The organism is Streptomyces hiroshimensis (assembly GCF_014650335.1).
Classification (GTDB): domain Bacteria; phylum Actinomycetota; class Actinomycetes; order Streptomycetales; family Streptomycetaceae; genus Streptomyces; species Streptomyces hiroshimensis.
Window position 1 is genome coordinate 110,858 of record NZ_BMUT01000010.1, and the last position, 115,106, is coordinate 225,963.

The window sequence follows — 115,106 nt, forward strand, 5'->3', positions numbered from 1 at the left end:
CCCCGAGCGCAACGCCACGCAGGCCCGCGAGGCCCTGCTGGACGCCGTGGACCTCGACCCGGCGCGGGTGCACTACATGCCCGCGGCGGACGGCAAGCACGACGACGCGGACGCGGCGGCCGAGGTGTACGCGGCGGAGCTGGCCGCGGCCGCCCGGCCCGAGGACCACGGTCCGGTGCCGTCCTTCGACGTCCTCCTGCTGGGCGTCGGCCCCGACACCCACGTGGCCTCGCTCTTCCCGGAGCTCCCGGGCGTCCGGGAGACCGAGCGCACGGTCGTGGGCGTCCACGGCGCGCCGAAGCCGCCGCCGACCCGCGTCTCCCTGACGCTGCCGGCGATCCGGGCGGCACGGGAGGTCTGGCTGCTCGCTGCGGGGGAGGACAAGGCGAATGCCGTCGCCATGGCGCTGTCGGGCGCGGGCGAGATCCAGACGCCCGCCGCGGGCGCGTACGGGCGTCAGCGCACGCTGTGGCTCCTGGACGCGCCGGCCGCGGCCCAGCTGCCGCGGGGGCTGTATCCCCCGGCTTCGCCCTGACGGTACGTATGACAGTGGCCCGGCTCCCGTTTCCTCGGGGGCCGGGCCGTTGTCTTGGCACCGCCGGATACGTCGGTGGTGGTTACGCGCCGTCGCGGCGGAGGAGAGGCCCCGGTCCCGCCCTTTCACCGTTTCCTGGGGCTGCGCCCCAGGCCCCGCCGGGGTCCGGGGGCTTGCCCCCGGTTTCGGGAAGGGGCGGGACTGGGGCATCCCTCCCGCCGCCGCGGCGCTCAGCCACCCTCCGGCGTGCCCGGCGGCGCCGGAGCCGCCTCAGGCCGAGCGTTCAAGCCGCCCCGCGCCCAGCGGCCCCGCGGCCCCGAAGCTCGCGGTAACGCGAAACCAGCGCCGCCGTCGACGCGTCCAGGCCGGAAACGGCCGCGCCGGACGTGAGCGCCGGCTCCACCCGCTTGGCGAGGACCTTCCCCAGCTCGACACCCCACTGGTCGAAGGAGTCGATGTTCCAGATCGCGCCCTGGACGAACACCTTGTGCTCGTACAGCGCGATGAGCTGACCGAGCACCGACGGCGACAGCTCGTCCGCGAGGATCGTCGTCGTGGGGCGGTTCCCCCGGAACGTCTTGTGCGGGACGAGCTCGGCCGGGACGCCCTCCGCCGCGACCTCCTCCGCCGTCTTGCCGAAGGCCAGCGCCTGGCCCTGGGCGAACAGGTTCGCCATCAGCAGGTCGTGCTGGGCCACCAGCCCCGGCTGGAGGTCCTCCACGGGCCGCGCGAAGCCCAGCAGATCCGCCGGGATCAGCTTCGTGCCCTGGTGGATCAACTGGTAATAGGCGTGCTGGCCGTTCGTGCCGGGCGTGCCCCACACGACGGGCCCGGTCTGCCAGTTGACGGGCCGTCCCTCGCGGTCGACGGACTTGCCGTTGGACTCCATGTCGAGCTGCTGCAGATAGGCCGCGAACTTCGACAGGTAGTGGCTGTAGGGCAGCACGGCGTGCGACTGCGCGCCGTGGAAGTTGCCGTACCAGACGCCGAGGAGGCCGAGCAGCAGCGGGGCGTTCTCCTCCGGCGGGGCGGTGCGGAAGTGCTCGTCGACGAGGTGGAAGCCGGCGAGCATCTCCCGGAAGTGGTCCGGGCCGATGGCGAGCATCAGGGAGAGCCCGATGGCCGAGTCGTAGGAGTAGCGGCCGCCGACCCAGTCCCAGAACTCGAACATGTTGGTCGTGTCGATGCCGAACTCGGAGACCTTCTCCTCGTTCGTCGACAGGGCCACGAAGTGCTTGGCGACGGCCTCCTCGCCGGCGCCCAGCTGCGCCAGCAGCCAGTTCCGCGCGGAGGTGGCGTTGGTGATGGTCTCGATCGTCGTGAACGTCTTGGAGGCGACGATGAACAGCGTCTCGGCGGCGTCCAGGTCGCGCACGGCCTCGTGCAGGTCCGCGCCGTCCACGTTGGAGACGAAACGGAAGGTCAGGTCGCGGGCGGTGAAGGCGCGCAGCGCCTCGTAGGCCATCGCCGGACCGAGGTCGGAGCCGCCGATACCGATGTTGACGATGTTCTTGACGGGCTTTCCGGTGTGACCCTTCCAGTCGCCGCTGCGCACCCGGTCGGTGAAGACCTGCATCTTGCGCAGCACGGCGTGGACGGCCGGGACCACGTTCTCGCCGTCGACCTTGACGACGGCGGACTCCGGGGCGCGCAGCGCGGTGTGCAGCACGGCGCGGCCCTCGGTGGTGTTGATCTTCTCGCCGCGGAACATGGCGTCGCGCAGCCCGGCCACGTCCGCGGCGGCCGCCAGCTCGCGCAGCAGGCGCAGGGTCTCGTCGGTGACGAGGTGCTTGGAGTAGTCCAGATGGAGGTCGCCGACGGTGAGCGCGTACTTCTCGGCGCGTCGCGGATCGTCCGCGAAGAGCTCACGCAGGTGCACCTCCCCCAGTTCGTCCCGGTGCTTGGCCAGAGCGTTCCACTCCGGGGTCCGGTCCAGCCTGGTGCGGTCCTCTGCGTTCATCTCGGACATCAGCCCATTCATTCTCGTAACTGCCCCGCCGCCCTCCAACCTAATTGATCTGCGGGCGGTTCGAGCGCAAGACGAAACGGCACCCACGAGGGGTGCCGTTTCCTTTGGTTGTTCCGCCTGGACGCCGCCGCGGCTCAGATCTCTCCGCGGAGCTTGGCGAGCGCCTCGGCGAGGATGGCCTCGCCGTCGGCGTCGCTGCGCCGTTCCCGGACGTACGCGAGATGCGTCTTGTACGGCTCGGTGCGCGGCGGGTCCGGTGGGTTGTCCCGGTCCTGGCCGGCCGGGAAGCCGCAGCGCGGGCAGTCCCAGGTGTCCGGTACCTGTGCGTCGCTGGCGAAGCTCGGCTGCGTCTCGTGCCCGTTAGAGCACCAGAAGGAGATGCGGAGGCGCGGCGCGGACTCGCCCCGCTCGGCCTCACCCATCGGCCCCGCTCCGACCCGGCTTCCCCGGATCGCGTTGCCACTTGCCACGGTCGTAACTCCCTGCGTAATGGTGCTGCGGATCATCTGAACCGATGGTTCCGCTGCGGGCGCCCCAGTCTACGTAAGGCCCAACGCGCGTCCAGTGGCAGGAGTTACAGCCCGGCCGCGAGGACGCGACCCCAATGATAGGCCGCGTTCACGACGGTACGTCAGCTATCGAGCTTCATCAGCAGGCCGAGCGCGACGATGCACGCGAACCAGAGCAGACCGACGACCACGGTGATGCGGTCGAGGTTCCGCTCGGCGACGGAGGAACCGCCGACGGAGGACTGCATGCCGCCGCCGAACATATCGGACAGGCCGCCGCCCTTCCCCTTGTGCATGAGCACCAGCATCATCATCAGCACGCTGAAGATGATGAGGGCGATCGAGAACCCCATGACCACGGCTGGACCAACTCTCTCGGACGTCGATGGTGAGGGCCGGGTCGGCGTGAAAACGCCGGTCCCGGCCCCGACAGGGTACGACGAGGAGGAGTCCTCGTCATAGCGCTGCTACTGGTCGCGGAAGCGAACGATCTTGACGAAGTCGTCCACGTCCAGCGCGGCGCCGCCGATCAGCGCGCCGTCGACGTCGGGCTGCGCCATGATCGCGGCGATGTTGCCGGACTTGACGGAGCCGCCGTACTGGATGCGGATCTTGTCGGCGACCTCACGGCCGTAGAGCTCGGCGAGGCGGCCGCGGATGGCACCGCAGACCTCCTGGGCGTCCTCCGGCGTGGCGACCTCGCCGGTGCCGATGGCCCATACGGGCTCGTAGGCGATGACGATGCTCTCGGCCTGCTCGGCCGGGACGTCCTTGAGGGCGCCGTCGACCTGCGCGAGGGTGTGCGCGACCTGGCCGCCGGCCTTGCGGACGTCCAGGCCCTCGCCGACGCACAGGATCGGGGTGAGCCCGTGCCGGTAGGCGGCCTTGACCTTGGCGTTGCAGATCTCGTCGCTCTCGCCGTGGTACTGGCGGCGCTCGGAGTGCCCGATCGCCACGTAGGTGCACTTGAGCTTGGCGAGCATGGCGCCGGAGATCTCGCCGGTGTACGCGCCGGAGTCGAACGCCGAGACGTCCTGGGCGCCGTACTTGATCTTGAGCTTGTCGCCGTCGACCAGCGTCTGCACCGAGCGGAGGTCGGTGAAGGGCGGCAGGACCGCGACCTCGGTGCCCTCGTAGTCCTTGTCGGCGAGCGCGAAGGCGAGCTTCTGGACGTGGGCGATGGCCTCAAGGTGGTTGAGGTTCATCTTCCAGTTGCCCGCCATCAGCGGGGTACGTGCACTCACGGTGGTTCAGTCCTCCAGTGCGGCGAGGCCGGGGAGCGTCTTGCCCTCGAGGTATTCGAGGCTGGCGCCGCCGCCGGTCGAGATGTGGCCGAAAGCATTCTCGTCGAAGCCCAGGATGCGCACGGCCGCGGCCGAGTCGCCGCCGCCCACGACGGTGAAGCCGTCGCAGTCCAGCAGGGCCTGGGCAACGGCCTTGGTGCCGTTGGCGTAGTCGGGGTGCTCGAAGACGCCCATCGGGCCGTTCCAGAAGACGGTGCCGGCGTCGGCGAGCTTCGAGGCGTAGAGCTCACGCGTCTTCGGGCCGATGTCCAGGCCCTCCTTGTCCGCCGGGATGGCGTCCGAGGCGACGAGCTCGGGGTTGGCCGCAGCCTTGGTCTTCAGGTCCGGGAAGTCGGCCGAGACCAGGACGTCGACGGGGAGGACGAACTCCACGCCGCGCTTCTCGGCGCGGGCCAGGTACTCCAGGCAGACCGGGATCTGGTCCTCCTGCAGCAGCGAGATGCCGACCTCGTGGCCCTTGGCCTTGAGGAAGGTGTACGACATGCCGCCGCCGATGAGGATGCGGTCGGCCTTCTCCAGCAGGTTGTCGATGACGCCCAGCTTGTCGGAGACCTTGGCGCCGCCGAGCACCACCACGTAGGGGCGCGCGACGTCCTCGGTGAGCTTCTTCAGGACGCCGACCTCGGTGGCGATCAGGTCGCCGGCAGCGTGCGGCAGGCGCGCCGGGAGGTCGAAGACCGAGGCGTGCTTGCGGTGCACGGCACCGAAGCCGTCGCCCACATAGAGGTCGGCCAGGGACGCGAGGGCGTCGGCGAAAGCGCCGCGCTCCGCGTCGTCCTTGCTGGTCTCGCCCGCGTTGAAGCGGAGGTTCTCCAGCAGCGTGACCTCGCCGTTCGCCAGTGCGGCGACGGTGGCCTTCGCGCTGTCGCCGACCGTGTCGGTGGCGAACGAGACCTGCTTGCCCAGGATCTCGCCGAGCCGCGCGGCGGCCGGGGCGAGGGAGAACTGGGGGTCCGGGGCGCCCTTGGGACGGCCCAGGTGGGAGGCGACGATCACCTTGGCGCCCGCGGCGGCGAGCTTGGCAATCGTCGGGGCGACGGCGCGGATGCGGCCGTCGTCCGTGATGGTGGTGCCGGCGAGCGGCACGTTGAGGTCGGCGCGGACGAAGATCCGCTTGCCCTCGACACCGTCCTGGATGAGTTCGTCGATCGTCTTCATGCGGTGACTCCGGTACGTCCGTAGGTGGGAGATCCCCGTCCAGCCGGATGGGGGCCCCTCCCAGCGGTAGCTGGGGGACAGTCATGAGACGGGGCCCGTACGACGCTTCATCGCGTCGTACGAGCCCCGTCCCCTACATCCCGATGCCTGTGATCGTACGACCAGCGGGCAGAGAGATCAGAGCTGGCCGCCGACGAAGACGGTCAGGTCCACCAGGCGGTTGGAGTAGCCCCACTCGTTGTCGTACCAGCCGACGACCTTGACCTGCTTGCCCTGGACCATCGTCAGCTGCGAGTCGAAGGTGCAGGAGGCCGGCCAGTTGACGATGTCCGAGGAGACGATCGGGTCCTCGGTGTACTCGAGGATGCCCTTGAGCTGACCCTCGGCGGCCTTCTGGAAGGCGGCGTTGATCTCTTCCTTGGTGGTCTCGCGGTCGAGCTCCAGGACGAGGTCGGTGACCGAGCCGGTCGGGACCGGGACGCGCATGGCGATGCCGTCCAGCTTGCCCTTGAGCTGCGGGAGGACCAGGGCGGTGGCCTTGGCGGCACCCGTCGAGGTCGGGATGATGTTCTCCGCGGCGGCGCGGGCGCGACGCAGGTCGGAGTGCGGGAAGTCCAGGATGCGCTGGTCGTTGGTGTACGCGTGGACCGTCGTCATCATGCCCTTGACGATGCCGAAGGTCTCGTCGAGAACCTTGGCCATCGGCGCCACGCAGTTGGTGGTGCAGGAGGCGTTGGAGATGACGTGGTGGTTGGCCGCGTCGTACTTGTCCTGGTTGACGCCCATCACGATGGTGATGTCCTCGTTCTTGGCCGGAGCCGAGATGAGGACCTTCTTCGCGCCGGCGGCGAGGTGCTTGGCGGCGTCCTCGCGCTTGGTGAAGATGCCGGTGGACTCGATGACGATGTCGGCGCCCAGCTCGCCCCAGGGCAGGTTCGCCGGGTCGCGCTCGGCCATCGTCTTGAAGGTCATGTCGCCGACAGTGATCGTGTCGTCGGTGTGGCTGACCTCGTGCTTGAGGCGACCGAGGATGCTGTCGTACTTCAGCAGGTGCACCAGGGTGGCGTTGTCGGTCAGGTCGTTGACACCGACTACCTGAATGTCCGCACCCTGCTCCAGGAGCGCGCGGAAGTAGTTACGACCGATACGGCCAAAGCCGTTGATGCCTACGCGGATCGTCACGAACCGATCTCCTCGTTGGTGTGCCGGGCTGTCCGCCGGCGGGCTGTATTGGGATGTCCCCGACCAACACCGACCCTACCTCTAAGAAGGTGGGGACGTGACATTGGCGTCACTGGGCCCTCAGAGCGGCTTCACCCCTTGACAGAGCGCAGGGCTGCACTAATGAGCGCGGACCGTTCGGCGGGGTCCGGGACGTGCTGGAGACCGAAGCCCAGGAGCACCGTGGCGGCGGTGGAGACGGCCGCCGCCCGGTGCGCGCCGGCCTGCGCCGCGCAAGTGCCGTCACGGAGCGTGACGCCGGGTGCGGTGCAGCGGCCGCCCGTTGCGCCGTTCGGGTTCCCCGCCGCCGGACCGGCCGCCGGACCGGCCGCCGCATAGTCGCCCGCGGCTGCGCTGCGGAACTGCGGGAAGCCGGCGGGCGGCAGTTCGTCGGAGACGGCGGTGTACGAGCCCGCGGCGTCCAGCTTGTCGCCGGGGGCGTCGCCGAGGCGGACGCTGACGCCGGCCAGCGCGCCGGTGCCGGTGAAGCGTGCCGGGGCGGTGTGCGACTGGCGGCTGCCCGCGCCCAGGTAGTACTGGCTGAAATCGTTCGTCTCGCCGGGGCCGACGACGCCGTAGCCGCCTGCCTGCCTGCCCGCGGCGACGAGCTTGCCGCCCTCGTTGACGAAGTCCCGCACGGCCAGCAGCGTGGCCCCGCCGGGCCGGTTGGCGCCGGAGTACCAGACGACGCTCTTGAAGTGGCCGAGCACGCCGAGGGCGTGCGGCGCGCCCTGGGTGGCCACGTCCCAGACGGCGGCGTCACGGGCGGAGGCGGCCAGGGCCTCGGTGTACGCGGCGGTGTGCCGGGCGGCGGCGGTCCCGCCCTCGTCGGCGATCACCAGGGTGTCGGCCTCGGGGCGGTGCGCCACGGTGTAGGTGAAGGGTTCGCTGGCGGTGTCCCTGCCGTCGTGGGTGCGGCCGGTGTACCAGACCCGGACGGAGGAGCCGGGCTCGGCGCCCTCGACGTAGGCGCGGTACTCGGCGAAGCGGATGCTGTCCTTGCCGCCGTAGCGGTCGCCGCCCTTCCAGGCCTCCAGCGGGGCGGTGTGCGTACGCCCGCCGTCGATGCGGTAGTTCAGGCGCAGCTCGCGCAGGCTCTTGCGGGCGGTGACGGAGACCTCCTGCTCGTCGCCGAGCGCGTAGGAGGTGGTGAAGGCGTCCGGGGTGAAGTCGGGGGCGGTGAGGCCCACGGCCGAGCGGGGCCGGTCGGCGCCCTCGCGGTTGACGGCGGTCTCGGCGACGGACAGCGCGAAGGGGATGTTCTTCTCGAACTCCTGCCGGATCAGCTTCTCGTCGTCGGGGAAGCTGAAGGACGACGGGCAGTCGTCCGGGTTCCAGCGGTCCTTCGGGTCGGCCTCGGACGCCGTCCGGCAGGTCGACATCTCAGGGGTGAACATCATCGTTCCGTTGACGTTCGCCGCGTGCCCGTCGGCCTCGCCGTTGGTCGTGTAGAGCTCGGAGGAGACCTGCGGGTGGTAGCCGGGGATGGCGGAGTTCTCCGGCGTGCCGGCCAGCGCCTTGTAGAGGACGTCGTCCGGGGTGGGGGTGGCCACCTGCCAGCCGACGCCGTAGAGCAGCAGTTCGGCGGCCGAGTGGTAGTTGACGGCGTAGCTGAAGCGGTGCGCCTTCTCGAAGGCGTCGAGCGCCTTCGTCTCCGGCTCGGAGCCGGGGGCCGGGCCGCGGTAGGTCTCGGAGCCCGGGCGGGGTGAGGAACCCTCGTTGTCGTAGCCCCACTTGAAGGGGAAGTTGCGGTTGAGGTCGACGCCGTCGCCCGGGGTGATCTTCCCGTCGCCGTTGTTGTCGCGCAGGTTCTTGCGCCACAGGCGGGTGTCCGGGCTCTGGAAGGTGTAGTCGTAGCCGTCGGGGTTGGCGGACAGGACGAACCACAGTTCGGCGCGGTCCACGACGTCGGTGACGCGGGCGTCCTTGCCGTAGGAGTCGAGGTAGTGGTGGAGCAGCCGCCGGGTCATCTCCGGCGTGATCCACTCCCGGGCGTGCTGGTTGGACATGTACAGCACGGCGGGCTTGCGGCCGTCGGGTGCGGTGCGGGCGTCCTTGCTGAGCTTCAGGGCGAGGATGTCCTGGCCGCGGACGGTCTTGCCGATGCTCACGACCTTGGTCAGGCCGGGGTGGGCCTTCGCCGTGTCCAGGAGCTCCTGCCGGAGGCCGTTCTTGCCGCTGTACGGGCGGAAGACGCCGTCGCCCGCGGCCTTGAGGCGCTCCTTGGTGCGCTGCGGGATCCGCTTCTCGGTGAGGCCGACTCCCCGGCCGCGCAGCTCGCGGGCCTGCTCGCCGGTCAGGTAGAGCTCGACCGAGGCGGCCTTGGCCCCGGACGGCCGCTCGGCCAGCTCGTGGCCGTCGACGCCGGCTGCGAGGAGCAGCGGCACCTGGGCGGCGGTGATCTCGGCGGTCCAGACGGCCGGTGCGCCGCCGTCGTCCCGCGCCGCCGTCGCGGCGCCGGGTTGTGCGTGGGCGAAGGGTGCCGCGGCCAGTCCGCCGAAGAGCAGCGAAGCCGCCGCGAGGACCGATCTCGTCCTGCGTCTCATGAGCCCCCCTTGCTGTTGTCTGCCACGTCCGTACACGGACGCCAGACTGGAGACCCTGCATGATCATGTCAACGATGCAGAAAGAGCCACTCCGGCGCCCTGCACGGCGCGGGGTGACTCGATGTGCCGGGGTGCGGGACGGCGCCGGCGGGCGGGGCCGTGCCGGGCGTCGGCGCGTGCGGGGCGTCAGCCCGCCATGCCCTCCGCCATCTCCTCCGAGAGGTCCGAAAGGTCGGAGAGGTTGGACTCCGTACCCGGGATGCCGAGGTCCTGGGCGCGCTTGTCGGCCATGGCGAGCAGGCGCCGGATCCGGCCGGCGACGGCGTCCTTGGTCAGCGGCGGGTCGGCCAGGGCGCCGAGCTCCTCCAGGGAGGCCTGCTTGTGCTCCATGCGCAGCCGGCCGGCGGCGGCGAGGTGCTCGGGCACCTCCTCGCCGAGGATCTCCAGGGCACGCTGCACGCGGGCGCCCGCGGCGACGGCGGCCCGGGCCGAGCGGCGCAGGTTGGCATCGTCGAAATTGGCGAGGCGGTTGGCCGTGGCCCGCACCTCGCGGCGCATCCGGCGCTCCTCCCAGGCCAGCACCGATTCGTGCGCACCCAGGCGGGTCAGCAGGGCACCGATCGCATCGCCGTCGCGCACGACCACGCGGTCGACGCCGCGCACCTCGCGCGCCTTGGCCGCGATCTGCAGCCGGCGGGCGGCGCCGACCAGCGCGAGCGCGGCCTCGGGCCCGGGGCAGGTCACCTCCAGGGAGGAGGAGCGGCCGGGCTCGGTGAGCGAGCCATGGGCGAGGAAGGCACCCCGCCAGGCGGCCTCCGCATCGCAGGTGGCACCGGAGACGACCTGCGGGGGCAGCCCGCGGATCGGCCGGCCGCGGCCGTCGACCAGGCCGGTCTGGCGCGCCAGCTGGTCACCGCCCGCCACCACCCGCACCACGTAGCGGCTGCCGCGGCGCAGCCCGCCGGGGGCCATCACCACCAGGTCGGAGGCGTGCCCGAAGATCTCCAGGATGTCCTTGCGCAGCCGCCGGGCGGCGATCCCGGTATCCAGCTCCGCCTCGATCACGATGCGCCCGCTGACCAGGTGCAGACCGCCCGCGAACCGCAGGATCGCCGAGACCTCCGCTTTCCGGCAGCAGGTGCGGGTGACGGGGAGCCGGGAGATTTCATCCTTCACCGCTGCCGTCATCGCCATGGGCCGATCCTTCCATGCATCCGAAAAATACGGTCGTACGCGGCGGCCAACAGCTCCGGGTCATGGGTCGGGGAGCCGTCGGGCGCGGCGACCGGCGCCAGCTCGACCGCGGCCCCGAGCCGCTTCGCGGCATCGGTGAGGCTCTCGCGGTCGGGCACGGCGGCCTCGTCGGCCAGCACCACGTCCAGGGCGAGTTTAGGGGCGTGTCGGGCCAAAACCTCCAAATGACGCTGCGGGGAGAAGCCATCGGTTTCACCCGGTTGTGGTGCGAGATTCAACGACAGCACCCGGCGGGCCTTGGTCTCCTGCAGTGCTTCCAGCAGCTCGGGGACGAGCAGGTGCGGGATGACGGAGGAGAACCAGGAGCCCGGGCCGAGCACCACCCAGTCCGCATCCAGGACGGCGGCGACGGCCTCGGGCACGGCGGGCGGATCCTCCGGCACGACGTGCACGGACTGCACCTCGCCCGGGGTCAGCGCCACCGTGGCCTGGCCGCGGACGGTGCTGAGGGCGTCGGGCTCGGCGGGGTCGTGCCCGCGGACGAGGGCCTGCAGCTCCAGCGGCACGGCGGACATGGGCAGCACCCGGCCGTGCGCGCCCAGCAGCTTGCCCACCAGGTCGAGGGCCTGGACGGGATCGCCGAGCTGCTCCCAGAGGGCGACGATCAGCAGATTGCCGACGGCGTGGTCGTGCAGATCGCCCTCGCTGGTGAAGCGGTGCTTGATCACCCGGGCCCAGGTCTGGCCCCAGTCGTCGTCGCCGCACAGGGCCGCGAGGGCCTTGCGCAGGTCGCCGGGGGGCAGCACGCCCAGCTCGTCGCGGAGGCGGCCGCTGGAGCCGCCGTCGTCGGCGACGGTCACGACGGCGGTGAGGTCGCCGGTGATCCGGCGCAGGGCGGTGAGCGAGGCGGACAGGCCGTGGCCGCCGCCGAGGGCGACGACCTTGGGCTGGGCGCCGCGCCTGGCACGGCCCTCGGGCCCCCGGGTGGCCCGGCCGGGGACGAGGCGGCGCACCCGGCGGAGCCGGGACGTGCGGCCGGTCACTCCCGCCCCATGTCCCGGTGGACGACGACGGTCTCCACACCCTCGGAGGCCAGGCGGTGGGCGAGCTTCTCGGACATGGCGACGGAGCGGTGCTTGCCGCCGGTGCAGCCGACCGCGATGGTCACGTAGCGCTTGCCCTCGCGGCGGTAGCCCGCGGCGATGAGCTGCAGGAGCTCGGTGTAGCGGTCGAGGAACTCCTTGGCGCCGGGCTGGTTGAAGACATAGCCCGAGACCTCCTCGTTGAGGCCCGTGAAGGGGCGCAGCTCCGGCACCCAGTGGGGGTTGGGCAGGAAGCGGCAGTCCACCACGAGGTCGGCGTCGACGGGCAGGCCGTACTTGTAGCCGAAGGACATGACGGTGGCCCGCAGCTCCGGCTCCTCCTCGCCGGCGAACTGGGCGTCCATCTTGGCGCGCAGCTCGTGGACGTTGAGGCTGGAGGTGTCGATCACCAGATCGGCGTCACCGCGCAGCTCGCGCAGCAGGTCGCGCTCGGCGGCGATGCCGTCGACGATGCGCCCGGAGCCCTGGAGGGGGTGCGGGCGGCGCACGGACTCGAAGCGGCGCACCAGGGCGTCGTCGGACGCCTCCAGGAAGATCACGCGCCGCTTGACCTTCTTGGCGGCCAGGTCGGCCAGGGACTCGCGGAGGTTGTCGAAGAAGCGCCGGCCGCGCACGTCCACGACCACGGCGATCCGGGCCACGTTGCCCTGGGAGCGGGCGCCGAGGTCCACCATGGTGGGGATCAGGGCGGGCGGCAGGTTGTCCACGACGAACCAGCCGAGGTCCTCCAGGCACTTGGCGGCGGTGCTGCGGCCCGCCCCAGACATGCCGGAGATGATCACCAGTTCGGGGATGGCCGCGCCCTCGCCGGTCGCATCCGCCGTCGTGCCCGTACTCACCTGTGCTCCGTCTCGATCGGTCCCGGTCATACTGCTACCCCCGTCTCACTGACGGCGCCGCGGGCGCGGCCCCGTCTTCCATACTGCGTGCCCCATCATTCCCCCGCCTCTTCCATGATCTCGCCCGTTGCCGTGTTCACGGCGGGGGCGGGCGGGGCGGCCGCCGCGAGCGCGGCGGCGATCGTCTCGGCGGTCTTGCGGCCGATGCCCGGCGTCTCGCAGATCTGCTCGACCGTGGCGGCGCGCAGCCGCTTGACCGAGCCGAAGTGCTTCAGGAGCGCCTTCTTACGGGTCTCGCCGAGGCCCGGGACCTCGTCGAGCGGCCCGGCCTTCAGCGTCTTCGTGCGCTTGCTGCGCTGGTAGGCGATGGCGAAGCGGTGGGCCTCGTCCCGCACGCGCTGCAGGAGGTAGAGGCCCTCGCTGGTGCGCGGCAGCACGACGGGGTCGTCCTCGCCGGGCAGCCAGACCTCCTCCAGCCGCTTGGCCAGGCCGCAGACGGCCACGTCCTCGACGCCGAGCTCGTCGAGCGCCCGGCGGGCGGCGGCCACCTGGGGCTGCCCGCCGTCGACGACGACCAGCTGCGGAGGATAGGCGAAGCGCTTGGGGCGGCCGTCCTCGGTGCGGGCGTCCGCCGCGCCGGGCTCCTCGGGGCGGCCGTTCTCCTCCTCCGTGGCCTCGACGGCGTTCTCCTCGGACCACTCCCCCGCCTTCTGCTGCTCCTGCAGATAGCGGCGGAAGCGCCGTCCGATCACCTCGTGCATCGACCGGACGTCGTCCTGGCCTTCGAAGGATTTGATCTGGAAGCGGCGGTACTCGCTCTTGCGGGCCAGGCCGTCCTCGAAGACGACCATCGACGCCACCACGTCCTGGCCCTGGAGGTGGGAGATGTCGAAGCACTCGATGCGCAGCGGCGCGGAATCCAGCTCCAGGGCCTCGGCGATCTCCTCCAGCGCCCGGGAGCGGGTGGTGAGGTCGGAGGCGCGCTTGGTCTTGTGCAGGACGAGGGCCTGCTGGGCATTGCGCTGGACCGTCGCCATCAGGTCCTTCTTGTCGCCGCGCTGGGGGATGCGCAGGTCGACCCGGGAGCCGCGGCGCTCGCCCAGCCACTGGGCGACGGGCTCGACCGGCTCCGGCAGGGCCGGGACCAGGACCTCCTTGGGCACGGCGTCGCCGCGCTCCTCCCCGTAGAGCTGCTGCAGGGCGTGCTCGACGAGACCGGCCGTATCGACGGCCTCCACCTTGTCGGTCACCCAGCCGCGCTGGCCGCGCACCCGGCCGCCGCGCACGTGGAAGATCTGCACCGCGGCCTCCAGCTCGTCCTCGGCGACGGCGATCAGGTCGGCGTCGGTGGCGTCGGCGAGGACGACGGCGTTCTTCTCCAGGGCCCGGCGGAGGGCCTCTATGTCATCGCGCAGGCGGCCGGCCTTCTCGTACTCCATCTCCTCGGCGGCCTCGTGCATCCGCTGCTCCAGGCGGCGCAGGTACGCACCGGTGCGGCCGGCCATGAAGTCGCAGAACTCCTCGGCCAGTTCGCGGTGCTCCTCGGCGCTGACGCGGCCGACGCAAGGGGCGGAGCACTTGCCGATGTACCCCAGCAGGCAGGGGCGGCCGATCTGGGCGGAGCGCTTGAACACCCCGGCGGAGCAGGTGCGCACGGGGAAGACGCGCAGCATCAGGTCGACCGTCTCGCGGATGGCCCAGGCGTGGGCGTACGGGCCGAAGTAGCGCACGCCCTTCTTCTTGGGGCCGCGCATGACCTGGACGCGCGGGAACTCCTCGCCCATGGTGACGGCGAGGGAGGGATAGCTCTTGTCATCGCGGTACTTGACGTTGAAACGGGGGTCGTACTCCTTGATCCAGGAGTACTCCAGCTGCAGCGCCTCGACCTCGGTGGAGACCACCGTCCACTCGACGGAGGCGGCCGTGGTCACCATCGTGCGGGTGCGCGGGTGCAGACCGGCGAGGTCCTGGAAGTACGAGGAGAGCCGCTGGCGCAGGCTCTTCGCCTTCCCTACGTAGATCACCCGGCCGTGCTCGTCACGGAATCTGTAGACCCCCGGCGAGTCGGGGATCTGTCCCGGCTTGGGTCGGTAGCTGCTGGGGTCGGCCATGTCACACACCCTACTTGCGGGCAGTGACAATCCGCGTCCGCCTGCGGAGGGACCGGCTCCGGCCCCGGCGGGGGGTGGCCGCCGGGGACGGAGCCGGGAACGGAGCCGGCCGGAGACCGGCTCCGGGGGCGGTCAGCGGCGCCGGAGCCGCCGGCGCGCCGCCACCGCACCCGCGCCGAGGAGCAGGGCCGCACTGCCGGCCGCCGCGGCGGAGGTGGTGCTCAGGGGGCCGGAGGCGTCCTGCGGCGCGGGGGCCGCCTGTTGCTCCGCAGCTTGCCCGGCGGCCTGGTCCGCGGCCCCGGTCTGCTCCGTTCCGTAGCCGCCCGCCTGGCCCTTCTTCGCGTACGCGGAGCCGGGCAGCTTGTCGCCGTACGCCTTGTGGACGCGGGCGCGGTAGCCGTCGAGCGTAGTGCCCTGCGCACCGACGGCGCGGACGGCGTCGGCGTCCAGCGGCAGGACCTTGTCGCCGCGCTGGACGTACCAGGCGTCGATCTGCGGCTCACGGAAGACGGTGCCCCCGCCGAGCTTCTGCGCCCCCTCGGCGGCGTAGCGCGTCTCGTCGTCACCGGTGGCGATGTTGACGACCTTCCAGTCGTCGCCGGTGCGCACCGTCCACACCGACGCCTTCTGCCCGTCGGACGAGACCGCCTTGCTGGCGAGGAAGTCGAGCGTGGCGACGGGGGCGCCGTCCTTGCCCGCCACGAACTCCGGGGAGAGCGTGTAGACGGGCACGGTCGCGCCCTCGATCCTCGGCTCCGCCTTCGCCGCGGCGACCGCACCGTCGCGGGCGAAGAAGCGGGACAGCGTCCCGAGGGTCGAGGAGGAGGCGGCCGCCTCGTGCGCGGCGGAGACTCCGGCGGCGGTGGGGGCCGCGGGAGGCGCCGGGGCGGCGGCGTGCGCGAGGGGGGCGAGGCCCAGGAGGGCGGTGGTCAACGCGCCGGCGGCCGCCGCACGGGCCGCGTTCCTCCGGACGTGCTGCTGCCGGTGCATACGGTCGTTCATCCGGTCGGTCATGACGTCACGCCCCGATCCGGTAGAGCGAGTGGGTCCAGGAGAAGTTGTTGTTGTTCACGTACCAGCTGTGGGACGCCCAGTTGTAGCGGTTGCTGGAGGGCCAGGGGTCGCCCCAGTACACGAACTGGTTCGCGTCGTCGTAGCCGTAGATGACGTGCATGTGGCCGCCGCCGGAGGACCACTGGATGCGCGTCTCGATGGGCCGGTCGGCGCTGACCTCGTTCTGGACGGTGGGGTAGCGCAGCCACCCGGTCACGTACGAACCGGGGTTGATGCCCGCCCACTGGAAGGCGGTCTGCACATTGCCCAGCGTGGCCTGGTTGTTGGGGCACTCCGAGCCCATCTGGCGGCGGAAGGCCGCGTTGCAGAACTGGTTCTGGGTGTAGTTGCGCCCGAACCAGGTGGCGATGGTGTTGCCGGAGGCGGCCCAGCACCAATTGCTCTTCTGCTGGGCCTGCATGGTGATGTCGAGCCTCTTCGAGGCCTGCAGGGACTGCTGGTTGCCGCCGGCCGTCGCCGCGGACGCCGTGGTGGGGACGGCGAGCAGCAAGGCGGCGGCCACGGCGGCTGCGGTGGACAGCCGTCTGCCGCGTATGCGGGCCCTTCCGGGCTTGTTCAGTTGTGCCGATGCACGGGACATGGACGTTCCTCCCGAGGCGGGGGGTGGTGATGGAGGCGCGTCCGGACGCTGGTCAGGAGCATCAGGGAGTTGTCAGTGAATGGTCAACCGGCTTCAATGCTCGGTGAGCCGGCGGTGTGAACGAGGCGTACCGGATGTGAACGCCCGTCGCCCGGCCATGAGGATCACAGCGGTCCGGCGGCCCCCGCCGCATTCACCGCCGGTGAATATTCACAGAGGCGCAGGGGTGGGAACGATGACACCGAGACGGGCGGCCGGCGACGCGACGGAGGCCGAACTGGCCCGCGCCCTGCGCACCGGGCCCTTCCACGTGGCCCTGCGGACCGCGCTGGGCGTACGGGGCCTGGCGCTGCACCGGGTGCAGCACCGGCTCGCGCAGCGCGGCGTGCACGTCGGCGTGACCAGCCTCAGCTACTGGCAGCAGGGCGCGCGCCGGCCGCAGCGACCGGAGTCTCTCAGGGCGGTGCGGGTGCTGGAGGACGTCCTGGAGCTGCCCGCCCACTCCCTGACCCGGCTCCTGGAGCCGGCCTCCCCGCTCACCGGCACCGAGCGGCCCGCCGCGCGCTCCTACCGTTCCCTGGTCGAGGAGTCCCGCGCCCTGGAACGGCTCATCGCCGACCTGGGCTCCCCCTCCGACGGCGGTCTGCACACCGTCTGCCACCTGGAGCGGGTCCGCATAGGGGCCGGGCGGGAGCTGCAGGGGCGCGACTCCCACCACGTCGTGCGCGCCCACCGCGACGGCGTGGACCGCTACCTCGCCATCCACCACGGGGACGAGGGCTGCGACCCCGGCCGGGTGACCGTGCGGGCGACCGAGAACTGCCGGGTCGGCCGGGTGCGGTGGCACACGGCGGCCGGCGTGCTCGTCGCCGAGCTGCTCTTCGACACCCGGCTGCGGGCCGGGGACACGTACGTCTTCGGCTACGGCTTCGAGGACGGCACCGCGGGGCCCAGCACCGAGTACGTGCGCGGCTTCAGCTTCGCCGGCGGGCAGTACGTGCTGCAGGTGCGCTTCGACGCCGCCGAGCTTCCCGCGCACTGCCTGCGCTTCACCCGCAGCTCCGCGGGCGCGCCCCGCGGCGGGCAGCAGGAGCTGACGCTCGCGGGGCGCCACCGCATGGTGCACCTGGTGGAGCAGACGGTGCGGCCGGGGATCGTGGGGATCGCCTGGGACTGGTCGTAAGGACGTCAGGGACGCCAGGGGCGTCAGAAGGACGTCGGAAGGACGTCGGAAGGACGTCAGGTGACCCGCCGGGCGGGCGTCACGCCTCGGGGCCCGCGATCAGCTTGCCGGCGGCCGCCCTGACCGGTACGGACGGCAGCGGGTCGGCGGCCGGGCCCTGGAGGACCTTGCCGGTGTTCGCGTCGAACTCGCTGCCGTGGCAGGGGCAGCGGACCTTGCCGTTCTCGACCTTGTCGGCCACGCAGCCCGCGTGCGTGCACACCGCGCTGAAGGCCTTGTACTCGCCCGGAGCGGTCTGCGTGACGATCAGCCGCTCCTCCCGGAAGAGCTTCGCCTGGCCGACGGGCACGCCGTCCGCCGCGCCGAGGTCCACCGGCGCCGTGGGCGTGGCGGACGCCTTGGGGCCCGTCTTGCCGTCGCAGGCGGCGGCGCCCAGCCCGGCGACGCCCGCGAGCGCGGCACCCCGGAGCACGGTGCGCCGCGACGCGCAAGGGGGCTCGGCGGGGCTGCTCTGCGGGCACGAGGGGGTGGTCATGGGGGGCTCCAGCGCTGGACTCACGGTGAACTGGGGAACTCGGGAACTGCCGACCGTCGACCTTACCCGGCGCCCCGGAGCGCCCCGGCGCCTGGCAGGCTGAACCCGCAGGAGCCACAGCCACAGCCACGTCCGGAGAGGAGCCGCTTCGTGATCGTCGTAGCCGGAGAAGCCCTGATCGACCTCGTACCGGCCGGCAAGGCGCAGGGCGGGGACCCCGCCGGCGACCTGCCGGCCCTGCTGCCGCGGCGCGGCGGCGGCCCGTACAACACCGCCGTCGCGCTGGGGAGGCTGGGGACGCCGGCCGCGTTCTGCTCACGGGTCTCCACGGACGGCTTCGGGGAGGCGCTGCTGGCCGGCCTGCGGGCCGCGGGAGTGGACACCTCGCTGGTGCAGCGGGGGCCCGAGCCGACGACGCTGGCGGTGGCCGACATCGGCGATGACGGCTCCGCAGGCTACGGCTTCTACGCGCAGGGCACCGCCGACCGGCTCTTCGAGCTGCCCGGACCGCTGCCGGGGGCGGCGCAGGCGCTGTGCCTGGGCACGTGCTCGCTGGTGCTGGAGCCGGGGGCGAGCGCCTACGAGGCGCTGCTGCGGCGCGAGGCGGAGCGGGGCGTCTTCACCCTCCTCGACCCGAACATCCGCCCGGGGCTGATTCCCGGCGCGGACGCCTACCGGGCCCGCTTCCGCTCCTGGCTGCCGTACGTGTCGGTGCTGAAGCTCTCCGCCGAGGACGCCCGCTGGCTGGGCGGCTCCCCGGAGGAGTGGCTGGCGGCGGGCCCGGCCGCGGTGGTGGTCACGCACGGCGGCGAGGGCCTCGCCGTCCATACGCGCTCGGGCGAGCGGATCGCCGTGCCCGCGCCGCGCGTGGAGGTCACCGACACCATCGGTGCGGGGGACACGGTGAACGCGGCGCTGCTGCACCGCCTCGCGGCGCTGCCGGGCGCGCTGGACGAGCCCGCCCGGCTCGACGGGCCCGCCTGGCGCGACACGCTGTCCTTCGCGGCCCGCGCGGCGGCCCTCACCTGCACGCGAGCAGGTGCCGAGCCGCCGTACGGCGCCGAGTTGCCGTCATGACCTCCGCCGGGGGCGGCGTGGTCACGCCTTCCGGGCGGCGGCCTTCTTGGCGGGCGCCTTCTTGGCCGCGGTCTTCTTCCGCGCCTTCGGTGCCGAGACCGCGGGCGCGTCGCTGACGCGGTCCCCCAGCAGCTCCCGCAGGAACTTGCCGGTGTGGCTGGAGGGCACCGAGGCGACGTCCTCGGGCGTGCCCTCGGCGATGACCAGGCCGCCGCCGTTGCCGCCCTCGGGGCCCATGTCCACGACCCAGTCGGCGGTCTTGATGACGTCGAGGTTGTGCTCGATGACGATGACGCTGTTGCCCTTGTCGACCAGGCCGGCCAGCACCGAGATCAGCTTGTTGATGTCCTCGAAGTGCAGACCCGTCGTGGGCTCGTCCAGGACGTAGACCGTGCGGCCCGTGGAGCGCTTCTGCAGCTCGCTGGCGAGCTTCACGCGCTGGGCCTCGCCGCCGGAGAGCGTCGGCGCGGACTGCCCGAGGCGGACGTAGCCGAGGCCGACCTCGTGGAGCGTGCGCAGATGGCGGGCGATGGTGGGCACGGCCTCGAAGAAGGAGAGCGCCTCCTCGATGGGCATGTCCAGCACCTCGGCGATGGACTTGCCCTTGTAGTGCACCTCCAGCGTCTCGCGGTTGTAGCGCGCGCCGTGGCAGACCTCGCACGGCACGTACACGTCCGGCAGGAAGTTCATCTCGATCTTGATGGTGCCGTCGCCGGAGCAGTTCTCGCAGCGGCCGCCCTTGACGTTGAAGGAGAAGCGGCCGGGCAGATAGCCGCGGACCTTGGCCTCCATCGTCTCCGCGAAGAGCTTGCGGACGTGGTCGAAGACGCCGGTGTACGTGGCGGGGTTGGAGCGGGGCGTGCGGCCGATGGGCGACTGGTCGACGTGGACGACCTTGTCGACCAGGTCGTCTCCGTCCACGCGCGTGTGGCGGCCGGGCACGGCCCGGGCGCCGTTCAGCTCGCGGGCGAGGTGCGTGTACAGGATGTCGTTGACCAGGGTCGACTTGCCGGAGCCGGAGACGCCGGTGACGGCCGTGAGCACGCCGAGCGGGAAGGAGACGTCGATGTCCTGCAGGTTGTTCTCCCGGGCGCCGCGGACGGTGATCCGGCGCTCGGGGTCGACGGGCCGGCGGGCGTCCGGTATGGCGATGGCCTTCTTGCCGGAGAGGTAGTGCCCGGTCATCGACTCCTTGTTGCGCAGGAGCTCCTTCAAGGGGCCGCTGTGCACGACCTTGCCGCCGTGCTCGCCGGCGCCGGGGCCGATGTCCACGACCCAGTCGGCGACCTTGATGGTGTCCTCGTCGTGCTCGACGACGATGAGGGTGTTGCCCATGTCGCGCAGGCGGACGAGGGTCTCGATGAGGCGGTGGTTGTCGCGCTGGTGGAGGCCGATGGAGGGCTCGTCCAGCACGTAGAGCACGCCGACGAGGCCGGAGCCGATCTGGGTGGCGAGGCGGATGCGCTGGGCCTCGCCGCCGGAGAGGGTGCCCGCGGCGCGGTTGAGCGAGAGATAGTCCAGGCCGACGTCGACGAGGAACTTCAGGCGCTCGTTGACCTCCTTGAGGACCCGCTCGGCGATCTTCTTCTCGCGGCCGGTGAGCGTCATGTCCCGCAGGAAATCGGCGCATTCGCTGATCGACATCGCGGAGACCTCCGCGATGGACCGGCCCTGGACGGTGACGGCGAGCACGATCGGCTTCAGGCGCGTGCCCTCACAGGTGGGGCAGTTCACCTCGCGCATGTAGCCCTCGAAGCGCTCGCGGCTGGCGTCGCTCTCGGCCTCGGAGTGGCGCCGCTTGACGAAGGGCACCGCGCCCTCGAACGCGGTGGTGTACGCGCGCTCGCGCCCGTAGCGGTTGCGGTAGCGCACCTCGATCTGCGTCTTGTGACCATTGAGCAGGGCCTTCTTGGCCCGCGCGGGGAGCCCGGCCCAGGGGATGTCCGTGCGGAAGCCGAGGGCGTCGGCGAGGGCGCCGACCAGGCGGCTGAAGTAGTCCTTGGTGTGGCCGTGCGACCAGGGGCTGATCGCGCCCTCGTCCAGGGACTTCTCCGGGTCCGGGACGATCAGCTCGGGGTCGACCTCCATGCGGGTGCCGATGCCGGTGCACTCCGGGCAGGCGCCGAAGGGCGAGTTGAAGGAGAACGAGCGGGGCTCCAGCTCCTCGAACGACAGGTCGTCGTAGGGGCAGTAGAGGTGCTCGGAGTACATCCGCTCGCGCTCGGGGTCGTCCTCGGCGAGGTCGACGAAGTCGAGGATGACCATGCCGCCGGACAGGCCCAGGGCGGTCTCGACCGAGTCGGTCAGCCGGCGCTTGGCGCTGTCCTTGACGGTGAGGCGGTCGATGACCACCTCGATGGTGTGCTTCTCCTGCTTCTTGAGCTTGGGCGGATCGGAGAGCTGGATCGTCTCGCCGTCCACCCGGGCCCGGCTGTAGCCCTTGGTCTGCAGGTCGGAGAAGAGGTCGACGAACTCGCCCTTGCGCTCGCGCACCAGCGGCGAGAGCACCTGGAAGCGGCTGCCCTCGGGGAGCTCCAGCACCTTGTCCACGATCGCCTGCGGCGACTGGCGGGTGATGGGGCGGCTGCACTCGGGGCAGTGCGGCTTGCCGATGCGGGCGAAGAGCAGGCGGAGGTAGTCGTAGACCTCGGTGATCGTGCCGACCGTCGAGCGCGGGTTGCGCGAGGTCGACTTCTGGTCGATGGAGACGGCCGGGGACAGGCCCTCGATGAAGTCCACATCGGGCTTGTCCATCTGCCCGAGGAACTGCCGGGCGTAGGAGGAGAGCGACTCGACGTAGCGGCGCTGCCCCTCGGCGAAGATCGTGTCGAACGCGAGGGACGACTTGCCCGAGCCGGAGAGCCCCGTGAAGACGATGAGGGAGTCGCGGGGGAGGTCGAGCGAGACGTTCTTGAGGTTGTGCTCGCGAGCGCCACGGACGATGAGACGGTCAGCCACGCCGGTCGGCACCTTTCTTGAGAACGAAGAAGGGGGTTCTTGAGAGTGGTGGTTCTTGAGAGCGATGAGCGCGCACCCCCGACCCAGGGTATGGGGGCCGCCGCGCGGATGTCGGATCCGATGCCTCATCGAGCCTATAGCACGCACATTCGATTTACGGCCGGAGCCGGACACCTTCACCCGGACGAGTGGCGGCGCTATCGTCGGCCGCATGATCGACCACGTGCGCGACCTGGACTCTGTACACGAAGCGACCGAGCGGTTCCTGAGCGCGGTCGGCGCCCTCGACGACGCCGCCGTCGCCGTCCCCTCCCGGCTCCCCGGGTGGACCCGCGGCCATGTGATGGCGCACGTCGCGCGCAACGCGGACGCCCTCGTCAACGTTCTGGCCGGCCGCCCGATGTACGTGACCGCCGAGGCCCGCGACGAGGACATCGAGAAGGGCGCGGGGCGCTCTTTGCAGGAGCACCTCGCGGACCTGCGCGACAGTGCCGGGCGCCTGCGGGCCCAGGCGGCCGTCCCCGCCGACTGGAGCCGCACGATCGTCATGCGCAACGGCGTGACCGACCAGGCCGCCCGCGTCCCCTTCCGCCGCTGGATCGAGCTCGAACTGCACCTCGTCGACCTGGGCGTCGGCTACGAGCTGCAGGACCTGCCGGAGGAGTTCACCGGCCGGGAGATCGCATTCCTCACCGAGCGCTGGTCGAGCCGCCCCGGGATCCCGGCCGTCACGGTCGTCGCCGACGACGGCAGGCGCTGGCGGACGGGCGGCACCGCGGAGGGCGCCCCGGTCACCGTCACCGGCCGCCCGGCGGACCTCCTGGGCTGGCTCGCGGGCCGCGGCGGCAAGGGCGCGGCGCTCGACACCGCCGGGGCACCGCTCCCGGCCCTCCCCCCGCTGTGAACGGGCTCAAGGAATAGGCTGGCTTCATGACGTACAGCGGAGCGGTGAAGGTCGGCGGACCGGCGGACGTACACGAGCTGACCGACCTGATGATCTCGAAAGTCGCGGTCGGCCCGATGGACAACAACGCCTATCTGCTGCGCTGCCGCGCGACGGACGAGCAGCTGCTGATCGACGCCGCCGCGGAGCCGCACACCCTGCTCTCCCTGATCGGGGACAGCGGCATCGCCTCCGTGGTCACCACGCACCGGCACGGCGACCACTGGCAGGCCCTTGCCGAGGTGGTCGACGCCACCGACGCCACCACGTACGCGGGCCGTGAAGACGCCGAGGGCATCCCCGTACCGACCGCCGTGCCTGTGAACGACGGCGACGTCATCCGCGTCGGCCGCGTGGAGCTGACCGCACGGCATCTGGTGGGCCACACCCCGGGCAGCATCGCGCTCGTCTACGACGACCCGCACGGACACCCGCACGTGTTCACCGGCGACTGCCTCTTCCCGGGCGGTGTCGGCAACACCCACAGCGACCCGGAGGCCTTCGCCAGCCTCCTGCACGACGTGGAGACGAAGCTCTTCGGGGAGCTCCCTGACGAGACGTGGGTCTATCCGGGCCACGGCGCGGACACCACGCTGGGCGCCGAGCGCCCCCACCTCGCCGAATGGCGCGAACGCGGCTGGTGACGCCCCCCTGCAGCGGGCTTCCCCGGACGGGCAGTGAGCCTCCGGGCGGGCAGTGAGAAAGCATGCCGCGAGAGGGCATGCAGTGAGGCCGTCCATCCAAATCACTCCGGATGCGGCGGCCTCATTCCTTAAGGTACTCCCCCTCGCACCGGATGGCCATACCTACGCAAATCCGGACGAAAAATTTTCTGCGCGCCTCACGGCTCCACGCGCCCCCCGCCGCACCCCCGCGCGCCCGTTGCTTCCCTGCCGGCTGGATGTTGGGCAGTACATGCAACCGCATCGCACCCCGTCCATGCTGCGTATGGCCCTCGCCTCCATGTCCGGCACGGCCATCGAGTTCTACGACTTCTACGTCTACGGCACCGCAGCGGCCCTCGTCTTCGGGCCGCTGTACTTCCCCACCGTCTCCCCGCTGCTCGGCACCTTGGCCGCCTTCGGCACCTTCGGCATCGGTTTCCTCGCCCGCCCGCTGGGCGCGGTGGTTTTCGGCCACCTCGGCGACCGGCGCGGCCGGCGGCCCGTCCTCATGGTCTCCCTGCTGCTGACGGGCACGGCCACGGTCGCCGTGGGGCTCGTGCCCACGTACGACAGCATCGGCCTCGCCGCACCGCTGCTCCTGCTCGTCCTGCGGTTCGCGCAGGGCCTGGGGCTCGGCGGCGAGTGGGGCGGGGCAGTGCTGCTGACCACGGAACACGCCCCCGAGGACCGCCGCGCCCTGTGGGCCAGCTTCCCGCAGCTCGGCCCGACGGTGGGGTTCCTGCTGGCCAACGGCCTCACCCTCACGCTGTCCGCCGGGCTCGACGAGGCCGACTACCTCGCCTGGGGGTGGCGGGTGCCGTTCTGGGCCGCAGGCCTCCTGGCGGCGGCCGGCCTGGTACTGCGCTCCCAGGTCTCGGAGACACCTCAGTTCCAGGCACTGGAGGCCACGGAGACCCGGGCCGCCCTGCCCTTCGCCGAGCTCGTCCGCGGCCACTGGCGGCCCGTCCTGCTCGCCGCGGGCGGGCTCTCCGTCGTCTTCGCCACCCACTACGCGATCACCACCTGGTCCCTGGCCTACGCCACCGAACGGCTGGAGGTCGGCCGCACCGCCATGCTCGTCTGCATCATGGCGTCGGCGGTCGTATCCGGCTGCCTCACTCCGTTCTTCGCCGTGCTGGGCGACCGCTACGGGCGACGCCCCCTGTGCCTGACCGGCTGCGCGCTGCTCGCGCTGTGGACGGTCCCGCTGGTGGCCCTGCTGCACACCGGGCGGCCGGGGTGGATCCTGCTGGCCTTCGCCGGGGCGGCGGTGCCCTTCGCGGCCGTGGCAGCCGTCGTCGCGGCCTACCTCCCGGAGCTGTTCGAGGCGCGGGTGCGCTGCACGGGGGCGGCGGTCGGCTACAACCTCGCCGGGGTGCTGGGCGGGGCGCTCACCCCCCTCGTGGCGACGACCGTGGCGCGCGGATCCGGGCCGCCCTGGGGCGTCGCCGCCTACCTCTCGGCCCTCGCCGTGCTCAGCCTGGCCTGTTTCGCACGGCTGCCGGAGACCAGGCCGGCCGCCCGGCCCGGCACCGCGACGGAGGCCGCCCCCGCCTGAGCGGGGACGGCCTCCGGTGGCACGCGAACGGCAGGGGCGGGGCCGCCGTCAGACGCGGACCTCGTCCTTGCCCTCCGGGGAGCCCTCGGCCTCCGCAGGGGCCCTGCCGCCCTCCGGGGCGGCCTCCTGCACCTGCTTCCGGGATGCCCGGAGGCTGGTGACCGTGGTGACGGCCAGCACCGCGCAGATGACGCCGAGGGAGACCGGGATGCTGATCTCGGGGACGCCCACGCCGTTCTCGTGGAGGGCGTGCAGGACGAGCTTGACGCCGATGAAGCCCAGGATGACCGACAGGCCGTACGAGAGGTGGACCAGCTTCTTGAGCAGGCCGCCGATCAGGAAGTACAGCTGGCGCAGGCCCATGAGGGCGAAGGCGTTGGCCGTGAAGACGATGTACGGGTCCTGGGTCAGGCCGAAGATCGCGGGTATCGAGTCCAGGGCGAAGAGGACGTCGGTGGTGCCGATCGCCAGCATGACGATCAGCATCGGCGTCATCAGGCGCTTGCCGTTCTCCACGATGAAGAGCTTGGTGCCGTGGTAGCGGTCCGTGGAGGGGAAGCGCTTCTCGACCATCTTGAGGAAGCGGTTCTCCTCGAACTCCTCCTCCTCTTCACCGGCACGCGCCTCCTGGATGAGCTTCCAGGCCGTCCAGACGAGGAAGGCGCCGAAGAGGTAGAAGACCCAGGAGAAGTTGGCGATGATCGCCGCGCCCGCGCCGATGAACACGGCCCGCAGGACGAGGGCGATGAGCACGCCGACCATCAGGACGCGCTGCTGGTACACCGACGGGACCGCGAACTTCGCCATGATCAGGACGAAGACGAAGAGGTTGTCGACGCTGAGCGACTTCTCGGTGATGAAGCCCGCGAAGAACTCGCCGGCCGGCTGGCCGCCGCCGAAGAGCAGCAGGCCGAGGCCGAAGAGGCCGGCGAGGGCGACCCAGACCGCCGTCCACACTCCGGCTTCCTTGAGGGAGACCTCGTGCGGCTTGCGGCCTCCGATGAAGAAGTCGGCGGCGACGAGGGCGCACAGACCGAGAATGGTCAGCACCCACAGGGTCAGGGAGACGTCCACTGTTCCTCCGGTACGTCGTACGGGCGTACGGCAGTCCTCAGAACGGTACAGGAAGACCCAAGGAACAGTAAAGAAAGACCAAAAACCCCAGCTCAGCGCCCTTTGCTTTCCCCTTTACCGGCTTACGGGCCGGATACCGGCCAGATGTCGGCTAGATGCCGTACGCCTGCCGCGCCTGACCCACCCGCCGGAGCACCTGCCCCAGCACATCGCTGCCGACCGGCACCAGCGAGGGCTCGTACGTCCAGGTATGCCCGACCCACGGATCGGCCAGGTGGTCGTCGGGGACCGGCGTGATCCGCAGCAGGGCGCGCCAGAGCGGATCGAGCACCGGCCCGTACCCCCGGGCGTCCTCCCGGTCGGCGACCATCATCAGGTGCACTCCCACGGACGGTCCCTCGTCCGCGATGTACCGCAGCTGGTTGACCGCGCGGTCGTCGAAGCCGTGCGGGAAATCGTTGACGATCAGCAGCTGCTCCGCGGTGTCCACGTCCGGCGGGAGGGAGTCGGAGGCACCGCTGCGCACGGCCATCTGCACCAGGTCGACCCTGCGCGTCAGCCGGTCCAGCAGCGCGGAGACCCCCTGCGCCCCGGCCGCCGGAGGCTCCTTCAGCGCGCCGGACTGCAGCAGCGGCGCGAGCGCCCCGCCGGCCGCGCCCGCCGGGTCGATCACGTGCACCGTGTAGTCGCCGACGGGGTGCACGGCCAGCAGCCGCGCGGCGTGGGCGACCGCCGTCTCCATGGCGAGCCTGCGCAGCTCGGAGGAGTCCACGATCGCCGCCTGCAGGCCGGAGGGGCGGCCGCTGTCGATCCACAGCCCGCGCTCCAGGGGCAGCCGCACCAGCATGGGGATGCGCAGGTCCGTGCGCTCCGGCAGGTGCAGCTCGCCCAGGCGCAGCGCCATCGGGGTCTCCAGCGGCACCTGGTAGCCCTGCCAGACCGGGCTGTCCCAGCGGGCGAAGGCCGGCGGCAGCGCGTGCTCGACGACCTCGGCCTCGGCGACCAGCTGCGCGAGGTCGCGGTCGAGGACCGCCCGGGCCTGCTCCACGAGGCTCGCCTGCCGGGCGCGGGCCTCGGCCCGGGCGGCGTCGGCGGCGGGGCCCACGCGGGTGGCCGGGTCGGAGAGCACCTTGTCGAGCTCCTGCTCCAGGCGCGACTCCGCGAAGTCGACGGCGCTGCGGTAGGCGGCCGTCGAGCGGGCCAGGTCCTCGAACATGCCCCACACCTGGTTGTAGAGCCGCTCGTTCATGGTCCAGCCGTTGGCATCGCCCGCGACGGGACGGGGCGGCTGCCCCGGCTCGGCCGGCGGGGCAGCCGGGGCGGGGGCCGGGGGCGTCGCGGTGGCCCGGCGGGGGTGGTGGTAGTTAACGGGGCCGCCGCCGGCCGCGGGGGCCTGCGGCGCGGGGGCCTGCGGCGCGGGGTCCGCAACCGGGCGCGGAGGCGGCGGTGCGACCGCGCGGGCCATGCCCCGGGTGACGGCCTCGTTGATGGCCGCGGCCGTCTCGAAGGCCTGCTCCAGCCCCTGGTCCTGCAGCATCGCGGCGAGACCGCCCGCGTACCCCTGGCCCACGGCACGCACCTTCCACGCGCCCTGCCTGCGGTACAACTCCAGGGCGACGACGGCGGACTCCACGCCGAGGTCCGTGATCGTGAAGGTGGCGATCTCCGCCCCGTCGAGCTCGGTGACGGCGACGAACGGCGCGGCCAGCACGCCGAAGGACGTGGGCCCGCCCGCTCCGGCGGGCAGCGCGAGCAGCACATGGACCCGGTGCACGTCCTCGGGGAGGGCCTCCAGGTCGACGGCCAGGCGGTGGTCGGCCGCGGCCTGCCGGGAGACCTCCAGGCCGGGGAGGCGGTGAGAGGCGGGGTGCGCGACGCGGTCGGCACCGGCCACCTTGCCGTCCTCGCCGCCGAGCGTGGCTCCCGCGACGACGGGGCCTCCCGCCGAGACCCGGATCTCCAGGCGGGTACCGGACAGCGGGTGGTTCTGCCCCCGCACCAGCTCGGCCGTCATTGCTGCGCCCCCTCGTTGTTCATGCTCGTGCTGCGCTCGTCGTGCCCGCGGGCCCGGCGGAAACGCTCTCCGCCGGGCCCGGGTTGTTCTTTGGGAGTCGAAGGCCTACAGGCTCGGCAGGATCGCCGGCATGAGGTCCTGGAAGGTCTTGCCGTTGGCCGGGGTGCCGATGGCCGTCATCGCCCAGCCGTTGCCGGAGCGGTGCACCTTCGCCATGATCTGCGCGGTGTACGCGCCGCCGCCGTCGAGCGTGTAGCGGGCGAGCTCCTGGCCGTTGGTCTCGTCGACCAGGCGGCAGAAGGCGTTCTGCACCTCGGAGAACGTCTGGCCGGTGAACGAGTTCACCGTGAAGACGATCTGGTCGATGTGCACGGGGACGCGCTGCAGGTCGACGAGGATGGCCTCGTCGTCGCCGCCCGTGCCGGCGCCGCCGACCAGGTTGTCACCGGTGTGCCGCACGGAGCCGTCATCGCTGACCAGGTGGCGGAAGAAGACCACGTCCACCGGCTGTCCCCCGGCGAAGAGCACCGCCGAGGCGTCGAGGTCGATCTCCCTCGTGCGCGACCCGAACAGTCCGCGGCGGGGGGCGGCCTGCCAGCCCAGCCCCATCCGCACGGCGGTCAGGGTGCCTCCGTCTGCCTTCTGCAGGCTGATGCCCTGACCCTTGGACAAGTTGACCGTCACGCGCAGTCCCTTCTCGTTCTATCCCCGTGGGCCGGGCGTCCGCACGGCCTCCGCCCCGACCCTACGCACGGACCCCGATCCCGCACGAATCCGAACGGGATTTGTGGCGGTCTTGCAACATCCCCGCGCGTGCCCGGGCGGGAACCCGCACCCGGGCGGCACCGGAACCTCAGGCGAGCCCGGCCTCCTTCATCTGCCGCAGCTCCTTCTTCAGCTCGCTCACCTCGTCGCGCAGGCGGGCGGCGACCTCGAACTGCAGCTCCGCCGCCGCGGCCCGCATACGGTCGGTCATGTCCTCGATCTGCTGGGCCAGTTCGGCGGCGGGGCGGTCCGTCACCGCGACGGCGGCCTTCGCCTTGCCCTTGGCGGCCTTCGCGCCCTTGCCCGCCGCCTTCCCGGCGGGCGCGGTGGGCACCGGCGCCTTGCCCTTGGTGCCCTTGTCGCGGAAACCCGAACCCAGGAGCTCCTGGGTGTCGATCTCCTCGCGGGCCAGGGTGGCGACGATGTCGCCGATCTTCTTGCGCAGGGGCTGGGGGTCGATGCCCCGCTCCTTGTTGTACGCGATCTGCTTCGCCCGGCGGCGGTTGGTCTCGTCGATGGCCTTCTCCATCGCCGCGGTGACCTTGTCGGCATACATGTGGACCTGGCCGGAGACGTTACGTGCGGCACGTCCGATGGTCTGGATCAGGGACGTGCCCGAGCGCAGGAAACCCTCCTTGTCGGCGTCCAGGATGGCGACCAGGGACACCTCGGGCAGGTCGAGGCCCTCGCGCAGCAGGTTGATGCCGACCAGGACGTCGTACTCGCCGGCCCGCAGCTCGCGCAGCAGCTCCACGCGGCGCAGGGTGTCGACGTCGCTGTGCAGATAGCGGACCTGGATGCCGAGCTCCAGGAAGTAGTCCGTGAGGTCCTCGGCCATCTTCTTGGTGAGGGTGGTCACCAGGACGCGCTCGTCCTTCTCGGTGCGCGTGCGGATCTCGTGGACCAGGTCGTCGATCTGACCCTCGGTCGGCTTGACGACGACCTCGGGGTCGACCAGGCCGGTGGGGCGGATGATCTGCTCGACGAAGCCGTCCGAGCGCGAGAGCTCGTACTTGCCGGGGGTCGCCGAGAGGTACACCGTCTGCCCGATGCGCTCGGTGAACTCCTCCCACTTCAGCGGGCGGTTGTCCATGGCCGAGGGCAGCCGGAAGCCGTGCTCCACGAGCGTGCGCTTGCGGGAGGCGTCGCCCTCGTACATGGCGCCGATCTGGGGGACGGTCACGTGCGACTCGTCGATGACGAGGAGGAAGTCCTCCGGGAAGTAGTCGAGGAGGGTGTTGGGCGGGGAGCCGGGCTCGCGGCCGTCCATGTGCAGCGAGTAGTTCTCGATGCCGGAGCAGGAGCCGATCTGGCGCATCATCTCGATGTCGTACGTGGTGCGCATGCGCAGGCGCTGCGCCTCCAGGAGCTTGCCCTGCTTCTCCATGCGGGCGAGGGTCTCCTCCAGCTCCGCCTCGATGCCGGCCACGGCCTTCTCCATGCGCTCGGCACCGGCGATGTAGTGGCTGGCGGGGAAGACGTACAGCTCCCGGTCGTCGGAGAGGACCTCGCCGGTGAGCGGGTGGAGGGTGGAGAGCGCCTCGATCTCGTCGCCGAACATCTCGATGCGGACCGCGAGCTCCTCGTAGACCGGGAAGATCTCGATGGTGTCGCCGCGGACGCGGAAGGTGCCGCGGGTGAACGCGACGTCGTTGCGGGTGTACTGGATCTCCACGAAGCGGCGCAGCAGCTCGTCGCGGTCGATCTCCTCGCCGACCTTCAGCGGCACCATGCGGTCGACGTACTCCTGGGGGGTGCCCAGGCCGTAGATGCAGGACACCGAGGCCACCACCACGACGTCACGCCGGGTGAGCAGGGAATTGGTGGCGGAGTGGCGCAGCCGCTCCACCTCCTCATTGATGGAGGAATCCTTCTCGATGTACGTGTCCGACTGCGGTACGTAGGCCTCGGGCTGGTAGTAGTCGTAGTACGAAACGAAATATTCGACGGCGTTGTTGGGCAGGAGCTCGCGGAACTCATTGGCGAGCTGGGCAGCCAGGGTCTTGTTCGGCGCCATGACGAGCGTCGGCCGCTGGAGCTTCTCGATCATCCACGCGGTGGTCGCAGACTTGCCGGTACCGGTCGCACCGAGGAGCACGACATCCTTCTCACCTGCGCGGATACGTCGCTCCAGCTCGGCGATGGCCGTGGGCTGGTCACCGCTGGGCTGGAAAGGGCTGACGACCTCGAAAGGCGCCACCTTGCGTTCGATCTTCGATACGGGCCGCATGAGACCACGGTACGGCCCCCCACTGACAACGGCCGGACACCCGGCGTCCGGCCCCCGTTCCCGGGGCGAACGGGCGGCGGCGATCCGGCGAAGAACAGCCGTTCCCACCCGCCCCGCCCTCCCCTGTCGCGTACTTGTCTGAGGTACGCCCATCCCGTACACCAAAGGTCGGGGACGCCCGGCCCCTGATGTACGTGCCCGTCCGAGTCCAGACGACGCGAGGAGCCCGTATGCGCATCCGCCCCGTCTCCGCCGTGGCCGGCGCACTGCTCGTCCTGTCCACGCTCGTCCTCGCCGTTCCCCAGGCCCAGGCCGCTCCCGGGGGCCCGGAGGCCGCCCCCGGGAGGGCGGCCGCGCACGCGGGCGTGCCGCTCGCGATCGGCCACCGCGGCGTGCCGGTGCAGGCCCCGGAGAACACGCTGGCCTCGATCGACAGAGCCGCCGACCTGGGAATCACCTGGGTGGAGAACGACGTGCAGCGCACCAAGGACGGCGCCCTGATCGTCATGCACGACACCACCCTGGAGCGGACGACCGACGTCAAGCGGCGCTTCCCCCGCCGCGCCCCCTGGAAGATCGCCGACTTCACCCTCGCCGAGATCCAGAAGCTGGACGCGGGCAGCTGGTACGACCGCAGGTTCGCCGGGGAGCGGGTGCCCACGCTGCGGCGCTACCTGCAGCGCGTCGACCACAACCGGCAGAAGCTGCTGCTGGAGGTCAAGGCCCCCGAGCTCTACCCGGGCATCGAGCGGCAGCTGGCGAGCGAGCTGCAGCGCGCCGGATGGCTCAACGCGCGCCACGTGCGGAGCGCCCTCGTCGTGCAGTCTTTCAGCGCCCCTTCCCTCAAGGCCTTCCACCGGGTGCGGCCGGATGTGAAGACGGGGTTCCTGGGGGCCCCGAAGCCCTCGGAGCTGCGGTCGTACGCCGCGTTCGCCGACCAGATCAACCCGCCCCACAGGAGCGTCACCTCCGCATGGGTGCGGGCGGTGCACGCCCTGCGGGGCCCGCACGGGCGGCACCTCGAGGTCTCCGCGTGGACCGTGGACAACGGCGACCGGGCCGTCGAGCTGGCCCGCATGGGGGTCGACGGCATCATCAGCAACGCACCGCACGAGATCGAGGACGCCCTGGACGAGGACCTGGACGAGCAGGACGAGGAGGAGGACGACGGCCTGTCGTTCCTGAGCTTCTTGGGCCTGTAGACCGGCGCCCCGCGGGGCACCGCTCACAGCCCGCGGCTTGCGGTCCACGGACCGCGGCATCCGTGGATCACTTGATCGTGGATCACTTGTCCGGACCGGGGCCCGGCGGGGCCCCGGACGGCCTACGCTGGGCCTCATGACGGACCTGGAACCGACCGCTCAGGCGGCTGCCCCGGCCGCGTCGCCCCGCCCGCAGGAGTGGGCCTGGTCGACGGTCGGCACCTCCATCGGCCCGCTGGGGATCGCGGCGACGCCCAAGGGCCTGCTGCAGGTCGCCTTCCGTGCGGACGAGGCGGTGTCCGCCGAGGCCGTGGCCGCCCTCACCCGCCGCATGGGGACCGGCCCGGTGGCCGGGCCCTGCGCCTCGCGCGAGATCCTCACCGAGACGGCGGCCGAGCTCAAGGCCTACTTCGCGGGCCGCCGGGAGACCTTCTCCGTACCGCTGGACTGGTCGCTGGTCTCGGGCTTCAACCGCCAGGTGCTGCGCGAGCTGGCCGGCGGCGTCCCCTACGGCACGGTGGTCAGCTACCAGGACCTGGCCGACCGCGTCGGCGAGCGCGGCGCCGCCCGCGCCGTGGGCGTGGCCATGGGGAGCAATCCGCTGCCGGTCGTGGTGCCCTGTCACCGTGTCATCGAGAGCAACGGCGGCCTGGGCGGCTTCGGCAGCGGCCTGGAGATCAAGCGCTCGCTCCTGTCACTCGAAGGCGTACTTCCCGAGCCTCTTTTCTGACCGCTTCTGACCCCTTTATTACCGCTTCCGACCGCTTTCCCGGCCGCCTCCTTCCGGCCCGGCGGCGTTCACGCAGACGGTCGGTGACCGGTTGTCAGTGGCTGCCCTTAGCGTGCTGCGCACCGGAGATCGGCCGGCGCGGCCGACGGGGAGAGGGGCTTTGCCATGGCGGGAGAGACGACGTACCTGGAGCTGTCGCAGGACGGCGGCGGGGCGCACAAGTTCTACGAGGTCACGGTCGCCGGCACGGCGGTCACGGTCCGCTACGGCCGGATCGGCGCCGCGGGCCAGGTCCAGAGCTCGTCGTTCCCGACGGTGGAGAAGGCCCGGGCCGCCGCGGCGAAGAAGGTGGGCGAGAAGGTCCGCAAGGGCTACGCGCCGGCGGTGGCCGGGCAGCGGGCCGCCCGGGCCGTGACGCGCCGTGAGGTGACCTCCGCGCCGTCGACCGCACGGGCCGTGGCCCCGGTGCTGTGGCGGTTCGCCACCGGCTCCTCCGCGTTCGGCATCCACGTGGACGAGGACCGCTGCTGGGTGGGCAACCAGGCAGGTCACGTCCACACCCTCGGCCACGACGGCGAGGTCCTGGCGCGCTATCAGCTGCCCGCGGGCGTCAAGTGCCTGGTGGCGGACGACTTCTGGATCTACGCCGGCTGCGACGACGGCACGGTCTACGACCTGTCCTCCAAGCTCCCCTTCGCCGCCTACGAGATCGCCTCCGACGTCGACATCTTCTGGCTCGACATCCGCGAGGGCGTCCTCGACGTCGCCGACCGCAACGGCGGGCTGACCGTCATCGACCACGAGGACGAGCACCAGTGGTCGCGCCGCAGCAGCGGCGACCACGCCTGGATGGTCCGCCGCGACGAGCACGCCGTCTACCACGGGCACGCGCGCGGGGTGACCGCCTACGCCCCGGACGGCAGCGGCGAGCTGTGGCACACCCCCACCTCCGGCTCGGTGCTGTTCGGCTGGCAGGAGGACCACGCGGTCTACGCCGGCACCAACCGCCGCGTCGTCCAGCGCCTGTCGAAGGCCACGGGCGCCGTCGAGGCCACCTACCAGTGCGACACCGTGGTCTACTCCTGTGCCACCGCCCCCGGCGGCCGCTACGTCTTCGCGGGAGACTCCGCCTCGTCGGTGTACTGCTTCGCGGCGGACGGCACCCGGCTGTGGAAGCTCGGCACGGGCAGCGGCTCTGCGCTGTCCATGCAGTATCTGAACGAGAAGCTGTACATGGTCACCACGGACGGCTCGCTGGTGTGCGTCGACGCCAGTGAGGCCGCGGTCTCCGCCGCGCAGGCGGGCAGCGTCCCCGTGCCGGTGGACGTCAAGTCGGCCGCCGCCGTGCCCACGTACACCCCGACCCGCACCCTCGCCACCGTGAGCGCGGCGCCCGCGACGGGCGTCGTGGTCGAGTGCGTCCAGGAGGCCGGCCGGCTGCGGGTGCATGTCGTCTCCGAGGGCTACGACCCCGGCTGGAACGTCCAGTTCCCCCGCCACATACGCGAGGCCGGCGCCCGTTACGTCATCGACGCCCTCTCCCCCGCCGCCGGCGGCTTCTACCGCGTACGGGGCGAGATCCGGCGCCTGGTCTGATCCCGGCGGCGCTCTCCGCCCTTCCGGGTGGATGCTGGAGGTGGAGGCACCGCCATGCGCACCGGCAACGAACCCGCCACGGCCCGCAGCCCCCTGCGGCTGCGCTGCGGGCTGGCCGCCTGGGGCCTGGCCTGGGCCGTCACGGGCACCGTGCTCTTCGCGATCACCCACCACCCCGGCTGGGCGATCGCCTGCGGCGTCCTGATCGCCGTCACCGCCGTCGACCTGTCGCTGGTGATCCGGCACATCCGGCAGGGCCCGCACTACCAGCCGGGCCGGGACGTCCCGCCCTACCGGCCCGTCAGCGAGCGCCGCGAACCCGGGGAGGGCCGGCGCGGCCCGCAGCCCTAGCCGTAGCCGTAGCCGTAGCCGTAGCCACCGACAGTGAGCCCGGCCGCTCAGCCGGGCCGGCCGACCGCGGGGAGGCCGAAGTCGGCCCCGGAGATGTCCGCGAGTTCGCCGACAATCCGCAGCAGCGGCGTCCGCAGCTCCGTGAGGGCGGCGCGCATGGCCGGGGCCTCCGGCCACGCCTGTTCGTGGGCGACGGGGCTCGTGCCGTCGGGCCGGAGCGCCTCATGGGCGGCCAGCCTGGGGTGCCAGGCGCTGGTGAAGGGCCGCAGCGTGCGGTTGAGGAGGTCGTCGGCGATCGCGTGGACCGTGCGGGCGTCGCGGGGCGGCGGCCCGTCGGCGAGGTTGATGCTGTACTGCCGCAGCGTGGAGCGCGTGAACTCGAACAGCGCGTGGAGCGAGCCGAGCGCCTCGCGCAGGCTGCCGGTGCCGGGGGCGAGCTCCTGGACCCCGATGCGGGTGGCGAGCTCGACCTGCAGGTCGAAGGCGGCCATGCGCTCCAGCTCGCCGGGGGCACCGGCGGGCGGGACGGGCGTGTGCGGCTTCATCCGCGGCTCCCTCGTGCTCGTGCCGGCCGTGCCGGGCCGGGCTCCGACGCGGCCCAGCGTAGTGCCGTGGGAAGTGCGCAGGGTCCGTATGACGGCGTGCCGCAGCTGTTCGGCCCGGCCGGGCTCGGGGTCGTGGCGCAGCCAGGCGTGGACGGTCAGCGGGTGCACCGACCAGGAGCGGGTGCCGGCGGGCGCGAGGAGGCCCCGGCCGCGCAGGACGGCGATCCCGGCGTCGAGGCGGCGGCCGGTGGCGACGTCCGGGACCGCACTGCCCGGCGACAGGGCGCGCACAGCGTCGTCCCTGGTCAGCGGGGTGGGCGAGAAGGCGGCCGCGAGGCGCAGGGCGTCCATCGCGCTCGGCCCCGCGGCCCGCACGTCCCGGACGAGCGCGGCGGTCACCCCGGCGGGGTAGCCGGTGGGCAGGACCCGGTCCCGCGCGAGGACGTCCAGGAGCGAGCGCCCCGGCGTGTGGAAGCGGTCGAGGAGGGTGGTGTATCCGTCGGCCGCGGCGGAGGAGAGCAGGTCGAGCGCCAGGGGGTGCCCGGCCACGGCCGCGCACAGCGCCTCGGCGGCCGACCGCTCCTCGGGCGAGGCGGGTTCGGTGGCGTGGGTGAGGAGCGCGTACGCCTCGTCCGGCGCCAGCGGGTCGAGGTCGACGGGGGTGGCGAGCGTGTCGTACCTGCGGCTGCGGGTCGTCAGCAGGGTGCGGCCCAGCGGGTGCGGGGCGCACAGGCGGGCCACCTGGTGCGTGGTCAGCCGGTCGGGAAGGTCGTCGACGATCCAGAGGAACGGTTCGCCGGCGCGCGCGAAGTGGGCGTGCAACCGGGCCGTCAGATCCTCCGCCCCGCCCTCCGGCGCCAGGCCGTGCGCGGCGGCCAGGCCCCGCAGAGCGGCCTCGTAGGGCGCGTACGGCGATCCCGGGCCCCCACCCGCGTCCTGTGCCTCGCCGGCGTCACGGGTCTCGCCGGTGTCACGGGTGTCGCGGCCCAGCCAGTGGATCCCGCCCGGGTAGACGGCGGCGAAGCGCGTCGCGTACTCCTGGGCCAGCAGGGTCTTGCCGATGCCCGCCATGCCCCGGATCTGCACCGGCCGGGCGGCCGAATGCCCCGTGGTGAGCGGCGCGGCGTGCTGGTGCAGACGGCTGTGCACCTGCCAGAGGAAGGGCAGGCGGCCGGTGAAGGCGGGGGCGGGAGACGGCGGCGGGCCCGGGAGCCAGCGGGCCGGCGCGGCCTCCGTCGCCCCGACGGTGCCGGTGAGCCCCGCGACGTGCGCCCGTACGTCCGCCACGAGCGCGTCGAGCTGCGCCGCACCCGAGGGCAGCGCCCAGTGCTTGGCGTCGCGGAGCTCCACGGGGTGGATGTGCCCGGTGCCGGGCTCGGGGTTGACGACCATGACGCGGCGGCGGGGGTCGCCCTCGGCGAGGCCCGCGAGGTAGGCGGCGGTCAGCTCCCACTGGCAGGCCTGGCGCGTCGGGTAGGCCGCGGAGTAGCACGCCAGCAGCGCCTTCGAGCGGGCCAGGCCTTCGCGGATGGCGTCGCTGATGCCGGCGAAGCCCGCGACGGTGACCTCGTCGATGAAGACGTCGAGGCCCGAGGCGAGCAGCCGGTCGCGGAGCGGCGCTATGCGGCGGGCGTCACCGCGGCTGTAGCTGAGGAACACATCCCAGGTGCGGGCGCCCTGTCCCTCCACGCTCTCTCTCCTACGGTGTTCCGGCCGATACCTGTCTGCTGCGGCCGGGCCTAGCCTACTGTGGGGGCTCGGGGAGGAAGATCATGCGACGGATACGCAACGCCGCCGGCCGGGCCAGGCCGAAGCAGATCACGGTCCGGATGGCCATTCCGATGCTGGGCGACATCACGGGCGTCTGGGAACCGGTGGAGGCCGAGCGCAAGGCCGCCTGGGAGCTGTACGCGGAGCTGGCCACCCGCGTCTCCACCGTCGAACTGGGCCCGGAGGACGGTTTCCTGAGGGAGGCCCTGTCCTCCTTCTACAGCCTCTTCGGCACCACGCGTGACATCCTGCGCCGCTACGGGCCGGACGTCGCCCCGCGCCGCGGCCCGGGCTCGATCACCTTCGGCGCCCTGGCGGTCACCGTCCTCAACCAGGCCCTGCGCCCCGTCCTCGCCACCTGGCACCCCCGCCTGGCCGCGTACGAGTCGCTGCGCCCGGCGGACGTGGACCCCGTCTCGTACGAGCGCGGCTGGGAGCACGCGGCGGAGCTCCGGGCGGAGATCGCCCGGGTGCGGGAGGTCCTGGTGGCGCTGGCGCACGCCCTGTCGGAGGTGGCGGGCTCGGCCGACCTGTTACGACCGGCCACAATGCCCTACCCCCCCCCCGGAGGCCGGAGAGGGGTGACGGCGGGTGCGGTCAGTCCGCGGGTCCGTCACTACGGGTGCGCGCGAGCGTGCGCCGGGCCTCCTCCGCGTACCGCGCGCGTTCCTCTTCCGGCAGGGCCTGCCATGCCGTGCGCAGGGCCCGCATCCCCTCGCCCAGGGCCTCGGCGTACGCCCCGACCCGCACGGCCTCCCGCAGGCCGACGCGGCCTGTGAGGACCTCGCGGGCCATCTCCTGAAGCACGTCACCGGCGCGTCCGGTGGCAAGCTGCTGCAGCGCCCCGTGGAGGGCCCGCGCCCGGTCGGCGCTGCGTCCCGGGGTCACGAATTCCTCGAAGCCCACATGCTGTTCGGTCACGCGTTCCCCTCCTGTCTCAGACCGCGGGGTGGTCGTAGCCCGTGCGCGGCACCGGGAAGGCGTTGAGCCCGGCGAGGGCCTCCGCGCCGGTCCGGGCCAGAGTGCCGTAGCCGGCGTGCACTTGCGCCTGGGCCCCGGCGATCAGCTGGATCATGCACTCCCACTCCCTCAGGATGCTCAGCAGCTCCTGGGTGCCGAACGCGGCGGCCGCGACCGCGGCGCTTCCGCCCGTGGCCGCCTCGGCCGTGGCGATGAGGCTCGTGGTGATCAGCGCATCGAGCATCGCCCCGAGGCAGTCGCCTACGGCTTCCCCGGCATAGGAGACCGCCTGGGCGACGGCGAGGTATTCGCTGCCCATGGCGTCGAGGGATGCGTGGAAGTCCGCAAGATTCCCGGCAAGAGCGGAGAAGTAGTGCGCGCCCGCCTCGGCGGCGTTTCCGTCCCAGGCTGCGCCGATGCGCGTGTTCCCGGACCGGAGATTACGCGCGATACCCTCGCAGGCACGCCCCGTTTCCCGCCACGCCGAGGCGCACGTGACATAGGCCTTCCAGTCACCGGCGAGGCTCTGCTTGGCCCACGTCAGGGGATTCTCGCCCACGTACAGCTCCGCCAGTTTGAAGAGCCAGCCGGATGGGGTGAGGAATTCCGCCGCGTCGTTGAACGGCTTCAGCGGGTCGGCGAACTCCTCCGGTTCACCGGGCGGGACGAGACATGCCGTCGGCTCCGTCACATCGGGAAACGACGCTGTCGTCATTCCGCCTCCGTCCCCCGGAGGGCCGCGTCGAACGCGGCGGCGGCGCCACGGTCGGTGCCGCGGTAATAGCCGGCCGCCGTGGCGAGTTCCTCCGCGGAGCCCTGCAGAATTCCGGCCATACGCTGCAGGGCGCTCAAGACGTCGTTGCGTAAGGGGCCGTGCCACAGGGACGCCTCTTCGAACAGCCCTCCTGCCGATGCAGGGAGAACGGTGTGCCGCCGGGCGTACGCCAGTACCTCCCGCATGTCCTCGGCACCCCTGCCGACCTGCCGTGCGAACGCTTCGAGCTGTCCGGGATCGACTCTCAGGACCATGATTTCTCCTCCTACGGTGAGACGAGTCCTACGGTGAGACGAGGAGCAGCAGGACGCACACGGCCGTCCCGGCTCCGGCAGCCCGGAACAGCCACATGACATAGGGCGCCGCGGCTGTCCGGCGAAGTACCGCCCAAGCGGCCCGGCTTTCCCCGACCGTCCTCGCGCGATATCCGACCACCGTGGTCATCACGCCGAAAGCGACCCCTGCCAGCCCGGCGCAGAAGAAGGCCAGACCGCCCCAGACGTACCGCCAGCTGACGGGGTGGTAGCCGTACCCCTCCCGGTAGACGCGCACTTTCTCGCCCACCACGTACCCCCCGCGGAGGCCTGCGCCGTCGCGCACCACCCGGCCGCGGTCGGCACGGAAGGAGCCGAAGCACACGTCATACGTACCGCGGTGGCCGTGGTGCTCCTCGCACCTCTCCACGGTCAGGGCGCCCTTTTCCGCGACGAAGCCGGCCGCCTTTTCTGCATGACGGACCATCACCCCCATACAGGTCAGTGACAGCAGCACGACGCCGACGCCGAGCAGGCGCGGCAGGAGCCGCGGTGGGGGCAGTACGGCGAATGGACTCGTCCCGAGTAATTCGGGCATGGCCATAAAAGGTCTCCTCGATACGGCTCGGTGAGCGGAATCGCGGAGACTCTATGCACAGCGCAACAGCGTTGATCACGGGTGGAGCCGGCGCGGGACACCGGCCACAGGCCGTGCACCCTTGTCCCGCCTGCCTGCCGCCCGCACGCCGGGCCCGTAGACCCTCACCCGATATGACGAACGCCGTTATGACTAGTGCCGCGCGCTGCGCTCGCGCAGCTCCTCCCAGACCTTCTCGACCTGGCGCTGAAGTGCCTCGATGGGCCCGTCGTTGCCGATGACGAAGTCGGCCACCGCGAGCCGGGCCTCGCGGGTGGCCTGGGCGGCCATGCGGGCGTGGGCCTCGTCCGGGGTCATGCCGCGGAGGCGGACCAGCCGGTCCAGGCGGGTCTCGGTGCCGGCGTCGACGACGACGACCAGGTCGTAGAGGGGGGCCAGGCCGTTCTCGGCGAGGAGGGGGACGTCGTGGACGACGACCGCGTCCGGGGCGGCGGCCGCCTCCAGTTCGGCGGAGCGGGCCCGGACGAGGGGGTGCACGATGGCGTTGAGGGCGGCCAGCCGGTCCGGGTCGGCGAAGACGACGGCGCCCAGCCGCGGGCGGTCGAGCGTGCCCTCGGAGGTGAGGACCGCCTCGCCGAACTCGGCGACGACCGCGGCCAGCCCGGGTGTCCCCGGCTCGACCACTTCGCGGGCGATCCTGTCGGAATCGACGATCACCGCTCCGTACGAAGCCAGCAGCCGCGACACCTCGCTCTTGCCGGCACCGATTCCGCCCGTGAGGCCCACTCTCAGCATGGGCCCCACGGTAGCGGGCGTGCGGTCAGTGACCGCTGTCGCCCTCCCTGTCGGCGAGGAAGCGCTCGAATTCCGCGCCCAGTTCATCGGCGGAGGGCAGCTCGACCGGCTCGGCGACGAGGTTGCCGCGGGTCTCGGCACCGGAGACCGCGTCGTACTGGTGCTCGAGGCCGCGCACCAGCGAGACGAGCTCCTCGTCCCCCTCGGCGATCTGGCGCTCGATCTCCTCCTGGGTGCGCAGCGCCTCGGACCGCAGGGCGTGCGCGGCGTTGGGCAGCACCAGGCCCGTGGCGGCCGTGACCGCTTCGAGGGCGGTGAGGGCGGCATCCGGGTAGGCGGAGCGGGCGATGTAGTGCGGGACGTGGGCGGCGACGCCGAGCACATCGTGACCGGCCTCCGCGAGGCGGTACTCGACGAGGGCCTCGGCGCTCCCCGGCACCTGCGCCTCGTCGAAGAAGCTGCGGTGACCGGGCATCAGGTCGGTGCGGTTGCCGTGCGGGGTCATGCCGACGGGGCGGGTGTGCGGAACGCCCATGGGGATGCCGTGGAAATTGACGGACAGCCGCACGCCGAGGCGCTCCACCAACTGCCGCACCGCGGCGGCGAACCGCTCCCACTCGACATCGGGCTCGGGGCCGGACAGCAGCAGGAAGGGGGCGCCCGTCGCGTCCTGGACGATGCGCAGCTCGATCGCGGGGGTCTCGTAGGCGCTCCAGCGGTCCCGCTGGAAGGTCAGCAGTGGCCGCCGGGCCCGGTAGTCGATGAGCCGGTCGTGGTCGAAGCGGGCCACGACCTGGTGCGGCAGGGTGTCCAGGAGCCGCGAGACGATCTGCTCGCCCGTCTCCCCCGCGTCGATGTAGCCGTCGAAGTGATAGAGCATGACCAGGCCGGCCGTGTCCTGGGCCAAGGCCAGGTCGGCCACGGCGAGCCCCTGGGGCTCCCATTCGTACAAACCCTGCGGATCCAACACAGTGACCGTTCCTCCTCATGTTCCGTACGGGGGAACGCGCCTGGAGGGCCCGGCCATTCCCGGCTTCCGGATCGCGCCGGCGCATCTCACATGACGGAACGAACGCCTGACGGAGCGAACGCCTGCCAGCAGAGCACGAATAAGGCCCGCTCCCCAAGGGGAACGGGCCTTACTCAGTCAGCTGTCAGCTGCCGTGGTGCAGAGCCTCAGCTCTGGCCGCCGGCGAGCTTCTCGCGGAGGGCGGCAAGCGCCTCGTCCGACGCCAGGGCGCCGGAGTTGTCGGCCGACTCCGAGGAGTACGAGCCGCCGGAGACCTGGGCGCCACCGGCCTGCGGGGCAGCCTGAGCACCCTCGGCCGCAGCCTCGGCGTCCGCCTCGCGGGACTTGATGACCTGCGCCTGGTGCTGCTCGAAGCGCTGCTGCGCCTCGGCGTACTGGCGCTCCCACTCCTCGCGCTGCTTCTCGTAACCCGGCAGCCAGTCGTTGGCCTCGGGGTCGAAGCCCTCGGGGTAGATGTAGTTGCCCTGGTCGTCGTAGGACGCGGCCATGCCGTACAGGGTCGGGTCGAACTCGACCACGGACGGGTCGGCACCGAAGGACTCGTTGGCCTGCTTCAGCGAGAGGCTGATGCGGCGGCGCTCGAGGTCGATGTCGATGACCTTGACGAAGATCTCGTCGTTGACCTGGACGACCTGCTCCGGGATCTCCACGTGGCGCTCGGCCAGCTCGGAGATGTGGACCAGGCCCTCGATGCCCTCGTCGACGCGCACGAACGCACCGAAGGGAACGAGCTTGGTGACCTTACCCGGGACGACCTGACCGATCTGGTGGGTCCGGGCGAACTGCTGCCACGGGTCTTCCTGGGTGGCCTTGAGCGACAGGGAGACGCGCTCGCGGTCCATGTCGACGTCGAGGACCTCGACGGTGACTTCCTGGCCGACCTCGACAACCTCGGACGGGTGGTCGATGTGCTTCCAGGACAGCTCGGAGACGTGGACGAGACCGTCGACGCCGCCCAGGTCCACGAAGGCACCGAAGTTGACGATGGAGGAGACGACGCCGGAGCGCACCTGACCCTTCTGCAGGGTGGTGAGGAAGGTCTGGCGGACCTCGCTCTGGGTCTGCTCCAGCCAGGCACGGCGGGACAGGACCACGTTGTTGCGGTTCTTGTCCAGCTCGATGATCTTGGCCTCGAGCTCCTTGCCCACGTAGGGCTGAAGGTCGCGGACGCGGCGCATCTCGACCAGGGAGGCCGGGAGGAAGCCACGGAGGCCGATGTCGAGGATGAGACCACCCTTGACGACCTCGATGACGGTACCGGTGACGATCCCGTCCTCTTCCTTGATCTTCTCGATGGTGCCCCAGGCGCGCTCGTACTGGGCGCGCTTCTTCGAGAGGATCAGGCGGCCTTCCTTGTCCTCCTTCTGGAGAACCAGGGCCTCGATCTCGTCGCCGACCTTGACGACCTCGTTCGGGTCGACGTCGTGCTTGATCGAGAGCTCGCGGGAGGGGATGACACCCTCGGTCTTGTAACCGATGTCGAGCAGGACCTCGTCCCGGTCGACCTTCACGATGACGCCGTCGACGATGTCGCCGTCGTTGAAGTACTTGATCGTCTCGTCGATCGCGGCGAGGAAGGCTTCCTCGTTACCGATGTCGTTGACCGCAACCTGCGGGGTGGTGGCGGTGGTCTCGGTGCTGCTCGTCATGTGGGAAAGGGCTCCGGTACGGACATTGAGTCGTAGGTACTGCTACGCCGAGAGCCCGTATCGCACTGCCGAAGCCGGACAGCCTTGGAGGCGCACGTTCGGGATCCGAAGACCACTCCACGCACCTCGGCAACCGAGGGGACATACAACAAGTGCGAGCGCGGCCTGCTCTGTCTGAGGCGCGCAGGCCCGCAGCGCAACTTGTAGCATACGGGGGCAGCCGGGCACGGTCAATGCGCGAAGGCGCACACCCGGGACGATTCTCCTCATACCGGGCACAACTTCTGTTTTGCGAGGCCACGACGGCCTCGCCGCACACTACTGCGGGGGCACGACCGCCGATGATCGAAGAGACCGAAAAGATAGAAGAGTACGAACCGGAAGCGACCCGGCGGGCCACGGGCGACGCCGAGAGCAGCCGGGCGAGCCGCGGCTGGTGGGACCGCAACGCCGACGAGTACCAGACCGAGCACGGCGCCTTCCTCGGCGACGACCGCTTCATCTGGGGCCCGGAGGGGCTCGACGAGGCCGAGGCCGCCCTGCTGGGCCCGGCGAGCGGCCTCAAGGGGCTCGACGTGCTGGAGATCGGCGCCGGCGCGGCCCAGTGCTCGCGCTGGCTCGCCGCGCAGGGCGCCCGCCCGGTGGCCCTGGACCTCTCCCACCGCCAGCTCCAGCACGCCCTGCGCATCGGCGGCGGCGTTCCGCTGGTCGAGGCCGACGCGTGCGCCCTGCCCTTCGCCGACGGCTCCTTCGACCTGGCGTGCTCGGCCTACGGGGCCGTCCCCTTCGTCGCGGACCCCGTGCAGGTGATGCGGGAGGTACGGCGCGTGCTGCGGCCCGGCGGGCGCTGGGTCTTCTCCGTCACACACCCCATCCGCTGGGCGTTCCCCGACGAGCCGGGCCCCGAGGGCCTCTCCGTCGCGGCCTCCTACTTCGACCGCACCCCTTACGTGGAGCAGGACGAGCAGGGCCGCGCCGTCTACGTGGAACACCACCGCACGCTCGGTGACCGCGTGCGGGACGTCGTCGCCGCCGGCTTCCGGCTGACCGACCTCGTCGAGCCCGAGTGGCCCGCCTGGAACCGGCAGGAGTGGGGCGGCTGGTCCCCGCTGCGCGGCAACCTCATCCCCGGCACGGCGATCTTCGTCTGCGAGCGCGACTAGCCCGGCGGGCGGCTTCCAGGGGGGCGGTTCACCGGCCGCGGGCCGTCGGGGGCTGGTCGCGCAGTTCCCCGCGCCCCCTTCGGGGCACGTCCAGCGCGCTTCCGAGGACGGCCGGGTACATCCATACGGGACGTATCCGGCCGTGGGCGAGACTTGGCACGTGATCCGTGACGACGCCCTCACCCAGTTGCCCGTGCGGTCCGTGCTGCCCGCCCTCAGGGAGGCCCTGGACGCGCACGGCGTGGCGGTGCTCTGCGCGCCGCCCGGCACCGGCAAGACCACGCTGGTGCCGCTGGTCCTCGCCGGGCTCGCCGGGGACGGCCCGCGCCGGCGCGTCGTGGTCGCCGAGCCGCGCCGGATCGCCGCGCGGGCCGCCGCCCGCCGCATGGCGTGGCTGCTGGGCGAGAGCGTGGGCGAACAGGTCGGCTTCACCGTGCGCGGGGAGCGGCGGGCCGGGCCGCGCACCGTGGTCGAGGTCGTCACCACCGGCGTGCTGCTGCAGCGGCTGCAGCGCGACCCCGAGCTCGCGGGCGTGAGCACGGTCGTGCTGGACGAGTGCCACGAACGCCACCTCGACGCGGACACCGCCGCCGCCTTCCTCCTGGACGTACGGGCCGCGCTCCGCCCTGAGCTGCGGCTGGTGGCGGCGTCCGCGACGACGGACGCCGAGGGCTGGGCGCGGCTGCTCGGCGACGCGCCCGTGGTCACGGCCGAGGGCGTCTCGCACCCGGTGGAGGTGCTGTGGGCGCCGCCGGAGCGGCCGGTGCGGCCGCCGCACGGGATGCGCGTGGACCCGGCACTGCTGGAGCACGTCGCCGCGGTGGTGCGGCGGGCGCTGCGGGAGCGGGAGGGGGACGTCCTGTGCTTCCTGCCGGGCGTCGGGGAGATCGCGCGCGTGGCGGGCCGGCTGGGCGGGGCGGAGGCGCTGGGGGCGGAGGTCCTGCAGGTGCACGGGCGGGCCCCGGCGGCGGTGCAGGACGCCGTACTGGCCGGTGCGACCGGGGGGCGGCGCGTCGTGCTGGCGACGTCGGTGGCGGAGTCCAGCCTGACGGTCCCCGGGGTGCGGGTCGTGGTGGACGCGGGCCTGGCCCGGGAGCCGCGCACGGACCACGCGCGCGGGCTGAGCGCGCTCACGACCGTACGGGCCTCGCGGGCCTCGGCACGGCAGCGCGCCGGGCGTGCGGGGCGTGAGGCGCCGGGGGCGGTGTACCGCTGCTGGTCGGAGGCGGACGACCTGCGGCTGCCGGGGTTCCCGGCGGCGGAGATCACCGTCGCCGATCTGACGGCCTTCGCCCTGCAGGCGGCGTGCTGGGGCGATCCCGACGCGTCCGGGCTCGCCCTCCTCGACCCGCCCCCGTCCGGCGCGATGGCCGCCGCCCGCGACGTCCTGACGGCCACGGGCGCCGTCTCGGCCGACGGCAAGCCCACGGACCGGGGCCGCCGCATGGCCCGCCTCGGCGTCCACCCCCGCCTCGCGCGCGCCCTCCTGGACGGGGCCCGGGAGGCCGGCGCCCGCCGTACGGCGGAGGTGGTGGCCCTCCTGAGCGAGGAGCCGCCCCGGGAGTACGGCGACGATCTGGCCGCCGCCTGGCGTACGGCGCGGCGCGGCGGCGACGCGTACGGGGCGCGGTGGCGGGCGGAGGCCCGGCGGCTCGAAGGGGCGCTGAAGGGGGTGGCGGAGGACGGTTCCCCCGGCGCGCCCGGCTCCGGCGCGCTGTCGGACGACGCCGTGGCCGGGCTCGTCACCGCGCTCGCCTACCCCGAGCGGGTGGCCAGGCTGCGCGGCGAGGGCTCGTACCTCATGGTGTCCGGCACGGGGGCGCAGCTCGGCGACGGGTCCCGGCTGCGCAGCACGCCCTGGCTCGCGGTCGCCGTCGCCGACCGGCCGGTCACGGCGGCCTCGGCGCGGGTGCTGCTCGGCGCGGTGATCGACGAGGACACGGCGCGCGCCGCCGCCGGTGCCCTGTACGCGGAGGGCGAGGAGGTCGGCTGGTCGGAGGAGCGGCGGGACGTGGTGGCGCGGCGGGTCGAGCGGCTCGGCGCGGTCGAGCTGGCGTCCCGTCCGCTGCCCGAGCCGGACCCGGAGCTCCTGCGGGCGGCGCTGGAGGTAGGGCTGCGGCGGGAGGGGCCCGGGCTGCTGCGCTGGACGGCCGAGGCGGCCGGGCTGCGGCAGCGGCTGGCGTTCCTGCACCGGGAGCTGGGCGAGCCGTGGCCGGACGTCTCCGACGCCGCGCTGCTGGAACGCCTGGACGACTGGCTCGGCTGGGAGCTGGGCCGGGCGCGCCGCCGGTCGGACCTGGAGCGGGCGGACGGCGGCAAGGCGCTGCAGCGGCTCCTGCCGTGGGCGTCCGGGGACGCGGCGCGCCTGGAGGAGCTGGCGCCCGAGCGGATCGAGGTGCCCAGTGGTTCGCGGATCCGGGTGGACTACGGGGGCGGGCAGCCGGTGCTGGCCGTGAAGCTGCAGGAGCTGTTCGGCTGGCAGGAGACGCCGCGGCTCGCGGGCGGGCGGGTGCCGGTGCTGGTCCACCTGCTGTCCCCCGCGGGGCGGCCTGCGGCCGTCACGGCGGACCTGGCGTCCTTCTGGCGCGACGGCTACCGAGCGGTACGGGCGGAGCTGCGGGGCCGCTACCCCCGCCACCCGTGGCCGGAGGACCCGACGACGGCGGCGCCTACGCGGCGGGCGACGGGCGGTCACTGACGCCACGTGCGGGGGGTGCGCCCGGCCGGCACCGCCGGAATGCGTGTATCCGATTGCTCGCCGTCGCGGCGGAAGGATTCGGCGCAGTCGCCGAAGAGGTGAGGGCCCTCCTCCACTGCCCGCCGTGGCGGAAGGATTCGGCGCAGCGGCCGAAAGGTGAGGACCGCCCCGGACGCAAGCTCAGCCCGGCCAGGGCCGCCGGGTCACCACCACGGGAGCCGGTCATCCGCCGCGGCGGCATGCAGGTGGCGGCCGGCCGTCGCGGCGGAAGGTGTGTTCCCGCGCACCTTTCGTCCGCTGCACACGGCGAGCCGCCACGTCAGTGGGCGCCGATGGTGCCCTGCGGGCCCGGGCCGAAGGGCACCGAGCCGAAGGGCACCGGGCCGCCTCAGGGGAGGTACCGCTCGACCGCCGCCCCGCCCTTCTCCTCGATGAGCCGCTTCGCCCGCTCCACCCGCTCCGGTGTCACGTCCCGGCCGGACGCCATGACCAGGTCCTCGGGGTCGAACGGCCGCTCGCCCCCGGTGTACAGCCGCCTGGGCCGGGACGCGGTGGATCCGTCCTCGGTCTTCTCCTTCGCGCTCTTCTCCTTCACGGCGAGCCTCCTCTGCTCCATGCGGCCCTTTTCCCCGGGGCCTGCCGCTCGGTTTTCCCTCCATAGTGTGTCTTTTGTCCGGTAAATGCACGACGAGGGCGGGTGCGGGCTTCCAGGAAAAGAGCGAGGGCCGCCAGCGCGCCCCCCAGGCCGGCGCTCCCCCAGGGCAGCCACGAGGTCAGCAGGAGCACGAGCCGCCGCTGGGAGGTCACGAGGGCGACGGTGGAGTCGACGTAGTCGGCGCGCATCTTCACATGGCCGGCGAAGGCCGTGATCGGCTTCTTCTCCGGGTGCCCGGTCCAGCGCAGCTCCTCGCGGTGGACCTCCTCCCCGTTGACGGGGGCGCCGGTCACGGGGTCGATCCAGAACATGCGCCGGGTCGTGTACCACCGCTCCAGCCCCAGCTGCCGTACGGTCTCGGGCGTCACGCCGAGGGGCATCCGCTTGGGCAGGGGGACGCTGGTCCAGGGGATGGTCTGCTCGAAGTAGTAGACGTCCAGGCCGCGGAAGGAGCGCGTGCCCCGGTAGTGGATGGGCGCCGAGGTGCGGGTCTGCATGTCGAAGTAGCGGTAGTCGCGCTTCTCCACGAGGAAGGGCCACTTGTACTCGATGCCGTCGCGCCGCACGGGGGTGCCGTCCACGTGCTCACCGCCGGCGTGCACGGGCTGCTGGCTGTGGGCGTCGAAGACGTAGCGCTCGGGTATCCGGGAGATCATCGCGCCGTCGGGCCCGTTCATATGGGTGAGGGTGTCCCACACGACGACGTCGCGGCCGGTCTCGCGGCGGATCTTGCGGGCCTCTTCGGCGTTGCCCTTGAGCGTCTGGACGAGGGTGACCTTGGGGACGGTCCGGGGCTCCATGCGGGCGTAGTCGACGAGGGTCGCGTCCTTCGCCTCCAGGACGGCGGTCTGGTAGCTGCCCGCCGGGACCTTGGCCAGGCGGGGGAAGGCGTACCAGCGCAGCAGCGGGGCGAGGGCCGCGAGGAAGACTGCCACTCCGAGAAGGATCAGGCTCGCTCTGCGGCGCACGGCGCGGCCGGCCCGTCAGGGGTGCGCGGGGGCGGAGGTGAGCAGGGGCTCGGGGGACGTCGTCCCCTCGGGCGGGCCGATCGCGGTGACGGTGAGGACCAGGGCGAGGGCGGCGGCCAGTCCGACGGCCGCGGCGGCCAGTGCGCGCATGCGAAGCCTCCCGGCGGGATTACCCAGACCTGACGACCAGTCAGGAGCAGGCAGGGCACGGTAGCAACGCACGCCGCAGATGAGAACCACGCGCACGGCCCCTCTCCCGGATCAGGAGAAGGGCCGTACACATCCGTATCCGAATCCGCAGACACATCCGCATCCGCATCCGTATCCGCAGACGCGGGCGCACTCAGTGCGCGGCGGACTCCCAGTCCCGCCCGACGCCGACCGAAACGTCCAGCGGCGCACTCAGCGACACCGCCCCGGCCATCTCACGGCGGACCAGCGCCTCGACGGCCTCCCGCTCACCCGGAGCGATCTCCAGCACGATTTCGTCGTGGACCTGGAGCAGCATCCGGGACGAGAGCCGCTCCGCCTCCAGCGCCTCGCCCACCCGCAGCATCGCGATCTTGACGATGTCCGCGGCCGTGCCCTGGATCGGGGCGTTCAGCGCCATCCGCTCGGCCATCTCACGGCGCTGGCGGTTGTCGCTGTTGAGGTCCGGGAGGTAGCGGCGGCGGCCGAGCATCGTCTCGGTGTAGCCCGTGGCGCGGGCCTCGACGACGACCCGCTGGAGGTAGTCCCGCACGCCGCCGAAGCGCTCGAAGAAGGTGTCCATCAGCTTGCCCGCCTCGCCCGGGGCGATGTTGAGCTGCTGGGACAGGCCGAAGGCCGACAGGCCGTACGCGAGACCGTACGACATCGCCTTGATCTTGCGGCGCATCTCCGGGTCGACCTCGGTCTTGGCCACGCCGAAGACCTGGGAGGCGACGGTGGTGTGCAGGTCCTCGCCGGAGTTGAACGCCTCGATCAGGCCCTCGTCCTCCGACAGGTGGGCCATCACGCGCAGCTCGATCTGGCTGTAGTCCGCCGTCATCAGCGACTCGAAGCCCTCGCCGACGACGAAGCCGCGGCGGATGGCCCGGCCCTCGTCCGTCCGCACCGGGATGTTCTGCAGGTTGGGGTCGGTGGAGGACAGCCGGCCCGTGGCCGCCACCGTCTGGTTGAAGGTGGTGTGGATACGGCCGCCGGGGGCGATCGACTTGATCAGCCCCTCGACCGTGGAGCGCAGCTTCGACTGCTCACGGTGGCGCAGCATGATCACCGGGAGCTCGTTCTCCGTCTGCCCGGCGAGCCAGGCCAGGGCGTCGGCGTCCGTGGTGTACCCGGTCTTGGTCTTCTTCGTCTTGGGCAGGCCGAGCTCGCCGAAGAGCACCTCCTGCAGCTGCTTCGGGGAGCCCAGGTTGAACTCGCGGCCCGCCGCGGCGTGCGCCTCCTGCACGGCCTGCTGCACCGCGGCGGCGAACTGCTGCTCCATGCGCTCCAGCCAGCCGCGGTCGGCGGCGATGCCCGCCCGCTCCATACGGGCCAGCAGCGCGCTCGTCGGCAGCTCCACATCGCGCATCAGCTCCGCCGCGCCGACCTCCTCCAGGCGCGTGGTGAACGCCGCACCCAGGTCGAGGACCGTACGGGCCCGGCCCATCAGCGCATCGGCCTCGGCCTGCTCGTCCGCACCGAAGGCCAGCTGCCCGTCGCCCGCAGCAGCCGTGGCCAGCTCACGGCCCAGATACTCCACGGACAGGGCGTCCAGCGCGAAGGAGCGGCGCCCGGGCTTGACCAGATACGCGGCCAGCGCCGTGTCCATGCTGACGCCCTCGGCCGACCAGCCGTGCTCGGCGAAGACCCGCATCGCGGCCTTGGCGTCGTGCATGACCTTCGGCGCGCCCGCATCCGCACTCCACGCGGCGAACGCCCGCTCGTCGGCCTCGTCCAGCTCGGCGGGGTCGAACCACACCGCCGGGCCCTCGCCCGTCGCCAGCGCGATCTCCGCGACGCGGCCGCTGCCCAGCGACCAGGAGTCGACCGTGGCCACGCCGAGCGGCGCCGAGCCGTGCTCCGCCAGCCACGGCGCGAGCTCGCCCGCGCCCAGCACCGTGCCGTCCACCTCGGCACCGGCCTCGGGGACGGCCTCCTCCGCGGCCTCCCCGCCGGGGTCGGCCGCCAGCAGCCGGTCCCGCAGGCCCTGATTGCGGATCTCCAGACCCTCCAGGAACGCGATCAGCGCCTTGCGGTCGTATGCCGCGCGCAGCAGCCCCTCCGGGCCCACGGGCAGCGCGACATCGCGCACCATCTCCGTCAGGCGGCGGTTGAGCTTGACGGCCTCCAGGTGATCACGGAGGTTCTGCCCGGCCTTGCCCTTGACCTCTTCGACGCGCTCGACGAGCTCGGCGAAGGAACCGAACTGATTGATCCACTTCGCCGCGGTCTTCTCGCCCACGCCCGGGATGCCCGGCAGATTGTCCGACGGGTCGCCGCGCAGAGCCGCGAAATCCGGGTACTGCGAGGGCGACAGGCCGTACTTCTCCTGCACCTTCTCCGGAGTGAAGCGGGTCAGCTCCGAGACGCCCTTCGTCGGATACAGCACCGTCACGTCATCGGAGACGAGCTGGAAGGAATCGCGGTCACCGGTGACGATCGAGACGTGGAAGCCCTCGGCCTCCGCCTGCGTGGCGAGGGTCGCGATCACGTCATCGGCCTCGAAGCCGTCGACCGCGAACCGCGGCACGCTCATCGCATCCAGCATGTCGCCGATCAGCTCCACCTGGCCCTTGAAGTCATCCGGCGTCTTGGAACGCGTCGCCTTGTACTCCGGGAACTCCTCCGAGCGCCACGTCTTGCGCGAGACGTCGAACGCCACCGCGAAGTGCGTCGGCTGCTCGTCACGGAGCGTATTCGCCAGCATCGACGCGAAGCCGTACACCGCATTCGTCGTCTGGCCGGCGGCCGTCGTGAAATTCTCCGCGGGCAGCGCGAAGAACGCCCGGTACGCCATCGAGTGCCCGTCCATGAGGAGCAGGCGGGGGCGACCTCCCTCCGCTGCCTCGGTGCCGGTCGGTCCGTTCGTCTTCACTGCCTTTGCTGCCACGCCCCCGATCCTGCCACGGCCCACTGACAATCCCGGCCACGGCGACCTCGCCCCGGCACCCGCCACCGCCCCGTGACAGGATCGGACCCGTACGAGAGACCCGTACGACAGACGTGTACGAAAGATCCGTACGGCAGACGTGTACGAGAGACGTTTAAGAGATCGCTACGGCTACGAGAGATCCTTACGGCAGCCCCGTACGCGAACCGCGCACCCGCGCACCACCGACCGCTCGAAGGGGAGCGACATGGCAGGCAAGCCACCCACCGGCGATCCCGTCCAGGACGCACCGGACGTCACGGCCCCGCAGCACGCCGCCGCCGGGCTGCCCGCCGTCGCCCACTCCCTGCGCATCGCCCACCAGCAGATGGGAGCGCGCCGCACCGCGCTCACCCTCCTCAAGGTCAACCAGAAGGACGGCTTCGACTGCCCGGGCTGCGCCTGGCCCGAACCCGACAAGCGCCACGCCGCCGAATTCTGCGAGAACGGCGCCAAGGCCGTCGCCGAAGAAGCCACCCTGCGCCGCGTCACCCCCGACTTCTTCGCCCGGCACTCGGTCTCCGACCTCGCCGGCCGCAGCGGCTACTGGCTCGGCCAGCAGGGCCGCCTCACCCAGCCCATGTACCTGGCCGAGGGCGCAGACGCCTACGAGCCGGTCAGCTGGGAACGCGCCTTCGACATCATCGGCGAGGAGCTGGCCGCCCTCGGCTCCCCCGACGAGGCCGTCTTCTACACCTCCGGCCGCACCAGCAACGAAGCCGCCTTCCTCTACCAGCTCTTCGCCCGCGAATTCGGCACCAACAACCTGCCCGACTGCTCCAACATGTGCCACGAGTCCTCCGGCTCGGCGCTCTCGGAGACCATCGGCATCGGCAAGGGCAGCGTCCTCCTGGAGGACCTCTACAAAGCCGACCTGATCATCGTCGCCGGGCAGAACCCCGGCACCAACCACCCGCGCATGCTCAGCGCCCTGGAGAAGGCCAAGCACGGCGGAACGAAGATCATCACGGTCAACCCGCTCCCCGAAGCCGGCCTGGAACGCTTCAAGAACCCGCAGAACGCCCGCGGCCTCGCGGGCGGCGGCACCGCCCTGACCGACCTGTTCCTGCAGATCCGCCTCGGCGGCGACCAGGCGCTCTTCCGCATCCTCAATAAACTCGTCCTGGAGACCGCAGGCGCGGTCGACACCGAATTCGTCCGCGAACACACCCACGGCTACGAGGACTTCCGCACGGCCGCACTCACCGCCGACTGGGACGAGACCCTGCGCGCCACCGGCCTGAGCCGCGCGGAGATCGAGCAGGCGCTCGGCATGATCCTCGCCTCGAAGCGCACCATCGTCTGCTGGGCCATGGGCCTCACCCAGCACAAGCACGCCGTGCCCACCATCAAGGAGGTCGTCAACCTCCTGCTGCTGCGCGGCGACATCGGCCGCCCCGGCGCCGGCGTCTGCCCCGTCCGCGGCCACAGCAACGTCCAGGGCGACCGCACCATGGGCATCTTCGAACGCCCCGCACCGGCCTTCCTCGACGCCCTGGAGAAGGAGTTCGGCTTCACCCCGCCGCGCGAGCACGGCCTTGACGTCGTCCGCGCCATCCGCGCCCTCCGCGACGGACAGGCCAAGGTCTTCTTCGCCATGGGCGGCAACTTCGTCTCCGCCACCCCCGACACCGACGTCACCGAGGCCGCCGTCCGCCGCGCCCGCCTCACCGTGCACGTCTCCACCAAGCTCAACCGCTCCCACGTGGTCACCGGCGCCCGCGCCCTCATCCTGCCCACGCTCGGCCGCACCGAGCGCGACCGGCAGGCGGGCGGCGAGCAGTTCGTCACCGTCGAGGACTCCATGGGCATGGTCCACGCCTCCCGCGGCGGCCTGAAGCCCGCGAGCTCCCACCTCCTCTCCGAGCCCGCCATCGTCTGCCGACTGGCCCGGCGCGTGCTCGGCACGGCCTCCGCCACCCCGTGGGAGGCCTTCGAGCGGGACTACGGCACCATCCGCGACCGCATCGCGCGCGTCATCCCCGGCTTCGAGGACTTCAACGCCCGCGTCGCCCGGCCCGGCGGCTTCACCCTGCCCCACGCGCCCCGCGACGAGCGCCGCTTCCCGACCGCCACCGGCAAGGCCAACTTCACCGCCGCCCCGGTCGAATACCCGCACCTGCCGGAAGGCCGCCTGCTCCTGCAGACCCTCCGCTCGCACGACCAGTACAACACCACCATCTACGGCCTCGACGACCGCTACCGCGGCATCAAGAACGGCCGGCGCGTCGTCCTCGTCAGCCCCGAGGACGCCCGCGCACTCGACCTCGCCGACGGCTCATACGCCGACCTCGTCAGCGAGTGGACCGACGGCACCGAGCGCCGCGCCGCCGGCTTCCGCGTCGTCCACTACCCGACCGCCCGCGGCTGCGCGGCCGCGTACTACCCCGAGACCAACGTCCTGGTGCCGCTCGACCACACCGCCGACACCAGCAACACTCCGGCGAGCAAATCGCTGGTCGTCAGGATCGAAAAGACGGAGCGGAAAGCCGATCAAGCCGGTTGACGGCAAGGCCGTTGAACTGAAAAAACTTTCACACCACAACGGCCGAGGGTGATCGGAGCACGACACATGGGCGAGCACGGCAAGACCACGTTCCCGCAGGAAGTCCTGGACCAGTGGGCCGGCAGCGGGCTCGACCTGCCCGCCCTCTTCTCCGCCGGGCACCTCGGCGAGCGCATGAGCGTGCGCGTCGTCGAGGCATCCCCGGAGCGCGTGGTCGGCACCATGCCGGTCGAGGGCAACACCCAGCCGTACGGGCTGCTGCACGGCGGCGCCTCCGCCGTGCTCGCCGAGACCCTCGGCTCCGTCGGCGCCATGCTGCACGGCGGCCCCTCCCGCATCGCCGTCGGCGTCGACCTCAACTGCACCCACCACCGGGGCGCCCGCTCCGGGCTGGTCACGGGCGTCGCCACCCCCGTGCACCGCGGGCGCACCACCGCCACCTACGAGATCGTCATCACCGACGAGCACGACAAGCGCGTGTGCTCCGCACGCCTCACCTGCGTCCTCCGCGACGCCGAAGCGGCCTGACCGCCTCCCGGCCTGACGACCTCCTTCCCCATTCCGCGCCCCGCAGCACCTTCCCGCGCCCGCCGGGGCGCTCTACCGTGCCCGCATGCGGGCTCGCTCACGCCGCCGGCTGGCCGGCGCATCGCTGGTGCTGACGGCCGCCGCCCTGGCCGGCTGCGGGGACTCCGCGGCCGGCCCGGCCCCGCACTCCCCCACGCCCGACTCCCCCGTGCAGCTGTGCACCAAGCTCATCTCCTACTGGGCCGAGCAGGACCTCACCGGCGGCAAGTGGGCCGGGCTCGACTGGGAGCAGAAGGGCCTGTCCAACGAGCAGTTCGCCCTCTACGACGACATCGTGCAGGCGGCCCGCGGCGAACAGCGCAGCCACGGGACCGCCGCGGCCCTCGAACTGGCCCGCCGCCAGGCGCAGCAGCGCTGCGAGGCCGCGGGCGGGGCCACCCGCAGCTCGGAGAACTGGCGCCCTCCCACGTGACCGTGTGTAACCGTCACGCGGGGCGGGAAACGTAGCACCGTCGGCAGGACCGCGACCCTCGTGGCCCCTTCCCCCCCTTCCCGCGCCCTCGACTGCTTAGCGGAACTGCACTTTCTGGCTCCGCCCTCGGGGGAAAAATCACCATCCGAGAAGATCATTCACTCAGGGCTGCTACACAAAATTCCCCAGAAGTGATCTGCGTCATAACAAGACAGTCACATCATGGCCAGCACCTCTGCCCCCCGTCGCCGCACCCCCCTAGAGTCACGGCCAGTCACCGCCCCGCCGGGGAAAGGACACACCGTGCGCCACCGTCCCCTGCTCATCCTCACCAGCACTCTTGCCGCCGGCACCCTCGCACTGAGCGCCTGCGGATCACGCGACGACAGCGGCAAGAGCGACGACAACGAGGGCAGCGGCAAGCAGACCACCGTGGTGATCGGTGTCGACGCCCCGCTGACCGGCTCCCTCTCCGCCCTCGGCCAGGGCATCAAGAACTCCGTCGACCTCGCCGCCCGCACCGCCAACAAGAACAAGGAAGTCCAAGGCGTCACCTTCAAAACCGAAGCCCTGGACGACCAGGCCGTACCCGCCTCCGGCCAGCAGAACGCCACCAAACTCGTCGCCGACAAAGCCGTCCTCGGCGTCGTCGGCCCGCTCAACTCCGGCGTCTCCCAGTCCATGCAAGGCGTCTTCGCACGAGCCGACCTCACCCAGGTCTCCCCCGCCAACACCAGCCCCGAACTCAGCCAGGGCGACAACTGGCTCAAAGGGGAGAAGAAACGCCCCTTCAAAACCTACTTCCGCACCGCCACCACCGACATCATCCAAGGCCGCTTCGCCGCCCAGTACGCCCACAACGACGCCAAGAAGAAAAAAGTCTTCGTCGTCGACGACAAACAGACCTACGGCGTCGGCCTCGCCTCGATCTTCGCCCAGGAATTCAAACGCCTCGGCGGCGAAGTCGTCGGCACCGACCACATCACCGTCAAAGAGACCGACTTCTCCAGCGTCGCCAACAAAGTCAAGAACAGCGGCGCGGACATCGTCTACTACGGCGGCCAGTACCCCGAAGGCGGTCTCCTCTCCGACCAGGTGAAGAAAACCGGCGCCCACATTCCCCTCATGGGCGGCGACGGCGTCTACGACCCCGCCTTCATCAAAGCCTCCAGCGAAAGCAACGACGGCGACCTCGGCACCTCCGTCGGCTACCCCGTCGAAGACCTCGACTCCGCCAAAGCCTTCGTCCAGAACTACAAGGACGCCGACTACAAAGACCCCTACGCAGCCTACGGCGGCTACTCCTACGACGCAGCCTGGGCCATCATCCAGTCCGTCAAAAAGGTCATCGCCGACAACAACGGGAAACTGCCCGCCGACGCCCGCGCGAAAGTCACCGAAGCCATGGGAAAGGTCTCCTTCGAAGGCGTGACCGGAAAGGTCTCCTTCGACGAATTCGGCGACACCACCAACAAACAGCTGACCGTCTACCAGGTCAAGGGCGACGCCTGGCACTCCCTCAAGAGCGCCACCTTCAAGGACTGAACAGCCCCCCTGCGGAAACCGCACCCGCCGCGCGAGGACGCGTCCCACGCCCTCGCGCGGACCCACATCCGACACCCACATCGGAGGCCCAGCGGTGCACCAACTGCCGCAAACGCTGGTCAACGGACTCGCCCTCGGTGCCCTCTACGGCCTCATCGCCATCGGGTACACCATGGTCTACGGCATCGTCCAGCTCATCAACTTCGCCCACGGCGAGATCGTCATGATCGGGGGCTTCGGCGCCCTCAGCGTCCACCTCTGGCTCCCCGCCGACACCCCCCTCACCGCCGCCCTCCCCCTCATGCTCATCGGCGGCGCCATCGCCTCCGTCGCCGTCGCCACCGCGGCGGAACGCTTCGCCTACCGGCCCCTGCGCAACGCCCCCAGACTCGCCCCCCTCATCACCGCCATCGGCCTGTCCATCGCCCTCCAGCAACTCGTCTGGGCCTTCTACCCCGACGCCAAGAAATCCCGCGGATTCCCCCAGTTCCGGGGCGACGCCTTCGAACTCGCCGGCAACATCCACATCCAGCGCGACGACGTCTTCGTCCTCCTCGCCGCACCCCTGTGCATGCTCGCCCTCGGCTTCTTCGTCGCCAAAAGCCGCACCGGCCGCGCCATGCAGGCCACCGCCCAGGACCCCGACACCGCAAAACTCATGGGCATCAACACCGACCGCATCATCGTCCTGGCCTTCGCCATCGGCGGCGCATTCGCCGCCGTCGCCGCCGTCGCCGCCGGACTCCGCGCCGGACAGATCAACTTCGAAATGGGCTTCATCCTCGGCCTCAAAGCCTTCACCGCAGCCGTCCTCGGCGGCATCGGCAACATCTACGGAGCCATGCTCGGCGGAGTCGTCCTCGGCATCGCCGAAGCCGCCGCCTCCACCTACATCCAGCACATCCCCGGAATGCAGCAACTCGGCGGAGGCGGCTGGAAAGACGTCTGGGCCTTCGCCCTCCTCATCCTCGTCCTCCTCATCAGGCCCCAAGGCCTGCTCGGCGAACGTGTCGCGGATCGGGCGTGAACGCGATGAATTCGATGAACCCGCAAAAGACAGCCAACGACGACGGAACCGGCAACGGGAACGGGAACGGGACGGCCGTACCCACCACCGAAACCACCCCCGTCATCCCCCTCCCCCTCGGCACCGCCCGCCTCCTCACCGCCACCGGAGCCCTCCTCAGCGCCGCCTCCACCTTCCTCTCCTGGACCTGGACCACCGCCTTCCCCGGCAACCTCACCGTCACCGGCTACCCCGGCGGCCTCCAGCTCCTCACCCTCACCGGCGCCCTCCTCACCCTCGCCTACACCCTCACCGCCTGGAACCTCCCAGGCCTCCGCTGGCTCAACCCCGCCGCCGGCCACAACGCCACCGCACTCATGGCCACGGCCACCCTCGCCACCACCTGGTACACCCTCATCGCCATCTCCGTACAGCTCGGCGGCCTCGCCAACCTCGAACCCGGCGGATACGCCGCCGCCCTCACCACCCTCCTCACCCTCCTCGGCGCCCTCGCCCTCCCCCTCGACCGGCGCACCGCCCACTCCTTCCCCCGCACCAGCCACCTCAGCACCACCCGCACCGGAACAGCCCTCCGCTCCATACTCCGCACCATCCGCCCCGGCCGCACCGACCGGCAGCCACCACCCGCCCGGCCCCTGCCCACCTGGGCCGAAATCCTCATCATCACCGCCGCCTTCGGCCTCGCCCTGGGCCTGGTCACCTACGGCATCGGCACCGCCTACGGAGAACTCTTCACCGGATTCCTGCTCCTGGCCGGCCTCGGCGCCGCCGCCCTCACCCGCGCCGGACTCCTCGGACGGCTCACCGCCCTCACCGCCAAACACCGCACACCCACCGTCACCGCCGCCTTCGCCGCCGCGGCCCTCTTCCCACTCACCCAGGACACCGACCAGTACACACTCATCGCCGTCAACATCCTGATCTTCTCCACCGTCGCCCTCGGCCTCAACGTCGTCGTCGGCCTCGCCGGCCTCCTCGACCTCGGCTACGTCGCCTTCCTCGGCGTAGGCGCCTACACCGCCGCCCTCGTCTCCGGCACCACCGCATCCACCCTCAACATCCACTTCCCCTTCTGGGCCGCCGTCCTCACCGGCGCCGCCGCCTCACTCGTCTTCGGCGTCGTCATCGGCGCCCCCACCCTGCGGCTACGCGGCGACTACCTCGCCATCGTCACCCTCGGCTTCGGCGAAATCTTCCGCATCACCGTCGGCAACCTCAACGGCGAATCCGGCCCCTCCCTCACCAACGGACCCAACGGCATCCCCAACATCCCCGACCTCGTCCTCTTCGGCTACAAATTCGGCTCCACCCACCACCTCGGCAGCATCACCCTCAACCCCTTCGCCAACTACTACCTCCTGATGCTGCTCTTCACCGTCATCGTCGTCCTCGTCTTCAGCCGCGCCGGCAACTCCCGCATCGGACGCGCCTGGATCGCCATCCGCGAAGACGAAACCGCCGCCACCGCCATGGGCATCAACGGCTTCCGCCTCAAACTCCTCGCCTTCGCCCTCGGCGCCACCCTCGCCGGACTCGCCGGCACCGTCCAAGCCCACGTCGCCTACACCGTCGTCCCCGAGCAATACGTCTTCGCAGGCCCCGTACCGCCCAACTCCGCCTTCCTCCTCGCAGCCGTCATCCTCGGCGGCATGGGCACCATCAGCGGCCCCCTCCTCGGCGCCGCCCTCCTCTACCTCATCCCCGCCAAACTCCAGTTCCTCCAGGACTACCAACTCCTCGCCTTCGGCGCCGCCCTCATCCTCCTCATGCGCTTCCGCCCCGAAGGACTCATCCCCAACCGCCGCCGCCAACTCGAATTCCACGAAGGAACCACCGGCAGCAGCACCCTCACGCACGCGGAGGCGCCCACACCATGACCACCACCGCCACCGCCCCCGCCGAAACACCCACCGACGCACCCACCCTCACCGCCACCGGCGTCACCATGCGCTTCGGCGGCCTCACCGCCGTACGCAACGTCGACCTCACCGTCCGCCACAACGAAATCGTCGGCCTCATCGGACCCAACGGCGCAGGCAAAACCACCTTCTTCAACTGCCTCACCGGCCTCTACACCCCCACCGAAGGCACCGTCGCCTACAAAGGCGTCAAGCTGCCGCCCAAACCCCACCTCGTCACCAAAGCCGGCATCGCACGCACCTTCCAGAACATCCGCCTCTTCGCCAACATGACCGTCCTCGAAAACGTCCTCGTCGGCCGCCACACCCGCACCAAAGAAGGCCTCTTCTCCGCCCTCCTCCGCGGCCCCGGATTCCGCCGCGCCGAACACGCCTCCGAACAACGCGCCATGGAACTCCTCACCTTCACCGGACTCGCCGCCAAACGCGACCACCTCGCCCGCAACCTCCCCTACGGCGAACAACGCAAGCTCGAAATCGCCCGCGCCCTCGCCAGCGACCCCGGACTCCTCCTCCTCGACGAACCCACCGCCGGAATGAACCCCCAGGAAACCCGCGCCACCGAAACGCTCGTCCGCGCAATCCGCGCCCAAGGCACCGCCGTCCTCGTCATCGAGCACGACATGCGGTTCATCTTCAACCTCTGCGACCGCGTCGCCGTCCTCGTCCAAGGCGAAAAACTCACCGAAGGCACCTCCGACACCGTCCAAGCCGACGAACGCGTCATCGCCGCCTACCTCGGCACCCCCTTCGAAGGCGCACCGGGAGAAGAAGAAGCGGCAGAAGTGGCCGCCGCCGAAGCCCGCACCGAGGAAGGGGACGAACAGTGACCGCCCTCCTCGAAGTCGACAACCTCCGCGTCGCCTACGGCAAGATCGAAGCCGTCAAAGGCATCTCGTTCACCGTCGAAGCAGGCCAAGTCGTCACCCTCATCGGCACCAACGGCGCCGGCAAAACCACCACCCTGCGCACCCTCTCCGGACTCCTCAAACCCCTCGACGGCACCATCCGCTTCGAAGGCCGACCACTCGCAGGCGTCCCCGCACACCGCATCGTCGCCCTCGGCCTCGCCCACTCCCCCGAAGGCCGGCACATCTTCCCCCGCCTCACCATCGCCGAAAACCTCCAACTCGGAGCGTTCCTCCGCAAAGACGGCGAAGGCATCGCCAAGGACACCCAGCGCGTCTACGACCTCTTCCCCATCCTCGGCGAACGCGCCCGCCAAGCCGCCGGCACCCTCTCCGGCGGCGAACAACAGATGCTCGCCATGGGCCGCGCCCTGATGTCCCGCCCCAAGCTCCTCATGCTGGACGAGCCCTCCATGGGCCTCTCGCCGATCATGATGCAGCGGATCATGGCCACGATCACCGAGCTCCGGGCCTCCGGCACGACCATCCTGCTCGTCGAGCAGAACGCCCGGGCCGCGCTCTCCCTGGCCGACCGCGGCCACGTCATGGAGATCGGAAAGATCGTCCTCTCCGGGACCGGGGCGGACCTCCTCCACGACGAGTCGGTGCGCAAGGCGTACCTGGGCGAGGACTGACGAGGGCCCGTGTCCGGTACGGACACGGGCCCTCGCTCACGGGGAGGTACGGCGGGGCTACTGCCCCTTCGCCGCCTTCTTCTCCTCGGCGTCCTCGATGACCGCCTCGGCGACCTGCTGCATCGACAGACGACGATCCATCGACGTCTTCTGAATCCAGCGGAAGGCGGCAGGCTCCGTCAGCCCGTACTGCGTCTGCAGGATGCTCTTCGCACGGTCGACCAGCTTGCGCGTCTCCAGCCGCTGGGAGAGATCCGCGACCTCCTTCTCCAGAGCCTTCAGCTCCGTGAACCGGGAGACGGCCATCTCGATGGCCGGGACGACGTCGCTCTTGCTGAACGGCTTCACCAGGTAGGCCATGGCCCCGGCGTCCCGGGCCCGCTCCACCAGCTCGCGCTGCGAGAACGCGGTGAGCATCAGCACGGGCGCGATCGAATCGCGGGCGATCTGCTCGGCGGCGGAGATGCCGTCGAGGACGGGCATCTTCACGTCGAGGATCACCAGGTCGGGGCGGTGCTCCCGGGCCAGCGCGACCGCGGTCTCGCCGTCGCCCGCCTCGCCCACGACGGAGTAGCCCTCTTCCTCGAGCATCTCTTTGAGGTCGAGACGAATCAGGGCCTCGTCCTCGGCGATCACGACACGGGTGACATGCGGAGGGGTGTGCTGCGGCTCGTCGTCGACGGGCGGCGTGGGCTCGGCGGCGGTCACGGGTCTCCTCGTTCCAGGGCAAGGTGCGCTTCATGAGCCTACCTAGCTGACCCCCCTGACCGGCACCGGGTACACTTCCGACGGGCCACCTCGCCGGGTTGGCGGAACGGCAGACGCTGATGTCTCAAACACATCTGCCCGAAAGGGCGTGCGGGTTCGAATCCCGCACCCGGCACTCACATGTCCGATAAGCGGACGGTCACCTTCTCGTGAAGTCCGACCTTTTTCGCTCCGTGCAGCCGTTCCATCACGCACGGTTGTTCCATGCAAATGCACGGCTACAAAACGCGCCAAAAGGCACTGGACCTCATCGCCTCCGGCACCACGAATGCAGAGGTCGCCCGACAGCTGGGCGTCCCCGCAGGCACAGTCAGCTATTGGCTGCATATGGATCGGTCCAAGCGCGGGGAATGCCCGGGCCCCCACCGGCCGAAGTGCCCGCGATGCGACGGCAGCGAGCTGGACGAGGTCGCCTACTCGTACCTCCTGGGTCTCTACCTCGGCGACGGCCACATCAGCCAGCCTGCTCAGCACCGGGTTCCCAACCTCATGATCACTTGCGACGAAGGCTGGCCCGGGCTCATGGATGCTTGCGAGGCCGCCATGCAAGCCGTATTCCCCGACAACCGGGTGTGCCGGGTCAGGAGGACGGGCTGCCGCAACGTGAAGGTGTACTCCATGCACTTACCCTGCATGTTCCCCCAGCACGGCCCAGGCAAGAAGCATGACCGGAAGATCGCTTTGGAGCCCTGGCAACAGGAGATCGTCGACGCCCACCCCTGGGAGTTCATCCGCGGCCTTCTCCACTCCGACGGCTGCCGCATCACCAACTGGACCATCCGCCGCGTCGCCGGAGAGCGCAAGCGGTACGAGTACACCCGCTACTTCTTCACCAACAAGTCCGACGACATCCGGAAGCTCTACTCGGACACGCTCGACAAGGTCGGCATCGAGTGGAAGATGACCCGGCGGGGTGCGGACCCCTTCAACATCTCCGTCGCCCGACGTGATTCCGTCGCGCTCATGGACCTCATCATCGGCCCGAAGCACTGACGTGGTCGTCCTACTCCTCACCAATATGGTGCACGCGCACCATATTCGTCGTGCCGGGCGTCGCCGGCGGCGAGCCCGCCGTGATGATCACCCGGTCCCCCCGCCGGCACCGCCCGATCCGCAGCAGGTACTCGTCCACCTGGTCGACCATCTCGTCCGTCGTCTGCACCATCGGCCCCAGGAACGTCTCCACGCCCCACGTCAGGCTCAGTTGGGCCGCCGTCGCCGCCTCCGGCGTGAAGGCCAGCAGCGGGATCGGGGAGCGGTACCGCGACAGCCTGCGGACCGTGTCGCCGGATTGGGTGAAGGCGACGAGGAACTTCGCTTCCAGGAAGTCGCCCATTTCGGCCGCGGCGCGGGCCACGGCGCCGCCCTGGGTGCGGGGCTTGCTCCGCTCGGTGAGCGGGGGCAGACCCTTGGCCAGGAGGTCCTCCTCCGCCGCGGCCACGATGCGGCCCATGGTCTTGACCGTCTCGACGGGGTACTTGCCCACGCTCGTCTCGCCGCTGAGCATCACCGCGTCCGTGCCGTCGATGACGGCGTTCGCGACGTCCGAGGCCTCGGCGCGGGTGGGGCGGGATGCGTCGATCATGGAGTCGAGCATCTGCGTCGCCACGATCACCGGCTTCGCATTGCGCTTCGCGAGCTTGATGGCCCGCTTCTGGACGATGGGGACGGTCTCCAGCGGCATTTCGACGCCGAGGTCGCCGCGGGCGACCATGATGCCGTCGAAGGCGGCGACGATGCCGTCGAGGTTCTCGACGGCCTGCGGCTTCTCGATCTTGGCGATGACGGGGAGGCGGCGGCCCTCCTCGTCCATGACGCGGTGGACGTCGGCGATGTCGTCCGCGCTGCGGACGAACGACAGGGCGATGATGTCGGCGCCGATGCCCAGGGCCCAGCGCAGGTCTTCGACGTCCTTGTCGGAGAGGGCGGGGACGGAGACGGCGACGCCGGGGAGGTTGAGGCCCTTGTGGTCGGAGACCATGCCGCCTTCGATGACGATGGTCCGTACGCGCGGGCCGTCGACCTCGGTGACTTCGAGGGTGACGCGGCCGTCGTCCACGAGGATCCGCTCGCCCTTGCCGACATCGGCGGCGAGGCCGTCGTAGGTGGTGCCGCAGGTGTGGCGGTCGCCTTCGACGGGTTCGACGGTGATGGTGAATTCGTCGCCGCGTTCAAGGAGTACGGGGCCTTCGTGGAATCGGCCGAGGCGGATCTTCGGGCCTTGAAGGTCGGCGAGGATGCCGACGCTGCGGCCGGCTTCTTCGGCGGCCTTGCGTACGCGCTGGTAGCGGGCCTCGTGGTCGGCGTAGGTGCCGTGGCTGAGGTTGAAGCGGGCGACGTCCATGCCGGCGTCGACGAGTGCCTTGATCTGCTCGTACGAGTCGGTGGCGGGCCCGAGGGTGCAGACGATTTTTGCTCGGCGCATGTCTCGACCTTATGACCTACCAGTGGGTAGCGGATCCGTCGTCCGCGACAGCCCAACGGCCTTTGGGTAAAAGGTTTTTGACAACGAGTGAATGTGCGCGTGCGCGCTCCGATGAGCATCCTCGGGGCCCGTGCCGGGCTGTGTCAGAGCCGTGGCGGGCTCATCGTGAAGCGGGCGCTGACCTGGGCGTGGACGGTCTGCTGCTGGGGTTCGAGATCCAGTTCGGGTGCGGGGGCGGGGGCGGCGCCTGCGAAGCCGCCGCCGGCGCGGGGCCTGCGCATGCCGCCGGCGGGAGCTCCGTAGCCCGCTTGCTCGGCGCCGTCGTCGGCGAGTTCGAGGAGTGCCGTGATTTCGGCGCCGAGGGCGGCGGCGTATTCGCGTGCTCGTTGGACGGCTTCGTGGACGGCTCGGCGGCGGGCTTCGGCGTGGGCGGGTGAGTCGGGGCGCAGGGCCCACCAGGGGCCGGTGACGCGGGTGAGGGGGAGGTCGGCGATGCGTGTGGTGAGTTCGCCGAGGACGGTGAAGTCTTTGAGGGTGGCGGTGACGTAGATGCTGCCGTGGTAGGAGCGGACGCGTTCGTGGCGGCCTTTGTCGGCGAATTGCGGGGCGATGGTGACGAGGCCGGTGGCGATTTTTTCGACGGCGTCGCCGTAGGACTTGATGAGGTCGAGGGCTTGGGTGTTGCGGCGTGTGAGGTCTTGGAGGGTGGTGGCGCGGTCGGTGCCGCGTGCGGCGACGGCGATGCTGAGGCGGGCGATTTCGGGGTCGACTTGGAGGCGGGCTTCGCCGCGGACGGATACGCGGGGGGCTTCGGGGGTGCCGTAGGGCAGGGGTTCGGGTGCGGTCATGGGTTCAGTGTCGGCGGGGGCGGGGTGGTGGGGCTACCGGGTAGTCATCGGATCGCAACCTGGTGGGGGTTTTGCGGGGCTGGTGGGCCGGGTCAGAATCTACGCGCGTTGTCAGCATTGCTACTTGGGGAGAAGAAGTGCCGCTGAACCGGAGGAATTTTCTGGGGCGTACTGCCGCGACGGGTGCGGGGGTCGCGCTTGTGGGGGCGGTGGGTGCCGGGTCGGCCGAGGCGCAGGAGGTGGATGGGGGCCTTGTGGCCGGCGGCCGGGGGAAGCGGAAGTACTCGTTCACCGTGATGGGGACGACGGACCTGCATGGGAACGTCTTCAACTGGGATTACTTCACGGATGCCGAGTTCGATGACAAGGCGCACAATGACGTGGGTCTGGCGAAGATTTCGACGCTGGTGAATCAGGTGCGTGCGGAGAAGGGGCGCCGCAATACTCTGCTGATCGATGCGGGTGACACGATCCAGGGTACTCAGTTGTCGTACTACTACGCCAAGGTGGATCCGATCACCAAGGCGCACGGCCCGGTGCATCCGATGGCGCAGGCGATGAATGCGATCGGGTATGACGCGGCGGCGCTCGGGAATCACGAGTTCAATTACGGCATCCCGGTGTTGCGGAAGTTCGAGGAGCAGTGTGACTTCCCGCTGCTGGGGGCGAATGCGCTGGATGCGAAGTCGTTGCGGCCTGCGTTCGCGCCTTATGTGATGAAGCGGGTGTGTACGCCTTTCGGGCGGGATGTGAAGGTGGCGATCCTTGGGTTGACGAATCCGGGTATCGCGATCTGGGACAAGGCGAATGTGCAGGGGAAGATGGTGTTCCCGGGTCTGGAGGAGCAGGCGGCGAAGTGGGTGCCGCGGTTGCGTTCGATGGGTGCGGATGTGGTGATCGTGTCGGCGCATTCGGGGTCGAGCGGGACGTCTTCGTACGGTGATCAGTTGCCGTATATCGAGAATGCGGCTGCGCTGGTGGCGGAGCAGGTGCCGGGGATCGACGCGATCCTGGTGGGTCATGCGCATACGGAGATCCCGGAGTACCGGGTGGTGAACAAGAAGACGGGCAAGCAGGTGGTGCTGTCGGAGCCGCTGAAGTGGGGTCAGCGGCTGACCCTCTTCGACTTCGGTCTGGTGTGGGAGCGGGGTCGCTGGCAGGTGGAGTCGGTGTCGGCGAAGGTGCTGAACTCGAACGCGGTGCCGGAGGACAAGAAGATCACTCGGTTGCTGCGCGATGAGCACGAGAAGGTCGTGGCGTATGTGAATCAGGTGATCGGTACGTCGACGGCGGCGATGAGCGCCGGTGAGGCGGCGTACAAGGACACTCCGGTGATCGACTTCATCAATCATGTGCAGAAGGAGACGGTGAAGGCGGCGCTGGCCGGGACGGCTTATGCGGCGCTGCCGGTGTTGTCGCAGGCGTCGTGTTTCTCGCGGACGGCGGCGGTGCCGGCGGGGAAGGTGTCGATCCGGCAGGTGGCGGGTCTGTATCCGTTCGAGAATACTCTGGAGGCCCGGGTGCTGACGGGTGCGCAGTTGCGGGAGTATCTGGAGTTTTCGGCGCGCTATTTCGTGCGGACGCCTGCGGGGGTTCCGGTGGATCCGGCGAGGCTGACGAATGCGGAGAGTATTCCGGATTACAACTATGACGCGGTCAGCGGCCTCTCGTACGAGATCGACATCGCGAAGGCGCCGGGGTCGCGGATCGCGAAGCTGATGTTCGACGGGAAGCCGCTGGAGGACGCGGCGCAGTTTGTGCTGGCGGTGAACAATTACCGGGCGAGCGGCGGGGGGAATTTCCCGCATGTGGCGCGGGCGAAGCAGGTGTGGGCGAATTCGGAGGAGATTCGTAACACGATCATTTCCTGGGTGAAGGCTCAGGGGACGATCGATGTGGCGAAGTTCGCCTCAGTGGACTGGAAGCTGACGCGGGATGGTGCGCCGGTCTTCTGATGCGGTGGCGCGGGACCGTGGCTGGGGCCGCGGTTCCAGGCCGAAGGTGGTGAAGGCGGTCCGCTCCGGCAGGGGGTAGGCCGCCTTTTCCGTGATGGCGTTGAGGATGGTGGCGCTGCGCCAGGCGGCGAGGCCGAGGTCGGGGGTGCCGATGCCGTGGGTGTGGCGTTCGGCGTTCTGGACGTGGATGGCGCCGCGGACGAGGGGGTCGAGGACGAGGCGGTGGTTTTCGTCGATGCGGGGGCGTTCGCTGTGGTCGCGGCGGATGTAGGGGTCGAGGGCGGCGAGGAGGGTGTCGACGGGGCGTTCGCGGTAGCCGGTGGCGAGGATGACGGCGTCGGTGGTGACGCGGGAGCGGGTGCCTTGCTGGGCGTGTTCGAGGTGGAGTTCGACGCGGGTGGTGCCGACGCGGCCGGCGGTGCGGACGAAGACGCCGGGGGTGAGGACGGTGTCGGGCCAGCCGCCGTGGAGGCTGCGGCGGTAGAGCTCGTCGTGGATGTCGGCGAGGGTGTCGGCGGCGATGCCCTTGTGGAGTTGCCATTGCTGGGGCAGCAGTTGGTTGCGTACGGCTTCGGGGAGGGCGTGGAAGTAGCGGGTGTAGTCGGGGGTGAATTGTTCGAGGCCGAGTTTGCTGTATTCCATGGGGGCGAAGGCGGGGGTGCGGGCGAGCCAGTGGAGTTTTTCGCGGCCGGCGGGGCGGTTGCGGAGGAGGTCGAGGAAGACTTCGGCGCCTGATTGGCCGGAGCCGATGACGGTGATGTGTTCGGCGGCGAGGATGCGTTCGCGGTGGTCGAGGTAGTCGGCGGAGTGGATGACGGGGACGGCGGGGGCGTCGACCAGGGGGCGTAGGGGGTCGGGGACGTAGGGGGCGGTGCCGACGCCGAGGACGAGGTTGCGGGTGTAGGTGCGGCCGAGGGCTTCGGCTTCGCCGTCGGTGTCGAGCTGGGTGAAGTCGATTTCGAAGAGGTTGCGCTCGGGGTTCCAGCGGATGGCGTCGATCTGGTGGCCGAAGTGGAGGCCGGGGAGGGATTGGCTGACCCAGCGGCAGTAGGCGTCGTATTCGGCGCGCTGGATGTGGAAGCGCTCGGCGAAGTAGAAGGGGTAGAGGCGTTCTCGGGATTTGAGGTAGTTGAGGAAGCTCCAGGGGCTGGTGGGGTCGGCGAGGGTGACGAGGTCGGCGAGGAAGGGGACCTGGAGGGTGGTGCCGTCGATGAGCAGGCCGGCGTGCCAGCGGAAGGTGTGGTTCTGGTCGTAGCAGGCGGTGCGGAGGCCGGGGATGCCGTGGGCGAGGGCGGCGAGGGAGAGGTTGAAGGGGCCGATGCCGATGCCGGCGATGTCGAGGGGCTGGTCGGGGGTGGTCTGGGGGGAGGATGCCTCGGGGGCCGTCTCGGGCTTGGGGGGCGGCGGGGTGTCGGGGGTGTTCTGCGGGGGGTTCTTGGGGGGTGGCGGGGTCTTCATCGGCGTACCTGGCCTTCCACGAGGGTGAGGAGTGTGCGGAGGTCGTCGGGCGTGGTGTGGGGGTTGAGGAGGGTGGCTTTGAGCCAGAGGCCTTCGGGGGTGGTGGTGCGGCCGAGGACGGCGTGGCCGTGGTGGAGGAGGGTGCGCCGGAGGCCGGCGGTGGTGCGGTCGTCGGTGGGGGTGGGGCGGAAGAGGACTGTGCTGAGGGTGGGGCGCGCGTAGAGGTCGAAGCCGGGGTGGGCGTCGATGAGGTCGGCGAGGTGTGCGGCTGCGGCGCAGACGCGTTCGACGAGGTCGCCGAGGCCGCGGCGGCCCAGGGCCCGGAGGGTGACGGCGATCTTGAGGATGTCGGGGCGGCGGGTGGTGCGCAGGGAGCGGCCGAGGAGGTCGGGGAGGCCGGCCCGGGTGTCGTCGGGGGCGTTGAGGTAGTCGGCGTGGTGGGCCAGGGGGTGCAGGGCGGTGGTGTCGGGGACGGCGAGGAGGCCTGCGGCGACGGGCTGCCAGCCGAGTTTGTGCAGGTCGACGGCGATGGTGTGGGCGCGGTCGAGGCCGTCGAGGGCGGGGCGGAGGGTGTCGCTGAAGAGGAGCGGGCCGCCGTAGGAGGCGTCGATGTGGAGGCGGGCGCCGTGGGTGTGGCAGAGGTCGGCGAGGGCGGGCAGGGGGTCGATGCGGCCGGTGTCGGTGGTGCCGGCGGTGGCGATGACGAGGGTGGGGGTGCCGGTGGTGGCGGGGTCGGTGAGTGCGTCGTGCAGGCGGGTGGGGTCGAGGGTGCCGGCGGGGGTGGGGAGGGTGAGGGGGGCGGGGAGTCCGAGGAGCCAGGCGGCGCGGTGGATGCTGTGGTGGGCGTTGGCTCCGCAGACGATGCGGAGGGGTGTGGCCGTTTCCTTGGCCGCTTCCCTCGCCAGGAGGAGGGCCAGTTGGTTGGACTCGGTGCCGCCGGTGGTGACCAGGGCGTCCGGGGCGGGGTGGCGGGGGTAGGCGAGGGCGGCCAGGGCGCGGGTGGTGAGGGCTTCGAGGGCGGTCGCGGCGGGGGCTTGGTCCCAGGAGTCGAGGGAGGGGTTGAGGGCGGCGGCGGCGAGGTCGGCCGCGGCGGCGAGCGCGAGCGGTGGGCAGTGCAGGTGGGCGGCGCAGCGGGGGTCGGCGGGGTCGGCGGAGCCTTCGGCCAGGGCGCCGACGAGGGTGTGGAGCGCTTCGTGGGCTCCGGTGCCGGTCTCGGGGAGGACGGGGAGGGCCCGGGCGCGCATGCGGGCGGTGACGGCCTCGGGGCCTCCGGCCGGGAAGGGGCCGTGGCGGTCGGCGGCGCCTTCGGCGAGGGCGTCGAGCACGGTACCGAGGAGGGGGTGCAGGGCGTGGGGGCCTCGGGTGCCGCCGGCGAGGGGGGCGGGGGCGGGGTCTGCGGCGTCGTGGGGGGAGGCGACGGTGGGGCCGGCGGGCGCAGGCATTAACTTTGCCCCTTTTGGGTTGACTTCGAGCGCGTGCTGTGGGGTCGGTCCGGGCTGTGACGAGCGGCAACTGCAACAAGTTACGTTCGGCGCACGTTCGGTGACCGGCGTAGGGGCGGGTTTCGCTCGATGGTGGTAAGGCCGCGCAACGGGGGTGAGATGTGTCTGCTAATGGGGTCCGGGGCGGACGCACCCCGTTCCGTCGACTAATCTGCACCCCATGGCCATGAACTTTCTCGCTCTCGACGTAGGGCCGCTCAAGCCCGAGCCCGCGCCGCTCGTTCTCGGCGCGGTGCTGTTCTTCATCGTCTTCGCCCTGATGGCGAAGGTGCTGCTGCCCCGGATCAACAAGGTCCTCGTCGAGCGCGAGAAGGCCACCGAGGGCCGCTTCGACGAGGCGGAGGAGACGCGCGCGGAGGCCGCCCGCGTCCACGCCGAGTACCAGGAGCTGCTCGCCGAGGCCCGGCACGAGGCCGCGCGCCTGCGCCAGGAGTCCCTGGAGCAGGGCACGGCGATCATCGCCGAGCTGCGCGCCGAGGGCCAGCGCCAGCGCGAGGAGATCATCTCCGCGGGCCACGCGGTGATCGACGCCGAGCGCGCGGTCGCCGAGGCCGAGCTGCGCGAGCAGGTCGGCGTGCTGGCCACGGAGCTGGCCGGCCGCATCGTCGGTGAGGACGTCGCCCAGTCCGCTCGCGAGAACGGCACGGTGGACCGCTTCCTGGAGGAGCTGCGCACCGCGCAGGCCTCCGACGCCGCCCGCGAGGCGCGCGGCTGACAGCGGCGGGCCGCGCAGGCCGCCGCTGGGACACATCTCGGACGCCGAAGGCTCCGCACCCCTTTCCGGGTGCGGAGCCTTCGGCGTTCCCTGGGTGTTCCCGGGCGCGGGTTACCGGCGGCTGCCTGCCCTGATGCTCAGGGCGCGGCGCAGGTCGTCGAGCTGGTCGTCGAGCCGGCGGCGCAGGGCGGGGGTCGGGCCGGCCGTGCGCAGGCACTCCTCGCCGAGGTCGAGGGTGCGCTGCTCGACCAGGGGGCGGGGGAAGCCGGCGGTGCCGGCGGCCGCGGCGAGGGCGGGGCCGCGGCGGGCCGCGAGGGCGACGGCCGCGGGGTGGTAGCGGTCGAGGTAGGGGCGTACGAGGTCGAGCTGCTCGGGCTGCCAGAAGCCTTCGGCGGTGGCGGTGAAGAGGTAGTTGGAGAGCTCGGGGCGGTGCTCCGGGTCGTACATGGCCTGCCAGGCGGCTTCCTTGGCCGCGGGGTCCGGGAGGGCTGCCCGGCAGCGGGCGGCGCCCTCCTGGCCGGTCGCGCTGGGGTCGCGGGCGAGTTCGGCGTCGACGGCGGCGGGCGTGGTGGCGCCGAGGACGGCGAGGCGGGCGAGGGCGCGCCAGCGCAGTTCGGGGTCGAGGGCGGGGCCGCCGGGGACGGTGTTGTCCCGGAGCCAGGCGTCGAGGGTGTCCGGGGTGGTGGCGCTGTCGATGAGGGTGCGTACGGCGGTCAGGCGCAGGCCCTCGGCCGTGCTGCCCTTCCCCTGGTCGTCCCGGGTGCGGTCGAGGAGGTCCTGGGCGAGGGCGGTGAGGCCGGCCAGGGCTGCGGGGCGGTCGGCGGGGGTGACGTAGCGGTCGGCGATCTGGCCGCGGGCGAAGGCGAGGACGGCCCGGGTGACGGCGACGTCGGTCTCGTGGGGCAGGTGGGCGCGGGCGGCGTCCAGGTACGCGGCGGGGGCGAGCTCGCCGTCGCGGACCATGTCGCGGGCGGCGTTCCACAGGACGGCCCGGGTGAGGGGGTCGGGCAGGGCGGAGAGGGAGCCGAGGGCGGTCTCCCACGACGCTGTGTCGAGGCGGACCTTGGCGTAGGTGAGGTCGCCGTCGTTGAGCAGGACGAGGGCCGGGCGGGGGCCGGTGCCTTCGATGGTGCGGGTGCCGCCGCCGGCGGGCAGGTCGGCGGTGAGGGGTTCGCGGGCGACGAGGGCGCCGGAGCCGTCGGGGGTGCGGTCGTAGAGGCCGACGGCGAGGTGGTGGGGGCGGGTGCCGTCGTGGCGGACGTCCAGGCGCCAGCCGCCGGTGCCATCGTCGGTGACTGTGGGGGTGAGGGTGGGGGTGAGGGTGTCGACGCCGCTGGTACGCAGCCAGGTCGCGGCCCAGGCGTGCACGTCGCGGTCGGTGTGGCGGGCCAGGGAGTCGAGGAAGTCGGCGAGGGCTGCGTTGCCGAAGCGGTGGCGGGCGAAGTGGTCGTTGATGCCGGCGAGGAAGTCCTTCTCGCCGAGCCAGGCCACGAGCTGGCGCAGGGCGGAGGCGCCCTTCGCGTAGGAGATGCCGTCGAAGTTCAGCAGCGCGGAGGCGGTGTCCCGGACGGCCTCGGCGTCGGGGGCGACGGGGTGGGTCGAGGGGCGCTGGTCGGCGTCGTAGCCCCAGCCCTTGCGGGCGCAGGCGAAGTCGGTCCAGGCGCCGTCGAAGCGGGTGGCCTCGGCGAGGACCTGGTAGCCCATGTACTCCGCGAACGACTCGTTCAGCCAGATGTCGTCCCACCAGCGCAGGGTGACCAGATCGCCGAACCACATGTGGGCCATCTCGTGGGCGATCGTCACGCCGCGCGTCTCGCGCTCGGTGTCGGTGACGGCGGAACGGAAGATGAACTCGTCGCGGAAGGTGACCAGCCCGGGGTTCTCCATGGCGCCGGCGTTGAACTCGGGGACGAACGCCTGGTCGTAGGAGTCGAAGGGGTAGGGCTCGTCGAAGATCTCGTGGAAGCGGTCGTAGCAGCGGCGCGTGATGTCGAGGAGCTCCTCGGCGTCCGCGTCGAGGTGCGGTGCGAGGGAGCGGCGGCAGTGCAGGGCGAAGGGCAGGCCGGCGTGCTCGGTGCGGACGGAGTGCCAGGGGCCGGCGGCGAAGGCCACGAAGTAGGTGCTCAGGGGCTGGGTGGTGGCCAGCTGCCAGCGGCCTTCGGCGGCCGGGTCTCCGGTGCGGGTGGCGACGGCGTTGCCGAGGACGGTCCAGTGGGGCGGCGCGGTGACGGTGGCGTCGAAGACCGCCTTGAGGTCGGGCTGGTCGAAGGCGGCGAAGACGCGCTGGACGTCGTCGAGGAAGGTCTGGGTGTAGGCGTAGGTCTCGCCGTCGGCGGGGTCGGTGAAGCGGTGCATGCCCTCGCCCGTACGGGAGTAGCGCATGTCGGCCTCTATGAGCAGCTCGTGCTCGCCGGGGGTGAGGGCGGCGAGGGGGAGCCGGTTGTCGTCCAGCGTGGCCGGGTCGAGGGGGCGGCCGTCGAGGACGGCGCGGTGCAGGGTGGCGGGCCGGAGTTCGACGAAGGTGTCGCCCGCGTGGCGTGCGGTGAAGCGGATGCGGGTGGTGGAGGTGAACAGCTCGTCGCCACGGGTGAGGTCGAGGTCGACGGCGTAGTGGTGCACGTCGAGGAGACGGGCACGGGCCTGGGCTTCATCGCGTGTGAGTACGGGCATGGGGGCCATGCTGCCGTATCGCCGGCGCTGTGCCGAAGCAGGAATTCCGGGGTGCGGCTGCCGCTCCGCTCCGGGCCGTGCCGGGCCACGTGGCAGGCCCCGCCGCGGCGGCGGGCAACCCCCGCGGCGGACACCGGCGGTGCCCGGCCTGCCTGCAGGTGGGCACGGCACCGCCGGGCCGCGCCGTCGCGGCTGAGCACCGCTGCGGCGGAAGGGAGAAGCCGAGCTGCCCCTCCCGGGCCGCGCAATCGTGGCCAAGCGCGGCTGCGGCGGAGGAGAGGAGCCGAGGTGCCCCTCCGGCCCGCGCCCCGCGCCAGGCCCGCGCCACGCATCAACCCCCGCCGCAACAGCGGGCAACCCCCCGCGGCGGACACCGGCCGTGCCCGACCGGCCTGCCGGTGGGCACGGCACCGCCGGGCCGCGCCGTCGCGGCTGAGCGCCGCTGCGGCGGAAGGGAGAAGCCGAGCGGCCCCTCCCGGGCCGCGCAATCGTGGCCAAGCGCGGCTGCGGCGGAGGAGAGGAGCCGAGGTGCCCCTCCGGCCCGCGCCCCGCGCCAGGCCCGCGCCGCGCATCATGCCCGCGCCACGCATCAACCCCCCGCCGCAACAGCGAGCAACCCCCGCGGCGGACACCGGCGGTGCCCGGCCTGCCTGCCTGCAGGTGGGCGTGGCCCGGCCCCGTAGTCGTGTCGTCCCCGCTGGAAGCGGCTACGCGCGGGCGATGGTTTCGTGGTGGCGGATGACCTCGGCGACGATGAAGTTCAGGAACTTCTCCGCGAACGCGGGGTCGAGTTTGGCGTTCTCGGCCAGCTCGCGGAGGCGGGCGATCTGGCGGGCCTCGCGGGCCGGGTCGGCGGGGGGCAGTTTGTGGGCCGCCTTGAGGTGGCCGACCTGCTGGGTGGCCTTGAAGCGCTCGGCGAGCATGTGGATCACCGCTGCGTCGATGTTGTCGATGCTGTCGCGCAGCCGGCCCAGCTCGGCCCGTACGGACTCGTCCATGGAACTGTTGCTCATGGTCACCGAGCCTATGCGGAGGGGCGGGGTGCGATCACCGGTGGGTGGTCCGGGTCGGGGATGCGCGCGCTCCAGCCGCCGGGCACGGCACGCTCCTGGCGGGCGCGGAAGCGGACGGGCGCGGTGCCGACGCGCCGGGTGAAGAGGCGGCTGAAGTAGGCCGGGTCGGCGTACCCGACGCGGCGGGCGACGGCGGCGACGGGCAGTTCCGTGGCGGCGAGGAGCTCCTTGGCGCGGCCGAGGCGGATGCTCAGCAGGTAGTCCTTGGGGCTGCAGCCGGCCCCGCGGCGTACGGCGGCGCGCAGTTCGGCGGTGGTCATGCCGTGCCGGGCGGCGTGCTGGGCGACGGACAGGGGCAGGAAGGCGTCACGGGCGAGGGACTGGAGGACGGGTTCGCCGTCGGGGGCCGTGTCGGCGCGGGCGCGCCGCAGGGCGACCAGCAGTTCGTGGACGGCGGCGGAGGTCTCGACTTCCAGGAGCGGGTTGGCGCGGCGGGCGGCGCGGGCGATGCGGTGGACGACGGCGCGCACGGCGGTGGTGTCCGTGAGGGGCACGAGGGGCCGGTGGGGCTCGATGCAGCCCAGTTCCGTATAGGCGGCGACGGCGGGGCCGGTGAAGTCGACGAAGCTCTCGTCCCAGCCGGTCCCGTCGGCGGCGCCGTAGTGGTGGGGGACGCCGGGGGTGAGCCACAGGAGCGCGGGCCCGGTGACGGTGCGGGTGCGGCCGTCGGGCGTGCGCAGCCAGCCGCTGCCGGCGTGGACGACGACGGCGACGTGGTGGCCGAGGGTGCGGGGGCCGACGGCGGGGAGCGCTCCGTGCTGCAAGCCGACGCCGAGGCAGACGAGGCCGAGGCGGTGGTGGACGGGTCCGGGGCTGAAGTAGCGCATCCATGTCTGGTACATGGGTCCCGGCCTCCCGCGGTGTCGGCCCCGTGCGCCGATCTTCGCGCACGGCGGTGCGCTTTCACCAGGGGGCGGCGGCCCCCTCCGCGGGCCCACTCGCCCCGTCCGCCCCGCTCGCCCCGTCCGCCTCGTACACCGTGAAGCCGTCGAGGACGAATTCCGCGGTGCCGCCGTCCCCCGTCCTGCGCAGCCCCACCCACGCCTCCCCGGTGTCGGGCGCGGTGAACTCGTAGGAGTGCGTGGCGGGTGCGTGGGCGGCGGGCAGCGGGGTGCGCTGCAGCTCGCGGGTCCCGGGCGTGTCGGCGGCGGTGATCCAGGCGTACTGTCCGGCGGCCTCGTTCTCGTAGCGGAACGTCACCCGGTAGCGCCGCCCGGGCAGGAAGCGGACCGTGTGCGGCACGGTCCGGTAGACGATCCCGGTGTTCTCGCCGCGGGACTTGAGGGACTGGGTGCCGTCGATGACGTCGTCGACGGCTTTGCCGTTCCAGCCGCGCTGGGTGAAGGGTGCGTGCCGCTGGGCGATGTGGGTGCGCGGGTCGGTCGCGCCGCCCGCGTCGCCTTTGACGAAGGGGCCCCACCCTTGGGGGACGTGCTCGAAGTCCTCGAAGACGAGGGCGCCCGCGCGCACGGCCTGCGGGCCTGCGGCGACGACGCGCAGCGCGTCGAAGCGGACGCGCGCGGCGCCCTCGGCGACGGTCAGTGTCAGGGTGACGGGCCCGCCGCCGGGCGGCACGGTGAAGCGGGTGAACATCCGCTGGAAGCGGGTGCCGTGCTTGCGGTCGGCGGCCACGTGGTTGACGGCGGTCGAGGTGTCCGTCCAGTTGGCGGCGGTGACGCCGTCGGCGGTTCGGACCTCCAGGCCGGCCCGGCGCCGCTCCCCCGCGGTGTCGCCGACCTCGACCTGTACGGACGCCGCGTAGGTGCCGGGTTTGAGGCGGGCGAGCCGCTGTCCGGCCGTGGCCGCTCCCCCGGCGGGTACGACGAGTTCCCAGTCGCCCAGGGTGCTGCGCTCGACCGCGGCGGGCCCGGTGACCTGCCACCCGTCCAGGCCGCCGGAGTGGAAGCCGGGGTCGTACAAGGGGGTGCCCTCGCCCCAGGCGGGGTCCGGCGAGCGGCCGTGGCCTCGGGTGAGGACGTAGGGCTGCCCGGCCGCGGCTTCGATCGTGATTTCGCCGCCGCGGACCGGCAGTTCCAGGGCGTCGGCGCGGCCCTGGTCGGTGAGCCGGTGGAGGACGACCGTGCGCTGTCCCGCCCAGCCGCGCGGCAGGCGCCAGCGGGTTCTGCCGCCCTGCGGGTTGTAGTGGTAGAGCTTGGCCGGATCGCGGGCCTCGCGCGGCTCCCAGGGCAGGAGGTAGAGCCCGCTCTTGTAGACGACGCGTCCGTCCGTGGTGATGGTCCGTGTGCCGTCGGTGTCGCGGGCGGTCGTCCGCTCCGGGCCCTCGAAGGTGATCTCGTGCTCGCTCCAGGTGCGGATGGGGTAGGCCTGCAGGTATTTGGCGGGGAGGTTCTCGGTCCACAGCAGGCGGTGGAAGGGCGCCCAGTCGGTCTTGCCCTGCCACCCTTCGAACGTGCCGAGTTTCGCAGTGCCGAGGAGGGGCCACTTGTCGGCGAAGACGTCCTTGCGGTGGTGGTGGACGAAGCGGATGAGGCGGGAGTTGATGCCGCGCGAGGTGTCGGGCCCGTAGTCGGTCTCGGCCGCCCAGTGCGACCAGAGGCTGGAGCGCTCCAGGCCGTGGGCCCATTCGCTGGTGATCTGCCAGCCCTGTTCGCGCAGGGCGCGCTGGAGGCGGTCGGAGTTCCAGCCGGATTCGCGGAAGACGTCGATGTAGAGGGTGGTCAGGGCGGGGTCGGTCTCCTCGCGCAGCTGCCGGAAGCGGCGGACGACGTCGCCGGAGAGGAGGTCGCGCCGGGCGTCGATGCGGTACGACTGGTCGAGCCAGTCCCACTGTCTGTCGTTCTTGTCGACGAGGGTCTCGGAGAAGGCGTGGGCGACCGGGTAGGACTCGGTGGTGTTGACGTGCACGGCGAAGTCGCTGTTCCAGCGCTTTCCGGCGCGCAGCAGGGTGTTGAGGTCGGTGAGGCCGCCGGCGCGGGTGTTGTGGTTGCCGCCGTAGTCGGGGTGGGCCGAGTCGTGGCCTTCGGACTGGTAGCCCTTGAGGAGGGTGAACTGGCCCAGCCCGTCCGTGGCCAGGGCGATGCGCTTGACGTTGTCGAGGGTGGCGAGGAACGGGTTCGTGGCCTGGCTCGCGAAGTTGAACGCGATGTGGGGGACGACGCGCAGGTGCTGTCCGGCGGCACCGAGGGGTTCGTCGGTGATCTCCCGCAGGGCGGTGGCCGCGTCCTGCCAGTCGGCGTCGCCGTCCCCGTTGCGGTCGCGGGTGAGGGCGACGATGGCGCGGGGCAGGGGTTCGGTGTCGGTGACGGCTGCGCCTGCGGCCCGGTGGGTCCACTGTCCGCAGGTGAGCTGGGCCTTGGTGTAGCCGGTGCGGGTGAGGGTCTGGCGCCGTAGACGGCCGTTCTCCCAGGCGGTGGCGGCGTCCGGCCGGTCCTGGACGGTGTTGGTGTCGAGCGCGGCGGCGAGCCGGCCGGTGCTGACGACGGCGTAGGCGCAGCCGATGGGCGCCTCGTCGGCGGGCGTGTCCGGGCCGGGGCGGACGAGGGTGTCGCCGCTCTTGGCCTTGTCGAGCTGGATGCGGGCGGCGAGGAGCGCGGCGCCGGGCTGGCTGCTGCGGACGCTCAGCAGGGCCAGGCCGGGGATGCGCAGCGTGCCGACGCGCAGGGCGGGGGTGTCGGCGATGCGGGTGATGCGCCAGTGGACGAGCAGGCCGTCGACGCGGATCTCGGCGTCGATGCGGGTGCCGCCGTCGAGGGTGAGGACGTACGCGGCGCGGTCGCCGTGGACGGTGGAGGTGACGTGGGGGGTGTGTTCCTTCTCGTCCACGAGGAGGGAGGTGACGGGGTCCTCCTGGGCGTGGACGACGTCTCCGGTGGGGCGGTGGGTGTAGGAGATGATGCGGGGGAAGGCGGTGTCGACGCGGACGTCGAGGTCGGCGGAGCGCAGGACGGCTTCGGCGGGCGCGGTGGGGGTGGCGGCCGCGGCCGTCCCGGCGAGGCCGGTGACACCGGCCGCTCCGGCGATGCCCGCGATCCCGGCGATCCCGGCAAGGGCGCCGGAGGTGACCACGGCGCGCCGCGTGGGGCCGGGCCCGCCGGTGGCGCCGTGCTGGGGCTGGGGCCGCGTCCCTGGGTCGACGTCCACTCCGTGCTCCTCATCCGTACCGGTGGTCACGGGCACACAGTGGAGGGCGCGGGCCGCGGCGCCCATGGACAAAAGTGCGGCGGCTCTTGGACTCCTGTCCGGGAGGGGGCAGGATCGTTTCATGATCGCAAAGCTGATGTATCCCGTCGTCGACTGCCCGGACCCGGCTGCGCTGGCCGGTTTCTACGCCCGGATCCTGGACTGGGAGGTGGACGCCTCCGACCCGTCGTGGGTGTGGCTGACGTCCCCTGCGGGCGAGCGGATCGCCTTCCAGGAGGCCGGGGACCACCGTCCGCCGCGCTGGCCGGACCCGGAGTTCCCGCAGCAGTTCCACCTGGACTTCGAGGTCGAGACGATCGAGGACGTGGAGCGGGCCCAGCGTGAGGTGATCGCGCTGGGGGCCACCTTCCTCCACGACAGCGGTGGCAGGCGGAAGGGGTTCCGGGTGTTCAACGACCCTGCCGGACACCCCTTCTGCCTCTGCTACGGGCAGTCGCTCTAAAACTTCTCCCGTACCCGTACCCGTACCCGTACCCGTACCCGTACCCGCGTCAGTCCAGACCCGCCGCCACCGCCCGCAACGCCTTCCCCGCTCCCCCGACCAGGGGGTCGCCGTGGCCGAAGCACGCCGTTTCGACGTCGAGGGCGGCCTGGCGGCGGAAGGAGTCGAACAGCTGCGGCCGGTCGGTGTTGAAGACGCCCGGCGTCAGCTGCTGCACGTTGGCGATCGTGTCGCCCGTGAACAGCACGCCGGAGGCGGGCAGGTGGAGCGCGATCCCGCCGGCGGTGTGCCCGGGCACGTGGACGACCGTGGCCGCCTCGCCCCAGTCGAGGGTGTCGCCGTCGGCGAGTTCGCCGTCGACGGGGCAGGTGACCGTCGTGTGCGCGAGCTCCGGGACGAGCTCGTGCACGGACTCGAAGATCGGCACCTCCCAGTCGAGGAGGACGGGCGGCGGCCCGGGGACATCGCCGCGGATCACCGGGGCGTCGTCGGCACCCGCCAGGACGCGCGCGCCGGTGGCCGCCGCGAGGGCGGCGGCGGAGCCGGTGTGGTCGCCGTGGGAGTGGGTGAGGACGATCTCGCGGAGGTCTCCGGGAGCGGCGCCGAGGCCGCGCAGGGCGGTGAGGATCTGCTGCGCGTACCCGGGCAGGCCGGTGTCGACGAGGGCCCAGCCGTCGTCGGGCAGGCGGACGGCGTAGGCCTGGCCCACGGGGAAGCGGAACATCCATATGCGGTCGGTGACTTGGGAGGTCTCGATGCCGGCCGCTTCGCTGATCTTCATGGGGCCACCGTAGGCACGCGGAGGGCGCGTGCCCGGGTCTTTGCGCCCGTGGCGGATTGAGCTCGGGGCGAACGTGCCGCCGGGCGGCGGCGCGGGCCTGCCGCTGGTCCTGCCGCTGGTACCGCCCGGGGCCCCGCGCGCCTACCGCCTGCGGTCCGCCGGGAACAGCGCCGTGACCTCCCAGCCGCCCTCCGGCGCGGGTCCCGCGCGCAGGATGCCGCCCATGGCCTTGGCGCGCTCGCTGAGGCCGACGAGACCGAAGCCGCCGCCGCGGGCCTTGTCGGAGAGGGCGGCCGCGTGCTTGCCGTCGTCGGCGATGCGCAGCTCGACACCGGCCGGGACGCCGCGGATCCCGATCCGTACGGCCGTGGCGTCGGCGGCGTGCTTGCGGATGTTGGTGAGGGCCTCGCGGACGACGCGGTGGACGCCGGCGGCGACCTCGGCGGGGATCCAGCTCTCCATCCCCTTCTCGATGTAGAGGGTGACGGGCGGCCCGGTGCGGGCGAAGGCCTCGGTGAGGGAGCGCACCTCCGGCAGGCCCGCCACCGGCTCGGTCTCGGCGTCGCCCTCGCGCAGGATGCCCACCAGGCGCCGCATGGAGCTCAGGGATTCGCCGGCCGAGAGCTCGATGCGTTCGAAGGCGGCCGCCGCGGCGGGTCCTTCGAGGGCGGTGAAGCGGGCGGCCTGGGCCTGGACGACGATGCCGGTGACGTGGTGGGCGATGAGGTCGTGGAGCTCGCGGGCGAGTTCGAGGCGCTCGGCGTTGCGGACGGCCGCGAGGTCGCGGACGCGCTGCCCGGACTGGCTGCGCAGCAGCATGGAGTAGGCGGTGACGACGACTGTGAGGGTGCAGAAGACGGCGGTGAAGGGTCCGGGGTCGAGGTCGCGCATGGGGGCGGCGAGGCAGGCGAGGCCGAGCATGGGGCCGAGGATCGCGGCGGCGCGTGCGGAGGCGCGCTGGAGTACGGAGGTGAGCAGGGCGAGCAGGGCGATGGCCTCGCCCATGCCCCACACGGTCTCGGGGTGCTGCCCCGTCATCAGGACGAGGCTGGTGGTCCAGGAGACGGCGACGGCGACGGAGGCCCGGACGAGGAGCGGGATCCACTTGTAGGGGACGGCGCACAGGCAGACGGCGATGCCGGAGGCCAGCACCATGGCGTGGGGGCGGCTCGGCTGGCGGGCGAGGACGATGCTCTCGGAGACGACGAGGCAGAGCAGCACGACCGCGAGGGCGGCCTTCGCGGCGGCGGCGCGCCGGGGGTGCCGGGCGGCCCACCCGGCCACTCTGTTCATGCGCTGCCCGTGGCCAGTCCGCTCTCCCAGGCCCACGCCGCGATTTCGACGCGGTTACGGGCGTCGAGCTTGAGCTGCACGTTGGCCAGGTGGGTCTTGACCGTGGACAGCGAGACGAAGAGCTCGGCGGCGATCTCGGCGTTGGTGGCGCCGCGGGCCAGGCAGCGCACCACGTCGGCCTCGCGGTCGGTGAGCGGCTCGGAGGGGCTTTTGGCGGGGCCCGCCGGGCCGGTGGGGGCCATGTCGCGCAGGAGGCGGACGGTGATGGCGGGCGAGATGAGGGAGTCGCCGACGGCGGCGGCGTGGACGGCCTCGACGAGCATGGCGGGGCTCGCGTCCTTGAGCAGGAAGCCGGAGGCGCCGTTGCGCAGGGCGGTGTGCACGTATTCGTCGAGGTCGAAGGTGGTGACGATGACGATGCGGGGGCGCTGGCCGAGGCCGGGGCGGGCGACGGTCCGCTCGGAGAGGCGGCGGGTGACCTCCAGGCCGTCGATCTTGGGCATGCGGATGTCGAGGAGGAGGACGTCGGGCTCGTGCTCCTCGACGGCGGCGAGGGCGGCCTCGCCGTCCACGACGTCGGCGACGACATCGATGTCGGGCTGGCTCTCCAGGATCATGCGGAAGCCGGTGCGGACCATCTCCTGGTCGTCCGCGATGACCACGGTGATCGCCATACTCGTTCCTTGCGCTGTGCCCGGCCGTACGGGGGCGTCGGTACGGGGGCGGGGGTACGGAAAAGGGGCTTACGGGAAAGGGGGACGGGCCGGTGCTGCCTCCGCCCCTCCATGTCAGCGGGGCCGCGGGGGTGCCGCAACCGCGGGTCAGGCGCCGGTGCGCGCCGCGCGGCGGGCGGCGAGGCGGCGCACCCCGTAGGCGCCGCCGCCGAGGGCGAGCAGCCCGGCGCCGCCCGCGAGGGCGGGGGCGGCGATGTCGTGGCGGCCCTTGATGACCTCGCCGGCCTCGACGACGCGCTTGACGGGATTGCTGGAGGCCGCGTGGAGGGTGCGCGCGGGGGGCGTGGCCCGCTGCTCGCCGGCCGCCGCGGGGCCGCCCTGCACGGTGAGCACCCCGTGGGTGCCCGCGGCGTGCTTGGTGTGCTTGGCGCCCTTGTCGTGGCCTGCGCCGCTGCTCCTGACGGTGGCGCCCTCGGCCCCGTCGGGGGTGTGCCGCAGCGTGCCGGAGGCGAAGTCGTAGTAGTTCGTCAGCTGGGCCCCGTCGAGGGAGGCGCGCAGGGTGGGCTTCTGGGTGTCGCCGCCGAGGATGCGCAGGTGGAGCCGGTCGATGTCGGCGGTGGGGCGGGCCGCGTCGAAGGTGTGACGCTGCTTGCCGTGCTTGGTCACGGTGACGGTCGTGCCGCGCTCGCCGGAGGTCAGCCGGGCCCGGCTGCCGTCGGGCAGCTGGACCTGCTGGACGGTGACCGGGCGGCCGGTGCGGCCGGTGCCGCCGTCCGTGTCGCCGCCGGTGCGCAGTTCCGCGGCGAACGCGCTCGCCGTGGGCCAGGCCACTGCGCCGACGGCTGCGGCGAGGACGGTGGCGGCGGCGATGCGGGTCTTGGCGGACACGGAGGTCCCTTTCCGTAACGGACGGCTCGGTCTGCGGCCGTCGCGCGCCCCGGATTCGTGTCGTCCTCCGGGGCCGGCGGGCCACGTCCTTCACGTTACGGGCCTTTATCGCGCCCACACCTCGACTGTCCGACCATTCTCGTCTCGGCCGAAAGGATGACGAGGGCCCGCCCGCGTCATACCGGAGTCGTGCGGGCGGGCCGGGGAGGGCCGTACCGGGCTGGTCCGTACGGGTGCGTGCGATCGCCCGGACGGCCCAGTGGCCGGCAGGGGGGCGTCAGCCGCCCAGGCTCGCGGCGGCGCTCTTGATGTCCGCCGCGAAGGTGCTCACCTCGGTGTAGACGCCGGGGTACTGCGGCCGCGCGCAGCCCTGGCCCCAGCTGACGATCCCGACCTGGATCCAGGCGCCCGCCCCGTCCTTGCGGAACATCGGGCCGCCGGAGTCGCCCTGGCAGGTGTCGACGCCGCCCTGGGTGAGGTATCCGGCGCAGATCTCCTCGTCGGGTATGAGGTTGCCGTAGGCCTGCTGGCAGGCGGCGTCGTCGACGAAGGGGACGGTGGCCTTGAGCAGCTGGCGCTGCTGGGCGCCGCCTTCGCGGTCCGCGCCCCAGCCGGCGATGGTGAAGGTGCCGTTGTTGTAGGCGGGGGTGTCGGCGGTCTTGAGGGTGGGCAGATTGACCGGTTTGGCGAGCTTGATCAGCGCCCAGTCCTTGCCGGAGCCGTTGTAGCCGGGCGCCTGGATCACCTGGGTGGACTTGACCTTGATCGCCTGGGAGGAGCTCAGGTCGGCGACGCCGGCCGTGGCGGTGATCGAGGTGTTGGCGCCGCTGCCGTTCACGCAGTGGGCGGCGGTCAGGACGATCTGCTGGGTGTAGAGCGAGCCGCCGCAGCCCATGGACAGCCGCACCATCCAGGGGAATTCGCCCTGCTGGGCGGCGGTGCCGCCGACCACGCCCGGGCGGGGGGTCGGGTCGTCGGCTACGGCGGCGGTGGCGGTGAGGGCGAGCGCGGCGACGGCGGCGGCGCCGACGGCGACGGTTCTCCTGAGTGTGCCGAGGAAGAAGCGCAACGGTCTTCCTTTCGTGGGAGGTTACGCCCGAATGTCAGGCTCATGACAATTCCGGCCGTCCGATAACCGGAAACGAGCCTTCGATGCGCGGTGCGATTATGAGGACCGGGCGAACGGGCGACAAGCACCGCGTTTCGGCCAGCCCGGAGGACCACCCGACGGACCGTCCGGCGGACCGCCCGACGGCGGGGCCGCGCCCGTACAGTGGACAGGGGGCGCAGCGGCCGGCAGGGGGACCCCAGGGGGTGGTCACGCGTGGGCACCGGCATCGAGATCGTGCACGGCTTTCCGCACATCGAGACGGTGCGCGCCGCGATCACCGCGCTGTACAAGCGCCTCTCCTACGACACGGTGCACACCTTCGGGCTCAGCGTGCCCCCGTCCGACGTGGCCTTCTCCGACGAGGAGAATCCGTATCTCGGCGTGCAGCGCGTCGCCGGCGCGATGGTGCGGCACCTGCGGCTGCCGGACGCCCGGATGATCGTCAGCTTCCGCGAGATGCGGCACGCGGGCAGCGTCGAGCTCGCCGCCGGGCCGGAGTACTTCATCGAGCTCAACTCCCGCTTCAAGAGCCACCGCAGGGACATCGGCGCGGCCCTCTCGCACGAGGTCATGCACGTCTACCTGCACCGGCTCGGCCTCGCCTTCCCCGGCACGCGGGACAACGAGATCCTCACCGACACCGCGGCGGCCTACCTGGGGGCGGGGTGGCTGCTGCTGGACGCCTACCGCGAGTCGTCGGTCTCCACGCAGAAGCTCGGTTACCTCACCCCGGAGGAGTTCGGCTACGTCCTCGCCAAGCGGGCGCTGGCCTTCGGGGAGGACCCCTCCCCCTGGTTCACCAGCCCCCAGGGGTACGAGGCCTATGTGAAGGGCCTGGCCGAGGCCCGGCGCGACGGCCGGCGGCCCCCGCTCGCGGCGGCCGGGCGGCTCGGCCGCCACCGCTACGCCCGCGACCGGCGCGCCGTCCAGCACGCGAGGCTCAGCCCGCCGTCCGACCTGGGCTACGCCTTCGAGGGCCACGACCCGCTGCGGGTCAGCTTCCCGTGCCCGACGTGCCACCAGCGCATCCGGGTGCCGGTACGGGGGAAGGTGCGAGCACGGTGCGGGCTTTGCCGCACCGTGCTCGAGTGCGATACGTAGGGGCTGCCGCCCGGTTCGGCCATCGCGGGGACGCCCCCGGAAAAGCGTCCGGCTTCAGTCGGTGCCGGCGCTGTGCCAGCGGCGGCGCAGTACCTCCTCCGCAGGCTTTCCGTGCGGGGTGTAGGCGAGGCGCCGCGGGGTCTCGCCGGTGTCGGGCCAGTCGTCCCACATCCACCAGCAGACCCCGGCCCACCAGGGCTTTCCGTCGAGGGCCGTCAGCAGCGCCTCGTAGGCGGCCGCCTGCTCGTCCTCGCCGCCGCTCTTGCTGACGGTCCAGGAGTAGGGCGCGGTGGTGGTGCCGCGCTGGCTGACGTAGCCGGCCTCGGTGAAGAGGATCTTCCGGTGCTGTCGCTGCGAGAAGGCGGCGAGCTCCTGCATGATCGGCTTCCAGGCGTCGCGCAGCCGCGCGGCATCCGCGGTGGGGCGGTCGGCCAGCGGCCAGTACGCGTCGATGCCGATGACGTCGAGGTCGCCCCAGAAGGGCACGGTGCGGTACTCGTCGTAGTTGGCGGCGTAGGTCAGCGGCCCGCGGTAGCGCGCGCGGACGGCCCGGACGACCTTGCTCCAGCGGGCGCCGTCCCGCGAGGTGCCGGCCAGTTCGGTGCCGACGGCGAGCTGTTCGGCCCCGGTGTCGGCGGCGAGCGTCGCGTAGTGCGTGATGAAGCGCTCGTACGCGGTGAACCAGGCGTCGGCGTCGCGCGGCCGGATGCCCGCCCTGTCGCCGCCCTTCGCGAGGTCGACGTGGGGCTTGAGCATGACCTTGAGGCCGGTCCCGTGGGCGAGGCCGATGATGTGCCGGAGGCTGTCGTCGGAGGCGGTCTCGCCGGTGGTGTGCATGCCGGCGTCGGCGGCGCCGTCCTGGTACCAGGTGGGGGTGAAGGTCACCCAGCGGGCGCCGGTGGCGGCGATCTGCCGCAGGTAGGCCGCGGCCTCGGGGCTGCTGTAGTCGCCGGTGTTCCACGAGGGGAGGGTGATGCCGCGCAGTCCGGCCGCCTTTCCGTCATCGGTGCGGCCGCTCGGGCCCGGCCCGGGCCCCTCCTCGCCGTCCTCCCCGCCGGAGCCGGAGGAACAGCCGGCGAGGAGGAGGGCGGCTGCGAGCAGCGCCGCGGCCGCCCTCCTCCCGGTGTTCACTGGCCGAGCGCCGTGGGGCCGACGAAGGTGTAGCCGAGGGCCTTGATGCCCTCGATCGTCTGCTTGAGCGGGGTCACCGGGTAGTAGGGGTGGTAGAAGAAGCTCGCCACGCCGTCACGCACGGCCAGGTTGGCCTTGGCCGAGGCGATGAGGTCGGCGGGGAGCCGGGGCGGGTGGTTGTTGTACGCGTCGGGCTCGTAGTTGCCGATGTTCTCGGGCAGGACGGTCGTCCCGTAGACGTCCTTGACCGCGTACGGGAAGAACTGGCCGATGTAGCGGCTGTTGTCCGGTGTGCCACCGGTGAGCGTGCCGGCGAAGTACAACGAGCGCTCCAGGCGGGCGGAGTAGTTCTGGCCGAAGACACGGTAGTCGGTGGCGGACGCGGCGTAGTGCGGAGTCGTCCACAAGGCCGGTTTCGGCAGTCCGGCGGCGGCGAAGCCCGCCAGGGCCTGGGTGACGCGGCCCTGGGCCCAGACGGTGGAGTCCTCCGCCGGCGGCCCGTCGAGGACGACGTTGTCCGCGGTGTCGACGTGCGCGCGGAAGAACTCGAAGTCGTCGCCGGTGACGCCGTTGTAGGGGTTGTTCGCCGTGCCGTACTGGTGGGTGTAGCCGTGGTTCATCAGGACCGCGCCATTGGCGAGCATGTTCTTGAGCTCGGTGACGACGGCGGGGGCCTGGGCGAGGGTGACGGTCTCGGGCACGCCGTTGTTGTAGGCGCCCTTGGGGTCCTTGTAGACGGGGATGACGTTGATCCCGTACGGGATGTTCTGCGACTTGAGGTAGTTCGCGATGGCCCGCAGCTGGGCGGGGTCGGCCTTGGGGCTGATGTCCTCCAGGCGGACGAAGGCCCGGTGGCGCTCGGCGGTCGCGGGGGCGAGGGCGTCGAAGAGGAGGTCCTCGAAGACGATGACGCGGTCGCTCTCGGAGACGTAGGCGAAGGGGATCTCGCCGAGGTAGGTGAGGTTCGAGGAGCGGATCGCCCAGGGGCTGGTGGCGCCGGAGGTGCCGTCCTTGGCCTCGGCGAGGCGGGTGACCGCCGGATAGCCGGGCCCGGTGAGGATGTCCGGGTGGAGGACTCCCCCGTCCTGGCCTGCGGGGATCGTCCGGGTCAGCTGCTGGTTCCTGTACGTGACCTGGTTGATGTTGCCGATGGAACCGCCCGACTCGTAGTACGAGTTGGTGGGGTCCCAGCCGTACTTCTGCTTGAACTGCGTGACGCCGACGGCGCCCGCCATGTTCCAGATGTTGTCGCCGATCCAGGTGACGGGCCGGCTCGTGGCCAGGGCGTCCTGGTAGAAGGCGGCGGGGACGGCGTCGGGGACCGTGCCCCCGTAGTAGGTCGAGCCGAGGTAGACCGTGGCGGTGTACTGGTTGACCATGCCGGCGGTGTAGGCCGAGACGGGCTTGGCGGTGACGGTGCCGAAGTGGCCGGCGAGGTTGGCCGTCGCCATGGCGTAGAGCTCGCCCAGCTGCCCGTAGGGGCCGGTGTTGTCGTAGAGGACGAGGGCCGAGGTGCCGGCCGGAGCGGCGGCGGCCGCCTCGGCGGCGAGGGCCTTCGTGACGGGCGCGGGGGTGAGGGCGAGGCGGCCCGCACGGCGCAGCCGGTCCGAGTCGAGCCGGGCCTTGGCCGCGGCGGCGAGGTCCTTGCTGCTCTTCGGGGAGAGCGAGAGCGGGTTCACGGCGTCGGTGGCGCGCGGCCGGGATATCGCGCCCTGGGCGGTCCGGGAAAGGATGACGCCGCCCAGGAGGGCGGCGAGGAGCATGACGACGGCGGAGATCCGGACTTTCCTGGATCTCCCTCTCTTGTTTTGCATGGATTTCCCCCTGGTAATGCAACGGTCGCCACCCCCGGCTCTCGTGCAGGGGCCCGACAGGCGCCAGATTCTTCTGGCCGGGAAGGATGTATGTCAATAGACAACTTCGGTCCCGAATGCGCAGTTCCGTGCATCCCCTCTGGTGCAGACCAGAAGTCACACCCGTCACACGCCGGTGATCACCAGGCATAATTACCGGTACGTTCACCGAATTTGAGATTCCGCTCCAACAATTCCCATCAAGTCCGACAGTAGTACCTGTCTGATCTGATACCTTCCCTGCGCATGCCTTGCCTCGCATCGAGGCGACATACGGGGGAGAACTCATGTACGGAAAACCCGCTCTGGGATCCGTCCTGCCCATGGCCGGGCTCACCGCGGCACCGGAAGTGCTGCCGGGCGTTCCTTTTGCCAGGGGATTGCAGGAGATAGCCGGGGCCGGATTCCTGCTCTACTGCACGACGGCGTTCGTCATCATCGCCGCCAAACTCTGGTTCGCCGCCCGCAGCACGCTGGAGCCCCGCAGCACACTGGAGCGAAGTGCCGGTGACCGGCCTTGACCGGCGAGATCCTGCTGGGATCCGCCATCGCCATCATCGTGATGGCAGGCTGCTACAACACCGCTCTCTTCCTCCTTTCCCGGCGCCGGATACGCCGCGTCCGCGGACCCCGCCAACGACGCCTGTACGTCTTTCTGCTCGCCTGTCTGAACGAGGAAAAGGTTCTCGCCGAGAGCCTGGCCCGTATCACCTCCCTGCCCGCCGGTAATTTCCTCGCCCTGGTGATCGACGACGGATCCGACGACGGCACCGCCGAGGTCGCCCGCGCCGCCGACCCCGAGCGCGTCCGGCTGCTGCAGCGCACTCTGCCCGATGCCCGCCGCGGCAAGGGCGCCGCCCTGAACGCCGGAATACGACACCTGCGCGAGTCGGGCCTGCTCGACGGCTACGACCCGCACGACGTCATCGTCTGCGTCGTCGACGCCGACGGCCGGCTCGACGAACACGTGGTCCAGTCCGTCGACCCCTTCTTCGATAATCCGCGCACCGGCGCCACCCAGGTCGGCGTGCGGATGTACAACCGCCATCAAGGGCTGCTGGCCCGGCTCCAGGACATGGAATTCGTCATCTACGGCGATATCTTCCAGTGCGCCCGGCGCTATATCGGCAGCGTCGGAATGGGCGGCAACGGGCAGTTCATGCGGCTCGCCGCACTGGATTCCCTCGCCCTGCCCGGACAGACGCCCGGCGAGACGGCCGGCGGCCCCTGGAGCGACTCGCTGACCGAGGACCTCGACCTCGGGGTCCGGCTCATCGCCCGCGGCTGGACCAACCAGCACTGCACCGCGGCGGCGGTCTCCCAGCAGGCCGTGCTCGACGTCCGGCGCCTGGTGCGCCAGCGCTCCCGCTGGTTCCAGGGCCATCTGCAGTCGGCGGGGCTGGTCCCGCTGATCCTGCGCTCCGTCCCCACCCGCGCCGCCGTCGACCTGCTCTACCACCTCTCCAGCCCGGTCCTGATCCTGCTCACCTCGCTGCTGCCGCTGTCGTTCCTGGTCGCAGTGGCCGGCACCGTCATCGGCTCCGTGGAGGCCGGGCGCGCGCTGATCTCCCCGATGTGGATCATCGGCCCGTACGTGCTCTCCTTCACCGCGGCCTACGCGTACGGATTCGTCTACCGCCGGCGCGAACGCGGTCTCGGGCTCGTGCGCTCGATCCTGCTCTCGCACGTCTTCATCTTCTACGGCTACATCTGGTTCGCCGCCGGCTGGTGGGGGCTGTGGCGGATGCTCACCGGCAAGCAGACGTGGCTGAAGACCGCGCGCACCTGAAGCGACCGCGCGCACCCGAAACCCCGCACTCCACCCGCCCGTCAGGCCCTCTCCGCGACAGGCCTTGCTCAGGGAGAACCATGTCCGCTGACCTCATCACCGCGCCCGTACGCGCCATGCTCGTGCTGGGCACCCGACCCGAGGCCATCAAACTGGCGCCCGTGGCCCGTGCCATGGCGCACTCCCCGCTCTTCGAACCGCTCGTCGTCACCACCGGCCAGCACCGCGAGATGCTCCACCAGATGCTGGACCTGCTGCGCGTGCCCGTCCACACCGGGCTCGACGTCATGCGCGAGCGGCAGGAGCTGTCCACCCTCACCGCCCGCCTCGTGGACGGCCTCGGCGAGGTGGTCCGTGCCGAGCGCCCCGACCTCGTCGTCGTCCAGGGCGACACCACCACCGCCCTGACCGGCGCCCTCGCCGCGTTCTACGAGCACATCCCCATCGCCCACGTGGAGGCCGGCCTGCGCACCGGCGTCCTCGACAACCCCTTCCCGGAGGAGCTCAACCGCCGCCTGATAGGCCGTATGGCCCGCTGGCACTTCGCGCCCACCGAGCGCGCCGCGGCCAACCTGACCGCCGAAGGCGTACCCGGGGCCGAGGTGTTCACCACCGGCAACACCGTCATCGACAACCTGCTGTGGGTGCTGGCCGAGGGCACCGGCCGCTGCCTCTTCCGCACCGGCCTGCGGCGCGTGCTGGTCACCCTGCACCGCCGCGAGAACCAGGGCGCCGTGATGCGCTCCATGGGCAGGGCCCTGTGCCGGCTCGCCGACCGGGGCGACGTGGAGATGGTGGTGCCGCTGCACAAGAGCCCCGCCGTCCGCGAGGCCCTCCTGCCGGAGCTGAGCGGGCACCCGCACATCGAGGTCGCCGAGCCGCTGGACTACCTCGACTTCTCCGCCACCCTCGCCGGCTGCGACCTGGTCCTCACCGACTCCGGCGGCATCCAGGAGGAGGCGCCCACCCTCGGCAAGCCCGCCCTCGTACTGCGCACGACCACCGAGCGCGCCGAGGCGGTCGAGGCGGGCGCGGCCCGGCTCGTGGGCACCGAACCGGAGGTCATCCTGGAGGCCGCCGTCCACCTTTTGGATGATCCTGCCGCCTACGAGCGGATGGCCACGGCGGGCAATCCCTTCGGTGACGGGCACGCCACCGAACGCATCATCGCCCAGCTCGCGGAGGACTTCGGCGCCGACGCGGACGACGACGGCGGCCCCGAACTCGTCGCCTCCCGTACCGAGGGGCCGGGGTCATACTCGACGGCATGACGAGAGTTCAGCGGCTGCTCGGTCTCGCGCTGCTCGCCGCCGTCGTGGTGGCGGGCGCCGCCCTCGCGGTGAGCAGCCTCTGGTCCGGCGACGACGAGCCGGACCGGCCGTGGGCCGAGGGATCGGTCCACGGCCCCTGGCGGTCGGTCTTCGACGGCCACGGCGAGAACATCGGCCGCCACGACGGCCTCTTCCTCTCCCCCCGCCCGTCCCGGGTGCCGGACGAGACCCACGCCGGACTGATCGTCTCCACCGAGCGCTTCGAGGACATGGTCTACGAGGCGCGCATGCGGACCGTCGCCCAGCTGCGCACGCCCGAGCCCAACCCGTGGGAGGTGCCGTGGCTGCTGTGGGCGTACACCGACCCCGAGCACTTCTACTACATCACCCTCAAGCCCAACGGCTGGGAGCTCGGCAAGCGCGACCCCGCCTACGAGGGCGGGCAGCGCTTCCTGGCGACCGGTCAGGGGCGCTTCCCCGTCGGCGAATGGTCTGCCGTCAAGGTGGCGCAGCGCGGCGCGCGCATGGAGGTGAGCGTCAACGGCCAGGGCGTGGTGGCCTACGAGGACCACGAGCGGCCCTACCGGGAGGGCAGCGTGGGGGTGTACACCGAGGACGCCAAGGTGGAGTTCCACGATCTGCTGGTGCGCCCGGGCGAGTAGGGGACGAGGCGGTCAGCGACCGGGACGGCACGGGTACGACAGCGCGGCGCCTGCCACCTAGGGTCGGGGTGGGGCAGGCGCCGCGAGCTTTTGTGCGGGACGGGTCAGACCGTCAGGGCGCGGTCCGTCGGGCGGACCGGGGCCGGCAGGGTGCTGGTGCCGGTGAGGAAGCGGTCCACGCCGCGGGCGGCGGAGCGGCCCTCGGCGATGGCCCAGACGATGAGGGACTGGCCGCGTCCGGCGTCACCGGCGACGAACACGCCGGGGACGTTGGTGGCGTAGTCGCCGTCGCGGGCGATGTTGCCGCGCGCGTCCAGCTCCAGGCCGAACTGCTCGACGAGGCCGTTCTTCACGTCGGTGCCGGTGAAGCCCATGGCGAGGGTGACCAGCTGGGCCGGGATCCTCCGCTCGGTGCCGGGCTTCTGGACGAGCTTGCCGTCGGTGAACTCCACCTCGATCAGGTGCAGCCACTGGACGTTGCCGTCCTCGTCCCCTTCGAAGTGGGTGGTGGAGACGGAGTAGATCCGCTCGCCGCCCTCCTCGTGGGCCGAGGTGACCTTGTAGAGCATGGGGAAGGTGGGCCAGGGCTGGCCCGCGTTCCGCTCCTCCCCCGGCCTGGGCATGATCTCCAGCTGGGTGACGGAGGCGGCGCCCTGGCGGTGGGCGGTGCCCACGCAGTCGGCGCCGGTGTCGCCGCCGCCGATGACGACGACGTGCTTGCCCTCGGCGGTGATCGGGGAGACCGTCAGGTCGCCCTCCTGCACCTTGTTGGCCATGGGCAGGTACTCCATCGCGAAGTGGACGCCCTTGAGGTCGCGGCCGGGGACGGGCAGGTCGCGGGAGGTGGTGGCGCCGGCGGCGATGACGACGGCGTCGTAGCGCTTGCGGAGCTTGGCGGCGTCGATGTCGCGGCCGATCTCCACCTCGGTGCGGAACTTGGTGCCCTCCGCGCGCATCTGCTCGATGCGGCGGTTGATGTGGCGCTTCTCCATCTTGAACTCGGGGATGCCGTAGCGCAGCAGGCCGCCGATGCGGTCGGCGCGCTCGTAGACGGCGACCGTGTGCCCGGCACGGGTGAGCTGCTGGGCGGCGGCCAGGCCGGCGGGGCCGGAGCCGATGACGGCGACGGTCTTGCCGGAGAGCCGCTCGGGCGGCTGGGGGGTGACGTCGCCCGCGGCCCACGCCTTGTCGACGATGGTGACTTCGACGTTCTTGATGGTGACGGGCTGCTGGTTGATGCCGAGCACGCAGGCGGACTCGCAGGGCGCGGGGCACAGACGGCCGGTGAACTCGGGGAAGTTGTTGGTCGCGTGCAGGCGCTCGCTCGCGGCCTGCCAGTCGCCGCGGTAGGCGTAGTCGTTCCACTCGGGGATGAGGTTCCCGAGCGGGCAGCCGTTGTGGCAGAACGGGATGCCGCAGTCCATGCAGCGGCTCGCCTGCTTGCTGATGACCGGCAGGAGCGAGCCGGGGACGTAGACCTCGTTCCAGTCGCGGACGCGCTCGGCGACGGGGCGGGTCTGCGCGACCTCGCGCCCGGTGGTCAGGAAGCCCTTCGGGTCAGCCATGGGTCGCCGCCTCCATCATCTTCTCGTGGGTCTCGGTCTCGGAGAGACCGGCTCGCTCGGCGGCGTCCTTGGCGGCGAGCACTGCCTTGTAGGTGGCCGGGACGACCTTGCGGAAGCGGCCGGCGGCCGTGTCCCAGTCGGCGAGGAGGGCGGCCGCGACGGTGGAGGCGGTCTCCTCGTGGTGGCGGCGCACGACGTCGTGCAGCCACTGCCGGTCGTCGGCGTCGAGGCTTTCGACGGCGCCGGCCAGCTCCTTGTTGACGTTGTCGGGGTCGAGGTCGATCACGTAGGCGACGCCGCCGGACATACCGGCCGCGAAGTTGCGCCCGGTCTCGCCCAGGACGACGGCCCGGCCGCCCGTCATGTACTCGCAGCCGTGGTCGCCGACTCCCTCGGAGACCACGGTGGCACCGGAGTTGCGGACGCAGAAGCGCTCGCCGACCCGGCCGCGCAGGAACAGCTCGCCGCCGGTGGCGCCGTAGGCGAGGGTGTTGCCGGCGATGACCGAGTACTCGGCGAGGTGGTCGGCGCCGCGGTCGGGGCGGACGACGATGCGGCCGCCGGAGAGGCCCTTGCCCACGTAGTCGTTGGCGTCGCCCTCCAGGCGCAGGGTGACGCCGCGGGGCAGGAAGGCGCCGAAGGACTGGCCGGCGGAGCCCGTGAAGGTGATGTCGATCGTGTCGTCGGGCAGGCCGGCGCCGCCGAAGCGCTTGGTGACCTCGTGGCCGAGCATGGTGCCGACGGTCCGGTTGATGTTGCGGATGGGCACCTGGGCGCGGACGGGGCGGGCGTCCTCGGCGGAGGGGACCGCGAGGGCGTCGGCGGCGAGCTCGATGAGCTCGTTGTCGAGGGCCTTGGCCAGGCCGTGGTCCTGGTCGGTGGTGCGGTGGCGGACGGCACCGGCGGGCAGCTCCGGCACGTGCAGCAGCGGGGCGAGGTCCAGGCCCTGGGCCTTCCAGTGGGTCACGGCCCGGCCGGTGTCGAGGAGCTCGGCGTGGCCGACGGCCTCCTCCAGGGTGCGGAAGCCCAGCTCGGCGAGGATCTCGCGGACCTCCTCGGCGATGAACTCGAAGAAGTTGACGACGAACTCGGCCTTGCCGCTGAAGCGCTCGCGCAGCACGGGGTTCTGGGTGGCGATGCCGACCGGGCAGGTGTCCAGGTGGCAGACGCGCATCATGACGCAGCCGGAGACGACGAGCGGGGCGGTGGCGAAGCCGAACTCCTCGGCGCCGAGGAGGGCGGCGACGATCACGTCGCGGCCGGTCTTCAGCTGGCCGTCGGTCTGCACGACGATGCGGTCGCGCAGGCCGTTGAGCAGCAGCGTCTGCTGGGTCTCGGCGAGGCCGAGCTCCCAGGGGCCGCCCGCGTGCTTGAGGGAAGTCAGGGGCGAGGCGCCGGTGCCGCCGTCGTGGCCGGAGATCAGGACGACGTCGGCGTGGGCCTTGGAGACGCCCGCCGCGACCGTGCCGACGCCGACCTCGGACACCAGCTTCACATGGATGCGGGCGGCCGGGTTGGCGTTCTTGAGGTCGTGGATGAGCTGGGCAAGGTCCTCGATGGAGTAGATGTCGTGGTGCGGGGGCGGCGAGATCAGGCCGACGCCGGGGGTGGAGTGCCGGGTCTTGGCGACCCAGGGGTAGACCTTGTGGCCGGGCAGCTGGCCGCCCTCGCCGGGCTTGGCGCCCTGGGCCATCTTGATCTGGATGTCGTCGGAGTTGACCAGGTACTCGCTGGTGACGCCGAAGCGGCCGGAGGCGACCTGCTTGATGCTGGAGCGGCGCTCGGGGTCGTAGAGGCGCTCGGGGTCCTCGCCGCCCTCACCGGTGTTGGACTTGCCGCCCAGCCGGTTCATGGCGATGGCGAGGGTCTCGTGGGCCTCGCGGGAGATGGAGCCGTACGACATGGCGCCGGTGGAGAAGCGCTTGACGATCTCGCTGACGGGCTCGACCTCGTCCAGGGGAACGGCCTCGCGGTCGTTCTTGAGGGAGAACAGGCCGCGGAGCGTCATCAGGCGCTCGGACTGCTCGTTCACGCGCTCGGTGTACTGCTTGAAGATGTCGTAGCGGCGGGCGCGTGTGGCGTGCTGCAGCCGGAAGACGGTGTCGGGGTCGAAGAGGTGCGGCTCGCCCTCGCGGCGCCACTGGTACTCGCCGCCGATGTCGAGGCGGCGGTGGGTGGCCGCGATGCCGGTGGCCGGGTAGGCCTTGGCGTGCCGGGCGGCGACCTCGCGGGCGACGACGTCCAGGCCGGCGCCGCCGATCTTGGTGGCGGTGCCGTGGAAGTAGGTCTCGACGAAGGCTGCGTCGAGGCCGACGGCCTCGAAGACCTGGGCGCCGCGGTAGGAGGCGACGGTGGAGATGCCCATCTTGGACATCACCTTCAGCACGCCCTTGCCGAGCGCCTTGATGAGGTTGCGGATCGCGGCCTCGGGCTCGATGTCCTGCAGGAACGTCCCTGCGCGGACGAGGTCCTCGACGGACTCCATCGCCAGGTACGGGTTGACGGCGGCCGCGCCGTAGCCGATGAGCAGCGCGACGTGGTGGACCTCGCGGACGTCGCCGGCCTCGACCAGCAGGCCCACGTGGGTGCGCTGCTTGGTGCGGATGAGGTGGTGGTGGACGGCGGAGGTGAGCAGCAGCGACGGGATCGGCGCGTGCTCGGCGTCGGAGTGGCGGTCGGAGAGGACGATGAGGCGGGCGCCGTCGGCGATGGCGGCGTCGGCCTCGGCGCAGATCGCCTGCAGGCGGGCGGCCAGGGCCTCGCCGCCGCCGCTGACGCGGTAGAGGCCGGAGAGGGTGACGGCCTTCAGGCCCGGCATGTCGCCGTCGGCGTTGATGTGGATGAGCTTGGCGAGCTCGTCGTTGTCGATGACGGGGAAGGGCAGGGTGACGCTGCGGCAGGAGGCCGCGGTGGGCTCCAGCAGATTGCCCTGCGGGCCGAGGGAGGAGACCAGCGAGGTGACGAGCTCCTCGCGGATGGCGTCCAGCGGCGGGTTGGTGACCTGCGCGAACAGCTGGGTGAAGTAGTCGAAGAGCAGCCGGGGCCGCTCGGAGAGCGCGGCGATGGGGGAATCCGTGCCCATCGAACCGATGGGCTCGGCACCGGACCCCGCCATGGGCGCGAGGATGACGCGCAGCTCCTCCTCGGTGTAGCCGAAGGTCTGCTGGCGGCGGGTGACCGAGGCGTGGGTGTGCACGATGTGCTCGCGCTCGGGGAGGTCGGCCAGGTCGATCAGGCCGGCCTCCAGCCAGTCGCCGTAGGGCGCGGCGGCGGCGAGCTCGGCCTTGATCTCGTCGTCCTCGATGATGCGGTGGCTCTCGGTGTCGACCAGGAACATCCGGCCGGGCTGGAGGCGGCCCTTGCGGACGACCTTCGCCGGGTCGATGTCGAGGACGCCGACCTCGGAGGAGAGCACGACGAGGCCCTCGTCGGTGACCCAGTAGCGGCCGGGGCGCAGGCCGTTGCGGTCGAGGACGGCGCCGACGAGGGTGCCGTCGGTGAAGGTGACACAGGCCGGGCCGTCCCAGGGCTCCATCTGGGTGGAGTGGTACTGGTAGAAGGCGCGCCGGGCCGGGTCCATGGAGGGGTGGTTCTCCCAGGCCTCCGGGATCATCATCAGCACGCTGTGCGGCAGGGACCGGCCGCCGAGGTGGAGCAGCTCCAGGACCTCGTCGAAGGAGGCGGAGTCGGAGGCGTCGGGGGTGCAGACGGGGAAGATGCGGTCGGGGCCGCGGTCCCCGCCGTGCCCCTGGCCGGCAGAGCCGAACAGCTCGCCGGCCAGCTGCGACTCCCGGGCCCGCATCCAGTTGCGGTTGCCCTGGACGGTGTTGATCTCACCGTTGTGGGCCACGAACCGGTACGGGTGGGCGAGCGGCCAGCTGGGGAAGGTGTTGGTGGAGAAGCGGGAGTGGACCAGAGCGATCGCGGTGGCGCAGCGGCGGTCGGAGAGGTCCGGGAAGAACGGCTCCAGCTGACCGGTCGTCAGCATGCCCTTGTAGACGATGGTGCGGGCGGAGAGCGAGGGGAAGTAGACCCCGGCCTCGCGCTCGGCGCGCTTGCGCAGGATGAACGCCTTGCGGTCGAGGGCGAGCCCGGTGCTCCCGCCGTCGCTCACGCTGCGCTCGTCCGCGACGAACAGCTGGCGGAAGTCGGGCATGGTGGCGCGGGCGCTGGCACCGAGCAGCTCGGGGGCGACGGGGACGGCGCGCCAGCCGAGGACGGCGAGGCCCTCCTCGCGGGCGATCGTCTCGATGGACGAGACGGCGGTGTCCGCCGCTGCGCCGTCCGCGGGGAGGAAGGCGATGCCGACGGCGTACGCGCCGGGCTCGGGGAGCGCGAAGCCGGCGCTCTCCCGCAGGAAGGCATCGGGAATCTGCATCAGGATGCCGGCGCCGTCACCCGAGTCGGGCTCGGAGCCGGTGGCGCCGCGGTGCTCCAGATTGCGGAGGACGGTGAGCGCCTGCTGCACGAGCGCATGGCTCGCCTCGCCGGTGAGGGTCGCGACGAAGCCGACACCACAGGCGTCGTGCTCGTTCCGCGGGTCGTACATACCCTGCTGGGCGGGGTGGGATGCGGATCGCATCGGCGGCTCCCGTCGTCGTCTTGGCAGTCCCGGCCGGTGCGGCCGGTGCATGTGCCGAGGGACGACATTGGCCCTCTGCGAAAGAAGTTGGTGCAGGTTACATGATGGGGCGCTTCTCAAAAAGTGGAAGCACCGGTCCAGCATGTGGACGCTACGACTCATGAGAACACTGCGGCTCACGAGAACACTGCGGTGGAGACGGCGAGCTGCCGGAAGCACTGGGGATCGCCCGGCCCGGCCCCGCCGGACACAGCACAGAGCGGGCGGCGTTGCCCGCTGCGCTTCCGGATTGTGCCCGGTCGTCGAGGGCTTGAAACCGCGATGTCACACGCACGTTATGCGGGAGCCCGCATAAGCATCACCCCAGAGCGGTGCCGAAGGCAATACCAAGGGCGTAAGTCACACCCGCCGCCGCGGCGCCAAGGAACAGCTGGCGCAGGCCGCTGTACCACCAGGAGCGGGCCGTCACCCGCGCCACGACGGCCCCGCAGGCGAAGAGACCGAGCAGCGCGAGCAGCACGGCGGGCCACAGCGCGGTGGCTCCCAGCAGGTACGGCAGCAGGGGCAGGAGCGCGCCCAGCGCGAACGAGCCGAACGACGACACCGCCGCGACCATGGGCGACGGCAGATCGGAGGGATCTATGCCGAGCTCCTCGCGGGCGTGGATCTCCAGCGCCTGCTCGGGGTCGCGGGAGAGCTGCATGGCGACCTCGAGCGCGAGCTTGGGCTCCACGCCCCGCGACTCGTAGAGCGCGGCCAGCTCCGCCAGCTCGTCGGCCGGGTGCTTGTGCAGCTCACGGCGCTCCACGTCCAGCTCGGCCAGGACGAGTTCGCGCTGCGAGGCGACGGAGGTGTACTCGCCGGCGGCCATGGAGAACGCGCCCGCGGCGAGGCCGGCCAGGCCGGCGATGACGATCGTCTGCGCGGAGGCGGCGCCGCCCGCGACGCCGGTCATCAGGGCGACGTTGGAGACCAGCCCGTCCATGGCCCCGAACACCGCGGGGCGCAGCCAGCCGCCGTTCACATCGCGGTGCGTGTGGTTGTCGCGGTGCGCTACGTGCGGTGCGGCGACGGCTTCCAGGACAGACATCTCCGGTGGGCTCCCTTCCCCTGGGGGGTGGCGCCTCGTCCGCCCGCCCCCGATGATTCGAAGGTACGCACGAACGCCATGATCCGCTAGCAAGGAAGGCCTGGCTGACCTGGAGGTATGGGCCCCTCCGGTTAGCTCGGCGTGGGCCGGTTCGCTGCAGTTCCCGTGCCGCAGGCACAAAAATCCCGCCGCAGCGGCGATCAGCCACGACGGCGGGATTCGGCGGTGCCGAGCCAGGCTCAGACCTTCTTCGGTTTGGGGGACCCGTCCGTCAGAGACGAGTCACCGTCACCCCCCGGCTTGGCCGGGGAAGCCGGTTCCTCACCGGCTTCCCCGATGACCCCCGGCTCCACCACAAGCTCCCGCCCGGGGCACCGCTTCGCGGAGATGACCATGTAGACGACCGCCGCGATGAAGACCACGATCGACGTCCACCCGTTGAGCCGCAGGCCCAGCACATGGTGCGCATCGTCCACGCGCAGGTACTCGAACCAGAAGCGCCCCACCGTGTACGAGGCCACGTACAGCGCGAACGCGCGCCCGTGCCCGAGGGTGAAGCGGCGGTCCGCCCAGATCACCAGGCCCGCGATCAGCAGGCACCACAGCGACTCGTACAGGAACGTCGGGTGGTAGGTCCCCGCCACCCGCCCGATCGCCGGGTCGGCGTCGATCTTCAGGGCCCACGGCAGGTCCGTCGGCTTGCCGTAGAGCTCCTGGTTGAACCAGTTGCCCCAGCGGCCGATCGCCTGGGCGACCGCGAGGCCGGGGGCGAGGGCGTCCGCCCAGGCCGGCAGCGGGATGCCGCGGCGGCGGCAGCCGATCCACGCGCCCACCGCGCCGAGCGCGACCGCGCCCCAGATGCCGAGGCCGCCCTCCCAGATCTTGAAGGAGTTGACCCAGTCGCGGCCCTCGCCGAAGTACAGCTCGTAGTCGGTGATGACGTGGTAGAGCCGGCCGCCGACGAGCCCGAAGGGCACCGCCCAGACGGCGATGTCGGCAACCGTCCCGGCCCGTCCGCCGCGGGCGAGCCAGCGCCGGTTGCCCAGCCAGACCGCCACGAAGACGCCGATGATGATGCAGAAGGCATAGCCGCGCAGCGGGACCGGTCCGAGGTGGATCACGCCGGTCGACGGGCTGGGAATGTATGCGAGTTCCATGACATCCCCGACGCTACCCTGCCGGGGCGACGGAACGGCAACCCACCCGGCACAACAGCTGCGTAACGCCCCGGGGCCTCAGCCCTTCGCGGCTTCGGCGACCATCTGCCGGAGCTTGTCCGGAGTGAGCGGGTTCTTCGGGTCGCCGAAGATGCTCTTGCCGTTGAGCAGGATGGTCGGGGTGGCGCGGTAGGCGGACTTGCCGAAGGCCTCGTGGGACTTCTTCACCCAGCTGTCGTGGGTGCCGTCGTCCACGCAGGTGCGGAAGGCGGGGGTGTCCAGCCCGGGCACCTGCCCGGCCAGCTCCAGCAGGCGCGCCTTCTTTCCGAAGGCGTCGTCCGTCTCCTGGGGCTGGTTCTTGTAGAGCAGGTCGTGGTAGGCGGAGAACTTGCCGGCGTCCTGCGCGCAGGCCGCCGCATTGGCGGCGTCGAGCGAGCCGCTGCCGCCGAGGTTGTTGTCGATCAGGGTGACCAGGTGGTACTCGGCCTTGAGGTCGCCCTTCTGCTCCAGCTGGTTGACCGTGTCACGGAAGCCGTTCTCGAATCCGCCGCAGCCGGGGCAGCGGAAGTCCTCGTAGACCGTGAGGGTCGCCTTCGCGGCGGGCTTGCCGACCGGGATGGTGACGCTGTCCTTGCCGGTGGCGCCCTGCGGGGCGACGAGCGGACCGGCGGCCTCCTTCTTGCCCCCGGCCGTCTTCGCCACGATCGCCGCGATTCCGGCGCCCGCACCGAGGACGGCGACGACCACCACGCCGGCGATCAGCGTGCGCTTGCGCTTGGCCTTGGCCTCTTCGCGCTGCCGCTGTTCCTGCAGCCGCTCACGGGCGCTGCGCTTCCCATCCGAGTTCTTCTGGCTCACATCCCCCTACAACGAACCGGGGGCGCACCATGCGCGCCCCCGGTCGCCGGTTCCTTCAAAAGAGTTACGCGCGCTTGCGCACACCTTCGGCCAGTTCACCCGCGAGGGCGCGGACGGCGGCCAGGCCGGACTCCGGGTCGGGGGCGTCCAGGAGCCGCTTGACGAAGGCCGAGCCGACGATCACGCCGTCGGCGAAGGCCGCCACCTCCGCGGCCTGGACGGCGTTGGAGACGCCCAGCCCGACGCAGACCGGCAGCTCGGTGACCGCGCGCGTGCGCCGCACCAGGTCCTGCGCCTCGTTGCCCACGGACTCCCGGGTTCCGGTGACGCCCATCAGCGAGGCCGCGTACACGAAGCCGCTGCCCGCTGCCGTGATCTTGGCGAGGCGCTCGTCGCGGCTGCTGGGCGCGACCACGAAGACCGTGGCGAGCCCGTGCTGCTCGGCGGCCTTGCGCCAGGCCTCGGACTCCTCGACCGGCAGGTCGGGCAGGATGCAGCCCGCTCCCCCGGCCTCGGCGAGGTCGGCGGCGAAGCGCTCGGGGCCGTAGGCGTCGACGGGGTTCCAGTAGGTCATGCACAGCACGGGCGCGCCCGTGATCTCGTGCGCCTCCTTGACCGTGCGGATGACATCGGTGATCTTGATGCCGCCGCGCAGGGCGATGTCGTCGGCGGTCTGGATGACCGGGCCGTCCAGCACGGGGTCGCTGTGCGGCAGGCCGACCTCGACGATGTCGCAGCCGCCGTCGAGCATGGCCGTGATGGCGCGCACGCCGCCGTCCACGGTCGGGAAGCCGGCGGGGAGGTAGCCGACGAGCGCGGCGCGGTTCTCGGCCCGGGCGGCGGCCAGGACGGAGCTCAGGAGTTCGATGTTGCCCGCCATTACCGCTCCCCCGCCTCGTCGTTGTCGTACAGCCCGAAGTAGCGGGCTGCGGTGTCCATGTCCTTGTCGCCGCGGCCGGAGAGGTTCACCAGGAGCAGGCCGTCCTTGCCCAGCTCCTTGCCGACCTCCAGCGCCCCGGCCAGCGCGTGCGCGCTCTCGATGGCCGGGATGATGCCCTCGGTGCGCGAGAGCAGCCGCAGGGCCTGCATGGCCTCGTCGTCCGTGACGGCCCGGTACTCGGCGCGGCCGGTGTCCTTCAGGTACGAGTGCTCGGGGCCGATGCCGGGGTAGTCCAGGCCCGCCGAGATCGAGTACGGCTCGGTGATCTGGCCGTCCTCGTCCTGCAGGACGTAGGAGCGCGAGCCGTGCAGGATGCCGGGCGTGCCGGCGGTGAGGGTGGCCGCGTGCTCGCCGCTGGCCAGACCGTGGCCGCCGGGCTCGCAGCCGATCAGGCGCACGCTCTCGTCGGGCAGGAAGGCGTGGAAGAGGCCGATGGCGTTGGAGCCGCCGCCCACGCAGGCCACGGCGGCGTCCGGCAGGCGGCCGGCGCGCTCCAGGATCTGGCGGCGCGCCTCGACGCCGATGACCCGGTGGAAGTCGCGGACGAGGGCCGGGAAGGGGTGCGGGCCGGCGACGGTGCCGAAGAGGTAGTGCGTGCGGTCGACGTTGGCGACCCAGTCGCGGAACGCCTCGTTGATGGCGTCCTTCAGGGTGCGGCTGCCGGACTTCACGGCGATGACCTCGGCGCCGAGCATCCGCATGCGGGCGACGTTCAGCGCCTGGCGCTGCGTGTCGACCTCGCCCATGTAGATGGTGCATTCGAGGCCGAAGAGGGCGCAGGCGGTGGCGGTGGCGACGCCGTGCTGGCCGGCGCCGGTCTCCGCGATGACGCGGGTCTTGCCCATGCGCTTGGTGAGCAGGGCCTGGCCCAGCACGTTGTTGATCTTGTGCGAGCCGGTGTGGTTGAGGTCCTCGCGCTTGAGGAAGATCCGGGCGCCGCCGGCGTGCTCCGCGAAGCGCGGCACCTCGGTGAGGGCGCTGGGCCGCCCGGTGTAGTTGACCATCAGCTCGCCGAGCTCGGCGGCGAAGGCGGGGTCGGCCTTGGCCTTCTCGTACTCGGCCGCGACCTCGTCGACGGCGGCGACGAGGGCCTCGGGGATGAACTTCCCGCCGAACGCGCCGAAGTACCCGGCGTCGTCGGGCACCTGGCCTTCGGGATCGGGGGTGAAGAAGTCAGAGGACACGAACGTACTCCTCGAACAGGTCTGTGAGGGTTCCGGGTGACGGGTGGGCGGAGACGCCCGCCCGCAGGCGCAAGGGCGCCGCACCCGGCGATGACAGGAAGCTAGTGCGCGGCGCGGCCGCGCCATCGCATCCCGTTGATCTGTCCCGGCTCACAGCCGATGTGGTACCGCACGCGGCGCCCGAGGACGCGCCGCGCGGGCGCACGGCAGCCACGCGGCCGGCAGCCGCGGGCGAGCCGTGCGTACGCGCTCATGGCCGGTCAGCCCCGCCCGTGCCGCAGCGCGGGGTGCGCGCCGGCGGCGACCAGGTCGGCGACGGCGCCCTTGGGGTCGCGGCCGGTGACCAGGGACTCGCCCACCAGGACGGCGTCGGCGCCGTCGTTCGCGTAGGCGATGAGGTCGTGCGGGCCGCGCACGCCGGACTCGGCGATCTTGATGATGCCGTCCGGGATCTCGGGGGCCACGCGGGCGAAGGTGTCGCGGTCCACCTCAAGGGTCTTGAGGTTGCGGGCGTTGACGCCGATGATCCGGGCGCCGGCGTCGACCGCGCGCTGGACCTCCTCCTCGTCGTGCACCTCGACCAGCGGGGTGAGCCCGATGGACTCGGCCCGCTCGATGAGGGAGACCAGGGCCTCCTGCTCCAGGGCGGCGACGATCAGCAGGGCGAGGTCGGCGCCGTGGGCGCGGGCCTCCCACAGCTGGTAGGCGGTGACGATGAAGTCCTTGCGGAGGATCGGGATGTCGACCCGGGCGCGGACGGCTTCGAGGTCGGCGAGGGAGCCGCCGAAGCGCCGCTGCTCGGTCAGCACGCTGATCACGGCCGCGCCGCCCGCCTCGTAGTCGGCGGCGAGGCCGGCGGGGTCGGCGATCGCGGCCAGCGCGCCCTTGGAGGGGCTGGAGCGCTTGACCTCGCAGATCACGCTGACGTTCTCGCCGCGCAGAGCGGCGGCGCCGTCCTTGGCCTGCGGCGCCTTGGCAGCCCGCTCCTTGAGCTCGTCGAGGCTGACGCGCGCCTGCCGCTCCGCGAGGTCGGCACGGACGCCCTCGATGATCTCGTCGAGCACACTCACGCGAGCGGCCCCCTTCCGGACTCGGATGGTCTGGGCTGGTGCGGCGGGAATCCTCCCCCACCAGGCACTGCGATGGTACTTGCCGCGGGGCGAAGGTTTCGCATCCGGTTGACGCGGGTCCCATTCCGTGGACGTTCCGTGGACACCTTCCGCCGCCGGGCCCGGCGCCCGGCTAGGGGGTCAGGACGGCGCCGAAGGGCAGGTTCCGCACGACCGTGAAGAACAGGACGAGGGCCCCGAGAGCCCACCAGTGGCGGGCGCGCGGGGACAGCGGCACGCCCTCCCGGCCCCGCAGGGCCCTCGTGATCCACACGCACCACAGGACGGCGAAGGCGGCGTACCCGGCGACGGCCAGGGCGTTCGCGCCGAGCGCGGCCGGGAGGTCGCCGTGGGCGAGGGCGTGGACGCCGCGCAGCCCGCCGCAGCCCGGGCAGTACAGCCCCGTCCAGCGCAGCAGGGGGCACGCGGGGTAGTGGCCGGGCCGGCCCGGGTCCACGGCGCCGACGTAGCCGAAGGCCGCGGCGAGGCCGGCCGCGACGCCCAGCGGGGCGCCCAGCAGGCGCGCGCGGTCCCTCACCTCGGCCATCACACCGAAAGTGTCCGACGGACAGCACGAAGGCGCAGCTCAAGGCCGTCGTACGGAGGACCGTACGGGCCCGGGGCCGCGCCTCGGGGCAGGGATGGCGTGGAGGACGCGGAGCGTCAGCTCCGGCCGGACTCGCCGGCCACCTTCAGAGGAGCCCTCTTGGGCATGCCCATGCCCATCATGCTCATGACGCCGCCCACGACGCCGCCGATCGCGATGATGGCGACGCCGACCCAGAACCCGGCCGGCTTCGCGGCCACCGTGAAGGCACCGGAGACGCAAAAGCCGATGAAGGCGATCGTGACACCGGTCCAGGCGGCCGGGGTGTGTCCGTGGCTGGTACCCGCCATGACTAAGACTCCTCGTTGCTGTGGCGCGCCCGCGGGCGCGGAGAACGCTCATGGTCATTGTCCCCGACGGCCGCGGCGGCCTCGATCCGGGGGGAGGCGGTAGGGCGTGTCACGCCCTCGTGGGGTCCTCGCCGCGGTCGAGGGCCTTCCACAGCTCCTCGGGGCGCTCCGGGTCCGGGGCGGTGCGGGTGCGGCGCGGGCGCGGGGTGCCGTCGCGCTCGTACCGCCCGGACATGGCCGGCCAGTGACGGCCGAAGCGCAGGGCGAGGAGCCCCGCGAGCAGCAGCAGGACACCGCCCGCGAGGGCGACCCACGGCCAGGCGGTGTGGCTGACGTTGTCGATGGCGCCGCTGGTGAGCCCGTTGGCCTTGGCGGCCTGCTCGTCCAGCGCGGAGGTGTCGCCCGCGCCGGTGACCGCGGCGGCCACGACCCCGGCGCCCGCGAGGACGAGCCCGGCGGACACCACGGTGCGCCAGACGCCGCGGACGGCGAAGACCGCGACCAGGGCGGCGAGGCCGACCACGGCGAGGGCGCCGGGCAGGCCGGTGACGTCCTGGCCGCTGACGTGCTTGGTGACGGTGCTCTGGGCGACGGTGGTCGTGCCCTCGGCCCAGGTGCGGCCGCCTGCGAGCAGGGCGAGGGCGGCGCCGGCCGCGCCCAGGAGCAGTGCGGGGCCTACGGTTCTTCCTGTGCTCACGGGTCCACTATCCCTTGTGGGTGGTTTGTCGGCGCTGCCGGGGTGGCGCCTAGGCGAGACGGTTGGCGGTGTGCACGGCGCGCAGCACCGCCGCCGCCTTGTTGCGGCACTCCGCGTCCTCCGCCGCCGGGTCGGAGTCGGCGACGACACCCGCGCCCGCCTGGACGTAGGCGGTGCCCTCCTTCAGGACGGCCGTGCGGATGGCGATGGCGGTGTCGGAGTCCCCGGCGAAGTCCAGGTAGCCGACGCAGCCGCCGTACAGGCCGCGGCGGGACGGCTCCAGCTCCTCGATGATCTGCATGGCGCGCGGCTTGGGCGCGCCGGAGAGCGTGCCGGCCGGGAAGCAGGCGGTGAGCACGTCGAAGGCGGTGCGCCCGGCGGCCAGGCGGCCGGTGACCGTCGAGACGATGTGCATCACGTGGCTGTAGCGCTCGATCGACATGAAGTCGACGACCTCGACGCTGCCGGGCTCGCAGACCCGCCCCAGGTCGTTGCGGCCGAGGTCGACGAGCATCAGGTGCTCGGCGCGCTCCTTGGCGTCGCCGAGGAGCTCCTCGGCGAGCGCGGCGTCCGCCTGCGGGGTGGCCCCGCGCGGCCGGGTGCCGGCGATGGGGTGCACCATGGCCTGCCCGTCCTCGACCTTGACGAGCGCCTCCGGGCTGGAGCCGACGACGTCGAACCCGTCGAACCGGAACAGGTACATATACGGACTCGGGTTCGTCGCCCGCAGCACGCGGTAGACGTCGAGCGCGGCGGCCGTGCAGGGCGTCTCGAAGCGCTGCGAGGGCACGACCTGGAAGGCCTCGCCGGCGCGGATGCGCTCCTTGATGTCCTCGACGGCCGCCATGTAGTCCGGGCCGCCCCAGCGGGCGGTGTAGCCGGGCAGCTCGGAGGGCGGCAGGGCGGTGGGGGCCGAGGGCGCGGGGCGGTGCAGGTCGGCGGCCATCGCGTCCAGGCGGGCGACGGCGTCGGCGTACGCCTCGTCCACGCCGGTGTCGAGGTCGTTGTGGTTGATCGCGTTGGCGATCAGCAGGACGGTGCCGTTCCAGTGGTCGAGGACGGCGAGGTCGGAGGTGAGGAGCATGGTGAGCTCGGGCAGGCCGAGGGGGTCGCGGTCCTCGCCGCCGTGCTCCCCGATCTTCTCCAGGCGGCGGACGACGTCGTAGCCCAGGTAGCCCACCATGCCGCCGGTGAAGGGCGGCAGTCCGGCACCCTCTATGAGGTCGCGCGGGGTGTGCAGGGCGGCCACGGTGGCGCGCAGCGCCTCCAGCGGGTCGCCGTCGGTGGGGACGCCGACGGGAGGGGTGCCCAGCCAGTGGGTGCGGCCGTCGCGCACGGTGAGGGTCGCGGCGCTGCGGACGCCCACGAACGAATAGCGCGACCAGGTGCGGCCGTTCTCCGCGGACTCCAGCAGGAAGGTCCCGGGCCGTTCGGCGGCGAGCTTGCGGTACAGGCCGACGGGGGTGTCGCCGTCGGCGAGGAACCGCCGGGTGACCGGGATGACCCGGCGGTCCTTCGCGAGCGTGCGGAAGGTGTCGGCGTCCGGGGTGATGTCACCGGTGGTCGTGGCAGCCATGGCAGCGGAGCCTACTTGCCCAGCGGGAGGACGTCGGCATCGAAACAGGTGCGGTCGCCTGTGTGGCAGGCGGCGCCCACCTGGTCGACCTTGACGAGGAGGGCGTCCTTGTCGCAGTCGAGGGCCACGGACTTCACGTGCTGGACGTGTCCGGACGTGTCGCCCTTGACCCAGTACTCCCCGCGGCTGCGGCTCCAGTAGGTGCAGCGGCCGGTGGTCAGGGTGCGGTGGAGCGCCTCGTCGTCCATCCAGCCGAGCATGAGCACCTCGCCGGTGTCGTACTGCTGGGCGATGGCGGGGATCAGTCCGTCGGCGCTGCGCTTGAGGCGGGCGGCGACGGCGGGGTCGAGGGAGGACGCGGGGGCGGTGTTGCCGGTCATGGGGTCCATTCTGCCGCGCGGACGGCCGGGACCCCCCGAACGGGCCTGTCAGTGGCGTACGGCATGCTTCGCCCATGAGTACTCCGCCCTCGAACTCCCCGCAGCCCCCCGGTGGCGGCGGTGGGTTCGGCCCGCCGCAGCAGTTCGGGCCGCCGTCAGCCCAGCCGCCCGCCCAGCCCTACGGACAGCCGCAAGCGCCGCAGGGATACGGCCAGCAGCCCGGCTTCGGTCAGCAGCCGGGTTTCGGCCAGTACGGTCAGCAACAGCAGTACGGGCAGCAGTTCGGCCAGCCGATGCCGCCCCCGCCCCCGCCGCCCTCGGGTGGCAACGGCGCGAAGGTCGCCGCGATCGTCATCGGCTGCGTGCTGGTGGTCGGCCTCATCGTGGGCGGCATCATGCTGACCGCGGGCGACAAGAAGGACGACAAGCCGGTCGCCAAGCCGAGGACCTCGTCGGCCCCGTCGGCGGCGCCCTCCGCGCCCGCCGTGGACCCGAGCGCCCCGGGCACCGACCCCTCCGGCCCGGATCCGTCCTCCTCCGGTTCGCCGTCGGTCTCCCGCGTGCCGTACGTGGTGCTCAAGCCCGGCCAGTGCTTCGACCACCCGCGGATGTCCATCGGCATCACCGAGGTGAAGACGAAGCCCTGCAGCGGTCCGCACGACGGCGAGGTCATCGCCAACGAGACCCTGACGGGCAAGTTCGACTCCGAGCTGGACATCCAGACCAAGGCCCGGGAGATGTGCAAGAAGGACGCGCAGGATCGTATGCGCTCCATAACCGACGGCAAGAACTACTACTCGTACGTGCTCTACCCGACCCCGGTCACCTACGCCCGCGGCCAGGACAAGATCACGTGTTCGATGACGCTGAGCGTCTCGCAGGGCGGCCAGAAGATGGACAAGCCGCTGCCCGAGTAAGCGCGGGGGCGTGGCACCGGCAGGGGGCCGGCCGTAGGGTGGCGCCATGTCGACCCACGCCCAGCGCGAACGTCTGCTCCTCGCCGACCTGTTGGAGTCGGCGGGCCCGAACGCCCCGACGCTCTGTGACGGCTGGCGGGCCCGTGACCTCGCGGCCCACGTCGTCGTGCGCGAGCGCCGCGCCGACGCCGCCGCCGGGATCGTGCTCAAGCCGCTGGCCGCGCGCCTGGAGCGGGTGCAGGCGGAGTTCGCCGCCAAGCCCTACGAGGAGCTGATCCAGCTCATCCGCACCGGGCCGCCGCGGCTGTCGCCGTACGCCCTCAAGCAGATCGACGAGGCCGCGAACACCGTCGAGTTCTACGTGCACGCGGAGGACGTGCGCCGGGCCCAGCCGGAGTGGGCCCCGCGCGAGGTGGACCCCGTCTTCGCGGACGCCCTGTGGGCCCGGCTGGAGCGGGTGGCCCGGATGCTCGGCCGCAGATCGCCCGCCGGCCTGGTCCTGCGCCGCCCCGACGGCCGTACGGCGGTCGCCCGGCGCGGCGCCCCGGTGGTGACCGTCACCGGGGAGCCCGGCGAGCTGACCCTCTTCGCCTTCGGCCGCCAGGCGGCCGCCCGGGTGGAGCTGGAGGGCGAAAAGGACGCGGTGGCCAAGGTGGAGGCGGCAAAGCTGGGAATCTGAGGTTCCGTGCCGGACCGACTCCGAAGAGGTGCCCTGCCATGGCGTACACCAGCAGATCCGCCCACTCCGCCCCCGCGTCCGCGCCGCCCTCGGCCGGCTTCTCCCTGGGGATCCTCCTGCTCCGGATGATGCTCGGCATCATCATGGTCGCGCACGGCACGCAGAAGCTGTTCGGCTGGTGGGACGGGCCGGGCCTCGACGGGACGGCGAAGGGCTTCCAGCTCTGGGGCTATCCCGCGCCCAAGGCGATGGCCGTCATCGCCGGCCTCAGCGAGGCGCTGGGCGGCGCCGGCCTCTTCCTCGGCCTCCTCACCCCGCTCGCCGCGGCCGCCGTGCTGGGCACGATGGTCAATGCGCTCGGGGTGACGTGGGACGGCGGGTTCCTGCTCCCGAAGGGCGTGGAGTTCACCCTGCTGGTCGCCGTCTCGGCGGCGGCGCTCGCCCTCACGGGCCCCGGCAGGTACGCGGCGGACGCCCACCTGCCGGTGCTGCGGCAGCACCGGCTGTCCTACGGGGTCGGCGCGATCGCCCTCGCCCTGGTGACGGGGGCGATCTTCCTGCTGATCCGTGACTAGCCTCCGGCGGATCTTCACCCGGCTGCGGAGCGGTCCGGCACCGCCGGGCTGCCGTGCTGTGGCTTGTCGCCGTTGCGGCGGAAGAAGATCGCCCGCCGCAACGGCGAGGCACCACGACGGCGCGGTCCGGCGGTGCCGGACCTACCTCGGGCTCACCGGACCGGGTGGCCCGCCTCGTGCAAGGCATTCTTGACGTCGGCGATTCTCAGGTCTCCGAAGTGGAAGACCGACGCGGCCAGGACCGCGTCCGCGCCTGCCGCCACCGCCGGAGCGAAGTGCTCCAAACGTCCCGCGCCGCCGCTCGCGATGACCGGCACCGTGACGTGCCCCCGCACGGCCGTGATCATCTCGGTGTCGTAGCCGTCCTTGGTGCCGTCGGCGTCCATGGAGTTCAGCAGGATCTCCCCGGCGCCGAGCTCCGCCGCGCGGTGGGCCCACTCGACGGCGTCGAGGCCGGTGCCGCGGCGGCCGCCGTGCGTCGTCACCTCGAAGGAGCCCGACGGGGTGCGGCGCGCGTCCACGGACAGGACCAGCACCTGCCGCCCGAACCGCTCCGCGATCTCGCGGATCAGCTCGGGCCGCTCGATGGCCGCCGTGTTGACGCCCACCTTGTCGGCACCGGCCCGCAGCAGCTTGTCGACGTCGGCCGCGGTGCGCACGCCGCCGCCGACGGTCAGCGGGATGAAGACCTGCTCGGCCGTGCGGCGGACCACGTCGTAGGTGGTCTCGCGGTTGCCGGAGGAGGCGGTGATGTCGAGGAACGTCAGCTCGTCGGCGCCTTCGCGGCCGTAGACCTTGGCCATTTCCACGGGGTCGCCGGCGTCGCGCAGGTTCTGGAAGTTGACGCCCTTGACGACCCGGCCGTTGTCCACGTCCAGGCAGGGGATGACTCGGACCGCCAGGGTCATGTGCTCGTTGCTCCTCGGTACGCTTCCAGCTCTACTTCGACCAGCACGCGCGAGTCGACGAAGCCGGAGACGACGACCAGGGTCGCCGCCGGGCGGACCGCGTCGAAGAGCTCCTTGTGGGCACGGCCCACCTCGTCCACGTCTCGCGCGTGGGTCAGATACATCCGGGTGCGGACGACGGCCTCGGGGCCGAGGCCGAACCGCTCCAGGGCGGCAAGGGCGTTGCCGAAGGCCGATTTGGCCTGTTGGTACGGATCGCCCTCGCCGTTCAGCACGGTGCCGGTGAACGGCATGGTGCCGGACACCAGCACCCGGTCTCCCGCCGCGACGGCGCGCGCACAACCGAAGGCCTCTTCCCAGGGACTGTCGCTCTGCACACGCTGCACGGCTTCGGTCATACGGACACAGCCTCCAGGGCCTCTTCCAAGGTGAACGCCTTGGCGTAGAGGGCCTTTCCGACGATGGCGCCTTCGACACCCTCCGGTACCAGGTTGGCGATAGCCCGCAGATCGTCAAGGGAGGAGACCCCGCCGGAGGCGACGACCGGCTTGTCGGTGGCCGCGCAGACGTTCTTCAGCAGCTCCAGGTTGGGGCCCTGGAGGGTGCCGTCCTTGGCGATGTCGGTGACGACGTAGCGGGCGCAGCCCTCGGAGTCGAGGCGGGCGAGGGTCTCGTAGAGGTCGCCGCCGTCGCGGGTCCAGCCGCGGCCGCGCAGGGTGGTGCCGCGGACGTCCAGGCCGACCGCGATCTTGTCGCCGTGCTCGGCGATGACCTTGGCGACCCACTCGGGGGTCTCCAGGGCGGCGGTGCCGAGGTTGACGCGGGTGCAGCCGGTGGCGAGGGCGGCGGCGAGCGAGGCGTCGTCGCGGATGCCGCCGGACAGCTCGACCTTGATGTCCATGGCCGCGGCCACCTGGGCGATGAGCTCGCGGTTGTCGCCGGTGCCGAACGCGGCGTCGAGGTCGACCAGGTGGAGCCACTCGGCGCCCGAGCGCTGCCATTCCCGCGCGGCGGCGAGCGGCTCACCGTACGACGTCTCGGAGCCGGACTCGCCATGGACCAGCCGGACGGCCTGCCCGTCACGGACGTCGACGGCGGGGAGCAGTTCGAGGCGGTGCGTCATGAATACGACCTTACGGTGGAGGTACGAACGGGCTGGGCGCCGCGGGCCGTCGGCGCGGGGACGGAGAGGTGGCGGGTCACAGCGTTCCCAGCCAGTTGCGGAGCAGCGTCGCACCGGCGTCGCCGGACTTCTCGGGGTGGAACTGGGTGGCCCACAGCGGGCCGTTCTCCACGGCGGCCACGAAGGGCTCGCCGTGCGTGGCCCAGGTGACCTTGGGGGCGCGGATGTTGGGGTTGGTCACCTCCAGGCTCCACTCGCGCACCGCGTAGGAGTGCACGAAGTAGTAGCGGGTGTCCGCGTCGAGGCCGGCGAAGAGCTGCGAGTCCTCGGCGGGGGTGACGGTGTTCCAGCCCATGTGCGGGACGACGTCCGCCTTGAGGGGCTCGACGACGCCGGGCCACTCGTCCAGGCCCTCGGTCTCCACGCCGTGCTCGATGCCGCGCTCGAAGAGGATCTGCATGCCGACACAGATGCCCATCACCGGGCGGCCGCCGGAGAGCCGGCGGCCGACGATCCAGTCGCCGCGGGCGGCGCGCAGGCCCTGCATGCAGGCCGCGAAGGCGCCGACGCCGGGGACGAGGACGCCGTCGGCGTTCATGGCCTTCTCGTAGTCACCGGTGATCTCGACGTCCGCGCCGACGTGGGCGAGGGCGCGCTCGGCGGAGCGGACGTTGCCGAAGCCGTAGTCGAAGACGACGACCTTCTTCTTCGGGGCGCTCATGACCACAGTCCTTCGATCCGGAGGGTGCCGGCGGCCAGGCACATCGCGGCGCCTATCCCGAGCAGCACGATGATGCCCTTGGGCATGCCCTGCTTGAGGAAGGAGATGATGCCGCCGACCAGGAACAGGCCGACGACGATGAGCGTGGTGTTCAGGCCGTTCACAGGGCGCCCTTCGTGGAGGGGAGGATTCCGGCGGCGCGCGGGTCGCGCTCGCAGGCATAGCGCAGGGCCCGGGCGAGGGCCTTGAACTGGCACTCCACGATGTGGTGGGCGTTGCGCCCGTACGGGACGTGCACGTGCAGGGCGATCTGCGCCTGTGCGACGAAGGACTCCAGGATGTGCCGGGTCATCGTCGTGTCGTACGCGCCGATCATCGGCGCCATGTTCTCGGGCTCGGTGTGCACCAGGTAGGGGCGGCCGGAGAGGTCGACGGTGACCTGGGCGAGGGACTCGTCCAGCGGGACCGTGCAGTTGCCGAAGCGGTAGATGCCCACCTTGTCGCCGAGGGCCTGGCGGAAGGCGGCGCCCAGCGCGAGGGCGGTGTCCTCGATGGTGTGGTGGGTGTCGATGTGCAGGTCGCCGTCGGTCTTGACGGTGAGGTCGAAGAGGCCGTGGCGGCCGAGCTGGTCGAGCATGTGGTCGTAGAAGCCGACCCCGGTCGACACGTCGACCTGCCCGGTCCCGTCGAGATCGATCTCGACGAGGACGGAGGTCTCCTTGGTGGTGCGCTCGACGCGCCCAACGCGGCTCATGTGTTGCTCTCCTTGCGAATGGCGCGTACTGCGTCCAGGAAGGCGTCGTTCTCCTCGGGCGTGCCCGCGGTCACCCGCAGCCACCCCGGTACGCCGTTGTCCCGTACCAGGACCCCGTGGTCGAGGATGGCCTGCCAGGTGGCGTGGCTGTCCTCGAACCGGCCGAACTGGACGAAGTTGGCGTCCGAGTCGGTCACCTCGCAGCCCATCGCGCGCAGCTCGGTGACCAGGCGGTCGCGCTCGCCCTTGAGCTGTTCGACGTAGCCGAGCAGGGTGTCCGTGTGTTCCAGGGCGGCCAGCGCCGTGGCCTGGGTGACGGCCGACAGGTGGTACGGCAGGCGGACGAGCTGGACGGCGTCGACCACGGCGGCGTCCGCGGCGAGGTAGCCGAGCCGCAGCCCGGCCGCGCCGAAGGCCTTGGACATGGTGCGGGAGACGACGAGGTTCGGGCGGCCCTCGATGAGCGGCAGCAGCGAGGGGCGGTGGCTGAACTCGCCGTACGCCTCGTCCACGACCACGAGGGAGGGCCTGGCCGCCTGCGCGGCCTCGTACAGCCGCAGGACCGTCTCCGCCTCGACCGCCGTGCCCGTGGGGTTGTTGGGCGAGCAGACGAAGACGACGTGCGGCCGGTGCTCGGCGATGGCGCGCTCGGCCGCCTCGACGTCGATGGTGAAGTCGTCGCGGCGGGGGCCGGAGATCCAGCCGGTGCCGGTGCCGCGCGAGATCAGGGCGTGCATCGAGTACGAGGGCTCGAAGCCGATCGCGGTGCGGCCGGGGCCGCCGAAGGTCTGCAGCAGCTGCTGGAGGACCTCGTTGGATCCGTTGGCGGCCCAGACGTTCGCCGTGGTGACCTCGTGGCCCGCGGTGCGGGTGAGGTACTTGGCGAGCTCGGTGCGCAGCTCGACCGCATCCCGGTCGGGGTAGCGGTTGAGGTGCCGGGCGGCCTCGGCGACGCGCTCGGCGATGCGGGCGACGAGGGGCTCGGGCAGCGGGTAGGGGTTCTCGTTGGTGTTCAGGCGTACGGGCACGTCGAGCTGGGGGGCGCCGTACGGGGACTTGCCGCGCAGCTCGTCCCGGATGGGGAGATCGTCAATACGGGTTTCATGCGTCACGTGCGTCACTTGCCGTCCGGAACCTTCCAGTCGAACCTCGCCTTGACGGCCGCGCCGTGGGCGGGCAGGTCCTCGGCCTCCGCGAGCGTCACCACGTGGCCCGCGACCTCGGCCAGGGCCTCCCGGGTGTAGTCCACGACGTGGATGCCGCGCAGGAAGGTCTGGACGG

General features: G+C 71.7%; 100 protein-coding genes, 1 tRNA gene and 1 pseudogene (2 of these 102 running past the window's edge). 34 read left to right on the forward strand and 68 right to left on the reverse strand.

Annotated elements, in window-relative coordinates; all coding sequences use genetic code 11:
* On the forward strand, positions 1-535 hold the 3' portion of the coding sequence (pgl, locus tag IE241_RS22530) for a 6-phosphogluconolactonase (protein ID WP_190023619.1). Its footprint begins 245 nt before the window's first position; the window shows 535 of its 780 coding nt (coding positions 246-780); the start codon falls outside the window, past its left edge; it ends in the stop codon at positions 533-535.
* Between the two features lie 283 nt (positions 536-818).
* Here the strand turns inward: pgl and pgi are convergent, their stop codons facing one another.
* The 13 genes and pseudogenes from pgi to IE241_RS22590 form a co-directional block, all read right to left on the reverse strand.
* The gene (pgi, locus tag IE241_RS22535) at positions 819-2,504 is read right to left on the reverse strand and encodes a glucose-6-phosphate isomerase (RefSeq protein ID WP_190023620.1); all 1,686 of its coding nucleotides are present in this window, start codon (positions 2,502-2,504) and stop codon (positions 819-821) included.
* Positions 2,505-2,638: 134 nt separating this feature from the next.
* Complete coding sequence (locus IE241_RS22540) at positions 2,639-2,974, reverse strand: RNA polymerase-binding protein RbpA (protein ID WP_003957010.1); 336 nt, start codon at positions 2,972-2,974, stop codon at positions 2,639-2,641.
* A 161-nt stretch (positions 2,975-3,135) separates the two neighbouring features.
* Positions 3,136-3,366, reverse strand: a complete 231-nt coding sequence (gene secG / locus IE241_RS22545) for a preprotein translocase subunit SecG (RefSeq protein WP_030366610.1) — start codon at positions 3,364-3,366, stop codon at positions 3,136-3,138.
* A gap of 114 nt (positions 3,367-3,480) precedes the next feature.
* Positions 3,481-4,257 carry a triose-phosphate isomerase gene (gene tpiA, locus IE241_RS34295; protein WP_229899659.1) on the reverse strand — a complete coding sequence of 259 codons (777 nt, stop codon included), beginning with the start codon at positions 4,255-4,257 and terminating at the stop codon, positions 3,481-3,483.
* Between the two features lie 6 nt (positions 4,258-4,263).
* Entirely contained in the window at positions 4,264-5,475 is a 1,212-nt protein-coding gene (locus tag IE241_RS34300) for a phosphoglycerate kinase (RefSeq protein ID WP_229899662.1), read from the reverse strand.
* 177 nt (positions 5,476-5,652) lie between these two features.
* The gene (gap, locus tag IE241_RS22555) at positions 5,653-6,657 is read right to left on the reverse strand and encodes a type I glyceraldehyde-3-phosphate dehydrogenase (RefSeq protein WP_190023621.1); all 1,005 of its coding nucleotides are present in this window, start codon (positions 6,655-6,657) and stop codon (positions 5,653-5,655) included.
* 338 nt (positions 6,658-6,995) lie between these two features.
* Positions 6,996-9,242, reverse strand: a pseudogene (locus tag IE241_RS22560) (M14 family metallopeptidase); the annotation flags it as partial.
* A gap of 186 nt (positions 9,243-9,428) precedes the next feature.
* Positions 9,429-10,436 (reverse strand): DNA-binding protein WhiA, encoded by a 1,008-nt coding sequence (gene whiA / locus IE241_RS22565; protein WP_030366605.1) that lies wholly within the window; start codon positions 10,434-10,436, stop codon positions 9,429-9,431.
* The gene (locus tag IE241_RS22570) at positions 10,427-11,479 is read right to left on the reverse strand and encodes a gluconeogenesis factor YvcK family protein (RefSeq protein ID WP_190023623.1); all 1,053 of its coding nucleotides are present in this window, start codon (positions 11,477-11,479) and stop codon (positions 10,427-10,429) included. The genes whiA and IE241_RS22570 overlap by 10 nt, the downstream gene beginning before the upstream one ends.
* Positions 11,476-12,408, reverse strand: coding sequence for an RNase adapter RapZ (gene rapZ / locus IE241_RS22575; protein WP_190023624.1), 933 nt, complete (start codon positions 12,406-12,408; stop codon positions 11,476-11,478). Before rapZ ends, IE241_RS22570 begins: the two co-directional genes overlap by 4 nt.
* A 65-nt stretch (positions 12,409-12,473) precedes the next feature.
* On the reverse strand, positions 12,474-14,489 hold the full coding sequence (gene uvrC, locus IE241_RS22580; protein WP_190023625.1) for an excinuclease ABC subunit UvrC: 2,016 nt from the start codon (positions 14,487-14,489) through the stop codon (positions 12,474-12,476).
* A gap of 132 nt (positions 14,490-14,621) precedes the next feature.
* Entirely contained in the window at positions 14,622-15,503 is an 882-nt protein-coding gene (locus IE241_RS22585; RefSeq protein ID WP_229899664.1) for a hypothetical protein, read from the reverse strand.
* A 4-nt stretch (positions 15,504-15,507) separates the two neighbouring features.
* Positions 15,508-16,143, reverse strand: coding sequence for a papain-like cysteine protease family protein (locus IE241_RS22590; RefSeq protein ID WP_190023626.1), 636 nt, complete (start codon positions 16,141-16,143; stop codon positions 15,508-15,510).
* Between the two features lie 235 nt (positions 16,144-16,378).
* On the opposite strand from IE241_RS22590, the gene IE241_RS22595 reads away from it, so the two are divergent.
* Positions 16,379-17,326 (forward strand): hypothetical protein, encoded by a 948-nt coding sequence (locus IE241_RS22595; protein ID WP_190023627.1) that lies wholly within the window; start codon positions 16,379-16,381, stop codon positions 17,324-17,326.
* Positions 17,327-17,405: 79 nt separating this feature from the next.
* On the opposite strand, the gene IE241_RS22600 is transcribed toward IE241_RS22595, so the two are convergent.
* On the reverse strand, positions 17,406-17,861 hold the full coding sequence (locus tag IE241_RS22600; protein WP_190023628.1) for a QcrA and Rieske domain-containing protein: 456 nt from the start codon (positions 17,859-17,861) through the stop codon (positions 17,406-17,408).
* A gap of 150 nt (positions 17,862-18,011) precedes the next feature.
* Here IE241_RS22600 and IE241_RS22605 point away from each other — a divergent pair, with 150 nt between their 5' ends.
* A complete protein-coding gene (locus IE241_RS22605) occupies positions 18,012-18,938 on the forward strand; it encodes a carbohydrate kinase family protein (RefSeq protein WP_190023629.1) in 927 nt (308 codons plus the stop codon).
* A gap of 21 nt (positions 18,939-18,959) precedes the next feature.
* On the opposite strand, the gene uvrA is transcribed toward IE241_RS22605, so the two are convergent.
* Positions 18,960-21,896, reverse strand: coding sequence for an excinuclease ABC subunit UvrA (gene uvrA / locus IE241_RS22610; protein WP_229899666.1), 2,937 nt, complete (start codon positions 21,894-21,896; stop codon positions 18,960-18,962).
* A gap of 211 nt (positions 21,897-22,107) precedes the next feature.
* Between uvrA and IE241_RS22615 the strand changes: the two genes are divergently transcribed.
* The 3 genes from IE241_RS22615 to IE241_RS22625 all read left to right on the forward strand — a co-directional run bounded on the left by IE241_RS22615 (position 22,108) and on the right by IE241_RS22625 (position 25,062).
* Positions 22,108-22,800 (forward strand): maleylpyruvate isomerase family mycothiol-dependent enzyme, encoded by a 693-nt coding sequence (locus IE241_RS22615; RefSeq protein WP_190023631.1) that lies wholly within the window; start codon positions 22,108-22,110, stop codon positions 22,798-22,800.
* Between the two features lie 26 nt (positions 22,801-22,826).
* The gene (locus tag IE241_RS22620) at positions 22,827-23,483 is read left to right on the forward strand and encodes an MBL fold metallo-hydrolase (protein WP_190023632.1); all 657 of its coding nucleotides are present in this window, start codon (positions 22,827-22,829) and stop codon (positions 23,481-23,483) included.
* Positions 23,484-23,778: 295 nt separating this feature from the next.
* A complete protein-coding gene (locus IE241_RS22625; RefSeq protein ID WP_190023633.1) occupies positions 23,779-25,062 on the forward strand; it encodes an MFS transporter in 1,284 nt (427 codons plus the stop codon).
* Between the two features lie 48 nt (positions 25,063-25,110).
* On the opposite strand, the gene IE241_RS22630 is transcribed toward IE241_RS22625, so the two are convergent.
* From IE241_RS22630 to uvrB, 4 genes are all read right to left on the reverse strand, one after another.
* A complete protein-coding gene (locus tag IE241_RS22630) occupies positions 25,111-26,136 on the reverse strand; it encodes a TerC family protein (protein ID WP_229899668.1) in 1,026 nt (341 codons plus the stop codon).
* Between the two features lie 151 nt (positions 26,137-26,287).
* A complete protein-coding gene (locus IE241_RS22635; protein ID WP_190023634.1) occupies positions 26,288-28,150 on the reverse strand; it encodes a TerD family protein in 1,863 nt (620 codons plus the stop codon).
* Positions 28,151-28,255: 105 nt separating this feature from the next.
* The gene (locus IE241_RS22640) at positions 28,256-28,834 is read right to left on the reverse strand and encodes a TerD family protein (RefSeq protein WP_190023635.1); all 579 of its coding nucleotides are present in this window, start codon (positions 28,832-28,834) and stop codon (positions 28,256-28,258) included.
* A 169-nt stretch (positions 28,835-29,003) separates the two neighbouring features.
* Complete coding sequence (uvrB, locus tag IE241_RS22645) at positions 29,004-31,145, reverse strand: excinuclease ABC subunit UvrB (RefSeq protein ID WP_190023636.1); 2,142 nt, start codon at positions 31,143-31,145, stop codon at positions 29,004-29,006.
* Between the two features lie 230 nt (positions 31,146-31,375).
* Between uvrB and IE241_RS22650 the strand changes: the two genes are divergently transcribed.
* The 4 genes from IE241_RS22650 to IE241_RS22665 all read left to right on the forward strand — a co-directional run bounded on the left by IE241_RS22650 (position 31,376) and on the right by IE241_RS22665 (position 35,024).
* Positions 31,376-32,347 (forward strand): glycerophosphodiester phosphodiesterase, encoded by a 972-nt coding sequence (locus tag IE241_RS22650; RefSeq protein WP_190023637.1) that lies wholly within the window; start codon positions 31,376-31,378, stop codon positions 32,345-32,347.
* Between the two features lie 136 nt (positions 32,348-32,483).
* On the forward strand, positions 32,484-33,077 hold the full coding sequence (locus IE241_RS22655; RefSeq protein ID WP_190023638.1) for a methylated-DNA--[protein]-cysteine S-methyltransferase: 594 nt from the start codon (positions 32,484-32,486) through the stop codon (positions 33,075-33,077).
* 165 nt (positions 33,078-33,242) lie between these two features.
* On the forward strand, positions 33,243-34,673 hold the full coding sequence (locus tag IE241_RS22660) for a WGR domain-containing protein (protein WP_190023639.1): 1,431 nt from the start codon (positions 33,243-33,245) through the stop codon (positions 34,671-34,673).
* A 54-nt stretch (positions 34,674-34,727) separates the two neighbouring features.
* The gene (locus tag IE241_RS22665; RefSeq protein ID WP_190023640.1) at positions 34,728-35,024 is read left to right on the forward strand and encodes a DUF6343 family protein; all 297 of its coding nucleotides are present in this window, start codon (positions 34,728-34,730) and stop codon (positions 35,022-35,024) included.
* 47 nt (positions 35,025-35,071) lie between these two features.
* Here IE241_RS22665 and IE241_RS22670 read toward each other — a convergent pair whose 3' ends face one another.
* A complete protein-coding gene (locus IE241_RS22670) occupies positions 35,072-37,258 on the reverse strand; it encodes a tetratricopeptide repeat protein (protein WP_190023641.1) in 2,187 nt (728 codons plus the stop codon).
* A gap of 83 nt (positions 37,259-37,341) precedes the next feature.
* On the opposite strand from IE241_RS22670, the gene IE241_RS22675 reads away from it, so the two are divergent.
* The gene (locus tag IE241_RS22675; RefSeq protein ID WP_190023642.1) at positions 37,342-38,118 is read left to right on the forward strand and encodes a hypothetical protein; all 777 of its coding nucleotides are present in this window, start codon (positions 37,342-37,344) and stop codon (positions 38,116-38,118) included.
* A 158-nt stretch (positions 38,119-38,276) separates the two neighbouring features.
* On the opposite strand, the gene IE241_RS22680 is transcribed toward IE241_RS22675, so the two are convergent.
* From IE241_RS22680 to rpsA, 6 genes are all read right to left on the reverse strand, one after another.
* Positions 38,277-39,014 (reverse strand): hypothetical protein, encoded by a 738-nt coding sequence (locus IE241_RS22680; RefSeq protein WP_190023643.1) that lies wholly within the window; start codon positions 39,012-39,014, stop codon positions 38,277-38,279.
* Positions 39,011-39,328, reverse strand: coding sequence for a type VII secretion target (locus tag IE241_RS22685; RefSeq protein WP_190023644.1), 318 nt, complete (start codon positions 39,326-39,328; stop codon positions 39,011-39,013). The genes IE241_RS22680 and IE241_RS22685 overlap by 4 nt, the downstream gene beginning before the upstream one ends.
* A gap of 28 nt (positions 39,329-39,356) precedes the next feature.
* A complete protein-coding gene (locus IE241_RS22690) occupies positions 39,357-39,926 on the reverse strand; it encodes a hypothetical protein (protein WP_190023645.1) in 570 nt (189 codons plus the stop codon).
* Positions 39,927-40,118: 192 nt separating this feature from the next.
* Positions 40,119-40,721, reverse strand: a complete 603-nt coding sequence (gene coaE, locus IE241_RS22695; RefSeq protein WP_190023646.1) for a dephospho-CoA kinase — start codon at positions 40,719-40,721, stop codon at positions 40,119-40,121.
* Between the two features lie 25 nt (positions 40,722-40,746).
* Positions 40,747-41,691 (reverse strand): PAC2 family protein, encoded by a 945-nt coding sequence (locus tag IE241_RS22700; RefSeq protein WP_190023647.1) that lies wholly within the window; start codon positions 41,689-41,691, stop codon positions 40,747-40,749.
* Between the two features lie 206 nt (positions 41,692-41,897).
* Positions 41,898-43,400, reverse strand: coding sequence for a 30S ribosomal protein S1 (rpsA, locus tag IE241_RS22705; protein ID WP_058044905.1), 1,503 nt, complete (start codon positions 43,398-43,400; stop codon positions 41,898-41,900).
* Positions 43,401-43,741: 341 nt separating this feature from the next.
* On the opposite strand from rpsA, the gene IE241_RS22710 reads away from it, so the two are divergent.
* Complete coding sequence (locus tag IE241_RS22710) at positions 43,742-44,563, forward strand: class I SAM-dependent methyltransferase (RefSeq protein WP_190023648.1); 822 nt, start codon at positions 43,742-43,744, stop codon at positions 44,561-44,563.
* 160 nt (positions 44,564-44,723) lie between these two features.
* Positions 44,724-47,261, forward strand: a complete 2,538-nt coding sequence (gene hrpB, locus IE241_RS22715) for an ATP-dependent helicase HrpB (RefSeq protein WP_190023649.1) — start codon at positions 44,724-44,726, stop codon at positions 47,259-47,261.
* A gap of 388 nt (positions 47,262-47,649) precedes the next feature.
* On the opposite strand, the gene IE241_RS22720 is transcribed toward hrpB, so the two are convergent.
* From IE241_RS22720 to polA, 4 genes are all read right to left on the reverse strand, one after another.
* A complete protein-coding gene (locus IE241_RS22720; protein ID WP_190023832.1) occupies positions 47,650-47,856 on the reverse strand; it encodes a hypothetical protein in 207 nt (68 codons plus the stop codon).
* Positions 47,853-48,884, reverse strand: coding sequence for a cell envelope lipid trafficking protein PgfA (gene pgfA / locus IE241_RS22725; RefSeq protein ID WP_190023650.1), 1,032 nt, complete (start codon positions 48,882-48,884; stop codon positions 47,853-47,855). Before pgfA ends, IE241_RS22720 begins: the two co-directional genes overlap by 4 nt.
* A gap of 15 nt (positions 48,885-48,899) precedes the next feature.
* Positions 48,900-49,034, reverse strand: a complete 135-nt coding sequence (locus IE241_RS22730; protein WP_190023651.1) for an SPW_0924 family protein — start codon at positions 49,032-49,034, stop codon at positions 48,900-48,902.
* Between the two features lie 193 nt (positions 49,035-49,227).
* Positions 49,228-51,885, reverse strand: coding sequence for a DNA polymerase I (gene polA, locus IE241_RS22735; protein ID WP_190023813.1), 2,658 nt, complete (start codon positions 51,883-51,885; stop codon positions 49,228-49,230).
* A 325-nt stretch (positions 51,886-52,210) separates the two neighbouring features.
* Here polA and IE241_RS22740 point away from each other — a divergent pair, with 325 nt between their 5' ends.
* From IE241_RS22740 to IE241_RS22775, 8 genes are all read left to right on the forward strand, one after another.
* Positions 52,211-54,508, forward strand: a complete 2,298-nt coding sequence (locus IE241_RS22740; RefSeq protein ID WP_190023652.1) for an FdhF/YdeP family oxidoreductase — start codon at positions 52,211-52,213, stop codon at positions 54,506-54,508.
* 66 nt (positions 54,509-54,574) lie between these two features.
* A complete protein-coding gene (locus IE241_RS22745) occupies positions 54,575-55,036 on the forward strand; it encodes a PaaI family thioesterase (protein WP_190023653.1) in 462 nt (153 codons plus the stop codon).
* A gap of 85 nt (positions 55,037-55,121) precedes the next feature.
* A complete protein-coding gene (locus tag IE241_RS22750) occupies positions 55,122-55,508 on the forward strand; it encodes a hypothetical protein (protein ID WP_190023654.1) in 387 nt (128 codons plus the stop codon).
* Between the two features lie 303 nt (positions 55,509-55,811).
* A complete protein-coding gene (locus tag IE241_RS22755) occupies positions 55,812-57,053 on the forward strand; it encodes a branched-chain amino acid ABC transporter substrate-binding protein (protein WP_190023655.1) in 1,242 nt (413 codons plus the stop codon).
* A 94-nt stretch (positions 57,054-57,147) separates the two neighbouring features.
* Complete coding sequence (locus tag IE241_RS22760) at positions 57,148-58,080, forward strand: branched-chain amino acid ABC transporter permease (RefSeq protein ID WP_190023656.1); 933 nt, start codon at positions 57,148-57,150, stop codon at positions 58,078-58,080.
* A gap of 14 nt (positions 58,081-58,094) precedes the next feature.
* Positions 58,095-59,957 (forward strand): branched-chain amino acid ABC transporter permease, encoded by a 1,863-nt coding sequence (locus tag IE241_RS22765; protein ID WP_229899670.1) that lies wholly within the window; start codon positions 58,095-58,097, stop codon positions 59,955-59,957.
* Positions 59,954-60,829 (forward strand): ABC transporter ATP-binding protein, encoded by an 876-nt coding sequence (locus IE241_RS22770; protein WP_190023657.1) that lies wholly within the window; start codon positions 59,954-59,956, stop codon positions 60,827-60,829. Before IE241_RS22765 ends, IE241_RS22770 begins: the two co-directional genes overlap by 4 nt.
* Positions 60,826-61,542 carry an ABC transporter ATP-binding protein gene (locus IE241_RS22775; protein WP_190023658.1) on the forward strand — a complete coding sequence of 239 codons (717 nt, stop codon included), beginning with the start codon at positions 60,826-60,828 and terminating at the stop codon, positions 61,540-61,542. The genes IE241_RS22770 and IE241_RS22775 overlap by 4 nt, the downstream gene beginning before the upstream one ends.
* A 57-nt stretch (positions 61,543-61,599) precedes the next feature.
* Here IE241_RS22775 and IE241_RS22780 read toward each other — a convergent pair whose 3' ends face one another.
* Positions 61,600-62,250, reverse strand: coding sequence for an ANTAR domain-containing response regulator (locus IE241_RS22780; RefSeq protein WP_058044893.1), 651 nt, complete (start codon positions 62,248-62,250; stop codon positions 61,600-61,602).
* 92 nt (positions 62,251-62,342) lie between these two features.
* Here IE241_RS22780 and IE241_RS22785 point away from each other — a divergent pair.
* Positions 62,343-62,425 (forward strand) — tRNA-Leu (locus tag IE241_RS22785).
* 89 nt (positions 62,426-62,514) lie between these two features.
* Complete coding sequence (locus tag IE241_RS22790) at positions 62,515-63,303, forward strand: helix-turn-helix domain-containing protein (RefSeq protein WP_190023659.1); 789 nt, start codon at positions 62,515-62,517, stop codon at positions 63,301-63,303.
* A 10-nt stretch (positions 63,304-63,313) separates the two neighbouring features.
* On the opposite strand, the gene pyk is transcribed toward IE241_RS22790, so the two are convergent.
* Both pyk and IE241_RS22800 read right to left on the reverse strand, forming a co-directional pair.
* Positions 63,314-64,735 carry a pyruvate kinase gene (gene pyk / locus IE241_RS22795; protein WP_190023660.1) on the reverse strand — a complete coding sequence of 474 codons (1,422 nt, stop codon included), beginning with the start codon at positions 64,733-64,735 and terminating at the stop codon, positions 63,314-63,316.
* A gap of 143 nt (positions 64,736-64,878) precedes the next feature.
* Entirely contained in the window at positions 64,879-65,583 is a 705-nt protein-coding gene (locus IE241_RS22800; RefSeq protein ID WP_190023661.1) for an SIMPL domain-containing protein, read from the reverse strand.
* A gap of 137 nt (positions 65,584-65,720) precedes the next feature.
* Between IE241_RS22800 and IE241_RS22805 the strand changes: the two genes are divergently transcribed.
* Complete coding sequence (locus IE241_RS22805) at positions 65,721-67,538, forward strand: bifunctional metallophosphatase/5'-nucleotidase (protein ID WP_190023662.1); 1,818 nt, start codon at positions 65,721-65,723, stop codon at positions 67,536-67,538.
* Here IE241_RS22805 and IE241_RS22810 read toward each other — a convergent pair.
* Together IE241_RS22810 and IE241_RS22815 are read right to left on the reverse strand one after the other, a co-directional pair.
* Positions 67,494-68,996 carry a lysine N(6)-hydroxylase/L-ornithine N(5)-oxygenase family protein gene (locus IE241_RS22810; protein WP_190023663.1) on the reverse strand — a complete coding sequence of 501 codons (1,503 nt, stop codon included), beginning with the start codon at positions 68,994-68,996 and terminating at the stop codon, positions 67,494-67,496. The genes IE241_RS22805 and IE241_RS22810 overlap by 45 nt on opposite strands.
* Positions 68,993-70,438, reverse strand: coding sequence for a pyridoxal phosphate-dependent decarboxylase family protein (locus IE241_RS22815; protein ID WP_190023664.1), 1,446 nt, complete (start codon positions 70,436-70,438; stop codon positions 68,993-68,995). The genes IE241_RS22810 and IE241_RS22815 overlap by 4 nt, the downstream gene beginning before the upstream one ends.
* Before the next feature lie 220 nt (positions 70,439-70,658).
* Here IE241_RS22815 and IE241_RS22820 point away from each other — a divergent pair, with 220 nt between their 5' ends.
* Positions 70,659-71,213 carry a F0F1 ATP synthase subunit B gene (locus IE241_RS22820; protein ID WP_190023665.1) on the forward strand — a complete coding sequence of 185 codons (555 nt, stop codon included), beginning with the start codon at positions 70,659-70,661 and terminating at the stop codon, positions 71,211-71,213.
* 111 nt (positions 71,214-71,324) lie between these two features.
* On the opposite strand, the gene pepN is transcribed toward IE241_RS22820, so the two are convergent.
* From pepN to IE241_RS22840, 4 genes are all read right to left on the reverse strand, one after another.
* Positions 71,325-73,883, reverse strand: a complete 2,559-nt coding sequence (gene pepN / locus IE241_RS22825; protein ID WP_190023666.1) for an aminopeptidase N — start codon at positions 73,881-73,883, stop codon at positions 71,325-71,327.
* Between the two features lie 707 nt (positions 73,884-74,590).
* Positions 74,591-74,896, reverse strand: coding sequence for a chorismate mutase (locus IE241_RS22830; protein ID WP_058044886.1), 306 nt, complete (start codon positions 74,894-74,896; stop codon positions 74,591-74,593).
* A gap of 11 nt (positions 74,897-74,907) precedes the next feature.
* The gene (locus IE241_RS22835; RefSeq protein WP_190023667.1) at positions 74,908-75,798 is read right to left on the reverse strand and encodes a helix-turn-helix domain-containing protein; all 891 of its coding nucleotides are present in this window, start codon (positions 75,796-75,798) and stop codon (positions 74,908-74,910) included.
* 61 nt (positions 75,799-75,859) lie between these two features.
* The gene (locus IE241_RS22840) at positions 75,860-79,057 is read right to left on the reverse strand and encodes an endo-alpha-N-acetylgalactosaminidase family protein (RefSeq protein WP_229899672.1); all 3,198 of its coding nucleotides are present in this window, start codon (positions 79,055-79,057) and stop codon (positions 75,860-75,862) included.
* Between the two features lie 121 nt (positions 79,058-79,178).
* Here IE241_RS22840 and IE241_RS22845 point away from each other — a divergent pair, with 121 nt between their 5' ends.
* Entirely contained in the window at positions 79,179-79,559 is a 381-nt protein-coding gene (locus IE241_RS22845; protein WP_190023669.1) for a VOC family protein, read from the forward strand.
* 49 nt (positions 79,560-79,608) lie between these two features.
* Here IE241_RS22845 and IE241_RS22850 read toward each other — a convergent pair whose 3' ends face one another.
* The 5 genes from IE241_RS22850 to IE241_RS22870 all read right to left on the reverse strand — a co-directional run bounded on the left by IE241_RS22850 (position 79,609) and on the right by IE241_RS22870 (position 84,264).
* Entirely contained in the window at positions 79,609-80,340 is a 732-nt protein-coding gene (locus IE241_RS22850; protein ID WP_229899675.1) for an MBL fold metallo-hydrolase, read from the reverse strand.
* A 141-nt stretch (positions 80,341-80,481) separates the two neighbouring features.
* On the reverse strand, positions 80,482-81,633 hold the full coding sequence (locus IE241_RS22855; protein WP_190023670.1) for a sensor histidine kinase: 1,152 nt from the start codon (positions 81,631-81,633) through the stop codon (positions 80,482-80,484).
* Positions 81,630-82,307 (reverse strand): response regulator, encoded by a 678-nt coding sequence (locus tag IE241_RS22860; protein ID WP_190023671.1) that lies wholly within the window; start codon positions 82,305-82,307, stop codon positions 81,630-81,632. The genes IE241_RS22855 and IE241_RS22860 overlap by 4 nt, the downstream gene beginning before the upstream one ends.
* Positions 82,308-82,454: 147 nt before the next feature.
* The gene (locus tag IE241_RS22865) at positions 82,455-83,195 is read right to left on the reverse strand and encodes a hypothetical protein (protein ID WP_190023672.1); all 741 of its coding nucleotides are present in this window, start codon (positions 83,193-83,195) and stop codon (positions 82,455-82,457) included.
* 277 nt (positions 83,196-83,472) lie between these two features.
* Positions 83,473-84,264 carry a S1 family peptidase gene (locus tag IE241_RS22870; protein WP_190023673.1) on the reverse strand — a complete coding sequence of 264 codons (792 nt, stop codon included), beginning with the start codon at positions 84,262-84,264 and terminating at the stop codon, positions 83,473-83,475.
* 255 nt (positions 84,265-84,519) lie between these two features.
* Between IE241_RS22870 and IE241_RS22875 the strand changes: the two genes are divergently transcribed.
* Positions 84,520-85,407, forward strand: a complete 888-nt coding sequence (locus tag IE241_RS22875) for a hypothetical protein (RefSeq protein ID WP_229899677.1) — start codon at positions 84,520-84,522, stop codon at positions 85,405-85,407.
* A gap of 54 nt (positions 85,408-85,461) precedes the next feature.
* Here IE241_RS22875 and IE241_RS22880 read toward each other — a convergent pair whose 3' ends face one another.
* Positions 85,462-86,538: a glycoside hydrolase family 113 gene (locus tag IE241_RS22880; protein WP_190023674.1), complete on the reverse strand. Its 1,077-nt coding sequence runs from the start codon at positions 86,536-86,538 to the stop codon at positions 85,462-85,464.
* A complete protein-coding gene (locus IE241_RS22885) occupies positions 86,535-88,352 on the reverse strand; it encodes a DUF2334 domain-containing protein (protein WP_268254423.1) in 1,818 nt (605 codons plus the stop codon). Before IE241_RS22885 ends, IE241_RS22880 begins: the two co-directional genes overlap by 4 nt.
* Positions 88,353-88,714: 362 nt before the next feature.
* On the opposite strand from IE241_RS22885, the gene IE241_RS22890 reads away from it, so the two are divergent.
* The 4 genes from IE241_RS22890 to IE241_RS22905 all read left to right on the forward strand — a co-directional run bounded on the left by IE241_RS22890 (position 88,715) and on the right by IE241_RS22905 (position 92,113).
* Positions 88,715-88,912, forward strand: coding sequence for a hypothetical protein (locus IE241_RS22890; RefSeq protein WP_190023675.1), 198 nt, complete (start codon positions 88,715-88,717; stop codon positions 88,910-88,912).
* Positions 88,909-90,180 (forward strand): glycosyltransferase family 2 protein, encoded by a 1,272-nt coding sequence (locus IE241_RS22895; RefSeq protein WP_190023676.1) that lies wholly within the window; start codon positions 88,909-88,911, stop codon positions 90,178-90,180. The genes IE241_RS22890 and IE241_RS22895 overlap by 4 nt, the downstream gene beginning before the upstream one ends.
* An 80-nt stretch (positions 90,181-90,260) precedes the next feature.
* The gene (gene wecB / locus IE241_RS22900; protein WP_190023677.1) at positions 90,261-91,451 is read left to right on the forward strand and encodes a non-hydrolyzing UDP-N-acetylglucosamine 2-epimerase; all 1,191 of its coding nucleotides are present in this window, start codon (positions 90,261-90,263) and stop codon (positions 91,449-91,451) included.
* Positions 91,448-92,113, forward strand: coding sequence for a 3-keto-alpha-glucoside-1,2-lyase-like domain-containing protein (locus IE241_RS22905; RefSeq protein ID WP_190023678.1), 666 nt, complete (start codon positions 91,448-91,450; stop codon positions 92,111-92,113). The genes wecB and IE241_RS22905 overlap by 4 nt, the downstream gene beginning before the upstream one ends.
* Before the next feature lie 104 nt (positions 92,114-92,217).
* Here the strand turns inward: IE241_RS22905 and IE241_RS22910 are convergent, their stop codons facing one another.
* The 14 genes from IE241_RS22910 to hisI all read right to left on the reverse strand — a co-directional run bounded on the left by IE241_RS22910 (position 92,218) and on the right by hisI (position 108,148).
* Entirely contained in the window at positions 92,218-93,678 is a 1,461-nt protein-coding gene (locus IE241_RS22910) for a glutamate synthase subunit beta (protein WP_190023679.1), read from the reverse strand.
* Positions 93,671-98,260: a glutamate synthase large subunit gene (gene gltB, locus IE241_RS22915; protein ID WP_190023680.1), complete on the reverse strand. Its 4,590-nt coding sequence runs from the start codon at positions 98,258-98,260 to the stop codon at positions 93,671-93,673. Before gltB ends, IE241_RS22910 begins: the two co-directional genes overlap by 8 nt.
* Before the next feature lie 358 nt (positions 98,261-98,618).
* Entirely contained in the window at positions 98,619-99,350 is a 732-nt protein-coding gene (locus IE241_RS22920) for a VIT1/CCC1 transporter family protein (protein ID WP_190023681.1), read from the reverse strand.
* A 239-nt stretch (positions 99,351-99,589) separates the two neighbouring features.
* Positions 99,590-100,507: a prolipoprotein diacylglyceryl transferase gene (gene lgt, locus IE241_RS22925; protein ID WP_190023682.1), complete on the reverse strand. Its 918-nt coding sequence runs from the start codon at positions 100,505-100,507 to the stop codon at positions 99,590-99,592.
* Between the two features lie 78 nt (positions 100,508-100,585).
* Entirely contained in the window at positions 100,586-101,365 is a 780-nt protein-coding gene (locus IE241_RS22930; RefSeq protein ID WP_190023683.1) for a DsbA family protein, read from the reverse strand.
* Positions 101,366-101,429: 64 nt separating this feature from the next.
* A complete protein-coding gene (gene trpA / locus IE241_RS22935; protein ID WP_190023684.1) occupies positions 101,430-102,245 on the reverse strand; it encodes a tryptophan synthase subunit alpha in 816 nt (271 codons plus the stop codon).
* Positions 102,245-103,489, reverse strand: a complete 1,245-nt coding sequence (gene trpB / locus IE241_RS22940) for a tryptophan synthase subunit beta (protein WP_190023685.1) — start codon at positions 103,487-103,489, stop codon at positions 102,245-102,247. The genes trpA and trpB overlap by 1 nt, the downstream gene beginning before the upstream one ends.
* Positions 103,490-103,590: 101 nt before the next feature.
* A complete protein-coding gene (gene trpM, locus IE241_RS35000) occupies positions 103,591-103,743 on the reverse strand; it encodes a tryptophan biosynthesis modulator TrpM (RefSeq protein ID WP_373300735.1) in 153 nt (50 codons plus the stop codon).
* A 6-nt stretch (positions 103,744-103,749) separates the two neighbouring features.
* Complete coding sequence (gene trpC, locus IE241_RS22945) at positions 103,750-104,559, reverse strand: indole-3-glycerol phosphate synthase TrpC (RefSeq protein WP_190023686.1); 810 nt, start codon at positions 104,557-104,559, stop codon at positions 103,750-103,752.
* Between the two features lie 172 nt (positions 104,560-104,731).
* Positions 104,732-105,145, reverse strand: a complete 414-nt coding sequence (locus tag IE241_RS22950) for a DUF2752 domain-containing protein (RefSeq protein ID WP_190023687.1) — start codon at positions 105,143-105,145, stop codon at positions 104,732-104,734.
* A gap of 116 nt (positions 105,146-105,261) precedes the next feature.
* A complete protein-coding gene (locus tag IE241_RS22955; RefSeq protein WP_190023688.1) occupies positions 105,262-105,495 on the reverse strand; it encodes an HGxxPAAW family protein in 234 nt (77 codons plus the stop codon).
* Between the two features lie 109 nt (positions 105,496-105,604).
* The gene (locus tag IE241_RS22960; protein ID WP_190023689.1) at positions 105,605-106,192 is read right to left on the reverse strand and encodes a TIGR02234 family membrane protein; all 588 of its coding nucleotides are present in this window, start codon (positions 106,190-106,192) and stop codon (positions 105,605-105,607) included.
* Positions 106,193-106,241: 49 nt separating this feature from the next.
* Positions 106,242-107,768 carry an anthranilate synthase component I gene (locus tag IE241_RS22965; protein ID WP_190023690.1) on the reverse strand — a complete coding sequence of 509 codons (1,527 nt, stop codon included), beginning with the start codon at positions 107,766-107,768 and terminating at the stop codon, positions 106,242-106,244.
* A gap of 11 nt (positions 107,769-107,779) precedes the next feature.
* Complete coding sequence (gene hisI / locus IE241_RS22970) at positions 107,780-108,148, reverse strand: phosphoribosyl-AMP cyclohydrolase (RefSeq protein ID WP_190023691.1); 369 nt, start codon at positions 108,146-108,148, stop codon at positions 107,780-107,782.
* A 74-nt stretch (positions 108,149-108,222) separates the two neighbouring features.
* Between hisI and IE241_RS22975 the strand changes: the two genes are divergently transcribed.
* The 3 genes from IE241_RS22975 to IE241_RS22985 are packed head-to-tail and all read left to right on the forward strand — an operon-like array spanning position 108,223 to position 110,319.
* Positions 108,223-109,065 (forward strand): hypothetical protein, encoded by an 843-nt coding sequence (locus IE241_RS22975; protein ID WP_190023692.1) that lies wholly within the window; start codon positions 108,223-108,225, stop codon positions 109,063-109,065.
* Positions 109,066-109,111: 46 nt separating this feature from the next.
* On the forward strand, positions 109,112-109,744 hold the full coding sequence (locus IE241_RS22980; protein WP_190023693.1) for a TIGR03085 family metal-binding protein: 633 nt from the start codon (positions 109,112-109,114) through the stop codon (positions 109,742-109,744).
* Positions 109,745-109,782: 38 nt separating this feature from the next.
* A complete protein-coding gene (locus IE241_RS22985) occupies positions 109,783-110,319 on the forward strand; it encodes a DoxX family protein (RefSeq protein WP_190023694.1) in 537 nt (178 codons plus the stop codon).
* 152 nt (positions 110,320-110,471) lie between these two features.
* Here IE241_RS22985 and hisF read toward each other — a convergent pair whose 3' ends face one another.
* The 8 genes from hisF to hisD all read right to left on the reverse strand — a co-directional run.
* Positions 110,472-111,227: an imidazole glycerol phosphate synthase subunit HisF gene (hisF, locus tag IE241_RS22990; RefSeq protein ID WP_190023695.1), complete on the reverse strand. Its 756-nt coding sequence runs from the start codon at positions 111,225-111,227 to the stop codon at positions 110,472-110,474.
* Positions 111,224-111,625, reverse strand: a complete 402-nt coding sequence (locus tag IE241_RS22995; RefSeq protein WP_190023696.1) for a RidA family protein — start codon at positions 111,623-111,625, stop codon at positions 111,224-111,226. The genes hisF and IE241_RS22995 overlap by 4 nt, the downstream gene beginning before the upstream one ends.
* The gene (gene priA, locus IE241_RS23000; RefSeq protein ID WP_190023697.1) at positions 111,622-112,350 is read right to left on the reverse strand and encodes a bifunctional 1-(5-phosphoribosyl)-5-((5-phosphoribosylamino)methylideneamino)imidazole-4-carboxamide isomerase/phosphoribosylanthranilate isomerase PriA; all 729 of its coding nucleotides are present in this window, start codon (positions 112,348-112,350) and stop codon (positions 111,622-111,624) included. The genes IE241_RS22995 and priA overlap by 4 nt, the downstream gene beginning before the upstream one ends.
* Positions 112,351-112,426: 76 nt before the next feature.
* Positions 112,427-113,071, reverse strand: a complete 645-nt coding sequence (gene hisH / locus IE241_RS23005) for an imidazole glycerol phosphate synthase subunit HisH (RefSeq protein ID WP_190023698.1) — start codon at positions 113,069-113,071, stop codon at positions 112,427-112,429.
* Positions 113,068-113,235 (reverse strand): CG2302 family histidine operon protein, encoded by a 168-nt coding sequence (locus IE241_RS23010; protein WP_030364738.1) that lies wholly within the window; start codon positions 113,233-113,235, stop codon positions 113,068-113,070. The genes hisH and IE241_RS23010 overlap by 4 nt, the downstream gene beginning before the upstream one ends.
* Positions 113,232-113,825, reverse strand: a complete 594-nt coding sequence (gene hisB, locus IE241_RS23015; RefSeq protein ID WP_190023699.1) for an imidazoleglycerol-phosphate dehydratase HisB — start codon at positions 113,823-113,825, stop codon at positions 113,232-113,234. Before hisB ends, IE241_RS23010 begins: the two co-directional genes overlap by 4 nt.
* The gene (locus IE241_RS23020; RefSeq protein ID WP_190023700.1) at positions 113,822-114,937 is read right to left on the reverse strand and encodes a histidinol-phosphate transaminase; all 1,116 of its coding nucleotides are present in this window, start codon (positions 114,935-114,937) and stop codon (positions 113,822-113,824) included. Before IE241_RS23020 ends, hisB begins: the two co-directional genes overlap by 4 nt.
* A gap of 5 nt (positions 114,938-114,942) precedes the next feature.
* A protein-coding gene (gene hisD, locus IE241_RS23025) for a histidinol dehydrogenase (protein WP_190023701.1) crosses the window boundary here: on the reverse strand, positions 114,943-115,106 show its final stretch. The gene runs 1,174 nt beyond the window's last position; 164 of the gene's 1,338 nt are visible here — the last part of the coding sequence; its start codon lies beyond the right edge, outside the window; its stop codon occupies positions 114,943-114,945.

Coding starts and splice junctions, on each gene's coding strand:
- IE241_RS22680 (WP_190023643.1), bottom strand. CDS start 39,014: ATGACGACAGCGTCGTTTCCCGATGTGACGGAGCCGACGGCATGTCTC.
- IE241_RS22650 (WP_190023637.1), top strand. CDS start 31,376: ATGCGCATCCGCCCCGTCTCCGCCGTGGCCGGCGCACTGCTCGTCCTG.
- IE241_RS22690 (WP_190023645.1), bottom strand. CDS start 39,926: ATGCCCGAATTACTCGGGACGAGTCCATTCGCCGTACTGCCCCCACCG.
- IE241_RS22740 (WP_190023652.1), top strand. CDS start 52,211: ATGGCAGGCAAGCCACCCACCGGCGATCCCGTCCAGGACGCACCGGAC.
- wecB (WP_190023677.1), top strand. CDS start 90,261: ATGTCCGCTGACCTCATCACCGCGCCCGTACGCGCCATGCTCGTGCTG.
- IE241_RS22810 (WP_190023663.1), bottom strand. CDS start 68,996: ATGAAGACCCCGCCACCCCCCAAGAACCCCCCGCAGAACACCCCCGAC.
- hisH (WP_190023698.1), bottom strand. CDS start 113,071: ATGAGCGCCCCGAAGAAGAAGGTCGTCGTCTTCGACTACGGCTTCGGC.
- IE241_RS22685 (WP_190023644.1), bottom strand. CDS start 39,328: ATGGTCCTGAGAGTCGATCCCGGACAGCTCGAAGCGTTCGCACGGCAG.
- secG (WP_030366610.1), bottom strand. CDS start 3,366: ATGGGGTTCTCGATCGCCCTCATCATCTTCAGCGTGCTGATGATGATG.
- trpM (WP_373300735.1), bottom strand. CDS start 103,743: ATGAGCGCGTACGCACGGCTCGCCCGCGGCTGCCGGCCGCGTGGCTGC.
- IE241_RS22675 (WP_190023642.1), top strand. CDS start 37,342: ATGCGACGGATACGCAACGCCGCCGGCCGGGCCAGGCCGAAGCAGATC.
- IE241_RS22950 (WP_190023687.1), bottom strand. CDS start 105,145: ATGGCCGAGGTGAGGGACCGCGCGCGCCTGCTGGGCGCCCCGCTGGGC.
- rapZ (WP_190023624.1), bottom strand. CDS start 12,408: ATGACCGGGACCGATCGAGACGGAGCACAGGTGAGTACGGGCACGACG.
- coaE (WP_190023646.1), bottom strand. CDS start 40,721: ATGCTGAGAGTGGGCCTCACGGGCGGAATCGGTGCCGGCAAGAGCGAG.
- gltB (WP_190023680.1), bottom strand. CDS start 98,260: ATGCGATCCGCATCCCACCCCGCCCAGCAGGGTATGTACGACCCGCGG.
- IE241_RS22965 (WP_190023690.1), bottom strand. CDS start 107,768: ATGGCTGCCACGACCACCGGTGACATCACCCCGGACGCCGACACCTTC.
- IE241_RS22655 (WP_190023638.1), top strand. CDS start 32,484: ATGACGGACCTGGAACCGACCGCTCAGGCGGCTGCCCCGGCCGCGTCG.
- IE241_RS22815 (WP_190023664.1), bottom strand. CDS start 70,438: ATGCCTGCGCCCGCCGGCCCCACCGTCGCCTCCCCCCACGACGCCGCA.
- IE241_RS22890 (WP_190023675.1), top strand. CDS start 88,715: ATGGCCGGGCTCACCGCGGCACCGGAAGTGCTGCCGGGCGTTCCTTTT.
- uvrC (WP_190023625.1), bottom strand. CDS start 14,489: ATGGCCGACCCCAGCAGCTACCGACCCAAGCCGGGACAGATCCCCGAC.
- IE241_RS22975 (WP_190023692.1), top strand. CDS start 108,223: ATGAGTACTCCGCCCTCGAACTCCCCGCAGCCCCCCGGTGGCGGCGGT.
- IE241_RS22830 (WP_058044886.1), bottom strand. CDS start 74,896: ATGAGCAACAGTTCCATGGACGAGTCCGTACGGGCCGAGCTGGGCCGG.
- IE241_RS22885 (WP_268254423.1), bottom strand. CDS start 88,352: ATGCAAAACAAGAGAGGGAGATCCAGGAAAGTCCGGATCTCCGCCGTC.
- IE241_RS22585 (WP_229899664.1), bottom strand. CDS start 15,503: ATGACCGACCGGATGAACGACCGTATGCACCGGCAGCAGCACGTCCGG.
- IE241_RS22905 (WP_190023678.1), top strand. CDS start 91,448: ATGACGAGAGTTCAGCGGCTGCTCGGTCTCGCGCTGCTCGCCGCCGTC.
- IE241_RS22750 (WP_190023654.1), top strand. CDS start 55,122: ATGCGGGCTCGCTCACGCCGCCGGCTGGCCGGCGCATCGCTGGTGCTG.
- trpA (WP_190023684.1), bottom strand. CDS start 102,245: ATGGCGGGCAACATCGAACTCCTGAGCTCCGTCCTGGCCGCCGCCCGG.
- IE241_RS22860 (WP_190023671.1), bottom strand. CDS start 82,307: ATGGCGATCACCGTGGTCATCGCGGACGACCAGGAGATGGTCCGCACC.
- hisF (WP_190023695.1), bottom strand. CDS start 111,227: ATGACCCTGGCGGTCCGAGTCATCCCCTGCCTGGACGTGGACAACGGC.
- IE241_RS22910 (WP_190023679.1), bottom strand. CDS start 93,678: ATGGCTGACCCGAAGGGCTTCCTGACCACCGGGCGCGAGGTCGCGCAG.
- pgi (WP_190023620.1), bottom strand. CDS start 2,504: ATGTCCGAGATGAACGCAGAGGACCGCACCAGGCTGGACCGGACCCCG.
- hisI (WP_190023691.1), bottom strand. CDS start 108,148: ATGACCGGCAACACCGCCCCCGCGTCCTCCCTCGACCCCGCCGTCGCC.
- IE241_RS22980 (WP_190023693.1), top strand. CDS start 109,112: ATGTCGACCCACGCCCAGCGCGAACGTCTGCTCCTCGCCGACCTGTTG.
- IE241_RS22800 (WP_190023661.1), bottom strand. CDS start 65,583: ATGACCGCACCCGAACCCCTGCCCTACGGCACCCCCGAAGCCCCCCGC.
- IE241_RS22920 (WP_190023681.1), bottom strand. CDS start 99,350: ATGTCTGTCCTGGAAGCCGTCGCCGCACCGCACGTAGCGCACCGCGAC.
- IE241_RS22710 (WP_190023648.1), top strand. CDS start 43,742: ATGATCGAAGAGACCGAAAAGATAGAAGAGTACGAACCGGAAGCGACC.
- IE241_RS22790 (WP_190023659.1), top strand. CDS start 62,515: ATGCAAATGCACGGCTACAAAACGCGCCAAAAGGCACTGGACCTCATC.
- IE241_RS22595 (WP_190023627.1), top strand. CDS start 16,379: ATGACACCGAGACGGGCGGCCGGCGACGCGACGGAGGCCGAACTGGCC.
- pyk (WP_190023660.1), bottom strand. CDS start 64,735: ATGCGCCGAGCAAAAATCGTCTGCACCCTCGGGCCCGCCACCGACTCG.
- IE241_RS22855 (WP_190023670.1), bottom strand. CDS start 81,633: ATGAACAGAGTGGCCGGGTGGGCCGCCCGGCACCCCCGGCGCGCCGCC.
- IE241_RS22820 (WP_190023665.1), top strand. CDS start 70,659: ATGGCCATGAACTTTCTCGCTCTCGACGTAGGGCCGCTCAAGCCCGAG.
- rpsA (WP_058044905.1), bottom strand. CDS start 43,400: ATGACGAGCAGCACCGAGACCACCGCCACCACCCCGCAGGTTGCGGTC.
- IE241_RS22955 (WP_190023688.1), bottom strand. CDS start 105,495: ATGGCGGGTACCAGCCACGGACACACCCCGGCCGCCTGGACCGGTGTC.
- IE241_RS34300 (WP_229899662.1), bottom strand. CDS start 5,475: ATGAAGACGATCGACGAACTCATCCAGGACGGTGTCGAGGGCAAGCGG.
- IE241_RS22665 (WP_190023640.1), top strand. CDS start 34,728: ATGCGCACCGGCAACGAACCCGCCACGGCCCGCAGCCCCCTGCGGCTG.
- IE241_RS22615 (WP_190023631.1), top strand. CDS start 22,108: ATGATCGACCACGTGCGCGACCTGGACTCTGTACACGAAGCGACCGAG.
- IE241_RS22620 (WP_190023632.1), top strand. CDS start 22,827: ATGACGTACAGCGGAGCGGTGAAGGTCGGCGGACCGGCGGACGTACAC.
- IE241_RS22730 (WP_190023651.1), bottom strand. CDS start 49,034: ATGCGCGCACTGGCCGCCGCGGCCGTCGGACTGGCCGCCGCCCTCGCC.
- polA (WP_190023813.1), bottom strand. CDS start 51,885: ATGGACGGGCACTCGATGGCGTACCGGGCGTTCTTCGCGCTGCCCGCG.
- IE241_RS22745 (WP_190023653.1), top strand. CDS start 54,575: ATGGGCGAGCACGGCAAGACCACGTTCCCGCAGGAAGTCCTGGACCAG.
- IE241_RS22985 (WP_190023694.1), top strand. CDS start 109,783: ATGGCGTACACCAGCAGATCCGCCCACTCCGCCCCCGCGTCCGCGCCG.
- hisB (WP_190023699.1), bottom strand. CDS start 113,825: ATGAGCCGCGTTGGGCGCGTCGAGCGCACCACCAAGGAGACCTCCGTC.
- IE241_RS22850 (WP_229899675.1), bottom strand. CDS start 80,340: ATGAAGATCAGCGAAGCGGCCGGCATCGAGACCTCCCAAGTCACCGAC.
- priA (WP_190023697.1), bottom strand. CDS start 112,350: ATGACGCACCGCCTCGAACTGCTCCCCGCCGTCGACGTCCGTGACGGG.
- IE241_RS22765 (WP_229899670.1), top strand. CDS start 58,095: ATGAACCCGCAAAAGACAGCCAACGACGACGGAACCGGCAACGGGAAC.
- IE241_RS22600 (WP_190023628.1), bottom strand. CDS start 17,861: ATGACCACCCCCTCGTGCCCGCAGAGCAGCCCCGCCGAGCCCCCTTGC.
- IE241_RS22590 (WP_190023626.1), bottom strand. CDS start 16,143: ATGTCCCGTGCATCGGCACAACTGAACAAGCCCGGAAGGGCCCGCATA.
- IE241_RS22660 (WP_190023639.1), top strand. CDS start 33,243: ATGGCGGGAGAGACGACGTACCTGGAGCTGTCGCAGGACGGCGGCGGG.
- IE241_RS22995 (WP_190023696.1), bottom strand. CDS start 111,625: ATGACCGAAGCCGTGCAGCGTGTGCAGAGCGACAGTCCCTGGGAAGAG.
- IE241_RS22635 (WP_190023634.1), bottom strand. CDS start 28,150: ATGACGGCCGAGCTGGTGCGGGGGCAGAACCACCCGCTGTCCGGTACC.
- whiA (WP_030366605.1), bottom strand. CDS start 10,436: ATGGCGATGACGGCAGCGGTGAAGGATGAAATCTCCCGGCTCCCCGTC.
- IE241_RS22770 (WP_190023657.1), top strand. CDS start 59,954: ATGACCACCACCGCCACCGCCCCCGCCGAAACACCCACCGACGCACCC.
- IE241_RS22625 (WP_190023633.1), top strand. CDS start 23,779: ATGCTGCGTATGGCCCTCGCCTCCATGTCCGGCACGGCCATCGAGTTC.
- pepN (WP_190023666.1), bottom strand. CDS start 73,883: ATGCCCGTACTCACACGCGATGAAGCCCAGGCCCGTGCCCGTCTCCTC.
- uvrB (WP_190023636.1), bottom strand. CDS start 31,145: ATGCGGCCCGTATCGAAGATCGAACGCAAGGTGGCGCCTTTCGAGGTC.
- lgt (WP_190023682.1), bottom strand. CDS start 100,507: ATGGAACTCGCATACATTCCCAGCCCGTCGACCGGCGTGATCCACCTC.
- IE241_RS22845 (WP_190023669.1), top strand. CDS start 79,179: ATGATCGCAAAGCTGATGTATCCCGTCGTCGACTGCCCGGACCCGGCT.
- IE241_RS22835 (WP_190023667.1), bottom strand. CDS start 75,798: ATGTACCAGACATGGATGCGCTACTTCAGCCCCGGACCCGTCCACCAC.